General features: G+C 43.2%; 92 protein-coding genes, 8 tRNA genes and 4 pseudogenes (1 of these 104 only partly in view). 73 read left to right on the top strand and 31 right to left on the bottom strand.

All coding sequences use genetic code 11. The features are described 5' to 3' along the window. The 9 genes and pseudogenes from ACGF63_RS06505 to ACGF63_RS06545 all read left to right on the top strand — a co-directional run. On the top strand, positions 1–301 hold the 3' portion of the coding sequence (locus tag ACGF63_RS06505; protein WP_152962364.1) for an IscS subfamily cysteine desulfurase. It extends 914 nt beyond the left edge of the window; 301 of the gene's 1,215 nt are visible here — the last part of the coding sequence; its start codon lies beyond the left edge, outside the window; it ends in the stop codon at positions 299–301. A 27-nt stretch (positions 302–328) separates the two neighbouring features. Continuing rightward, positions 329–715: a Fe-S cluster assembly scaffold IscU gene (gene iscU / locus ACGF63_RS06510; protein ID WP_036843133.1), complete on the top strand. Its 387-nt coding sequence runs from the start codon at positions 329–331 to the stop codon at positions 713–715. Between the two features lie 103 nt (positions 716–818). Beyond that, positions 819–1,142, top strand: coding sequence for an iron-sulfur cluster assembly protein IscA (iscA, locus tag ACGF63_RS06515; RefSeq protein ID WP_036843135.1), 324 nt, complete (start codon positions 819–821; stop codon positions 1,140–1,142). A 37-nt stretch (positions 1,143–1,179) separates the two neighbouring features. Beyond that, complete coding sequence (gene hscB, locus ACGF63_RS06520) at positions 1,180–1,701, top strand: co-chaperone HscB (protein WP_387629625.1); 522 nt, start codon at positions 1,180–1,182, stop codon at positions 1,699–1,701. An 11-nt stretch (positions 1,702–1,712) separates the two neighbouring features. Next, a complete protein-coding gene (gene hscA / locus ACGF63_RS06525; RefSeq protein WP_387629628.1) occupies positions 1,713–3,563 on the top strand; it encodes a Fe-S protein assembly chaperone HscA in 1,851 nt (616 codons plus the stop codon). Between the two features lie 2 nt (positions 3,564–3,565). Further along, the gene (gene fdx / locus ACGF63_RS06530; protein WP_036843140.1) at positions 3,566–3,901 is read left to right on the top strand and encodes an ISC system 2Fe-2S type ferredoxin; all 336 of its coding nucleotides are present in this window, start codon (positions 3,566–3,568) and stop codon (positions 3,899–3,901) included. Positions 3,902–3,919: 18 nt separating this feature from the next. After that, complete coding sequence (iscX, locus tag ACGF63_RS06535) at positions 3,920–4,120, top strand: Fe-S cluster assembly protein IscX (RefSeq protein WP_036843142.1); 201 nt, start codon at positions 3,920–3,922, stop codon at positions 4,118–4,120. 183 nt (positions 4,121–4,303) lie between these two features. Further along, a complete protein-coding gene (gene pepB, locus ACGF63_RS06540; RefSeq protein ID WP_152962361.1) occupies positions 4,304–5,599 on the top strand; it encodes an aminopeptidase PepB in 1,296 nt (431 codons plus the stop codon). A 66-nt stretch (positions 5,600–5,665) separates the two neighbouring features. Further along, positions 5,666–6,058, top strand: a pseudogene (locus tag ACGF63_RS06545) (enhanced serine sensitivity protein SseB C-terminal domain-containing protein); the annotation flags it as partial. Between the two features lie 148 nt (positions 6,059–6,206). Here the strand turns inward: ACGF63_RS06545 and ACGF63_RS06550 are convergent. Together ACGF63_RS06550 and ACGF63_RS06555 are read right to left on the bottom strand one after the other, a co-directional pair. After that, on the bottom strand, positions 6,207–6,638 hold the full coding sequence (locus ACGF63_RS06550) for a hypothetical protein (protein ID WP_203448917.1): 432 nt from the start codon (positions 6,636–6,638) through the stop codon (positions 6,207–6,209). Positions 6,639–6,874: 236 nt separating this feature from the next. Next, complete coding sequence (locus tag ACGF63_RS06555; RefSeq protein WP_152962360.1) at positions 6,875–7,495, bottom strand: hypothetical protein; 621 nt, start codon at positions 7,493–7,495, stop codon at positions 6,875–6,877. A 918-nt stretch (positions 7,496–8,413) separates the two neighbouring features. Between ACGF63_RS06555 and ACGF63_RS06560 the strand changes: the two genes are divergently transcribed. From ACGF63_RS06560 to der, 12 genes are all read left to right on the top strand, one after another. Then, the gene (locus tag ACGF63_RS06560; protein WP_152962359.1) at positions 8,414–9,214 is read left to right on the top strand and encodes an MBL fold metallo-hydrolase; all 801 of its coding nucleotides are present in this window, start codon (positions 8,414–8,416) and stop codon (positions 9,212–9,214) included. A gap of 1,054 nt (positions 9,215–10,268) precedes the next feature. Further along, the gene (locus ACGF63_RS06565; protein WP_387629634.1) at positions 10,269–15,299 is read left to right on the top strand and encodes an alpha-2-macroglobulin; all 5,031 of its coding nucleotides are present in this window, start codon (positions 10,269–10,271) and stop codon (positions 15,297–15,299) included. Between the two features lie 57 nt (positions 15,300–15,356). Next, positions 15,357–17,678, top strand: a complete 2,322-nt coding sequence (gene pbpC, locus ACGF63_RS06570) for a peptidoglycan glycosyltransferase PbpC (protein ID WP_387629636.1) — start codon at positions 15,357–15,359, stop codon at positions 17,676–17,678. Positions 17,679–17,899: 221 nt separating this feature from the next. After that, entirely contained in the window at positions 17,900–18,328 is a 429-nt protein-coding gene (ndk, locus tag ACGF63_RS06575; RefSeq protein WP_036843153.1) for a nucleoside-diphosphate kinase, read from the top strand. Positions 18,329–18,510: 182 nt separating this feature from the next. Further along, a complete protein-coding gene (locus ACGF63_RS06580) occupies positions 18,511–19,689 on the top strand; it encodes a bifunctional tRNA (adenosine(37)-C2)-methyltransferase TrmG/ribosomal RNA large subunit methyltransferase RlmN (protein WP_036843154.1) in 1,179 nt (392 codons plus the stop codon). 74 nt (positions 19,690–19,763) lie between these two features. Then, a complete protein-coding gene (locus tag ACGF63_RS06585) occupies positions 19,764–20,177 on the top strand; it encodes a tetratricopeptide repeat protein (protein ID WP_036843155.1) in 414 nt (137 codons plus the stop codon). 121 nt (positions 20,178–20,298) lie between these two features. Beyond that, the gene (gene rodZ / locus ACGF63_RS06590; RefSeq protein ID WP_036843156.1) at positions 20,299–21,291 is read left to right on the top strand and encodes a cytoskeleton protein RodZ; all 993 of its coding nucleotides are present in this window, start codon (positions 20,299–20,301) and stop codon (positions 21,289–21,291) included. 71 nt (positions 21,292–21,362) lie between these two features. Beyond that, positions 21,363–22,484 (top strand): flavodoxin-dependent (E)-4-hydroxy-3-methylbut-2-enyl-diphosphate synthase, encoded by a 1,122-nt coding sequence (gene ispG, locus ACGF63_RS06595; protein WP_387629640.1) that lies wholly within the window; start codon positions 21,363–21,365, stop codon positions 22,482–22,484. 120 nt (positions 22,485–22,604) lie between these two features. Next, positions 22,605–23,882 carry a histidine--tRNA ligase gene (gene hisS / locus ACGF63_RS06600; protein WP_036843160.1) on the top strand — a complete coding sequence of 426 codons (1,278 nt, stop codon included), beginning with the start codon at positions 22,605–22,607 and terminating at the stop codon, positions 23,880–23,882. A gap of 11 nt (positions 23,883–23,893) precedes the next feature. Continuing rightward, the gene (locus tag ACGF63_RS06605; protein ID WP_166285794.1) at positions 23,894–24,514 is read left to right on the top strand and encodes a YfgM family protein; all 621 of its coding nucleotides are present in this window, start codon (positions 23,894–23,896) and stop codon (positions 24,512–24,514) included. Between the two features lie 13 nt (positions 24,515–24,527). After that, the gene (gene bamB / locus ACGF63_RS06610; RefSeq protein ID WP_036843164.1) at positions 24,528–25,700 is read left to right on the top strand and encodes an outer membrane protein assembly factor BamB; all 1,173 of its coding nucleotides are present in this window, start codon (positions 24,528–24,530) and stop codon (positions 25,698–25,700) included. Positions 25,701–25,862: 162 nt separating this feature from the next. Continuing rightward, a complete protein-coding gene (der, locus tag ACGF63_RS06615; protein ID WP_152962354.1) occupies positions 25,863–27,347 on the top strand; it encodes a ribosome biogenesis GTPase Der in 1,485 nt (494 codons plus the stop codon). A gap of 25 nt (positions 27,348–27,372) precedes the next feature. Here the strand turns inward: der and ACGF63_RS06620 are convergent, their stop codons facing one another. From ACGF63_RS06620 to hemF, 3 genes are all read right to left on the bottom strand, one after another. Beyond that, entirely contained in the window at positions 27,373–27,690 is a 318-nt protein-coding gene (locus ACGF63_RS06620) for a protealysin inhibitor emfourin (RefSeq protein ID WP_036843166.1), read from the bottom strand. Between the two features lie 174 nt (positions 27,691–27,864). Further along, positions 27,865–28,992 (bottom strand): metalloprotease PrtS, encoded by a 1,128-nt coding sequence (gene prtS, locus ACGF63_RS06625; RefSeq protein ID WP_036843167.1) that lies wholly within the window; start codon positions 28,990–28,992, stop codon positions 27,865–27,867. Positions 28,993–29,224: 232 nt separating this feature from the next. Further along, positions 29,225–30,133: an oxygen-dependent coproporphyrinogen oxidase gene (hemF, locus tag ACGF63_RS06630; protein ID WP_387629647.1), complete on the bottom strand. Its 909-nt coding sequence runs from the start codon at positions 30,131–30,133 to the stop codon at positions 29,225–29,227. Positions 30,134–30,269: 136 nt separating this feature from the next. On the opposite strand from hemF, the gene ACGF63_RS06635 reads away from it, so the two are divergent. Then, entirely contained in the window at positions 30,270–30,701 is a 432-nt protein-coding gene (locus ACGF63_RS06635; protein WP_036843169.1) for a GNAT family acetyltransferase, read from the top strand. A gap of 41 nt (positions 30,702–30,742) precedes the next feature. Here the strand turns inward: ACGF63_RS06635 and ACGF63_RS06640 are convergent, their stop codons facing one another. Then, a complete protein-coding gene (locus ACGF63_RS06640) occupies positions 30,743–31,159 on the bottom strand; it encodes a YgiW/YdeI family stress tolerance OB fold protein (RefSeq protein WP_036843531.1) in 417 nt (138 codons plus the stop codon). A 172-nt stretch (positions 31,160–31,331) separates the two neighbouring features. Here ACGF63_RS06640 and ACGF63_RS06645 point away from each other — a divergent pair, with 172 nt between their 5' ends. From ACGF63_RS06645 to cysM, 6 genes are all read left to right on the top strand, one after another. Next, complete coding sequence (locus ACGF63_RS06645) at positions 31,332–31,940, top strand: RpoE-regulated lipoprotein (protein ID WP_387629649.1); 609 nt, start codon at positions 31,332–31,334, stop codon at positions 31,938–31,940. Between the two features lie 246 nt (positions 31,941–32,186). Next, positions 32,187–33,209, top strand: coding sequence for a sulfate ABC transporter substrate-binding protein (locus ACGF63_RS06650; protein ID WP_387629651.1), 1,023 nt, complete (start codon positions 32,187–32,189; stop codon positions 33,207–33,209). Next, positions 33,209–34,042 carry a sulfate/thiosulfate ABC transporter permease CysT gene (gene cysT, locus ACGF63_RS06655; protein ID WP_036843172.1) on the top strand — a complete coding sequence of 278 codons (834 nt, stop codon included), beginning with the start codon at positions 33,209–33,211 and terminating at the stop codon, positions 34,040–34,042. The genes ACGF63_RS06650 and cysT overlap by 1 nt, the downstream gene beginning before the upstream one ends. Beyond that, positions 34,042–34,887, top strand: coding sequence for a sulfate/thiosulfate ABC transporter permease CysW (gene cysW, locus ACGF63_RS06660; protein ID WP_152962349.1), 846 nt, complete (start codon positions 34,042–34,044; stop codon positions 34,885–34,887). The genes cysT and cysW overlap by 1 nt, the downstream gene beginning before the upstream one ends. Before the next feature lie 14 nt (positions 34,888–34,901). Beyond that, positions 34,902–35,990 carry a sulfate/thiosulfate ABC transporter ATP-binding protein CysA gene (gene cysA / locus ACGF63_RS06665; RefSeq protein ID WP_152962348.1) on the top strand — a complete coding sequence of 363 codons (1,089 nt, stop codon included), beginning with the start codon at positions 34,902–34,904 and terminating at the stop codon, positions 35,988–35,990. Between the two features lie 139 nt (positions 35,991–36,129). Continuing rightward, positions 36,130–37,044 carry a cysteine synthase CysM gene (gene cysM / locus ACGF63_RS06670; RefSeq protein ID WP_036843175.1) on the top strand — a complete coding sequence of 305 codons (915 nt, stop codon included), beginning with the start codon at positions 36,130–36,132 and terminating at the stop codon, positions 37,042–37,044. 111 nt (positions 37,045–37,155) lie between these two features. On the opposite strand, the gene crr is transcribed toward cysM, so the two are convergent. The 5 genes from crr to cysZ all read right to left on the bottom strand — a co-directional run bounded on the left by crr (position 37,156) and on the right by cysZ (position 42,324). Next, a complete protein-coding gene (crr, locus tag ACGF63_RS06675; RefSeq protein WP_036843177.1) occupies positions 37,156–37,665 on the bottom strand; it encodes a PTS glucose transporter subunit IIA in 510 nt (169 codons plus the stop codon). A 48-nt stretch (positions 37,666–37,713) separates the two neighbouring features. Then, positions 37,714–39,441 (bottom strand): phosphoenolpyruvate-protein phosphotransferase PtsI, encoded by a 1,728-nt coding sequence (gene ptsI, locus ACGF63_RS06680; protein WP_036843178.1) that lies wholly within the window; start codon positions 39,439–39,441, stop codon positions 37,714–37,716. 184 nt (positions 39,442–39,625) lie between these two features. After that, positions 39,626–39,883, bottom strand: a complete 258-nt coding sequence (gene ptsH / locus ACGF63_RS06685; RefSeq protein ID WP_021323875.1) for a phosphocarrier protein Hpr — start codon at positions 39,881–39,883, stop codon at positions 39,626–39,628. Positions 39,884–40,484: 601 nt separating this feature from the next. Further along, positions 40,485–41,438: a cysteine synthase A gene (gene cysK / locus ACGF63_RS06690; RefSeq protein WP_036843180.1), complete on the bottom strand. Its 954-nt coding sequence runs from the start codon at positions 41,436–41,438 to the stop codon at positions 40,485–40,487. Between the two features lie 115 nt (positions 41,439–41,553). After that, a complete protein-coding gene (gene cysZ, locus ACGF63_RS06695) occupies positions 41,554–42,324 on the bottom strand; it encodes a sulfate transporter CysZ (protein ID WP_036843182.1) in 771 nt (256 codons plus the stop codon). Positions 42,325–42,543: 219 nt separating this feature from the next. Between cysZ and zipA the strand changes: the two genes are divergently transcribed. From zipA to ACGF63_RS06715, 4 genes are all read left to right on the top strand, one after another. Then, positions 42,544–43,476: a cell division protein ZipA gene (gene zipA / locus ACGF63_RS06700; protein WP_152962346.1), complete on the top strand. Its 933-nt coding sequence runs from the start codon at positions 42,544–42,546 to the stop codon at positions 43,474–43,476. A 61-nt stretch (positions 43,477–43,537) separates the two neighbouring features. Next, positions 43,538–45,556 (top strand): NAD-dependent DNA ligase LigA, encoded by a 2,019-nt coding sequence (gene ligA / locus ACGF63_RS06705; protein ID WP_387629660.1) that lies wholly within the window; start codon positions 43,538–43,540, stop codon positions 45,554–45,556. A 239-nt stretch (positions 45,557–45,795) separates the two neighbouring features. Then, positions 45,796–46,980 carry a NupC/NupG family nucleoside CNT transporter gene (locus tag ACGF63_RS06710; RefSeq protein WP_036843186.1) on the top strand — a complete coding sequence of 395 codons (1,185 nt, stop codon included), beginning with the start codon at positions 45,796–45,798 and terminating at the stop codon, positions 46,978–46,980. Positions 46,981–47,098: 118 nt separating this feature from the next. Then, the gene (locus tag ACGF63_RS06715; RefSeq protein WP_036843187.1) at positions 47,099–47,314 is read left to right on the top strand and encodes a DUF3820 family protein; all 216 of its coding nucleotides are present in this window, start codon (positions 47,099–47,101) and stop codon (positions 47,312–47,314) included. 88 nt (positions 47,315–47,402) lie between these two features. Here the strand turns inward: ACGF63_RS06715 and ACGF63_RS06720 are convergent. The 3 genes from ACGF63_RS06720 to gltX form a co-directional block, all read right to left on the bottom strand. Further along, positions 47,403–47,478, bottom strand: a tRNA-Ala gene (locus tag ACGF63_RS06720). A gap of 56 nt (positions 47,479–47,534) precedes the next feature. Then, positions 47,535–47,610 (bottom strand) — tRNA-Ala (locus ACGF63_RS06725). Positions 47,611–47,860: 250 nt separating this feature from the next. Then, positions 47,861–49,279 (bottom strand): glutamate--tRNA ligase, encoded by a 1,419-nt coding sequence (gltX, locus tag ACGF63_RS06730; RefSeq protein ID WP_036843189.1) that lies wholly within the window; start codon positions 49,277–49,279, stop codon positions 47,861–47,863. A 269-nt stretch (positions 49,280–49,548) separates the two neighbouring features. Between gltX and ACGF63_RS06735 the strand changes: the two genes are divergently transcribed. The 6 genes from ACGF63_RS06735 to glk all read left to right on the top strand — a co-directional run bounded on the left by ACGF63_RS06735 (position 49,549) and on the right by glk (position 51,277). Further along, positions 49,549–49,624 (top strand) — tRNA-Val (locus tag ACGF63_RS06735). 29 nt (positions 49,625–49,653) lie between these two features. Further along, a tRNA-Val gene (locus tag ACGF63_RS06740) sits at positions 49,654–49,729 on the top strand. A gap of 44 nt (positions 49,730–49,773) precedes the next feature. After that, positions 49,774–49,849: transfer RNA gene (locus tag ACGF63_RS06745), tRNA-Val, on the top strand. A gap of 41 nt (positions 49,850–49,890) precedes the next feature. Beyond that, positions 49,891–49,966: transfer RNA gene (locus ACGF63_RS06750), tRNA-Lys, on the top strand. A gap of 37 nt (positions 49,967–50,003) precedes the next feature. Further along, positions 50,004–50,079 (top strand) — tRNA-Lys (locus tag ACGF63_RS06755). Between the two features lie 232 nt (positions 50,080–50,311). Further along, positions 50,312–51,277: a glucokinase gene (gene glk / locus ACGF63_RS06760; protein WP_036843190.1), complete on the top strand. Its 966-nt coding sequence runs from the start codon at positions 50,312–50,314 to the stop codon at positions 51,275–51,277. 908 nt (positions 51,278–52,185) lie between these two features. On the opposite strand, the gene ACGF63_RS06765 is transcribed toward glk, so the two are convergent. Then, positions 52,186–52,260, bottom strand: a tRNA-Arg gene (locus tag ACGF63_RS06765). A gap of 188 nt (positions 52,261–52,448) precedes the next feature. On the opposite strand from ACGF63_RS06765, the gene mlaA reads away from it, so the two are divergent. Next, a complete protein-coding gene (gene mlaA / locus ACGF63_RS06770; protein ID WP_387629663.1) occupies positions 52,449–53,201 on the top strand; it encodes a phospholipid-binding lipoprotein MlaA in 753 nt (250 codons plus the stop codon). Positions 53,202–53,276: 75 nt separating this feature from the next. Here the strand turns inward: mlaA and fadL are convergent, their stop codons facing one another. Then, positions 53,277–54,590: a long-chain fatty acid transporter FadL gene (gene fadL, locus ACGF63_RS06775; RefSeq protein WP_387629665.1), complete on the bottom strand. Its 1,314-nt coding sequence runs from the start codon at positions 54,588–54,590 to the stop codon at positions 53,277–53,279. Positions 54,591–55,147: 557 nt separating this feature from the next. Here fadL and fadI point away from each other — a divergent pair. From fadI to sixA, 3 genes are all read left to right on the top strand, one after another. Then, positions 55,148–56,458 carry an acetyl-CoA C-acyltransferase FadI gene (gene fadI / locus ACGF63_RS06780; RefSeq protein ID WP_152962342.1) on the top strand — a complete coding sequence of 437 codons (1,311 nt, stop codon included), beginning with the start codon at positions 55,148–55,150 and terminating at the stop codon, positions 56,456–56,458. Beyond that, positions 56,458–58,641: a fatty acid oxidation complex subunit alpha FadJ gene (gene fadJ / locus ACGF63_RS06785; RefSeq protein ID WP_051477116.1), complete on the top strand. Its 2,184-nt coding sequence runs from the start codon at positions 56,458–56,460 to the stop codon at positions 58,639–58,641. Before fadI ends, fadJ begins: the two co-directional genes overlap by 1 nt. A 277-nt stretch (positions 58,642–58,918) precedes the next feature. Further along, entirely contained in the window at positions 58,919–59,401 is a 483-nt protein-coding gene (sixA, locus tag ACGF63_RS06790) for a phosphohistidine phosphatase SixA (protein ID WP_036843196.1), read from the top strand. Between the two features lie 4 nt (positions 59,402–59,405). Here sixA and smrB read toward each other — a convergent pair whose 3' ends face one another. Further along, the gene (gene smrB / locus ACGF63_RS06795) at positions 59,406–59,948 is read right to left on the bottom strand and encodes an endonuclease SmrB (RefSeq protein ID WP_036843197.1); all 543 of its coding nucleotides are present in this window, start codon (positions 59,946–59,948) and stop codon (positions 59,406–59,408) included. Between the two features lie 236 nt (positions 59,949–60,184). Between smrB and hutI the strand changes: the two genes are divergently transcribed. From hutI to ACGF63_RS06850, 11 genes are all read left to right on the top strand, one after another. Continuing rightward, positions 60,185–61,444, top strand: coding sequence for an imidazolonepropionase (hutI, locus tag ACGF63_RS06800; protein ID WP_152962341.1), 1,260 nt, complete (start codon positions 60,185–60,187; stop codon positions 61,442–61,444). Beyond that, complete coding sequence (gene hutG, locus ACGF63_RS06805; protein WP_152962340.1) at positions 61,441–62,397, top strand: formimidoylglutamase; 957 nt, start codon at positions 61,441–61,443, stop codon at positions 62,395–62,397. Before hutI ends, hutG begins: the two co-directional genes overlap by 4 nt. Positions 62,398–62,503: 106 nt before the next feature. Continuing rightward, a complete protein-coding gene (gene hutC / locus ACGF63_RS06810) occupies positions 62,504–63,235 on the top strand; it encodes a histidine utilization repressor (protein WP_331251340.1) in 732 nt (243 codons plus the stop codon). 532 nt (positions 63,236–63,767) lie between these two features. Beyond that, positions 63,768–65,447, top strand: a complete 1,680-nt coding sequence (hutU, locus tag ACGF63_RS06815) for a urocanate hydratase (RefSeq protein ID WP_036843203.1) — start codon at positions 63,768–63,770, stop codon at positions 65,445–65,447. 8 nt (positions 65,448–65,455) lie between these two features. After that, complete coding sequence (gene hutH / locus ACGF63_RS06820) at positions 65,456–67,000, top strand: histidine ammonia-lyase (RefSeq protein WP_387629670.1); 1,545 nt, start codon at positions 65,456–65,458, stop codon at positions 66,998–67,000. 85 nt (positions 67,001–67,085) lie between these two features. Beyond that, complete coding sequence (locus ACGF63_RS06825) at positions 67,086–68,480, top strand: amino acid permease (RefSeq protein WP_387629673.1); 1,395 nt, start codon at positions 67,086–67,088, stop codon at positions 68,478–68,480. A gap of 185 nt (positions 68,481–68,665) precedes the next feature. Next, complete coding sequence (gene prmB, locus ACGF63_RS06830; protein WP_387629675.1) at positions 68,666–69,598, top strand: 50S ribosomal protein L3 N(5)-glutamine methyltransferase; 933 nt, start codon at positions 68,666–68,668, stop codon at positions 69,596–69,598. A gap of 230 nt (positions 69,599–69,828) precedes the next feature. Continuing rightward, complete coding sequence (gene aroC, locus ACGF63_RS06835; protein ID WP_387629678.1) at positions 69,829–70,914, top strand: chorismate synthase; 1,086 nt, start codon at positions 69,829–69,831, stop codon at positions 70,912–70,914. An 87-nt stretch (positions 70,915–71,001) separates the two neighbouring features. Beyond that, entirely contained in the window at positions 71,002–71,802 is an 801-nt protein-coding gene (locus ACGF63_RS06840; protein ID WP_152962335.1) for a sulfite exporter TauE/SafE family protein, read from the top strand. Between the two features lie 22 nt (positions 71,803–71,824). Beyond that, a complete protein-coding gene (locus ACGF63_RS06845) occupies positions 71,825–72,376 on the top strand; it encodes an elongation factor P hydroxylase (protein ID WP_152962334.1) in 552 nt (183 codons plus the stop codon). A 21-nt stretch (positions 72,377–72,397) separates the two neighbouring features. Further along, complete coding sequence (locus ACGF63_RS06850) at positions 72,398–72,676, top strand: YfcL family protein (protein WP_036838273.1); 279 nt, start codon at positions 72,398–72,400, stop codon at positions 72,674–72,676. 161 nt (positions 72,677–72,837) lie between these two features. Here ACGF63_RS06850 and mnmC read toward each other — a convergent pair whose 3' ends face one another. Both mnmC and ACGF63_RS06860 read right to left on the bottom strand, forming a co-directional pair. Next, positions 72,838–74,880, bottom strand: coding sequence for a bifunctional tRNA (5-methylaminomethyl-2-thiouridine)(34)-methyltransferase MnmD/FAD-dependent 5-carboxymethylaminomethyl-2-thiouridine(34) oxidoreductase MnmC (mnmC, locus tag ACGF63_RS06855; RefSeq protein WP_387629682.1), 2,043 nt, complete (start codon positions 74,878–74,880; stop codon positions 72,838–72,840). A gap of 607 nt (positions 74,881–75,487) precedes the next feature. Beyond that, positions 75,488–76,033 carry a hypothetical protein gene (locus tag ACGF63_RS06860; RefSeq protein WP_051477120.1) on the bottom strand — a complete coding sequence of 182 codons (546 nt, stop codon included), beginning with the start codon at positions 76,031–76,033 and terminating at the stop codon, positions 75,488–75,490. Between the two features lie 600 nt (positions 76,034–76,633). Here ACGF63_RS06860 and fabB point away from each other — a divergent pair. Then, positions 76,634–77,848 carry a beta-ketoacyl-ACP synthase I gene (gene fabB / locus ACGF63_RS06865; protein WP_036843212.1) on the top strand — a complete coding sequence of 405 codons (1,215 nt, stop codon included), beginning with the start codon at positions 76,634–76,636 and terminating at the stop codon, positions 77,846–77,848. A 515-nt stretch (positions 77,849–78,363) separates the two neighbouring features. Here fabB and ACGF63_RS06870 read toward each other — a convergent pair. The 3 genes from ACGF63_RS06870 to ACGF63_RS06880 are packed head-to-tail and all read right to left on the bottom strand — an operon-like array spanning position 78,364 to position 81,321. Further along, positions 78,364–79,884: a tripartite tricarboxylate transporter permease gene (locus ACGF63_RS06870; protein ID WP_036843213.1), complete on the bottom strand. Its 1,521-nt coding sequence runs from the start codon at positions 79,882–79,884 to the stop codon at positions 78,364–78,366. An 11-nt stretch (positions 79,885–79,895) separates the two neighbouring features. Then, the gene (locus ACGF63_RS06875) at positions 79,896–80,327 is read right to left on the bottom strand and encodes a tripartite tricarboxylate transporter TctB family protein (protein WP_152962332.1); all 432 of its coding nucleotides are present in this window, start codon (positions 80,325–80,327) and stop codon (positions 79,896–79,898) included. Between the two features lie 13 nt (positions 80,328–80,340). Next, on the bottom strand, positions 80,341–81,321 hold the full coding sequence (locus ACGF63_RS06880) for a Bug family tripartite tricarboxylate transporter substrate binding protein (RefSeq protein ID WP_387629688.1): 981 nt from the start codon (positions 81,319–81,321) through the stop codon (positions 80,341–80,343). Positions 81,322–82,361: 1,040 nt separating this feature from the next. Between ACGF63_RS06880 and ACGF63_RS06885 the strand changes: the two genes are divergently transcribed. From ACGF63_RS06885 to ACGF63_RS06905, 5 genes are all read left to right on the top strand, one after another. Next, positions 82,362–82,625: a type II toxin-antitoxin system RelB/DinJ family antitoxin gene (locus ACGF63_RS06885; protein ID WP_132355103.1), complete on the top strand. Its 264-nt coding sequence runs from the start codon at positions 82,362–82,364 to the stop codon at positions 82,623–82,625. Further along, positions 82,612–82,893 (top strand): type II toxin-antitoxin system YafQ family toxin, encoded by a 282-nt coding sequence (locus tag ACGF63_RS06890; protein WP_387629692.1) that lies wholly within the window; start codon positions 82,612–82,614, stop codon positions 82,891–82,893. The genes ACGF63_RS06885 and ACGF63_RS06890 overlap by 14 nt, the downstream gene beginning before the upstream one ends. 79 nt (positions 82,894–82,972) lie before the next feature. Next, entirely contained in the window at positions 82,973–83,116 is a 144-nt protein-coding gene (locus ACGF63_RS06895) for a hypothetical protein (protein WP_192903178.1), read from the top strand. Positions 83,117–83,264: 148 nt separating this feature from the next. After that, positions 83,265–83,933 carry a transcriptional regulator TctD gene (gene tctD / locus ACGF63_RS06900; protein ID WP_036843218.1) on the top strand — a complete coding sequence of 223 codons (669 nt, stop codon included), beginning with the start codon at positions 83,265–83,267 and terminating at the stop codon, positions 83,931–83,933. Further along, positions 83,930–85,351, top strand: coding sequence for a sensor histidine kinase (locus ACGF63_RS06905; RefSeq protein WP_152962330.1), 1,422 nt, complete (start codon positions 83,930–83,932; stop codon positions 85,349–85,351). The genes tctD and ACGF63_RS06905 overlap by 4 nt, the downstream gene beginning before the upstream one ends. On the opposite strand, the gene ACGF63_RS06910 is transcribed toward ACGF63_RS06905, so the two are convergent. After that, positions 85,332–86,246: a DMT family transporter gene (locus ACGF63_RS06910; protein WP_036843220.1), complete on the bottom strand. Its 915-nt coding sequence runs from the start codon at positions 86,244–86,246 to the stop codon at positions 85,332–85,334. The two genes, ACGF63_RS06905 and ACGF63_RS06910, sit on opposite strands and share 20 nt — an antisense overlap. Before the next feature lie 102 nt (positions 86,247–86,348). On the opposite strand from ACGF63_RS06910, the gene ACGF63_RS06915 reads away from it, so the two are divergent. The 11 genes from ACGF63_RS06915 (at position 86,349) to ACGF63_RS06965 (ending at position 96,847) form a co-directional block, all read left to right on the top strand. Next, the gene (locus ACGF63_RS06915) at positions 86,349–87,122 is read left to right on the top strand and encodes an AraC family transcriptional regulator (RefSeq protein WP_152962329.1); all 774 of its coding nucleotides are present in this window, start codon (positions 86,349–86,351) and stop codon (positions 87,120–87,122) included. 89 nt (positions 87,123–87,211) lie between these two features. Continuing rightward, complete coding sequence (gene pdxB, locus ACGF63_RS06920) at positions 87,212–88,339, top strand: 4-phosphoerythronate dehydrogenase PdxB (RefSeq protein WP_036843538.1); 1,128 nt, start codon at positions 87,212–87,214, stop codon at positions 88,337–88,339. Positions 88,340–88,391: 52 nt separating this feature from the next. Beyond that, positions 88,392–89,402, top strand: a complete 1,011-nt coding sequence (locus ACGF63_RS06925) for an aspartate-semialdehyde dehydrogenase (protein ID WP_036843223.1) — start codon at positions 88,392–88,394, stop codon at positions 89,400–89,402. A gap of 41 nt (positions 89,403–89,443) precedes the next feature. Next, the gene (gene truA / locus ACGF63_RS06930; RefSeq protein ID WP_036843539.1) at positions 89,444–90,238 is read left to right on the top strand and encodes a tRNA pseudouridine(38-40) synthase TruA; all 795 of its coding nucleotides are present in this window, start codon (positions 89,444–89,446) and stop codon (positions 90,236–90,238) included. Positions 90,239–90,283: 45 nt separating this feature from the next. Then, positions 90,284–90,973: a DedA family protein gene (locus ACGF63_RS06935; protein WP_036843225.1), complete on the top strand. Its 690-nt coding sequence runs from the start codon at positions 90,284–90,286 to the stop codon at positions 90,971–90,973. Positions 90,974–91,074: 101 nt separating this feature from the next. Beyond that, positions 91,075–92,019, top strand: a complete 945-nt coding sequence (gene accD, locus ACGF63_RS06940) for an acetyl-CoA carboxylase, carboxyltransferase subunit beta (RefSeq protein ID WP_152962328.1) — start codon at positions 91,075–91,077, stop codon at positions 92,017–92,019. Beyond that, complete coding sequence (gene folC, locus ACGF63_RS06945) at positions 92,012–93,307, top strand: bifunctional tetrahydrofolate synthase/dihydrofolate synthase (RefSeq protein ID WP_152962327.1); 1,296 nt, start codon at positions 92,012–92,014, stop codon at positions 93,305–93,307. The genes accD and folC overlap by 8 nt, the downstream gene beginning before the upstream one ends. Beyond that, positions 93,297–93,974, top strand: a complete 678-nt coding sequence (gene dedD, locus ACGF63_RS06950) for a cell division protein DedD (protein ID WP_162524107.1) — start codon at positions 93,297–93,299, stop codon at positions 93,972–93,974. The genes folC and dedD overlap by 11 nt, the downstream gene beginning before the upstream one ends. 203 nt (positions 93,975–94,177) lie before the next feature. After that, a complete protein-coding gene (gene cvpA, locus ACGF63_RS06955; RefSeq protein ID WP_023044970.1) occupies positions 94,178–94,684 on the top strand; it encodes a colicin V production protein in 507 nt (168 codons plus the stop codon). 14 nt (positions 94,685–94,698) lie between these two features. Beyond that, the gene (gene purF / locus ACGF63_RS06960; RefSeq protein ID WP_036843232.1) at positions 94,699–96,216 is read left to right on the top strand and encodes an amidophosphoribosyltransferase; all 1,518 of its coding nucleotides are present in this window, start codon (positions 94,699–94,701) and stop codon (positions 96,214–96,216) included. A gap of 46 nt (positions 96,217–96,262) precedes the next feature. Next, positions 96,263–96,847, top strand: a complete 585-nt coding sequence (locus ACGF63_RS06965; protein WP_036843233.1) for a UbiX family flavin prenyltransferase — start codon at positions 96,263–96,265, stop codon at positions 96,845–96,847. Here ACGF63_RS06965 and ACGF63_RS06970 read toward each other — a convergent pair. The 4 genes from ACGF63_RS06970 to ACGF63_RS06985 all read right to left on the bottom strand — a co-directional run bounded on the left by ACGF63_RS06970 (position 96,828) and on the right by ACGF63_RS06985 (position 100,685). After that, positions 96,828–97,742 carry a TIGR01777 family oxidoreductase gene (locus ACGF63_RS06970; protein WP_152962325.1) on the bottom strand — a complete coding sequence of 305 codons (915 nt, stop codon included), beginning with the start codon at positions 97,740–97,742 and terminating at the stop codon, positions 96,828–96,830. The two genes, ACGF63_RS06965 and ACGF63_RS06970, sit on opposite strands and share 20 nt — an antisense overlap. Positions 97,743–97,868: 126 nt before the next feature. Continuing rightward, positions 97,869–98,489 carry a GSH-dependent disulfide bond oxidoreductase gene (gene yfcG / locus ACGF63_RS06975; protein ID WP_152962324.1) on the bottom strand — a complete coding sequence of 207 codons (621 nt, stop codon included), beginning with the start codon at positions 98,487–98,489 and terminating at the stop codon, positions 97,869–97,871. 188 nt (positions 98,490–98,677) lie between these two features. Next, the gene (locus ACGF63_RS06980; RefSeq protein ID WP_152962323.1) at positions 98,678–100,207 is read right to left on the bottom strand and encodes a type III effector; all 1,530 of its coding nucleotides are present in this window, start codon (positions 100,205–100,207) and stop codon (positions 98,678–98,680) included. A 67-nt stretch (positions 100,208–100,274) separates the two neighbouring features. Then, positions 100,275–100,685 (bottom strand): type III secretion system chaperone, encoded by a 411-nt coding sequence (locus tag ACGF63_RS06985; protein WP_387629702.1) that lies wholly within the window; start codon positions 100,683–100,685, stop codon positions 100,275–100,277. A 791-nt stretch (positions 100,686–101,476) separates the two neighbouring features. Here ACGF63_RS06985 and ACGF63_RS06990 point away from each other — a divergent pair. Next, complete coding sequence (locus tag ACGF63_RS06990) at positions 101,477–103,357, top strand: lipase family protein (RefSeq protein ID WP_387629705.1); 1,881 nt, start codon at positions 101,477–101,479, stop codon at positions 103,355–103,357. 379 nt (positions 103,358–103,736) lie between these two features. Then, a complete protein-coding gene (gene yfcD, locus ACGF63_RS06995; protein WP_387629708.1) occupies positions 103,737–104,288 on the top strand; it encodes an NUDIX hydrolase YfcD in 552 nt (183 codons plus the stop codon). A 7-nt stretch (positions 104,289–104,295) separates the two neighbouring features. On the opposite strand, the pseudogene ACGF63_RS07000 reads toward yfcD, so the two are convergent. Further along, a pseudogene (locus ACGF63_RS07000) lies at positions 104,296–104,373 on the bottom strand (transposase); the annotation flags it as partial. Between the two features lie 5 nt (positions 104,374–104,378). Here ACGF63_RS07000 and ACGF63_RS07005 point away from each other — a divergent pair. After that, positions 104,379–104,495 (top strand): annotated as a pseudogene (locus ACGF63_RS07005) (zinc ribbon domain-containing protein); the annotation flags it as partial. Positions 104,496–104,547: 52 nt separating this feature from the next. On the opposite strand, the gene ACGF63_RS07010 reads toward ACGF63_RS07005, so the two are convergent. The 3 genes and pseudogenes from ACGF63_RS07010 to ACGF63_RS07020 all read right to left on the bottom strand — a co-directional run. Continuing rightward, the gene (locus ACGF63_RS07010; protein ID WP_387629711.1) at positions 104,548–105,996 is read right to left on the bottom strand and encodes a flavin-containing monooxygenase; all 1,449 of its coding nucleotides are present in this window, start codon (positions 105,994–105,996) and stop codon (positions 104,548–104,550) included. Between the two features lie 519 nt (positions 105,997–106,515). Then, positions 106,516–106,668, bottom strand: a complete 153-nt coding sequence (locus ACGF63_RS07015; RefSeq protein WP_070974790.1) for a Hok/Gef family protein — start codon at positions 106,666–106,668, stop codon at positions 106,516–106,518. A gap of 251 nt (positions 106,669–106,919) precedes the next feature. Next, positions 106,920–107,162 (bottom strand): annotated as a pseudogene (locus ACGF63_RS07020) (antibiotic biosynthesis monooxygenase); the annotation flags it as partial. Positions 107,163–107,453: the final 291 nt, after the last annotated feature.

Genomic DNA, 107,453 nt, shown 5'->3' on the forward strand with positions numbered 1-107,453 from the left:
CAACTATGTTGAAGGCGAATCACTGATAATGTCATTAAAAGATCTGGCGGTTTCCTCTGGTTCTGCCTGTACTTCTGCCAGCCTGGAACCCTCCTACGTATTGCGTGCGCTAGGTATGAATGACGAACTGGCTCACAGTTCTATCCGTTTCTCTTTAGGGCGCTTTACCACGGAAGAAGAGATCGACTACGCCATTGAACTGATTCACAAATCTATTGGCCGCTTGCGTGAACTCTCTCCACTGTGGGAAATGTTCAAACAAGGTGTGGATCTCAACAGTATCGAATGGTCTCATCACTAATCAGACGGTTTCAGGAGTAATAACATCATGGCTTACAGCGAAAAAGTAATTGATCACTATGAAAATCCACGTAACGTCGGTTCTTTCGATAATGAAGATCCAACAGTTGGCAGCGGCATGGTCGGTGCCCCTGCCTGTGGTGACGTCATGAAACTGCAAATCAAAGTCAATAATGAAGGCATTATTGAAGATGCGCGTTTCAAAACTTACGGTTGTGGTTCTGCAATCGCGTCCAGCTCTTTAGTCACTGAGTGGATGAAAGGCAAATCTTTGGAGCAGGCAGAATCGATTAAAAATACTGAAATTGCAGATGAGTTAGAACTGCCACCGGTGAAGATTCACTGTTCTATTCTGGCAGAAGATGCCATTAAAGCGGCCATTGCGGATTACAAAAGTAAGCGCCAGGGCAAGTAATTGCCCTTGATAATAAGAAAATAGAAAATAAATTTGGTGGATGCTGGCTGTTATATACCAACCAGTATCCGCCTTTGCTGGTTTTAAAAAGTGAGGTTGTTGTATGTCAATTTCCCTTACAGAAAGTGCTGCACAACGCGTTTCGTCATTCCTGGGCCACCGTGGAAAAGGCGTTGGCTTACGTCTTGGTGTCAGAACATCAGGCTGCTCAGGTATGGCATATTTGCTTGAATTTGCCGATGTGATTAACGAAGACGATACCGTGTTTGAAGAGAAGGGCGTCAAAGTTATTATAGACGGCAAGAGCATGGTCTATCTCGACGGTACAGAACTGGATTTTGTTAAAGAGGGCCTTAACGAAGGCTTTAAATTCAACAACCCGAATGTTTCCAGCGAATGTGGTTGTGGAGAAAGTTTTAACGTTTAATTCCGTTTTTCGGCCAAATCCAGAGTAAATTTAGATTATGGACTATTTCACTTTATTCGGGCTGCCGGCTCGTTATGTTATTGACCGTGAACAGCTGACACACTGCTATCAGGAATTGCAGCGTCAGTTTCACCCTGATCGCTTTGCTAATCAGCCAGAGCGTGAAAAAACGCTGGCATTGCAGCAGGCAGCGACTATCAATGACGGCTATCAGATGCTCAAACATCCACTGAAACGCGCTGAATATATGCTTTCTCTGCATGGTTTTGATTTAGCCAATGAGCAGCACACCATGAATGACCACACTTTCCTGATGGAACAGCTCATGTTGCGGGAAGAGTTGGAATTGATTGAAAGTAAAGCGAATGCAGAAGCGGCACTGGCTGATTTCGCTGAACGTCTGAACGGGATGATTAAAACCCGCAGTCAGCAAATGGAACAACAATTGAATGACCAGCAGTGGGAACAGGCAGCCGATACCGTTCGTAAATTACGTTTTCTGGATAAATTGCAGCAGCAGGTTGAGCAACTGGAAGAACGTTTACTGGACGACTTTTAAGGAAAGCGTATATGGCTTTATTACAAATCAGCGAGCCGGGTTTATCCGCTGTACCCCATCAACGTCGTTTAGCTGCCGGCATTGATTTAGGCACGACGCATTCATTAGTTGCCACTGTTCGCAGTGGGCAAGCGGAAACACTGATGGATAACGAAAACCGTTACCTGCTTCCTTCCGTTGTCCACTACCACGAAAATGGTATTGAAATTGGCTGGCTAGCCCGTCAACAGGCGGCGCATGATCCGGTTAATACCATCAGTTCTGTGAAGCGCATGATGGGGCGTTCTCTGGCGGATATTCAGCAACGTTACCCAAATCTGCCTTATCAATTTCAGGCGAGTGAAAACGGTTTGCCGTTAATCAATACGGCGACGGGGTTGGTCGATCCTATTCAGGTTTCTTCTGAAATTCTTAAATTGCTGGCACAGCGTGCAGAAGAAACACTGGATGGTAAGCTTGATGGGGTTGTGATCACCGTTCCAGCCTACTTTGATGATGCCCAGCGTCAGGGAACCAAAGACGCGGCGCGTTTAGCCGGATTACATGTTCTGCGCCTGCTTAATGAACCCACTGCCGCTGCGATTGCCTACGGGTTGGATTCTGGTCAGGAAGGGGTTATCGCGGTTTATGATTTAGGGGGCGGTACCTTTGACGTTTCCATTCTCCGGTTAAGCCGAGGTGTCTTTGAAGTACTGGCAACCGGCGGTGACACCGCGCTTGGTGGGGATGATTTCGATGCGATACTGGCTGATTGGATCCGTGAACAGGCGGGTATTGGCAATCGTGATAACCATAGTTTGCAACGCCAGCTATTGGACGTGTCCGCCGAGGTGAAAATCACCTTGAGTGATGTTGATGTTGCAGAGATAAACATTGCCGGCTGGCAGGGAAAAATCACCCGTTCCGAATTTGAAGCATTGATTACCCCGTTGGTAAAACGGACTTTGCTGGCAAGCCGTCGGGCGTTGAAAGATGCCGAAGTCTCTGTGGACGAGGTTTTACAGGTGGTTATGGTGGGTGGCTCAACCCGTGTACCGTTGGTTCGTCACATGGTTGGCGAATTTTTCGCCCGTAAGCCACTGACATCCATTGATCCTGATAAAGTTGTTGCTGTCGGTGCATCAATTCAGGCAGATATTTTGGTGGGTAACAAACCGGATAGCGACATGCTGCTGTTGGATGTTATTCCGCTGTCACTTGGGCTGGAAACGATGGGGGGGCTGGTTGAAAAAGTCATCCCACGCAATACAACCATTCCGGCTGCGAGAGCGCAGGAGTTCACGACCTTCAAAGACGGCCAGAGTGCGATGAGTATGCATGTGGTACAAGGGGAAAGGGAATTGGTGAGTGATTGCCGTTCACTGGCCCGTTTTACCCTGCGTGGCATTCCTCCGTTACCGGCAGGTGGCGCTCATATACGGGTCACGTTTCAGGTAGATGCTGATGGTTTGTTGAGCGTGAGCGCGTTGGAAAAATCCACTGGTGTAGAAGCGTCTATTCAGGTGAAACCGTCCTATGGTTTGCCTGATGAAGAAATCGCCCGCATGATAAAAGATTCTATGGCGAATGCTCAGGAAGATATCACTGCGCGCAAACTGGCAGAACAAAAAGTAGAAGCGGCGCGGGTACTGGAAAGTGTCACCAGTGCGTTAGAAAAAGATGCCGATCTGCTGAATGAACAAGAACACGCGGCGATTGATACTGCCGTAGAAACACTGATAAAAAGCGTTCAGGGGAGTGATCCTGAAGTGATTGAGAACGCAATTAAACAACTGGATAAGCAAACGCAGGAATTCGCTGCACGCCGGATGGATTCATCTGTTCGTCGGGCGTTGGCGGGCCATTCTGTGGACGAGATTTAATTATGCCGAAAATTATATTTTTACCTCATAACGATCTTTGCCCTGATGGTGCAGTTCTGGAAGCCAAAGAAGGGGAATCCATTCTGAACGTTGCATTGCGCAATGGGATTGAGATTGAGCATGCCTGTGAAAAATCCTGTGCTTGCACCACTTGCCACTGTATCGTTCGTGAAGGTTTCGATTCACTGGAAGAGAGCTCAGAACTGGAAGACGACATGCTGGATAAAGCCTGGGGACTTGAACCGGAAAGTCGTCTGAGTTGTCAGGCCAGAGTCTCGGACGAAGACTTGGTCATCGAAATTCCAAAATACACCATTAACCATGCCCGTGAGCACTGATTGGCAGGAGAAATATCAATGAGCCTGAAATGGTCTGATAGCCGTGAAATCGGTGAAGCGCTGTTTGACAAATTTCCTGATTTGGATCCAAAAACAGTTCGCTTTACTGATATGCATCAATGGATTTGTGACCTGGATGATTTTGAGGATGCGCCTGAAAAATCCAATGAAAAAGTTCTGGAAGCGATTCTTTTGGTCTGGCTGGATGAGTTTGAGTAACAAATAGCATTAATTTGTTATTTATCTGTCACAGTTTTAAGGTAGTCTGAGCTTTAATGAAAAACTGGCTTTAGCCAGTTTTTTTATAGGGTTAATATCTGGCAGACGAATAATTATATGGGTGGAAGTCTGAATAAAATCCTGGCTGCCATCAAGCGGTGAATAATAAGAGGTGAGAAAAGAATGACTAAACAAATCATGCCAATAACACTGTCTTATGAGCCAGCAGCAGCTTGCTGGGGTGAAAAAGCGCTGATTAGTTCGAGTGAGCAAGGGATGACGATTCATCTGACGGGTAAAGGCAAATTGGGTGCGGTTCAACGAGCCGGACGTAAAATTGATGGTCAGGGAATTCGTCATGTAGCTCTGGTTGGTGAAGGCTGGGATTTAGAAAAAAGTTGGGCATTTTGGCAAGGTTTCCGTGCACCAAAAGGCAGCCGTTCTATTGAATGGCCTCAATTGCCTGCGGCTGAAAAACAAGAACTCGAAAGCAGAATTAAAATTATTGATTGGGTGCGTGACACCATCAATATGTCAGCGGAAGAGCTTGGGCCGGAACAATTGGCAAAGCGTGCTATTGACTTGATGTGTGGTGTTGCTGGTGAAGCGGTAAATTATCGCATTACTAAAGGCGAAGATTTGCGTGAACAGGGTTATGCGGGTATTCATACTGTTGGTCGCGGTTCTTCCCGTGATCCGATATTGTTGGCGCTGGATTACAACCCGACTGACAACCCACACGCGCCGATATTCGCCTGTTTGGTGGGTAAAGGCATCACATTTGACACCGGCGGCTACAGCCTGAAACAATCTTCTTTTATGGACTCCATGAAATCAGATATGGGTGGAGCGGCAACGCTGGCGGGTGCGCTGGCGTTGGCCATCAGCCGAGGCCTGAAACAGCGCGTTAAACTGTTCCTCTGCATTGCGGATAACATGGTCAGTGGTAACGCTTTTAAACTGGGTGATATTATCCGTTACCGTAATGGTAAATCTGTTGAAGTTATGAACACCGATGCGGAAGGTCGTTTAGTGCTGGCTGATGGTTTAATTGATGCCAGCAGAGAGAAAGCGAAGTTAATCATTGATGCAGCGACCCTGACAGGCGCAGCGAAAACGGCTGTGGGTAATGATTATCACTGTGTATTCAGCTTTGATGATAAATTGGCGGCGGATCTGTTGGCCGCATCAGAATCTGAAAATGAATTGTTCTGGCGTCTGCCATTGGCTGAATTTCATCGTAGCCAACTGCCATCGAATTTTGCTGAGTTGAACAATGTCGCGGCACCATCACATACTGCCGGTGCCAGTACTGCGGCGGCTTTCCTGTCTCACTTTGTGGAAGAATACCAAAAGGGCTGGGTTCATATTGACTGCTCTGCGACTTACCGTAAATCTGCGGTAGAACATTGGTCGGCTGGCGCAACGGGTTATGGCGTTCGTTCGATTGCTAATTTATTGTTGGCAAAAGCGAAATAAATCCATTTTATATAAAAAAACTGATTGGAGATTTTTATGAGTTCATTAAGTGAGTTAGTTTCGGTTGAAGTTGATGTGCCAAGTGGCAGTGCGATAACACTCAGCCAGCCGGAAGAATATCCTTCGCAGCTCATTGAAGCTCTGGTTAGTTTATTCAGTCAGCGTAAACCTGTTCGCCGTGCTTTTATCATTCAAGCTCATGATAAAAATGTGGATGAGAAGCCCAATTTATTAATTGGGCTGGAAATGAATGGCACGGAGAATGAGATTGAACAGCTAATTCAAGAAGCTGGCGGCATTGCTTGCGAATACACATCTGAAGAAGAACCTATTGACTTCTGCCTGGTTGATGAAAAGGAGCGTGGGATCAGCCATTATTTGATTCAGCATACGCAACCATTTTATCAGCGTAAATTAGGCAGTTGGTTACGGGGGAATATTCCGGTAATGAATAAGTGATTGTTTTAATAATGGTGCAGTTTTTTATATATTGAATTAAGAGATAGATTATTACTTTAATGTGAATCTACCAGCCAGAAATAATAACTAACCCTGCTGGGCAGGGTTGGTTAAATCAAAAGATTGTCTGAGCTGGTTTTTCATTGATTCATGATATCGTTTTCAAATTTGTTACAGGGGGTAAATAGAATTTTCCATCTATAATGTAGTGCCGATATATATCTACTATATTTATATGATTTTCTCCATAAATCCACTGAAAATGTAGAACCCAATCAGAAGTCTTATAGTTAGAAGGCGTATTTATGTATTCTGGTATACCAATATGGTAGTGCCACAAGTTGTTTTCGTAAGCATATCTATAGTTCTTATCTGTTTTTTCTAACCCACGCCATGAATGGCTGATTTTACCTTCATATTTATTGAAAGTATCCGGTGTAACTAATCCATTTTCTTCATAACGATCAATAAAATCCAAAATTTTATCTTGTTGGTCTTTTGGAAACTGTTTAAATTCTTTTGCAAATACAATAGAAAAAGACCATGTATATATACAATCCATTTCGACAAACCTTTCCAATTGTCTATCCTATTAGGGCTATTTTATTTGCCGTTCTTTGTAGTAAAGAGCGAACATTAGGCAGTATTCTGACAAAAGCGATAACTTTTGAACGTATTTTAGTGCGGCCTGAAAGGCGAGCGAAGCGAATCTACTCCTCACGTACTGTGTGTACGTTCCAGGTTCTGTGTACTATCTGTGTTCACTATTCATTCGCAAGAACGGTCTACAATAATTACGACTACTGGGATAGGCATCTAAGATGCATGTTGCAAAATAAATTTACGTTTTTCTTCGCGGGACATACTTCTTGGAGCTTGTATTCGTTCTGAAGCTAAAGCCATTTCAACACGATTTTTGTCGATGACAACGATTGCCATCATTTCACGATCTTTAATTTTTTCTTGGATATGCACTATATTACTCATAGTCTTAATAACCTCATGCAAACCTGAGATAGTGTCATGTTTAAGCCTTTTGATCGTTGCCTGAGAAGGTGATGGGATGTTACATAAAATATCCTCGAACAGCTCATCGGCAAATTGAATGCTTTCTTTAATTGTAGATATCGTAGAGTTCGAGTTTGAAATAAGCGAATGAGAAAGAACAACATCTTCACCACAGTTAATCTTGTTAAGAGTTTCAGCTATGGCTTTGTCAAGTTCTTCGCACTGGTGAGTTAAGGCATCAAGATGCTCACGAATGCTGGCATCCAGCGCTGCCACGGATTTTTTGGGAAACGTCCGTGCGCCACCTGTTGAACCCCATTCCTCTATCATTCGAGCTAATGGCGCTGATGTTTGAAATGCCTGAGCTTGCGTTGATATAAGCATTGGAACTAACGCAAGCCCAACTACTGTTGTGGTTGTATTTTTCATGCATCTTCTCCACGGTCATGTGTAGCCTAAAAATACTATCAGTAAAAGGTTCACTATGTACGTATTTCTTATCACAAATCTTGCTTCAAATATAATGATATTTAAATGTAACTATTTATAAGTGTTAGTCATATTTATATAGCCAGTTGAGGGTGCTTTTAGCTCTTATGTATGATATTACTTTCTTGATTGAAGTTTATCTACAAGATAGATATAAATATTTTCATAATTTACCTTTGGTTTAAATAGAATCTCTTACTTGTCCGCAGAAAGATAATGTATTGTTATTGTAACAAATATATTAATATTAATTCAATAATGGATGAATGGAAATTGGCGTGTTTAATTAATGGTTTCGTGTAACGATAATCAATATAATTATATTTTAAAATTATTTTTAATAATAATTTTCAATGTTATATCTGATAAATGCCTTATATTTTTACTCTATAGTACAGATAAGAATGAGTTGTTCAATTGGTGATCGAATTTAAAATGATATTTAAATCTAATGAGTTTATAGAAGGTTTAGATATTGTATTTTTATATTCTTAATTAATGTGGGAAGGTTTGTTTCCATTGATGAATAGTAGATTTATTTCTTTCACTAAAATATATTGAATAATTTTCTGCTGGATTTTATTTGCTAAATAGTATACTTGTTTTTTATCTGTAACTATATGTTGTACAGCAAGATATAATAATTGTATGTTAATATTGCAAGACAATAAATATGAAGGGGAGATAATCATTTCATGTTGAAAAATTAACTTGTGGCGGAGCGGAGATAATTTGTGATCTGCTTATAAGAATGTGACGATATAATGGCTTTTCATTATTTTATTGATGTGCATCAATGCTATTGTTACCCGTATCGTTTAATAGATACATTACTTCAACAAAACTAATGGATATGCCATGTCATTAAAAATAACTGTGCTCCTTGAAAATAAAACATCTGACTCATATTTGATAGCTAAACCTGGTTTGAGTCTTTTACTTGAGGATGGTGAAGAGAAGATAATTTTTGATACTGGTCCAGATGGCAGCTATCTTGAGAATGCGAACAGGATGGGAATATCTGTTGATGATATATCCAGGATTGTTATCTCTCATGGTCATTCTGACCATATAGGTGGTGTTAATTATTTTCCCCATAATGCTAAATTAATATGTCATCCCGATGCATTAAATGAGAAGTATTATGGTGTTATGTTTAAAAATATTGCCTTAAAATTTAAAAAAACATCGGGTAAAATTAATAAAAGAATCAAGAAGAAAGTTTATTTTCGTTTGACAAAATCGCATATGAAAATAAGTGAACGATTTGTTTTTTCAGGTGAAATAGCAAGTGATCATCGGAAAGCTTGTGGTTTAGTCAGAAGGGATTCCTGGGCTAATGATTATATACTTGATGACAGTGCGTTAATTTGGAAAAGTGATAATGGGCTTGTAATTATCATTGGCTGTGGTCATTCGGGTATTTGTGAAATAATTAACCACGCTAAAATGATTACAGGTGTGGATAAAGTATGTGCAGTCATAGGTGGGTTGCATTTGAAGAGGGCATTACCTACAGAGTTATTGAAGGTCAGAGAATTCTTTGTAAAAGAAAATATAAAAGAAGTCTATGGATGTCATTGTACCGGTAGCTGGGGAAGGCTTTGGTTGCCAAATGTTAAGCAACTGAAAACAGGACAGGTGTTATTAGTAGAGTAATGTGGTGAAAGGTATGCAGAAAATGGATTTTCATTAGGTTTATAGTAACGATTGGTTAATATTTTTATTACAGAGTTTATTTATATTTTCTATTGCATTTTTTTATTACAGAGGATCTTATTTATATTTTATAAAAATAATTTAAATAATGGGAGTTTAACGTGAGTAATTATTGCCACTTTTAGTAAGAAAGTGGCATCATATGTCAATGTATTTTACGTTTTATGTTGTAAACGTATTTTTATATATTTTATGTTGTCTGGAGTTATGTTTGGATTATTTTCTGATGATTTTTCTAAATGTTTTTATATTGTTGCTAGCAATGGCGCTTGCATTTAATTTCTTATTTTTTATTTAATGTTATGAATAACTTATTGATTGGAATGAGTTATTTCTTGGTATTATTGTGAATGTAATGATTAGTATGGAAAAATAGTTTGTTATATGTTGGGTGAAATTGTATTATCATAATGATTTTAATGTTTCTTGCTGTTTTAATTCTTGAGGTTATTAATCCGTAAATTATATAAATAATAGTAATGGATTATGAGTAAGTTATCGATATTATTTTGTTTAAATTTCCATTTGTGTACTTTGTTAGAAAACTAATATAATATTTAAGCTGGATGTGTTTAATCTAATAATGATATTTATATCCGGTACGATAACTCCCATTTTTTCTTTATTCAACTTATCTTAATCGTCTGTTTTAGGTTGTTATATTTTTCGTAAATTATCGGAGAGGATAATTTAATAATGGATTATATCTAATAACTTGGCAAAACAGTATGCAAGTTTTAATAAGATATATAGAGTTCTTAATCAGAGATTGAATCAATGAATTTAGATTTATTTATCATTTTTATGATATTTAATTCGTCAAAATAAGGCGTTATTATATAAACTTAATGTCTGTATGTTGTCTTACTAGTATTAGAGTAGAGGTGGTACTCAGTTGCTCATATTTTCTTGATTTAAATTTAATATATTGATTTATAAAACTATTTATTAAATCCTATCACCGATTGGTTGGGATAAGGCAGGGGTTATAGTCATGGATCAAAGTCAATTCTGGCGGTGGCCGGAAAGAAAAAAGCGTTATTTTGCAGTGATGTTAGCGTTTTTGCTGATGCTTGCTGGTTGTGACCAGTCTGACAGCACTGATAATAATAAAGCAGCTCAATCGCAGTCCACAGAAATTCAAAGCGAAAAAGCACCTCAACAGTCAAATATTCCAACAAAATCAGTAAAACAGAAAGATGCGGCATCACTGGCCGAACTGGCAAAACGTTATGCCGGTAAAGAGGTGACAATTTTGGATGCCTCGGAAGTGCAGCTTGATGGTGCCAGCGCGATGGTGGTGACATTTTCTGTTCCCTTAGATCCGAATCAGAATTTTGCTCAAAATGTCCGTTTGGTGGATGTAAAACAGGGCAAGCTTGATGGTGCGTGGGAACTGTCAGATAACATGATGGCGCTTCGCCTGCGCCATCTGCCGCCATCCCGTAAACTGCAACTGACCGTAGATAAAGGCGTTAAAGGCATCAATGAGCGTCAGCTTGAAACGGCGTATGAGAAAACCCTGACAACCGAGACGATTTCTCCGTCTGTTGGTTTTGCCAGCAAGGGCTCTTTGTTGCCAAGTAAAGTAGCTGAAGGTTTGCCAGTGTTAGCACTTAATGTGAATAGTATTGATGTTAACTTTTTCCGGATAAAAGAGACGGCATTACCCTCTTTTATTGCACAGTGGCAATATCGCAATAATCTGAACTCCTGGGAGTCTGAAGATATTCTTAAAGATGCGGAATTGGTTTATACCGGTCGTTTTGATCTTAATCCAACGTTAAATACTCGCGAAAAATTATTGTTGCCATTAAATAACATTAAAGTATTGCAGCAAGACGGTGTTTATATGGCGGTGATGCAACAGGCGGGTAAATACGTCTCTACTAATCCGGCGACAATGTTCACGTTAAGCGACATTGGGGTTTCTATGCACAGCTATCTGGATAAGATGGATGTGTTTACCCAATCGCTGGAACAAGGCAACAGCCTGAAAGGGGTGGAAGTTCGTCTGTTGGATGAGAAGGGGCAGTTATTGTCAAAAACAACGACAGACGCTGATGGACACGCGAGCCTGGAGAAAAATGCGAAAGCTAAATTATTGCTCGCTACCCGTGATAACCAAACCAGTATGATTGATTTGGTATCACCGGCGCTGGATCTGTCTGAGTTTGATATCGCGGGTCCACAAGGATACAGCAAACTGTTTTTTGTTTTCGGGCCTCGTGATCTCTATCGCCCCGGTGAGACGCTGATTGTGAATGGGCTATTGCGTGATGGTGACGGTCGGGCAATTAAAAGCCAGCCGGTTAAAGTTGATGTATTAAAAACAGATGGTCAGGTTGTCCGTAGTTTTGTCTGGCAACCTGAAAATGGGTTGTATCAGTATCGCTACACTATTCCTCAGTCAGCGGCTACCGGACTCTGGTCGTTACGTTTTGATCTGGGCGATAACAAACCCCGTTATTACAAGTTCAATGTAGAAGATTTTATGCCGGAGCGGATGGCGCTGGAAATTAGCAGTGAAACGCAACCGGTGATGAAAAACCACAGTGTCGATTTCGACATCAAAGGCCGTTACCTGTATGGTGCTCCCGCTGCGGATAATCGTCTGCAAGGGCAGTTATTCCTGCGTCCAAACCGTGATGCGGTAGCAAAATTGCCGGGTTATGAGTTTGGTGCTGCCACTGAAGAAAATCTCAGTCGTACATTGGACGAATTTGATTTGACTTTGAACAGTAGCGGTGAAGCCGCATTGAATGTCAGTGCAGACAACTGGAGTTCAGTTTCTTCGCCGGTAAAAGTGATTGTTCAGGCAAGTCTGCTTGAATCTGGCGGCCGCCCGGTGACACGTCGGGTTGAACAGGCGGTTTGGCCGGCAGAAAAACTGGTTGGTATTCGTCCGCTGTTTAATCAGAAAACGGTTTATGACTATCGTACTGGTCGTGACCAAAGCCGCTACAATGTGGATGAAAATTCATTGGCTGAATTTGAGCTGGTTTATGCAGATGCCAATGGCAAAAAATATGCCGCTAAAGATCTAACCGTCCGTTTGGTTTATGAACGCCATGATTACTATTGGCGCTGGTCGGATGGTGAAGGTTGGCAGTCAGGCTATGACCAGAAAGATTTGGTGATGGCGGATGAACATATCCAGATTGCGCAGGATGGTACTGCAAAGGTCAGTTTCCCGGTTGATTGGGGTTCGTACCGTATTGAGGTTGTCAATCCAGAGAATCAACTGGTTAGCAGTGTTAATTTCTGGGCAGGTTATTCATGGCAGGATAATACCGGTGGTACCGGTGCCGTTCGTCCTGATCAGGTAAAATTGTCTCTGGATAAACCGGCTTATCGGGTGGGTGAGAAAGTAAAACTGCATATGGCCGCACCACAGGCAGGTAAGGGTTATCTGTTGGTGGAGTCCAGTGAAGGGCCGCTTTGGTGGCAGGAGATTGATGTACCAGAACAAGGTCTGGATGTGGAGGTTCCGGTTAATAAAGAGTGGCGCCGTCATGACCTTTATCTGACGGCGGTGGTTATTCGTCCCGGTGATAAATCCCGCCAGGCAACACCAAAACGTGCAATTGGTGTATTACATCTGCCGTTGGCGGATGAAAACCGTAAACTGGATCTGACGTTATCCGCGCCGGAAAAAATGCGTCCGAATCAAAACCTGACAGTTAACGTCAAGGTTACACCACAGCAAGGGCAGAAATTGCCTAGACAGGTTAATGTGCTGCTTTCTGCGGTAGATACTGGCGTACTCAATGTCACTAACTTCAAAACCCCGGATCCCTATGAGGCTTTCTTTGGCCGTAAACGCTATAGCGTCGATCAATATGATGTGTATGGTCAGTTGATTGAAGGTGAAGGTCGTCTGGCAAATCTGCGTTTTGGTGGTTCTGGTGATGAAGATGCCCCTGCCCGTGGTGGTAGAAAACCATTAACTGAAGTGCAGATTATTGCTGAACAGGCACAGCCGGTGACATTAAATGAAAATGGGGAAGGGGAGATTGTTCTGCCGATTCCTGATTTCAATGGTGAACTGAGGCTGATGGCTCAGGCGTGGAGTGAAGATGAGTTTGGTCATGGTGAAAGTAAAATTGTCATTGCCGCACCGGTGATTACACAGATGGCGTTACCTCGCTTTATGGCGGGGGGTGATCATTCATTGTTATCGTTGGATCTGACCAATTTAACCGAACAGACGCAAAACTTGACCTTAAACTTTACGGCTAATGGGCTAATTAAATTAGAGGATGCGGCCAGCAAGGCAATAACCTTGGAAAAAGGTAAACGTACAACAGTGGAAATTCCTGTCATGGCTGACCATGGCTTTGGTCAGGGAGAAGTTTCCCTGACGATTAATGGCCTGAATCTGCCCGGTGAAGTTCTGAAACAGTATCAAAATAGCTGGAAGATTGGTGTGCGTCCGGCACAGCCAGCGGAAACCAGGCTGTTTGCTGAGGTTATCCGTCAAGGAGAAAATTGGCAGTTGCCGTTAGATGCCATATCGGGTTTAGCGCCAGCAACGCTCGAAGGCCAGTTGTTACTGACCAGTCGTCCGCCGTTACAGATTTCACGCTATATCCGTGAACTGTACGCCTATCCGTATGGCTGCCTTGAGCAGACTATCAGCGGACTTTATCCGTCGCTTTATTCAAATGAAGCGGAGCTGAAAAAACTGGGTATCAAAACCGACAGTGATAGCAAACGCCGGGCCAGTATTGATGAGGGTATTATTCACTTGCTCAGTATGCAGCGTCATGACGGGAGTTTTGCCTTGTGGGACCGAACCGGTGATGAAGAATATTGGCTGACGGCTTATGCTACAGATTTTTTGTTCCGTGCGAGCCAGCGAGGTTATAGCGTACCCAAGGAAGTGCTGAATTCTGCCAATACCCGTTTGCTACGTTATTTACAGGATAAGAATGTTATTAACTATCGCTACAGCCAGAATCAGGAAGCCATGCGGTTCTCGACTCAGGCTTATGCCGGTCTGGTGCTTGCCATCCAGCAGAAAGCGTCGTTGGGGGCTTTAAGACAAATTTATGAGCGTCGTACTCAGGCTGGAAATGGTTTGTCGCTGGTACAACTAGGGGTTGCACTGAAGCTGATGGGTGATAACACCAGAGCGGATGAAGCTGTCCGCTTGGGGATCAATAAAAACCGTAATAATGATGTCGGATTGGGGGATTATGGCAGTTCCATTCGAGACAATGCATTGATTGTCGCGCTATTGACTGAAAACAATATGTTGCCAAAAGATCGTGATGAGAAATTACTGGCTTTGTCTGATGAGTTGACATCCCGTAACTATTTCTCAACTCAGGAGAGTAATTCACTCTATTTGGCCGGGCGTTTCTTTATAGATACCTCAGAACAGCCGTGGGAAGCGGGGGTTAATCAGCAGGTTCCACCGTTGAGTCGTGACAAGTCATTGAATCAATTGATGAATGCGGAACAGATTCTGCAAGGTGTTGATATCAGCAACCGTGGCGATAGCACTCTCTATTCTCGCCTGAATGTGGTGGGTTACCCGCTGCATTCACCAAAACCCTACTCAAATGTGCTGAACATTCAGCGTAGCTATCTGGATATGCAGGGTCATCCCGTTTCTATTGACCGTTTAAAAAGTGGCGAAATGGTGGTCGTGAAGCTGGTGGTCAGCTCAGATAAATCAGTACCGGATGCGCTGATTGTTGATTTACTGCCTGCCGGTCTGGAAGTGGAAAATCAGAATCTGGCTAACAGCAGTGCCAGTTTGAGTGACAGTGCCGCGAATCTCCAAGAGCTGATTGGTGATATGCAACAGGCGACTATTCGTCATACTGAATATCGTGATGACCGGTATGTGGCCGCAGTCGCGGTTGATTCCAATCAGCCAGTGACATTGCTCTATCTGGCCCGTGCAGTGACGCCGGGTGTCTACGCTATTCCCGCACCTCAGGTTGAATCTATGTATGTGCCTTACTGGCGTGCGGTAGGCTCTGCACCTGAAAAACTGGAAGTTGTCCGCTAAACCTAGTCAGCCCTTATGCTCAGGCGTAAGGGCTGATTGCTCGTCAGGTATTCTTGCATGAAAAAAACGCATCACCTTATTTGGCTGATTGTGCTGTTGCTGTTTCTGATCCCGGCTGGTTTATGGCTGGCAGATAAAATTTGGCCTCTGCCACTGCGTGAAGTCAAAATGGCGCGTATTGTCGTAGGTGAAGATGGGACTCCGCTTTGGCGTTTTGCCGATGATGAGGGAGTTTGGCGCTACCCGGTGAGGTTGGATCAAGTGTCACCGGAATATATTCAGGCATTGCTGACGTATGAAGATCGCTGGTTCTATAAGCATCCGGGGGTTAACCCGCTTTCTCTTGTCAGGGCTGCATGGCAGGACATTCGGGCCGGTAAAATTTTATCTGGTGGCAGTACGCTTTCAATGCAGGTGGCCCGGTTGATTGATCCGCATTCACGTACTTTGGGCGGTAAGTTGAAACAGATTTGGCGCACTTTACAGCTTGAATGGCACTATTCCAAAGATGAAATTCTCGAAATGTATCTCAACCGTGCACCGTTTGGTGGCACATTACAAGGCGTCGGAGCGGCGAGTTGGGCTTATCTGGGCAAACCGCCATCAGAACTCTCTGCGGGCGAAGCGGCTTTGCTGGCTATTTTGCCACAGGCCCCTAGCCGTTTAAGGCCGGATCGTTACCCTGAACGGGCACAAGCTGCCCGTGACAAGGTTATGCAACGGTTGGCGAAGTATAAAATCTGGCCGGAAGACAAAGTGGCTGATATTCGGCAAGAGATGTTATGGCTGGCTCCCCGGCAAGTGCCACAACTTGCCCCGCTTCTTGCCAGACGAATGGCTAAAGGTCACCGTCAGGAAATCATCAAAACAACCATTGATGCAGGATTACAGCGCCAGCTTGAGGATATGGCGGTGAATTGGAAGTATCAGTTACCGGAGAAAACTTCTGTTGGGGTGTTGGTGGTTGATCATACTGATATGGCGGTGAAAGCCTATATCGGCTCGCTGGATTTTCGGGATGACAGCCGTTTTGGTCATGTGGACATGATAAATTCGTGGCGTTCGCCAGGATCAACGTTGAAGCCTTTTTTGTACGCAATGGCATTAGATGATGGGTTGATTCATGGGGAATCACTGTTACAGGATGTGCCTCGCCGTTTTGATTATTACCGTCCGGGAAATTTTGACAGTGGCTTTAATGGGCCGGTCAGTGTCAGTGAAGCATTGGTTCGTTCCTTGAATTTACCTGCGGTGCAACTACTCGAAGTCTATGGTGCCAAGCGGTTTACCGCCAATATGCGTAATGTGGGAACAGTATTGCGTTTTCCTCCCGGCAGTGAGCCTAATTTATCATTGATTCTTGGTGGAACGGCAACCCGGATGGATCAGTTGGTGGCGGCTTACTCCGCGTTTGCCCGTCAGGGGAAGGTTTCCCCCCTGAGATTTACACCGCAGCAGAAATTGCGTGACAGGCAACTGTTTTCCCCGGGCGCTGCGTGGATAGTCAGACGGATTATGGCTGGAGAAGGTCTCCCGCAACCTGATGATATATTGCCGGCACAAGTACCACTGGCCTGGAAAACGGGTACCAGCTATGGCTACCGCGATGCCTGGGCTATTGGCTTAAATGCCCGCTATACCATCGGTGTCTGGGTTGGCAGGCCGGACGGAACGCCGGTTACCGGGCAGTTCGGTTATGCCACGGCGGTTCCGATAATGAATCAGGTTAATAACCTGTTGCTGGCAAATATGCGAAATGGCGCTCAACGGATCCCCTCTGATCCACGTCCGGCAAATGTGAGTCAGGTAATCATTTGTTGGCCGGGAGGTCAGAGTCTGCCAAAGGGAGACAGTAATTGTCGCCAGCGTCGTCTGAGTTGGATTCTGGATAACACCATTCCGCCTACGTTGCCTTCTGTGGGGCAAGAAGGTATTTCTGGCATCAATGAACAGGTATGGCTGGATAAACAGGGTTTGCGTGTTGCGCCTGATTGCCCTGATGCTCAACCAAAAAATATCGCTTTATGGCCGATTAGCCTGGAATCATGGTTACCGGCGGAAGAACGGCGGGTGCAGCGTTTGCCATCGGTTAACCCTCAGTGTCCACCGCTGAAATCAGATGAAGCTCCGCTGTTGATCGTCGGCATTCATAACGGAGATGTATTGAAACGGCTTCCCGGTCTTGGCAGCCTTGATTTGCGTATTACAACGCAAGGCGGTAGTGGTGGGCAACAATGGTGGTTTCTCAATGGAGAACAGATGATGACCACAGAAAATAATCAAGGGCTTGTACAGACATTGACTCAACCGGGGAAATATCAGCTTAGTGTTTTGGATTTGGGGGGACAGGTTGATTCTGTTAATTTTACCTTGAAGTAAACGATTCAGGTAAAAGTGTGATTTGTACGAAAAAATGGTGATTTTCGCTAAGAAAAATTTAATAGAATGTTATTTTTTCTGTAGGCAACTGCCATTCGGGTCCCTATAATCAACGCCTCTTTTATCCCCGCTAGGGTTGCGGGATAAGTATTAGCCGGTTAACTTATCGGGATAAAAAATTAAAATTATCAGTTGCTTAAAAAAGAACCAAGAGGTTATCCATGACGGTTGAACGTACTTTTTCGATTATTAAACCTAATGCAGTGAAGAAGAATGCTATCGGGTCTATTTATGCCCGTTTTGAAAGCGCTGGGTTTAACATTATTGCCGCCAAAATGCTTCACCTGACCCGTGAACAGGCTGAAGGTTTCTATGCAGAGCACAAAGGCCGTCCTTTCTTTGATGGTCTGGTGGAATTTATGACTTCTGGTCCAATCGTAGTTCAGGTATTGGAAGGCGAGAATGCAGTACAACGTCACCGAGACTTGATGGGTGCAACCAATCCTGATAACGCATTAGCAGGTACTCTGCGTGCTGATTACGCAGACAGTTTTACTGAAAACGCGGTTCACGGTTCTGATGCTGTTGAATCTGCAAACCGTGAAATTGCGTATTTCTTCACAGAAGATGAAATTTGCCCACGTAATTGATTTGTCGTTACCCGTAGCATCATTGCATTAAAGTTTGTACAATGCCGCGCCCCGTTGTTAACTCAGCGGGGCGCTTATTATTTGTCACTAGGCTAAACTGATAGTGATACCCGAATTGAAACTTCGTGCGTTGAATTCATCAACGCAGAGCCGAAAGTGTAACAACGAGGCGATATAAAAAAATGTCCCAATCAAATACTGCGGCACAATTTGCTGCTTCTGTCGTGTCTGAAACTCCAGAAAAAAAAGGCGGGAAAATTAACCTGCTTGATCTGAATCGCAAACAAATGCGCCAGTTCTTCACCGATATGGGGGAAAAACCCTTCCGTGCCGATCAGGTGATGAAATGGATGTATCATTACTGCTATGACAATTTTGAGCAGATGACGGATATTAACAAAACCCTGCGGGCGAAATTGCAGCAAGTTGCTGAGATCTGTGCGCCCGAGGTAGCAGAGGAACAACGTTCAGCCGATGGCACGATTAAATGGGCTATCACTGTTGGCGATCAGCAAGTTGAAACGGTTTATATTCCGGAAGATGATCGGGCTACGTTGTGTGTCTCTTCTCAGGTAGGTTGTGCACTGGAATGTAAATTCTGTTCTACCGCTCAACAAGGGTTTAATCGTAATTTGCGGGTTTCTGAAATTATTGGTCAAGTTTGGCGTGCGGCGAAAATAATTGGCTCACTGAAATCCAGTGGTCGCCGTCCGATTACCAACGTGGTTATGATGGGAATGGGTGAACCTCTGCTCAACCTGAATAACGTGGTTCCTGCGATGGAAATCATGATGGATGATTTTGGTTTCGGCTTGTCTAAGCGCCGTGTGACGCTATCCACATCCGGTGTGGTGCCTGCGCTGGATAAACTTGGCGATATGATTGATGTCGCTTTGGCTATTTCCCTGCATGCACCGACAGATGATGTGCGTGATGATATCGTTCCTATCAACCGCAAATATAATATTGAGCAGTTTCTTGCGGGAGTGCGCCGTTATTTGACGAAATCGAATGCGAACCAGGGGCGTGTGACAGTGGAATATGTCATGCTTGATCATATTAACGATAGTGTAGAACAGGCGCATCAATTGGCTGAATGTCTGAAAGACACACCCAGTAAGATTAATCTGATCCCGTGGAATCCGTTTCCGGGCGCGCCATATGGCCGCAGTTCCAACAGCCGGATCGACCGTTTTTCTAAGGTGCTGATGGGATATGGTTTCACAACTATTGTCCGCAAGACTCGTGGTGATGATATTGATGCCGCATGTGGTCAGCTTGCGGGCGATGTGATTGATCGTACAAAACGGACACTGAAAAAACGTCAGGCAGGTGAACCTATCCAGGTAAGAACAGTCTGAATGTTGCTATGTTTTGTCATGCAGTAACTGAAATTATTGCGACAATTGCGTATCCTTAATTAAGTGGGGATGGAATGATAAGGAAATCGTTATCGGGAATGATTGTTGCTGCCGTATTATTGGCAGGATGTTCCAATCAACCGGCAAACGGAAATAAACAGCGAACAGTTGCGGCAGAAACCCGGATTCAACTGGGAATGGCCTATCTGGCTGAAGGTCATTTACCTGCCGCCAGATACCACTTTGATAAGGTATTATTGGCACAGCCAAACCATTATCAGGCTCAATTAGGTATGGCGTTGTATGAGCAATATTCCGGCCAGCCGGAAGCTGCCCGTCAGCGTTACAAAATGGCGATGCAGTATGCGCCAGGAAATGATACGGTATTGTATTATTACAGCGTTTTTCTCTGTGAGCAGGGGCAGTATGAAGAAGCCAAAATTCTGTTAACCGGGAATAATGCTGACAGGCGTATTTGTTATCAGTGATTTGCCGCTAGTAAAATAGCAAATCTATTTCGCCGCGCAGGCCATTGTATAATGTAAGGATTATCGCAAGGAGCCAGCGCGAAGTTTTTCACAACTTGGACAGTACCGCGTCTTCTTGCTAATGAATACTGAAACGACTCCAGAACAAGCTCATTTGACAGCAGGTCAGCTCCTGCGTCAGGCTCGTGAACAGCACGGGCTAACTCAACAGACGGTGGCTGATCGTCTGTGTCTGAAACTTTCCACTATCCGTGATATTGAAGAGGACAATATACCGGCCAATATGGTACCCACTTTCCTGCGTGGTTATGTTCGTTCTTATGCTAAATTGGTACAAATTCCAGAGGCGGAAATTCTGACGATTCTGGATAAGCATACCCCGGCAAAAACCGCGAAGGTTTCACCAATGCAGAGTTTTTCATTGGGTAAGAAACGTAAAAAACGTGAAAGTTGGTTGATGTGGATTACGTGGCTAATTATTCTGGTAGTGATTAGTCTGACGGGAGCATGGTGGTGGCAAAATCACATAGCTCAACAGAAAGAATTGATTTCGATGGCTGATCAGTCTGCGGTACAGATTGCCCAAAAGAAAGCCAAGGCAGCGGGTTTATCCACGGAAAGTAACGATCAGGCGACACAGTTGCAGGCTAGTGAGCAGCCATTATCTGCCGCTTCAACCGAAAATTCGGTGAAAGCGAATAATGCTGATAACAATCGCGGGGAAACGTCTCCGCCTGTAGCATCAGCTCAACATCAGGCGGTGGAACCACCTGAAACTCAGCCACAAACTGTTCCATTACCCGTTAACCGGGGTACAGCTCAAACACCGAATGTGTCTGAAAATAGTTCAACGGCAGTGGCTGACAGTAATAAACTGGTGATGAATTTCAAAGCATCTTGTTGGTTACAGGTTGCTGATGCGAATGGAAAGATGCTGTTTAGCGGAACTAAAAAGAAAGGTGACAGTCTGAGTCTCTCCGGTTCATTACCTTATAAATTAACTATTGGTGCCCCTGCTGTAGTGGATGTACAGTTCCGGGGGCAAGTTGTCGATTTAAGCCGCTTTATTAAAGAGCATCGTATTGCGCGTCTTAAAGTACCGGGAACACAATGAATGCCTTTGGCAGTTACGGCATCGTTGTCATGTTATAAGTAAGCACATGGAAGTATGGGAGAAACACCAGTATGCATAATGAATCGCCGATAAAAAGACGCAAATCTACGCGTATTTATGTAGGGAATGTGCCAGTCGGGGATGGCGCGCCCATTGCGGTGCAGTCAATGACAAACACACGCACTACAGATGTGGAAGCTACTGTTCAACAGATTAAATCGCTTGAGCGTGTTGGGGTTGATATTGTCCGTGTATCAATACCAACGATGGACGCGGCAGAAGCGTTTAAATTGATTAAGCAGCAGGCTAATGTTCCTTTGGTTGCCGATATCCATTTTGATTACCGTATCGCGCTTAAAGTTGCAGAGTATGGGGTCGATTGTCTGCGCATTAACCCTGGTAATATCGGTAATGAAGCGCGTATCCGTGAGGTTGTGGCGGCTGCCCGCGACAAAAATATTCCAATCCGTATTGGTGTGAATGGCGGATCACTGGAAAAGGACATTCAGGAAAAATATGGTGAGCCAACCCCGGAAGCACTGTTGGAATCTGCTATGCGCCATGTGAATATTCTTGAAAGACTTAATTTCGACCAGTTTAAAATCAGCGTAAAAGCGTCAGATGTATTTCTGGCGGTTGGCGCTTACCGTTTATTGGCCCGGGAGATTGATCAGCCATTACATCTTGGTATCACAGAAGCCGGTGGCGCTCGTGCCGGTTCTGTAAAATCAGCGATTGGCTTGGGTATTCTTCTGTCAGAAGGTATTGGTGATACCCTGCGTATTTCTTTGGCTGCCGATCCTGTCGAAGAAGTTAAAGTTGGCTTTGATATTCTGAAATCACTGCGTATTCGTTCCCGGGGTATTAACTTTATCGCCTGTCCAACCTGTTCTCGTCAGGAATTTGATGTTATCGGCACTGTTAATGCGTTGGAACAACGCCTGGAAGATTTACTCACCCCGATGGATGTTTCGATCATTGGCTGTGTGGTTAACGGACCGGGTGAGGCGGAGGTTTCTACTCTGGGTGTCACTGGCGCCAGAACAAAAAGTGGTTTTTATGAAGACGGAGTGCGGCAGAAAGAGCGTCTCGACAATGCTGATATGATCGATCAACTTGAGGCTAAGATCCGCGCTAAGGCATCAATGCTGGATGAAAATAAGCGTATCGACATAAGTCAACTGGATAAATAATATACCTGACACTGGTTCATCGTTGTGATGAGCCAGTGTTGTTTTAGTTTGCTAATTGAAGCTCGTCCGTATTCGCTTCTATAATCAACATCATTTTTGAATTATTAACAGAGATAAGACGTGGCAAAAAATATCCAAGCTATTCGTGGCATGAACGACTACTTGCCCGCAGACACTGCCATTTGGCAGCGTATTGAAAGCACTTTGAAACGCGTGTTGGCGGGTTATGGTTATAGCGAGATCCGCACACCGATTGTAGAGCAGACCCCGTTATTCAAACGGGCTATCGGGGAAGTGACTGATGTGGTCGAAAAGGAAATGTACACCTTTGATGATCGCAATGGTGAAAGTTTGACCCTGCGTCCTGAAAATACCGCAGGTTGTGTGCGTGCAGGTATTGAACATGGTCTGCTGTACAATCAGGAACAGCGCGTATGGTATTTCGGGCCCATGTTCCGTTATGAGCGTCCACAAAAAGGCCGTTACCGCCAATTCTACCAGTTAGGGGCTGAAGTCTTTGGTCTTCAGGGACCTGATATTGATGCTGAACTTATTTTATTGACTGCCCGCTGGTGGCGTGAGCTTGGTATTTCTGAACATGTGACGCTTGAACTGAACTCGATTGGTTCATTGGCCGCGCGGGCCAGTTACCGCGAAGCGCTGGTTGCTTTCCTTGAGCAGCATAAAGATAAGCTGGACGAAGATTGCAAACGTCGTATGTACAGCAATCCATTGCGTGTTTTGGATTCAAAAAATCCTGAGGTTCAGCAACTTCTTAATGATGCGCCGGAACTGTTTGATTATCTTGATGCCGAATCAAAGGAACATTTTGACGGCCTGCGTGCGCTTCTTGATGCGGCTGGTATCAAATACCGGATTAACCAGCGTCTGGTTCGTGGTCTGGATTACTATAACCGCACGGTATTTGAATGGGTGACAACGGCTCTGGGGGCTCAGGGGACTGTCTGTGCCGGTGGCCGGTACGATGGACTGGTTGAGCAACTGGGGGGGCGTTCTACTCCTGCTGTGGGTTTTGCTATGGGAGTGGAACGTCTGGTTCTGTTGGTGCAGGAAATGAACCCGGCATTTGTGGCGGAGCTATCAGTGGCGGAGGTTTATCTTGCTTCCTTCGGTGAAGGCAGTCAGCAGGCAGCGTTGATTCTGGCCGAACAGATACGTGACGTTTTGCCACAATTGCGCTTGGTGACTAACCACGGGGGAGGGAACTTTAAGAAGCAATTGGGGCGTGCAGATAAACAAGGCGCTAAAATTGCGCTGATCTTGGGTGAAGATGAAGTCCGTTCTGGTCAGGCTGCGATTAAAGATTTACGTACAGGCGAACAACAAACGTTGCCGCAAAGCGAAATTGCAGCTCGTTTGGCTGAATTGTTAGGTTAAGGAGAGACTCCGTGGAAGTCTATACCAATGAAAACGAACAAGTTGACGCGATCCGACGCTTTTTTGTCGATAATGGCAAAGCGTTGGTTTTCGGGCTGGTACTGGGTGCTGGCGCGCTGATTGGCTGGCGTTATTGGCAATCTCATCAGACAAATCAATTGCAGGGCAGTGCGGAAGCTTTTGAACAGGTAAATCGTGGATTAATTTCCGGTGCAAAAGAGAATCATGCCGCCGCTGAGAAGTTTGCTGCTGAAACTAACAATAGTTATGGCGTGATGGCTCATATGCATTTGGCTCAACTGGCTGTTGAAAAGAATGAGCTAGCCAAAGCGGATCAATTTTTATCTGCGGCTGTTAGTCAGACAAAAAATGAAGATTTGCAGGCTCTGGCTAATATTCGTTTAGCCAGGGTTCAATTGGCGGAAGATAAGGCGGATGCTGCATTGAAAACACTGGAACAGGTGAAAGGTTCCGGTTGGGTTGCTGTGGCAGAGGATATCCGCGGCGATGCGCTGTTGAAAAAAGGTGATATTGCGGGTGCCCGTGCAGCTTATACCAAAGGTCTGGGATCAGATTCACCGCAGGCGATCAAATCGATGTTAAATCTTAAATTGAATAATTTATCCAGCTAAGGGGATCCTTTCAATGCAGTTGCGTAAAACACTCTTGGTTGGTCTGGTGGCTTCTGTTCTGTTAGCGGGTTGTTCAAGTGAGCAGGACACAGTAACGATGTCACCGTTGCCACAGGTTGAGAATCAATTTAGCCCAAGTGTTATCTGGGATAAATCTGTAGGTGATGGTGTTGGTCATTATTACTCTCACTTGACACCAACCTGGCAGGGTTCTGTCGTCTATGTCGCTGATCGTCATGGCATCGTTAAGGCGCTGGACATTGATAGCGGCAAAGAGATATGGTCGGTAAATCTAGCTGAAAAAGCCGGTCTTCTCTCTTCCCGTATCCCTGCGTTGCTTTCTGGCGGCCTGACCGTTGCTGGGAATCATTTATATGTTGGCACTGAACGTGCCAAAGTCATCGCGCTAAATACCGAAGACGGCCAGATTACCTGGGAGTCTGAAGTTGCTGGAGAAGCGTTGTCGCGTCCGGTGGTGAGTGATGGCCTGGTATTGATTCATACCAGCAACGGCATGTTGCAGGCATTGAATGAGTCAGATGGAAAAGCACAGTGGTCCGTTAATATGGATACCCCATCATTATCGTTGCGTGGTGAATCAGCTCCGGCTGTGGCTTACGGTGCCGCGATCGTGGGGGGCGATAATGGTCGTGTCAACGCAGTGCTGATTTCTCAGGGGCAACTGATTTGGCAGCAACGTATTTCTCAGGTAACCAGTTCGACAGAAATCGGTCGTCTTAATGATGTTGATACAACACCGGTTATTTCTGAAGGCGTAATCTATGCGATAGCCTATAACGGTAATCTGGTGGCGCTTGACATGCGTTCAGGCCAGATCCTCTGGAAACGCGATTTGGGTTCAGTGAACGAGATGGTTGTTTCCGGTGATCGTATTTACATTGTTGATCAAAACGATCGAGTTATGAGTCTGCGTCAAAGTGATGGTGTAACGCTGTGGACTCAGACAAAATTACAACACCGCAATTTGACGGCACCTGAAATGTATAATGGCTATCTGGTTGTTGGTGATAGTGAAGGCTATTTGCATTGGCTGAATATGGATGATGGTAAGTTTGTTGCTCAACATAAAGTTGATAGCTCCGGCTTAATGAGCCGTCCGGTTGTTGCCGGTGATAAGCTGATGGTACAGGCGAAAGACGGTACAGTTTACCTGTTTACCCGTTGAGTATTTCTTACTGTCTGTTTACCGGAAATAGAGAGTAAAGAGTTGTTATAATCCTACGGCTCCTGAAAAGAACAGGGGCCGTTTCGTCTTTTTAGTGTTTTGTTGCAGTTAACGATGAGTAGCAAAATACTGATTTCAAATTTAGTCATGAGGCATTAACAAATGACACCTGTCGTCGCTCTGGTAGGGCGCCCAAATGTGGGTAAGTCCACGTTATTTAACCGTTTAACCCGTACAAGAGATGCGCTGGTAGCGGATTTTCCAGGTCTGACCCGCGATCGCAAATATGGTCGGGCCGAAGTCGAAGGACAGGAATTTATCATCATTGATACCGGTGGTATTGATGGTACAGAAGATGGTGTTGAAACTCATATGGCGGCACAATCTTTGATGGCAATTGAAGAAGCCGATATTGTTCTGTTTATGGTAGATGCCCGTGCCGGGCTGATGCCGGCAGACCACGCTATAGCAAAACACCTGCGCAGTCGCGAAAAAGCCACTTTTTTGGTGGCGAATAAAATCGATGGTATTGATATTGATACATCCGTAGCTGAATTTTATTCGCTCGGATTGGGTGATATATATTCCATCGCTGCTTCTCATGGTCGTGGTGTCACCCAACTTATTGAACGGGCATTGCTGCCTTTCTCCGGTAAAGGCGAAGAAGAAGAGGTTGAGCTGACTGAGGAAGAAGCCAACGCAGCTTATTGGGCTGCGCAGGAACAGAATGAAGTTGAAATGGTGGAAGAAGAGGAAGATGATTTTGATCCACTAACTCTGCCATTAAAATTAGCCATTGTCGGCAGGCCGAACGTCGGTAAATCTACCTTGACGAACCGTATCTTAGGTGAAAAAAGAGTTGTGGTTTATGACATGCCGGGTACTACCCGTGACAGTATTTATATTCCTATGGAGCGTGATGGCCGCGAATATATCCTGATTGATACTGCGGGTGTGCGTAAGCGGGGTAAGGTTACTGAGACGGTTGAAAAATTCTCAGTCATCAAAACCCTTCAGGCAATTGAAGATGCTAACGTTGTATTACTGGTGATCGATGCTCGTGAAGGCATTTCCGATCAGGATTTGTCGCTATTGGGCTTTATTCTTAATAGTGGGCGCTCATTGGTTATTGCGGTCAATAAATGGGATGGCATGTCACAGGAAGATAAAGAGCAAGTGAAAGAAATGCTTGATTATCGTCTTGGTTTTGTTGACTTTGCCAGAGTGCATTTTATCTCTGCTTTACATGGCAGTGGCGTGGGTAACCTGTTTGACTCGATTCTTGAGGCTTATGACTGCGCGACTCGTCGGGTAAATACTGCACTGTTAACTCGTATCATGCGTATGGCTGAAGAAGATCATCAACCGCCGATGATCCGCGGGCGCAGGGTAAAAATGAAATATGCACATGCTGGTGGCTATAACCCACCTATTGTTGTGATCCACGGTAATCAGGTCGCTGATTTGCCTGATGCTTATAAGCGTTATCTGATGAACTATTTCCGTCGGTCCTTGAAAGTGATGGGGACACCCATCCGGATTCAGTTTAAAGAAGGGACCAACCCCTTTGCTGATAAACGTAATACTTTGACGCCAAATCAGATGCGTAAACGTAAGCGTCTGATGTCTCATTTGAAAAAGCGTTAATTCTAATAAAGAAAGGGGGTGGTGATTAACCACCCTTTTTGCTGGCATCCCATATTTGAGTAATTATTTCTGGCGCGTCTAATTCTGGAAATGTGAAGTGATATTCTTCATTTCCCGTGATGATGCAGAGCAGATAATAATGTTGGTCAGGGTATGGTGATGGTGACATAGAATCAGAAAAATTCCGCTCTATAGCCTGAACAAATAGTTGTTTCTGGTGGGAAGACAGTGATTTTAAATTCACTGTTTTATCTTGGCTAAGACCAGGTGTAGCAGCAAATCCTCCTTGCAGGGAAATTGTGATCTTACTATCAGTTATGGATTCGGTGATTTTATTGTTCATGATATACCAGGTTTACACGGTTATTTTTCAGGTTTCTACAGTATAGCGTGAAATTCGGCGTTAACAATTTCAGCATCTTTCATTAGCTATCTTTTTTTATTAATAGGGGTTGCCAGGTTAAGTATTACAAATAATAGAATATCGCTGGTATTAAACCAGCGATATGTTTATAGATTACACTTTAGTTTCTTCCTTATCTTTTCCTTCATCTTTTCCCTTGTCTTTTCCTTTATCTTCGTCCTTCACTTCCACTTTAATGCCCACTTCTTGCCAACTGTCTATAGTGGCTTTTTCAACATCCTCATCAAATAAATCACGAGCATGTTTAACTGTTAACTTGGCGAAGGATAAGAAGGTAGTATCGCGTGCAAGATCTTTATCCAGCAATGTGTTGTACCATATCTTTCCTGCTTTTTCCCAGGCATATCCGCCTAATTTTATCGCGAGATTATAAAACGCTTTATTAGGAATACCTGAGTTAACATGAACACCACCATTATCTCTATAAATCGGATAGTCTTTAAAATCATCCATATGACCAGGTTGAGGATCTTTACCAAGAAGAGGATCATCATATGCCTTTCCGGGTTCTTTCATTGAACGAATCCCTACACCTTTAATACCTTTAGCCAGTAATTCTTCCCCTACAACCCAGCTTGCTTCATCAGCTTTCTGTTTTAGATAATGTTGCCTTACCAGCGAGCCAAAGACATCGGCAATTGATTCATTCAATGCGCCGGACTGGAAGAAATAGATCAAATCTGCTGTTTTTTCGATAACACCATGAGATAATTCATGGCCAATTACATCGATAGATGTGGTGAAATTATTGAAAACCTTACCGTCACCATCACCAAACACCATTTGTCCTCTACCCCAATACGCATTCATGTATTCTTTGCCGTAATGCACGGTGGCAATCAATTTCATTCCTTTATCATCTAATGAATTGCGATTAAAAACTTCTTTGTAGAAATTGTAAGTTGCTTCCAGATATTTATATGCGTTATCAACGGCTACGTCGCCATTATCTGGGTCACCTTCATCTCGTACTAAAGTTCCAGGTAATTTGGTTCCATTTTTTGCATCGTAAATACTACGATGTAGAGTATCGCTAACAACTTTATCATCAGTATTATCAATAGAGTCTGATGTTTTAATAACACTATCCAACATTAAACTCTGGGTATGATTTAATGTCATTAATACGTTATCTCTTTCACTTTCACTGTTATTCTTATAAATATTTTGAAGAATGTACGGTGGTATTAAACCTTTGTAGTTATTGTTTTGTATTTGCATAAAATATCTCCTGGAATAAATTATTAGTTATTAATTAGATGTACTCTTTAGGTACATTTTCATATTAAACACGTTTCCATCGGATAGTCATCAGGGCCAACATGCTTCTTTTATGTTAAAGGATTGTTAATAAATTGTTGTGTCATTTGTGCGAGGGATTTCTGTATTGGTCGTATTAAAAATATAAATAGTTAGGAATAATTGTTTATAATATTCCTAACATGATAAAAAATCATATCCAATTTTTTACTGGCAAAAAGTCAGTATATAAAGCAGCTTCCGCAGATCCTGGTTCAGGGTGATAGTCATATTCCCAGCGTGCTAATGGTGGCATGGACATTAAGATAGACTCTGTTCGTCCGCCACTTTGTAATCCAAATAGGGTTCCCCTGTCCCAAACCAGGTTAAATTCAACATAACGACCACGGCGATATAATTGAAATTGCCGTTCACGTTCACTCCATAATATGTTTTTCCTTTTTTCAACAATAGGCAGATAAGCAGAAATAAAACCTTTACCTATATCCTGAGTAAAGTGAAAACAATGTTCAAAATCAGGAGTATTTAAATCATCATAAAATAAGCCGCCAATTCCACGAGCTTCATTTCGATGTTTAATATAGAAATACTCATCACACCATTTTTTATATTTTTGGTAGAGATTTTCTCCATATGGTTGACATATATTTCTGGCGGTAGTGTGCCAGTGAATAGCGTCTTCCTCAAAACCATAATAAGGTGTTAAATCAAAACCTCCACCGAACCACCATACTGGCGCTTCACCTTCTTTTTCTGCAATAAAAAACCGGACATTAGCATGGCTGGTTGGGATATAGGGATTTAAAGGATGAATAACCAGAGAGACCCCCATGGCTTGATAATTACGGCCGGCCAATTCAGGGCGATGGGCTGTTGCTGATGAGGGAAGCATGGTGCCTGATACATGGGAAAAATTAGCGCCGGCTTGTTCGAATATCGCACCTTCTTTCATAATTCGGCTGCGGCCACCGCCGCCTTCTGCCCGTTGCCAGCACTGCTCAATAAATTTCCCTTTGCTATCTGCCTGTTCCAGTTGCCGGCAAATGTCATTTTGTAATGAAAGGAAAAAAGATTTAATCTTATTAACGTTTAGTGTATTCATGATTCTTTTCTCATTATAATGCAGTGATTGCTATATTATACCTATTGGTGATAAAGAACACATTTTCATATTGATTCCGTTGCTAAAGCGAAGATAATGTGAAATGGTTATTTCAATAAAAACAGGTTGGTTAGGAATGGAAATTCGGGTATTTCGACAAGATGATTTTGAAGCTGTGATTACCTTATGGGAACGCTGCGATTTACTTAATCCTGGTGTTGATCCTGAAATGGATATTGAGCGTAAGCTGACCCATGATCCTGACCTGTTTTTAGTCGCGGAAGTGGCGGGTGAAGTGGTTGGGACTGTTATGGGTGGTTATGATGGTCACCGTGGTTCGGCTTATTATTTGGGTGTTCATCCTGAATTCCGGGGACGGGGAATTGCGAATGCATTAATTTCACGGTTGGAAAAGAAGCTGATTGCCCGTGGTTGTCCGAAAATAATTTTTATTGTGCCTGAGGATAATGATGCCACTCTTTATATGTGTGAAAAGTTGGAATACGAAGATTGCCATCAGGAGAGTGTTATTTTCAGCAAGCGTTTGATTATTGATCAGGAATATTAAGTAGAAATGTGGCTGAATGAATCTCATTCAGCCAAAAATCATTAATTCAATTTAGTTACTTTTTTCACATCAACTGTCACGGAACTCCACTCTTTATCGACTTCACCTTCAAGGCGCACTTTATCCTGAGGTGTTATTGTTTGGCCATTCCAGTATTTATGATCAATTTCGACTTCAATAACGCCTGTGTTATCACGGAGTATGAAGTGATCACCACGAATACGGGATTCGATATTTCCCTCTAGCACGACCCAACTGTCATCCCACATATTTTTAACTTGTTCAGTGGTCGAAATTCTTACATTGTTATCGATAAAACCACCTTGTGGTGCTGTCTGGGTTTGGTGCTGGGTAGCATTTGGACCAGAAAAACCGCCAGATTGCATATGTGTGGTTTGAGCTGTTAATGGTGCACTGAATAAAGTAATCAGGGCAACGGTTGCAAGTGTTTTTTTCATCATATTGATCTCATTATGGTGACTTATTTTTAGAAAAACAGTATACAGTCAAGGGATATTTAATCAATGTGATATTCACTCATGGTTAATAATTTAAACTGTTCTCTGAAACTAACAATCGTGGTGTGATGTCTCAGTAGCCATCTCTGTATTTAATCAAAAGGAGCCAGTTATGCAGGAGTTTTCTTTAGCTAACATTTTGTCAGGATTACGTTTTGCCACAATAGGTTGTTCATTGTTACTGACCGGTTGTGCGGGCTCATCGGGTTTTTCATGGTCGAGTTTGTCGCCTTTTAGCTGGTTTGGTAGTTCGTTAAAAATCTCAGCTCAAGGGGTTGGGGAAATAAATAGTCTGACAGCAATGAATAAGGACGCGATAGATAAAGGGTTAGATGGGAAGTACCACTTACGCAGCGGTATGGAAACGAAAAATGGTCAGTTAATGACGGTATTTCAAGCGATGGAGGGTGATCAACTGAAAATAGAACTTTTTGGTCAGGCAGATGGAAAAGTCAGCCGTATTGACGTGTTGGATAAAGATATTGAAACTGTCTGGGGGACAAAGATTGGTACGCCATTCTCGGCGCTGTATGACCGGGCATTTGATGCTTGCCGAAATGCGGTGGGTGAGTCAGAGAAGAGGGCAGTTATCTGCATATCTCCGCAGAGCAAGAATGTCAGTTATCTGTTTACAGGCAACTGGAATGGCCCGGAAGGTTTGATTCCTTCTGATGATGCTTTGAAAAACTGGAAAGTGGAACGTATCGTTTGGAAACGGTGAAAAGCCGTTTCTGAGTGAAAGCACAAACTGAGTCAGTTTGGTGAATTTGATGTGTTTATTGCGGAGCCATAGCCGGTCCGCATTTTTCAATTAAAAATCTTATTACTCCTGCCAGCTTATTGCGTTTCATACTTTCTAATTGCAATTCGGTATATTAAACAGCGATAGTTATCTACCCTGTTATAAATAAACTGGATACATTAGTCACCGGAGCGTTATTTGATGAAATAACGGATAAGGTGAGAAATGAAAAAGTATTCAGTAAACAATAAAATACTAAACGGACTGGTAGCAGTAACTTTATTGGGCAGCAGTAATGTATTTGCTGTAGAGTTGTTAAACAGCTCTTATGATGTTGCGCGTGAGCTATTTTCTGCCCTTAATCCTGAATTTGAAAAACAGTGGAATGAGCAGCATCCACAGGACAAATTGATAATCAAACAATCTCATTCAGGCTCCTCCAAACAAGCGCTGGCAATTCTTCAGGGATTGCGGGCTGATGTGGTGACTTACAATCAGGTGACGGATGTGCAAATTTTGCATGATCGTGGCGATCTGATACCTGCTGATTGGCAGAGTCGTCTGCCAAATAGCAGCTCACCTTACTATTCCACCATGGCATTTCTGGTGCGTAAAGGTAATCCCAAAAATATTCGTAACTGGCATGACTTAGTACGTAAAGATGTCAAATTAGTCTTCCCAAACCCTAAAACTTCCGGTAATGGCCGTTACACCTATCTGGCTGCCTGGGGAGCGATTCAACAGGAAAATGACGGGGATCAGGGTAAAACCCGTGAATGGATGAAACGTTTCCTGAAAAATGTCACCGTGTTTGATACCGGAGGTCGCGGTGCAACGACTTCATTTATTGAACGTGGTTTGGGTGATGTGCTAATAAGTTTTGAATCTGAAGTAAGCAACATCCGTAAACAATATGGTGATGACAAATATGAAGTGATTGTCCCGTCAATAGGTATTCTGGCGGAATTCCCTGTTGCCTGGGTTGATAAGAATATTGTGAGAAACGGCACTGAGGAAGCGGCGAAAGCTTATCTGAATTATCTCTATAGTCCACAGGCACAGCAGATCATCACTGGCTTTAATTATCGTGTCAGAGATAAAAAAGTGATGGATCAGCAAAAAGCGCGTTTTCCAGAAACGAAATTATTCCGGCTGGAAGATCAGTTTGGTGGTTGGCCACAAGTGATGAAAACTCACTTCAATACTGGCGGCACACTGGATCAATTGCTGGCGGAAGGGCATAAGTAATGTTTGCGGTATCCAGTAAGCGAGTCTTGCCTGGCTTTGGGCTGAGTTTAGGTAGCAGTTTGTTCTATACCTGCTTGATTTTATTATTGCCCCTGAGTGCATTGGTTGTGCAGCTTTCCAGTATGACCTGGGAACAGTATTGGCAGGTTATTGCTAATCCCCAGGTCGTGGCGGCTTACAAAGTGACATTGCTGGCGGCAGCGGTTGCCAGTTTGTTCAATGCGGTGTTTGGTATGCTGATGGCATGGGTCTTAACCCGTTATCGTTTCCCAGGCCGTAGCTTACTGGATGGCTTGATGGATCTCCCTTTTGCGTTGCCTACTGCGGTAGCTGGGTTGACACTAGCAACGCTGTTCTCTGCTACAGGTTGGTATGGTTCGCTTCTTGGGTACTTTGATGTGAAAGTGGTGAATACCTGGCTCGGTATTGCGGTGGCGATGGCGTTTACCAGTCTGCCATTTGTGGTGCGAACTATTCAGCCGGTACTTGAAGAGTTGGGGCCGGAGTATGAGGAAGCGGCTCAGACATTAGGTGCCAGCCGCTGGCAAACTTTCTGGCGTGTAATCATGCCGGAATTATCTCCGGCTTTAATTGCCGGCGCCGCACTCTCTTTTACCCGCAGCCTAGGGGAGTTTGGTGCAGTGATCTTTATTGCAGGTAACATCGCATGGCAGACAGAAGTGGTATCGCTGATGATTTTCATCCGCTTGCAGGAGTTTGATTATCCGGCTGCCAGTGCCATTGCATCGGTTATATTGGCGGTATCCCTGATATTACTGTTTAGCATTAATACTCTGCAAAGCCGTTTTGGTAAGCGGATTGGAGGGCATTAATGGCTGAACTGTCTCAATTTTCTATTGCACAACGACTGCCTGTAAATTGGGGAAAATGGGGGCTTATCACGATAGGAGTCCTGTTTTCAGTCTTGCTGTTAGTGATCCCCATTGTGTGGATATTTATGACCGCCTTTTCTAAAGGGGTTGGGGTAGTCACGCAGAATCTGTTAGATCCTGACATGCTGCATGCTATTTGGTTAACGCTACTGATTGCATTGATCACCGTTCCGGTAAACCTGATCTTTGGCGTGATGATTGCCTGGTTGGTGACGCGTTTTCAGTTTCCTGGACGGCAATGTTTGCTGACGTTGATCGATATCCCGTTTGCTGTGTCGCCGGTCGTGGCGGGTTTGCTCTATCTGCTGTTTTATGGTTCGAATGGTTGGGCAGGAAGTTTGCTGGAACCCTATGATATTCAACTGATGTTTTCCTGGCCGGGCATGGTATTGGTCACAGTGTTTGTGACTTGCCCGTTTGTTGTTCGGGAACTGGTGCCGATGATGCTTAGTCAGGGAAGCCAGGAAGATGAAGCGGCAATATTGTTGGGGGCATCTGGTTGGAAAATGTTTTGGCGGGTGACATTACCCAATATCCGCTGGGCGTTATTATATGGTGTGGTTTTGACCAATGCCCGGGCAATTGGTGAATTTGGTGCTGTGTCAGTGGTATCCGGTGCGATTCGTGGTGAAACTTATACATTGCCGTTGCAGGTTGAATTATTGCATCAAGATTACAACACCGTAGGGGCATTTACTGCGGCGGCATTGCTGGCATTGATGGCAATTATCACATTGGTTGTTAAAAGTGCTTTGCAGTGGCGGTTAAGTCGCCAGCATAGTTAAGGTGGGAGCACAATATGAGTATTGAAATTAACAATATCAGTAAATATTTTGGTCGGACTCAGGTTCTGAGCGATATCACTCTGAATATTTTTTCCGGAGAAATGGTCGCTCTGCTTGGCCCGTCAGGCTCCGGTAAAACAACCTTGTTAAGGATTATTGCTGGTCTGGAACAACAGACTGCGGGGAAGCTGAGTTTCCACGGGCAGGATGTGAGTCGTATGCATGCTAAAGATCGTCAGGTTGGATTTGTCTTTCAGCATTATGCGTTATTCCGGCATATGACCGTATTCGATAACGTTGCTTTCGGATTGACCGTGTTGCCACGGCGTAGGCGTCCTGATACAGCGGTTATTCGCCGTAAAGTTATGGAATTGTTGGAAATGGTGCAATTGACACATCTTGCTGAACGCTATCCATCACAGCTTTCGGGTGGACAAAAACAGCGGGTAGCGCTGGCGAGGGCGTTGGCTGTTGAACCACAAATTCTGTTACTGGATGAGCCATTTGGTGCACTGGATGCTCAGGTAAGGATGGAACTACGCCGCTGGTTACGCAGGCTGCATGAAGAACTGAAATTTACCAGTGTCTTTGTGACTCATGATCAGGAAGAAGCTATGGAAGTGGCTGATCGGGTTGTTGTTATGAGCCAGGGGAATATTGAACAGGTAGGTACGCCACAAGAGGTATGGCGTTATCCGGCCAGCCGTTTTGTGATGGAATTTCTTGGTGAGGTTAACCATCTTCGTGGTGAGATTAAGGGATCCCAGCTTTTGATTGGCGGGCAGCATCTGCCTCTTAAGGTGACACCAATTCATCAGGGGAAGGTTGATGTATTCCTGCGCCCATGGGAAGTCATGATAAATTCGCAACCTACACCATCTAGTCCACTGCCTGTACAGGTGACTGAGGTCAGTCCTCGCGGGCATTTCTGGCAGCTTTCCGTCCAGCCTCTGGGCTGGCATCAGGAGCCGGTTGCTATTGTTTGGTTCGATGAAACGTCAGTACCGATAAGAGGCAGCCGTTATTTTATTGGTGGTACTGAAGCCCGTTTATATGCGGGTGATAAGCAATTGCAAACCCTTAGTTTAGCCCAGACAGCCTGACAATGATTTAAATTTTGGTTGGTACCAATTTGCTCATCTCCTTACCGTCTGGAGATGGGCATTTTTTATTTAAAGTCTTGCGATATATTTCTGAATATGGTTATTTCGCTGTTCTATTAAATAAAAATAGGTAATAGCTGTGACAAGCTTGGAACATTTTATAGGCAACACTCCGCTGGTAAAACTACAACGAATGACCGATAAGCTGGGTGTGGAAATATGGGTAAAACTTGAAGGTAATAATCCGGCAGGCTCAATAAAAGACAGGACAGCGCTGTCAATGATTCAGCAGTCTGAATTGCGGGGTGAAATTTTTCCAGGTGACGTATTGATTGAAGCCACCAGCGGAAATACAGGTATTGCGTTGGCAATGATTGCGGCAGTAAAAGGTTATCACCTTAAATTACTGATGCCTGATAATATGAGCCTTGAACGTCAGGCTTCTATGCGCGCTTATGGTGCGGAGCTTATTTTGGTGAGTAAAAACGTGGGCATGGAAGGCGCACGTGATTTAGCTCAACAAATGGAGCGTAATGGTGAAGGTAAAGTTCTTGATCAATTCAATAACCCAGATAACCCCTTAGCTCACTTTACTACTACAGGGCCGGAAATTTGGCAGCAAACACAAGGACGTATTACGCATTTCGTTTCCAGTATGGGAACCACGGGGACAATTACGGGTGTCAGCCGCTATTTAAAAAGCCAGGATAACCGTGTTCAGGTGATTGGTTTACAACCAGCAGAGAACAGCCATATTCCCGGTATTCGCCGTTGGTCGCCGGCTTATTTGCCCGGCATTTTTCGACAAGAGCTGGTGGATCAAGTGTTGGATATAACGCAGGAAGAAGCTGAAGAGACTATGCGTTTGTTAGCTCACAAAGAAGGAATTTTTTGTGGAGTCAGTTCTGGCGGCGCTGTTGCCGGTGCATTAAAGGTTGCGGCACAGAGTCCGGGTTCTGTCATTGTTGCGATTATTTGTGACCGGGGTGACAGATATCTTTCTACTGGCGTATTTAACAAAACTGCGGAATTCTCCTACCTAAATTCTCATTGAGAGTGAAGCGAATTTTTAGGATTAGGGGAGATGGATAGCTAACAGCCCATAGGGCTGTTAGCGGTCTGTAATAAAGGGGGATTTGGCTTGTAGACACCATGAAAATTATGGCTACTTTTTAATACGCATAATGGGTGTTTCACCAACAGTGACAGAACCACTCAGTTTGGACAATTCTTTAATTTCATCCATGTTGGAAATAACAACAGGTGTCAGGGTTGATTTCGCTCTTTCTTCAAGGAGTTTAAGATCAAACTCCAAAACTAAATCACCTTTCTGTACACGCTGACCTTCTTCAGCGATGCGCTTAAAACCTTCTCCTTTAAGCTCAACCGTATCAATACCAAAGTGGACAAATAGCTCAATGCCGTTGTCCGATTCGATAGAAAACGCATGGTTGGTTTCAAATATTTTACCGATCGTCCCATCAACTGGTGCAACTATCTTACTGCCGGCAGGTTTTATAGCGATACCATCGCCGACAATTTTCTCGGCGAAAACAACATCTGGAACATCTTCAATATTGACAATCTCACCAGATAACGGTGCGACTATTTCAATAGTGCCGCTGTTTTTTTTATCATCTGAAACTAGAGATTTCAGTTTATCAAACAGACCCATGAATCTTCTCCTAATTGTTTATACTGGACCGCGTTTTAACCGATATTGTTAGCAAAGTGTTTTTTCTTTGATAAATGTATCAACCAATTCTATCAACCCCTGAGCGGTAGACTGAGTAAGGGCTTGCTCAGCCAGCGCTTTTGCATCTTCGTAACGCGTATTACGAATGATTTTCTTGATGCGGGGAATAGAAATCGCACTCATACTAAACTCATCCAGCCCCATACCTAATAACAACAGTGTAGCACGTTCATCACCTGCAAGCTCGCCACACATCCCCGTCCATTTACCTTCAGCGTGTGAAGCGTCAATGGTTTGCTTAATCAGGCTCAATACTGCTGGTAGCATCGGGTTATAAAGATGAGAAATCAATTCGTTACCGCGGTCTACAGCAAGAGTATACTGAGTTAGATCGTTTGTCCCAATACTGAAAAAATCAACTTCTTTTGCCAGGTGACGGGCAATGACTGCTGAAGCGGGTGTTTCCACCATCACACCCACTTCAATTGCTTCATCGAATTTTTTACTTTCTTCACGAAGTTGACCTTTCAGCAATTCAAGTTCTGCTTTCAGCTGTAGTACTTCTTCTACAGAAATAATCATTGGAAACATAATACGTAATTTACCGAAAGCAGACGCACGTAAAATAGCACGTAACTGAGAATGTAAGATCTCTTTTCGATCAAGGCAAATACGAATTGCACGCCAACCAAGGAATGGATTCTCTTCTTTCGGTAGATTCATATAGGGCAGATTTTTATCACCGCCGATATCCATCGTACGTATAATAACCGCTTGGCTGCCCATTGCTTCGGCAACGGCTTTATAAGCTTGGAATTGTTCTTCCTCTGTTGGCAGCGCGTCACGATCCATAAATAGAAATTCTGTACGGTATAAACCGACACCTTCGGCACCATTGCGCTCAGCACCAGTAACATCACGGACGGTACCGATATTGGCACAGACTTCAACCTGATGACCATCAAGAGTTATTGCAGGCAGATCTTTCAGTTTCGCAAGTTCAGCTTTTTCTGCCAGATATTCGTTTTTGGCTTTTTTTAGCTGTTCAATTTTTGTATCAGATGGATTGATATAAATATGGTTATTTACCGCGTCCAGGATCAGGTAATCACCATTTTGGATTGCTGCTGTCGAATTGATGGTACCGACGATCGCTGGAAGTTCAAGAGAACGGGCCATGATTGAGGTATGGGAGGTACGGCCACCTAAATCAGTAATGAAACCAAGAACTTTTTCCAGATTGAGTTGCGCAGTTTCAGATGGGGTTAAATCATTGGCGACCAAAATAACTTCTTCTGAAATCGAGCCAAGATCGACAATCGGCATACCCAGAATGTTTTTCAACAAGCGTTTACCGATATCACGTACGTCTGTGGCACGTTCTTTCAGGTATTCGTCATCCAGCTCTTCAAGGGCTTGGGCCTGAGTTTCAATCACGGAATAAACCGCAGCATCTGCGGCTTTGAAATCGTTTTTGATTAACGAAATAATTTCTTGCTCAAGTTCTTCATCTTCCAACAGCATGATATGCCCTTCGAAGATTTCCGCTTTTTCTTCGCCGAGGTTTTTTGCCGCTATATTTTTGATGATTTCTAACTGAGATGAGGCTTTTTCACGACCTTGTTTGAAATGGGAAATTTCCTGTTCGACTTGTTCTTGACTGATTTTTTTCTGATTGATAATAATTGGGTCTTCTTTCAGTAATAATGCTTTACCGAAAGCGATGCCTGGTGATACTAATATGCCTGAAATCATGATGTTACCTAACTACTAATAATTATTCTTTAAAGAGCCAGCCCGCAGATGGTTTGCTGTTTTAGGAAATGCATTTAAACTGACATCCCCGGATAAAACTTTATCCGGGGATGAGGAACGGCTAAGTGAATATCAGTTTATTCACAATCTCTGAATCTTGACTGGCGTTGTGGTCAACGGAAGATTATTCCAGTTCTGCCATCAATTTAACCAGATGTTCAATCGCTTTTTGCTCATCTTCGCCTTCAGCAGAGATGGTCACAACAGTGCCTTGAGTGAGTCCTAACGTTTGTAGCTTAAACAAGCTTTTCGCACTGGCCGTTTTGCCACCGGAAGTCAGTGTAATGTCGGAGGAGAAACTTTTTGCTTCTTTAACAAACTGTGCAGCGGGACGGGTGTGTAGGCCATTTGGCGCAGTAATAGTGACTTCTTGCTGGAACATGACGTTTCCTCAATAACTTAGATTTTTGCTATGTAAGTTAAAAAATTGTAGTAAACAAATCTTAACTTGAGTATTCATTAACTGCCTATCCCAATAGGGCGATTTTATTTGCCTAAAGTGCGAGCCCGGCAATGTTTTGACAAAAGCGATAAATAGCTTTTGAACGCCCTTTAGTTTTGTCCGAAGGAGGAGAGAAACGAATCACTCCTTACGTACTATACGTTACTATGCGTACGCTCCGGACTATGCGCGCTGTTCGTGTTCACTATTCTTTCACAAGAACGGCCTGCATCAATTGCGTCTACTGGGATAGACTATAAGATTGATAATGTAATAAAAGATTTTATCGATTATCAAAAAAATTATTCTTTTCGATGCTTCTGATTGATAGTTTGAAGTAAAGATAGATCACAGGACTACTTAACTGAAACTACTACTTCTGTTAATTAATTTCGAGCATCGAAATAATTATTATTGGTTAAATACTAAACCCATTGTAAGAAATCATCTAGTAAAGTGTAAAAGTTTGATCTACTACACAGAAAAAGCACCATTTAGGTGCTTTTTTATCAATAAAACTAAGTAAGTTACTTAAATACTTTTATTCATCAGATAAGTCAGTAAACAATGCGCTGCTCAGATAGCGTTCACCTGATGAAGCCAGAATGACGACGATATTTTTATCTTTATACTCCGGTTCCTGAGAGAGTTTTACTGCGGCTGCAACGGTAGCACCGGAGGAGATACCCGCCAGAATGCCTTCTTTTATCATGATTTCACGAGCGGTTCTAATTGCCTCGTCATTACTGATTTTGAATACGCGATCAACCAGTTTCAGATCAAGGTTATCTGGAATAAAACCGGCACCAATGCCTTGAATCTTATGTGGGCCGGGCTTCACTTCTTCACCGGCCAGAGTCTGGCTGATTACCGGCGAGTCTTCGGGTTCTACTGCAACCGCAGTGATGTTTTTACCTTTGGTGTTTTTCAGGTAGCGGGTAACGCCTGTTAGTGTGCCGCCAGTACCTACGCCGGTAACAAATGCGTCTACTTCACCATCGGTATCTTCCCAGATTTCCGGACCAGTGGTTTTTTCGTGGATTTCCGGGTTTGCCGGATTGCTGAACTGTTGCAGGATAATATAGCGATCGGGGTCACTGGCCTGAATCTCATTGGCTTTCTCAATGGCTCCTTTCATCCCTTTAGCGCCTTCAGTTAGCACTAGATTTGCTCCCAGTACCTTCAGCAGCTTGCGACGCTCAATACTCATCGTTTCTGGCATAGTCAGCGTTAATTTATAGCCACGGGATGCTGCAACGTAAGCAAGCGCAATCCCGGTATTACCACTGGTTGGTTCTACCAACTCTTTTCCTGGCTGTAGGATACCGCGTTTTTCAGCATCCCAAATCATGTTAGAACCAATACGGCATTTTACACTAAAGCTTGGGTTACGGGACTCTACTTTCGCCAGAATACGTCCATTGCCAAAGTGTTTTAAGCGAATTAACGGGGTACGACCAATCGTTAAAGAATTGTCTTCATAAATTTTACTCATACTCGTCTTTCAACTCCCTTTAGTGATATCTGGTCAACGATACGCCAACAATCAGGTTATGGAAATATAGTTTGAATATATTCTTATCGTCTTAAAGAATAACATTTGACTGCATTTATTTTATAATACGCAACCCGTGTTGATCCCGATAGCGATCTACCCACATTGCAGTAGCCGCGCATACTGCGATAGGCATAATCACCAAATTGACAATAGGTATCATTGTCAAAATACTCACTAATGCACCAAATTGCAGATTATTCATTTTGTTTTGACGAAGGGCACTACGCATTGTTGGAAAACTGACTTTATGGTTATCAAATGGATAATCACAGTATTGAATCGACAGCATCCAGGCACTGAAAATAAACCAGAGCACAGGTGCGACAGTTTGCCCGATAACAGGAATAAAATAGAGAAGCAGTAAAACCAGGGCGCGTGGAATATAGTAGAGCAGTTTTACCAATTCTCGTTTCAGAATGCGTGGAACATCTTTTACCAGTTCCATAACTCCGGTATCCGGCGCAGAGGTTCCCGTTAAATCAGCTTCTAGTTTTTCCGCCAGTAATCCATTGAACGGAGCTGCTATGAAGTTCGCTATCGTGCTGAATAAATAAGTAAAAATCAGCAAAACAGACATCACTGCCAGTGGCCATAGAATGTAACTGAGCCATTGCATCCAATCCGGTACTTTGTTCAGTATCGAGGGGATCCAGTTTTCCAGTTGTTGGTAGAGCCACCAAAATGAACCACCAAGTAACAAAATATTTGCCAATAAAGGCAATAGAACAAATCTTTTAATACCTGGTCGAGTAATTAATCTGCAACCTTGCACCAAATACTGAAAGCCGCTCAAATTTTTTGGTGATTTTGTCAAATTAAGCATACTTCCTATTCTCTCCTGTATGATTGAAACGCTATCATATAGGTAGGATTTTCGACTGACTAGTCTTGTTCTGTATAAAAAAAAAGCAAAAAATGCTTATCAGGCATATTTATGATAAGAAAAGTGTGTATAAGCTTGCACTTGTGTTATTTGACAAATACAGTTAATACAGAAAATGTTCCGCCGTGGTGGCATATTAATTAAACAACAGAGATAGCAATGATGCAGGATTTGCGTCTGATATTAATCATTGTTGGTGCGATAGCAATAATAGCTTTGCTGTTACATGGGTTGTGGACCAGCCGTAAAGAGCGTTCTTCGCTTTTTCGTGATCGCCCAGTTAAACGTCATAAACATGATCGTCAAGAGAGTTTCGTCGATGACAGTGATGATGAAGCGTTTGACAATCAACAAAAGCCTTACACCCATAAGCAGGTAAAACCTCATCAGGAATATAAAGCTGAGCCGGTTATTGAGCGCCGTCAGCCAAAGTTGACTGAAATGGATGTTGCTATGTCTGAAGAAAGCAATGATCCGTTGCTGACTGGGCATCAGCCTGAGACTACAACCCGAAAAGCAGTAACAGAAATAGAAGAGCAGGAGCCTCAGCTTGGCCTGTTTGAATCTGAAGGACGGGATGAGCCTGAGAAAAATAGACCTCAGACGGAAGAAAAGTCTCAGGATATGGCAAAAGAGGGGGATGGTGAGCAGGAAGTGCAGGCCAAAGTAGCAAAAGAAATCGTTTTGGTTCTTCATGTGGCAGCACATCACGGTCAGGCATTGAATGGTGAGCTCTTGCTGCAAAGTATCCTGCAATCTGGCTTCCAATTTGGAGAAATGCAGATTTTCCACCGTCATCTGAATCCATCAGGCAGCGGTCCGGTGTTATTCAGCCTTGCCAATATGGTGAAACCGGGTTCATTTAACCCTGAAACAATGGCTGATTTTACCACTCCAGGGGTTTCCATGTTTATGATGGTACCTTCTTACGGAGAAGCTAATCAGAATTTTAAGCTGATGTTACAGGCGGCTCAGCGCATTGCTTCTGATGTTGGGGGAGTGGTGCTTGATGATGAGCGTAAGATGCTGACACCGCAAAAAATCGAATTGTATAAAGCACGCATTCGCAGCACACTTGATGTTCAGGTATAATCAACTTATCGAATGTTCAAGCCTCCGCCAGCCGGGGGCTTTTTATCGCTGGTTATAAGTCATGAAATCAACTGCTCAACAAATAGAAAATCTCAGAATAACACTGCGTCATCATGAATATCTGTATCACGTCATGGATGCACCAGAGATCTCTGATGCAGAATATGATCGGTTAATGCAGGAATTAAAGGCTCTTGAGGAACAATACCCGGAGCTGATTACATCTGATTCACCGACACAGCGGGTTGGCGCTGCTCCTCTGGCTGCTTTTGAACAAGTCCGCCATGAAATTCCAATGCTATCACTGGATAACGTATTTGATGAAGAGAGTTATTTGGCGTTTGATAAGCGAGTGCGTGACCGCCTGAAAGATAATCAGGATTTAGTGGTGTGTTGTGAGCTGAAACTGGATGGTCTGGCTGTTAGTCTGTTGTATGAAAATGGTGAACTGGTACAGGCGGCGACCCGTGGTGATGGTACAACAGGGGAAAACATTACATCAAATGTACGGACTATCTACGCAATTCCACTGCGCCTGACCGGAGATAATATTCCAACCCGTGTTGAAATTCGTGGTGAAGTTTTTATACCCCAAAAAGGATTTGAGAAGCTGAATGAGGAAGCACGCCGCACCGGCGCAAAAGTATTTGCTAATCCTCGTAATGCAGCGGCTGGCTCTCTGCGTCAGCTCGATCCTCGTATTACGGCTAAACGGCCATTGGCGTTCTTCTGTTATGGTGTTGGTGTATTGGAAGGAGGGGAATTACCGATCAGTCACTACGAGCGATTGATACAGTTTAAGCAATGGGGATTGCCGGTCAGCGATAAAATTAAAGTTTGTACTGATAGTCAACAGGTTATTGATTTTTACCACGATATTGAAAACCAGCGTTCAACATTGGGGTTTGATATTGATGGTGTTGTTATCAAAGTGAATTCGCTGGAATTACAGAAAACGTTAGGTTTTGTCGCTCGTGCGCCACGCTGGGCAACAGCATTCAAATTTCCTGCTCAGGAGCAAGTGACGATTGTCCGCGATGTCGAATTTCAGGTCGGCCGTACTGGTGCTATCACACCGGTAGCACGTTTGGAGCCGGTGCAGGTCTCGGGTGTGACTGTGAGTAATGCGACATTGCACAATGCGGATGAGATTGAACGTTTAGGTTTGCGTATTGGCGATACTGTTATTATCCGCCGTGCTGGTGATGTTATTCCAAAGGTCGTGGGTGTTGTGGAGGACAGAAGGCCACAGGACAGTGATGAAGTTGTTTTTCCTGAACATTGTCCGGTATGTGGGGCGGATGTCGAGCGGATTGAAGGGGAGGCTGTAGCGCGTTGTACTGGTGGTTTGGTCTGTGGCGCTCAACGTAAAGAAGCACTGAGACACTTTGTTTCCCGGCGGGCGATGGATGTTGACGGTATGGGAGAAAAGATTATCGATCAACTGGTGGATAAAGAGTATGTCGAAACCCCGGCGGATCTTTTCAGGCTTACTGCGGGTAAATTGACCGGGCTTGATCGTATGGGGCCGAAATCTGCGCAAAATGTGGTAGATGCGTTGGAAAAAGCGAAAAAAACCACATTTGCTCGTTTCCTCTATGCGTTGGGTATCCGTGAAGTTGGGGAAGCGACCGCCGCTAATTTGGCCGCTCACTTTGGCTGCCTGGATAAATTACGTGCCGCTGATGAAGCAGCTCTGAAAGAGGTCCAGGATGTTGGTGAAGTAGTGGCAAAACACGTGGTTAACTTCTTCAATGAACCTCATAATCAAAAAGTTATCGATGACCTGATTGATAATACCGGTATCAACTGGGAACTAATTGTCGTAACAAAGGGTGAGAAGGTTGACAGCCCATTCGCAGGTAAAACAATTGTGCTTACTGGCTCATTGCATCAGTTATCCCGAGATGAAGCCAAAGATAAACTTGTTGCACTTGGGGCAAAAGTGACTGGCAGCGTTTCTAAGAAAACAGATTTGGTGATTGCTGGTGAAGCAGCCGGTTCGAAATTGGCTAAAGCTAATGAGTTAAATATTCCAGTGATTGATGAAGAAGAAATGATCCGTTTATTGGGTGAATAACTTTTTGTTTGTATTCTGTCTACTGATTATTGAGAGGTTTTCTCAATAATCGGTGATATTTGATAATGTATTTTCGCATCTGACATTATACGATTCAGCTGAAAATGTGATTAATCTCACTAAATAAAAATTTAGAGTAAGAATTATTTCAATCTAATGTAATATCTATCCCATTGATCGCCTTTTATTACATAGAATGCATTTTATAAACTAGCTTTCTGTTGTGTTTGGAGTGTGATATGTCTCAAATCCTGCATTTCCTTTTAGCTCTGATTGTTATTGGCGGCCTTGCTATTTTGGCGAGCAGTAACCGTAAAGGTATTCGTCCTCGTTATATTATTCAGTTGCTTGTTATTGAACTTGTCCTTGCGTGGTTTTTCTTGAATTCAGGTATTGGTCAGGAATTTGTCATGGGATTTGCGGGTTTGTTTGAGCATTTACTGAAATTTGCGGGTGAAGGGACGGAATTCATTTTTGGCGGCATGATGGGTGCAAAACTGGCATTCTTCTTTCTGAATGTATTGTGTCCGATTATCTTTATTTCCGCACTGATTGGTATTTTGCAGCATATCAAAGTATTGCCAATCGTCATCCGTGTGATTGGTACTCTGTTGTCTAAGGTCAACGGCATGGGGAAATTGGAATCATTCAATGCAGTAAGTTCTCTGATACTGGGTCAGTCTGAAAACTTTATCGCTTATAAAGATGTGCTGGGAAAAATGTCTGAGCGTCGAATGTACACGATGGCTGCAACTGCAATGTCAACGGTTTCCATGTCAATCGTTGGTGCTTACATGACCATTTTGGTGCCTAAATATGTTGTGGCGGCATTGGTGCTCAATATGTTCAGTACCTTTATCATCCTGTCATTGATTAATCCGTATTCTGTTGACAGCGAAGAAGATATTCAGATGAGCAATCTTCACGAAGGTCAAAGTTTCTTCGAAATGTTGGGTGAATATATTCTGGCTGGTTTTAAAGTCGCACTGATTGTTGCCGCCATGTTGATTGGTTTCATTGCCCTGATTGCCGCTATTAACGCGCTGTTTAGCATGATTTTTGATATGAGCTTCCAAGAGATGCTGGGGTATGTGTTCTATCCATTTGCTTGGATAATTGGAATTCCTGCTGATGAAGCGTTGCGGGTTGGTAGCATCATGGCAACCAAATTGGTTTCTAACGAATTTGTTGCGATGCATAGCTTGCAATCAATTGCGACAGAATTTTCTCCGCGTTCACAGGGTATTTTGTCGGTATTCCTGGTTTCTTTTGCTAATTTCTCTTCAATTGGAATTGTTGCCGGAGCAATTAAGGGCTTGAATGAAAACCAGGGTAACGTCGTTTCCCGCTTTGGCTTGAAGCTACTGTTTGGTTCAACCCTTGTCAGCTTCTTGTCTGCGGCTATTGCAGGTTTGGTGCTGTAAAAAGATAAAGTGTTATAGTGGAATATTGCATCATGGATGATGCAGATTTCTTCTTTCCTTTCGCATATATTTCCCTTACCCCGTAAACTGGAGTTATCTTTTTTAATCAATGTAAATTATGGAAAAAGAAAATCTGATAGAAATTGCTAATACTGTTATGCCATTCGGTAAATACAAGGGGCGTATGCTGATTGACTTACCAGAAGAGTATTTATTGTGGTTCGCTCGTAAAGGCGAATTTCCACAAGGTAAATTAGGCGTCCTGATGGAGATGACTTTAGCAATAAAAATAGAAGGATTGGATTCATTGGTAAAACCATTGAAGAAGAATTAGCAAGGATAGTTTTTTTATGCAAAAAGGTGGTTATTAAGATGGATAAATAAAAGGGCCTGAAAGCGTGGCTTTCAGGCCCTGATAATTTTGGTGGAGCTAAGCGGGATCGAACCGCTGACCTCTTGCATGCCATGCAAGCGCTCTCCCAGCTGAGCTATAGCCCCACGAGTGTGGTCTTTCTAATTTTAGTGCCAAATACTTTATTCTGGTAATAAGTATTTGGTGGAGCTAAGCGGGATCGAACCGCTGACCTCTTGCATGCCATGCAAGCGCTCTCCCAGCTGAGCTATAGCCCCAATCAAAATTAATGGAACGGGGCGCATGATATGAAACCCTGCAAATACTGTCAACGGCTAACTTATCATTCTCAGAGCAAGCGTTGAAAAAGTCATCACTTTTGTGGTGGGACGACAAAATAAAGGCTGAACAACGGGTTGAAATGAGATAGAACGCGTTTAAGGAAGTGACAAGGTTGTATTAATTAAATGAGATTTTTTTGAAAATAGAAGGCACCACACTGAATCGGTGATGCCTTTGTTGCATTAATTACTGCTGAGTTTCACGTTGAACAATAAATTCCAGAGCCTGATTAATACGGGCCAGAGTACGGGTTTGCCCGATAGCATGAATAGTCACATCCACACCTGGAGATTGGCCTGCTCCAGTAGCAGCCACACGCAGTGGCATACCGACTTTACCCATACCAACTTCCAGCTCATCAGCTGTAGATTGAATAGCATGATGAACATTTTCAGGTGTCCAGTCAGTAACTGCCGCCAGTTTTGTACCAACAACTTCAAGAGGTTGACGGGCAACTGGACGCAAATGTTTCTTCGCCGCATCTGCATCAAACTCAGCAAAATCTTCATAGAAGTAGCGGCAGGACTCGGCCATTTCTTTCAGGGTCTTGCAGCGTTCACCCAGCAATTTAATCAGATCAACTAATTGTGGCCCATTACGGGTATCAATGCCTTGCTGCTCAATGTGCCATGCCAAATGAACGGCAACTTTCTCTGGGGGCAGGGTATTAATATAGTGATGGTTCAGCCATTGTAGTTTTTCCGTATTGAATGCACTGGCAGATTTATTGATAGCATCTAGGCTGAAGAATTCAGTCATCTCTTCAATACTGAAAATTTCCTGATCACCGTGTGACCAACCCAGACGAACCAGATAATTCAGCAAAGCTTCCGGCAGATAGCCATCATCGCGGTATTGCATAACACTCACTGCCCCGTGACGTTTAGACAGTTTTTTACCATCATCACCCAGGATCATCGAAACGTGTGCATATTCTGGAACTGGAGCACCCAGTGCTTTCAGAATATTAATTTGACGTGGTGTATTATTGATATGGTCTTCACCGCGAATGACATGGGTGATTTCCATATCCCAGTCATCAATGACAACACAGAAGTTATAGGTTGGAGAACCATCGGTACGGCGGATAATCAGATCATCAAGTTCCTGATTACTGAATTCAATTGGGCCACGGATACTATCATTAAAAATAACAGAACCTTCTTGTGGATTGCGGAAACGGACGACATGGGGTTGATCTGGATTATGCTGACATTGATTATCACGGCAATGGCCGTTATAACGAGGCTTTTCACCATTCGCCATCTGAGTTTCACGCAATTCTTCCAGACGTGCTTTAGAACAATAGCAATGATAAGCAGTCCCTTGTTCCAGCATTTGATCAATAGCCTGGTTATAGCGATCAAAACGTTTAGTCTGATAATAAGGACCTTCATCCCAATTCAGATTTAACCAGTTCATACCGTCCATAATGGCATCAATGGCTTCCTGAGTTGAGCGTTCAAGGTCAGTATCTTCGATACGCAATACAAATTCGCCTTTGTTATGGCGGCTATATAACCAGGAATAAAGTGCGGTACGTGCACCGCCAACATGGAGATAGCCAGTTGGACTTGGTGCAAAACGGGTTTTAATTTTACTCATTGGGGATTGCCTTAATTACGTTTCACTTTTCAATGAACGTTATTGGTGATTTAAAGTAATAAAAGTGGGGGTTATTTTATCACTGGACTTTAATTCCTCAATGCTGTTAGCGGGATGTTGTTGAGAAAAGTCAGCCTATCTGCTTAAACTGAACCCTGAGTGATGATAATTATCTCACCTTTGTTTAATTTTGAGACGAACGATATTTTTCCCTAGAAAAAGCGTTGACTCATCCTGAACTATCCCTATAATGCGACTCCATCACGACGGGGCGATTAGCTCAGTTGGTAGAGCATCTCCCTTACAAGGAGGGGGTCATCAGTTCGAATCTGGTATCGCCCACCACTCGTTGTGATAAAAATGAATTTATGATTGGGCGATTAGCTCAGTTGGTAGAGCATCTCCCTTACAAGGAGGGGGTCATCAGTTCGAATCTGGTATCGCCCACCAATCATAAATTCAGTGGTTTAAGGCAGTAATAGTCATTATGAAGTGGGCGATTAGCTCAGTTGGTAGAGCATCTCCCTTACAAGGAGGGGGTCATCAGTTCGAATCTGGTATCGCCCACCACTTCATTAGATTGTTTCAGCAGTATCACACCTTTTTGGTATGGGTCGTTAGCTCAGTCGGTAGAGCAGTTGACTTTTAATCAATTGGTCGCAGGTTCGAATCCTGCACGACCCACCATTCCAAAAGACGTAGTTAGAGTAGTTCTCCTATAGATGGGTCGTTAGCTCAGTCGGTAGAGCAGTTGACTTTTAATCAATTGGTCGCAGGTTCGAATCCTGCACGACCCACCATCTTGAAAGACATAATTCGTATAATTCCCCATAGAGAGATCATCATTAGATCAGTCGGTAGAGCAGTTAGCTTTTAATTCATTAGTTGCAGGTTCTGGCCTGGCAAATCATCTTGAATATGTGATATCCCGGTTGTGCAAGTCATATTCGTGTCCAAACTACCTATACCAATAATGTCAGATGGGATAAGCTTTACGTAATTGTTGTATTAGCTAATTATTAGGATATAAAAATGAATCTCTACGGACTCGTGGCTGATATTGGTGGTACGAATGCCAGATTAGCACTTTGTAATTTGAAAGATGGGGCTATTGACCAGATTAAAACATATAGTGCAAAACAATACGCTGGGTTGGAGTCTATTATCAGCCACTATTTGGCGGAGCAAAAAGTAATAATAACTTATGCTTGTATCGCTATTGCCTGTCCGATAAATGGTGATTGGGTGGAAATGACCAACCACCAATGGGCATTTTCTATTAGTGAGCTGAAACAGGCGCTTGGGCTAGAAAAGTTAGATGTTATTAATGACTTCACTGCCGTATCTATGGCTATCCCTATGCTGACAGAGGAACATAAAGTTCAATTGGGAGGGGGAGCAGCGGTTGAAGATAAACCCATTGTTGTTTATGGGGCTGGAACCGGCCTTGGTGTGGCTCATTTGATAAAAGCAGGCAAGCAATGGATAAGTTTACCTGGTGAAGGAGGTCATGTAGATTTTGCGGCAAATAGTGAAGAACAAGATGCAATATTAGCTGTTTTACGTCGTAAACTGGGGCATGTTTCGGTAGAAAGAATCTTGTCCGGTAGTGGATTAGTGAATCTCTATCAAGCCATTGCAATTTTGGATCATAGCCAGCCGGAAGAGTTAGAACCCGAAATAGTGACACAACGAGCATTGGATGAAAGTTGTCAATATTGCCATCGTGCCCTGATACTATTTTGTGAAATTATGGGGCGATTTGGAGGGAATTTAGCTTTAAATATGGGAGCTTTTGGTGGTGTGTATATCGCTGGTGGTATAGTGCCGCGGTTTTTTGATTTCTTTAAGCAATCGAATTTCATTTATGGATTTGAGGATAAAGGGCGTTTTAAAACATTAGTACAACAGATTCCTGTTTATTTGATTACTCATCCGCAACCTGGATTATTAGGTTCAGGGACATATTTACGGCAACAACTCTCATTGATTGATTAAGCTATAAAGACAGATATATACATATTGAAACTAGTGATTGTATATATCTGACTAAAATCTCTGAAAATATAAATATATTTGAATTACATATGCGAAATTATATATAAGATATTGTTTTTGTTAATTTTTTTTCATAAGTATTGTTTGGTGGTGGTAAATGTATTGATTTATTGCAATGCTATTAGGAATCTGGAGATGTATTTAAAATGAATAATTTTATGTGACCAACTGGAAACAATATTTCATATTGAAAAATATATTAAATTAAATTTTTGTTTATGGATGTAATATTTTTTTAATAATTAAATTTTCAATGAAGAGATATTTTTATAATAAATTAATAAAGTTTTTATTTGTTTATTTATTGGGTTTTGTTTTGTAAATTATAATCATTGATTGTATGGTTTATTTTAAGCTATTAATTATAAAAATATGTTAATAACCTGAATATTAAATTGTATTTTATTTATTATAAATAGAATTTCATAATACCGATACAGTTGGTCTATTCGATTGATATCTGAAAAGGGCCACTCTGACGTCTGATGAACTGCTTTGTACTATACATACCACAACCCTTGTTGTGTAAGGCGTTGGCAAGGTGTATCACTATTTTGAAAAGTTATTTATAAAAATATTAATTCATATATGAAAAAATTACTGATTTATTTATATACCACTGTAACATCGACTTGTACTTTAGGGATAATTAGAAATTGCATATGATTATAGATTCTGCAAATAGAGCTTCTATTAACATGAGTTGGTTACATTTTATACGAGTGTTGTTATACTGTTTTCATGGAATATTGTGTTTGGAATGTATACCAAGAACATAAGGCTGTTAGCCTATCTTATTATTTATAAAGGAAAAGTCAGGCTGTATGAAAGTTGGTGAGGTGTTGTTCTGGCGTCCCCTGCAGGGATCGAACCTGCAATTAGCCCTTAGGAGGGGCTTGTTATATCCATTTAACTAAGGGGACAATATCCGCATTATAACTGTTTTTCTTTCCTAAGATAAGGCGTTATGAACTGTTTGCCTATTTAGCAACCACTCAATTTGAGTACCATTCAAGTTGAATTGTCAGTAATATTTATTTATTGATGATCATCGGTGGGTAATACATAAATTGATTTGCCGGATCTAAGAAGTTATTACTTGGAGAAATGTATGACGTATCGTTTGGGCGGAATCGCTCTTACAGCCGCATTACTGGTGGGATGTGCCAGTTCATCTAATACTGTTGAGCAGGGGCGTTCAGATCCTCTGGAAGGTTTTAACCGTACAATGTTCAGTTTTAATTATGATGTTCTTGATCCTTATATTCTACGTCCGGTTGCGGTAGTGTGGCACGATTATGTACCCATGCCTGCTCGAAATGGTTTGGGTAATTTTCTAAGTAATCTCGAAGAGCCGGCTAGCATGGTAAACAGTTTCTTACGTGGTAACCCATATCAGGGAATGAAACATTTTAATCGTTTTTTCCTGAATACCATTTTTGGGATGGGCGGGTTGATTGATGTCGCAACTATGGCAAACCCTAAACTGGCAAAAGAAGAGTCAAAACGCTTTGGTAGTACTCTGGGCTATTATGATGTGGGGTATGGTCCTTATGCCGTATTGCCGGGCTATGGCAGTTTCACTCTACGTGATGAAGGGGGAAATTGGGCTGATGTGACTTACCCAATGCTAAGTTATCTGAATATCTGGATGTCAGCCGGTAAATGGGTATTTGAAGGTATTGAAACGCGTGCTCGTTTACTGGATTCTGATGGTTTGTTGAAGAATTCATCAGATCCATACCTGATGATACGCGAGGCTTATTTCCAGAGCCATGATTTTATGGCAAGTGACGGTAAACTGGGAGCCACGAAAAATCCAAATGCTGAAGCATTACAGGATGAGTTGGACAGTATTGATTGATAGTTACTTCTGGTTTAGCTCTATGAATGAAAAAGGATAGCAGCGAGGCTATCCTTTTTTAGGCACTACATATTATCAGAATGCGTAGTTGAAGTTCACACCATATAACCAGGCAGAACCTTTCGCATCAAATTCATATGGCTTATTGGTTGGGTCAGATGATGTTTCAGACAACTTCTCTTTAACAGTGACTTTCTGACCATGCATATAAGAAACGCCTACGTCAACAGACATGTCTTTGTTAAATGCGTAAGTTGCGCCAGCACTCAACCAGAAACGGTCCTGATCAGGAATAGAGATAGAACGGTTTTCAGCAGGAATCGGGCTGTCATCAAAGGCGATGCCAGTACGGAATGTCCAATTGTCATCGTGATAATAAGTTGTTCCTAAAGCAATCCGGTAGGCATCTTTAAAACCTTCATGTTTACTGAACAGGACTGAACCGTCTTTATTTCTGGTGCCTTTTAGCTCACTAAACTCACTCCAGCCTGTATATGCCAGGCTATAGTGGATAGCCCATTTAGGTGCTACGCGGTTGTAACCGGAAATCTCCCAGATATCTGGCAAATTGAGATCCAATCTACCACCAATAGTTTTACCACCGGTGGCAGGTAATTGCGCAATTTTTCCTATCCTAGGAGGTATATCGTTTTTATAGTCACCGTCTTTAAATTTGACTTTAACTTTAGAGCGGTAAGTCAGGCTGTAGCGGTTATTTTCATCCACTTCGTACATGATGCCTGCGTTCCAACCATAGCCCCAATCTTTGCCTGACAGATTAGCAACTTCATCAGTTGGTTTTATTAGGCCGTTCAGTTTATTTGACAGAATACCCGCATGGCGGACGATTTTGGCATCAGCATAAACGGCGTTCAGTCCTAAACCAAAGCTGAAGTTATCGTTCAGTCGATAAGCACCGCTCAGGTTGAAGTTCAATGTTGTCAGATCAGTTTTACCGCCGATAGGGCCTGCTTCATAGTTGTTACTAAAATCAGTAGCCAGACCAAAGTTAGTGGTGACAGAAGTACCAACAAACCATTGATCATCAATTGGCATAATAAAATGCAGATTAGGTATCCACGCGGTAGGCGCAATGTTTTTAGCGTTGGTACTTTTACCTGTCATTGGCGATTTACCGGTAATATCAACATCTGGGTTGATATAGACTGCACCAATAGAAAACGATGGGCGATCAAACAGAGTCATTGCTGCTGGGTTACGGCTGCCTACAGTTGCGTTATCTGCAACAACGCCTTCCCCGGAAAAGGCCCGGCCCAAAGCCGAAGTAGAAAATTCGTTTAACTGGAAACCAGCAGCGCCAGCGTTGGATGAAATTATAGCCACTGCAACCGCTAATGCTGAACGGGTGAACAGGTTTTTCTGGTTCATGACCAAAACCCTCTTGTTTATTATTTAACTATGCCACTTATCTTAGCAAGGAGCGCAGGATTGTAGAGTCGGTTTGTCTTGATGACAAATCAGACCAGTCGTGAAGTATAGGTCTGATAACAGTTGGTGTTGCAAGAATGTTTTTAAAATATGACCAAATTGATATCAAAAACGCGACTCAGTTAACAAAAAAATGATTTTTGATGTTAATAAAAACGTTTAACAATGAAATTCTGAGATCAAATTTCAGCAGGATAAGTTACTTATAAAGAGTAAGTTCTGGTTTTCCGCTATTTTGATAAATAGCGGGGTATTTTGTTGAATTCCTCCTTATTGTTATTTCTTTTTTACCGCTTGCGAACATGCTCTAAGAAGCATTGAAATTATTTAGCTATTAAATAAATTAAAGTTGCGCTTCCTCTCATTTTTAGTTTATTCAGGTTTGCTATTTATAAACATTACGCTAACAATGATCTATCAGGTCAGACCTGTCCAGGTCGGTTAAAAATTTTTTTCAGTAATTTGATTGAGTTAACGATAATCTTTCAGGAGCCGTTATGAGTCGTCCTTTAACAAAAGTGACACAGCAAGGTGATCGTATCGCTATTGTCAGCGGGCTACGTATCCCATTTGCTAAACAGGCAACATCGTATCACGGCATACCGGCTGTGGATTTGGGTAAATCAGTCGTCAGCGAATTGGTGGCCAGGAGTGGTTTACCCCCTGAAAAGATTGATCAACTGGTGTTTGGACAAGTGGTGCAAATGCCTGAAGCGCCGAATATTGCCCGTGAAATCGTTCTTGGTGCTGGATTGAGTGTGAATACTGATGCTTACAGTGTATCCCGTGCATGTGCGACTAGCTTTCAGGCGATTGCCAATGTGGCTGAAAGCATTATGGCCGGTACGGTGAATATCGGAATTGCGGGTGGAGCGGACTCCTCTTCTGTTTTGCCCATTGGGGTGACTAAATCCTTGGCCCGTACTCTTGTGGATATGAATAAAGCGAAAACTTTATCACAGCGTCTTAAGTTACTTAGCCGCCTTAAATTTCGTGATTTATTGCCTGTATCTCCGGCGGTAGCGGAATATTCCACAGGTCTGCGTATGGGAGATACCGCAGAACAAATGGCGAAGACTTACCGTATCAGCCGGGAAGATCAGGATGCATTGGCACATCGATCCCATATTCTGGCAGCAAAAGCCTGGGAACAGGGATTGTTGGTTGATGAAGTCATGACGGCTCATTTCCCGCCATACCGTGAAGCATTGCTTGAAGATAATAATATTCGTACAAATTCTGTATTAACTTCCTATGCGAAGCTGCGTCCGGCATTTGACCGCAAGTACGGCACTGTCACGGCCGCAAACAGTACACCGCTGACAGATGGCGCAGCGGCAGTCATATTGATGCGTGAATCTGTGGCAAAAGAGTTGGGAATGAAACCGCTTGGTTATCTGCGTAGCTATGCATTCTCAGCAATTGATGTTTGGCAGGATATGTTACTGGGGCCGTCATACGCGACGCCAATAGCGCTCGATCGTGCAGGTATTACGCTGAAAGATCTGACTTTAATTGATATGCATGAAGCCTTTGCTGCTCAGACATTGGCAAACCTGAAAATGTTTGCCAGTGATGAATTTGCCCGTAATAAATTAGGGCGTGCTCAAGCAATTGGTGAAGTTGACATGGATAAATTTAATGTCTTGGGTGGTTCAATTGCTTATGGGCACCCATTTGCAGCAACAGGGGCTCGTATGGTGACGCAGGTATTGAATGAGTTGCGTCGTCGTGGCGGCGGATTGGGGTTAACGACTGCTTGTGCTGCTGGCGGGTTGGGCACAGCTATGGTATTGGAGGTGGAATAATGACTCAGTCTCAGCATGACGCTGCAACCATCACTGCGGATGCAAAACAGACAGCTTCTGTTTTCAGTTTTGATATAAGGCCGGACAAGATCGGTGTTATTACTATTGATGTTCCGGGAGAAAAGGTAAATACGCTGAAAGCAGAATTTGTTGATCAATTTCTGCATGTTTTCAAACAAGCTCAGCAATCTTCCGGTCTTAAAGGGTTAATTTTGATTTCCGGTAAGCCGGATACTTTTATTGCCGGTGCTGATATCTCCATGATTGCCGGGTGTAAAACCAAAGAAGAGGCACAAGATCTGGCTGAAAAGGGTCAGAAATTGTTTTCTCAAATAGCCAATTATCCTTTGCCTGTTGTAGCGGCGATTCATGGCGCTTGTTTAGGGGGCGGTCTGGAACTGGCGCTTGCATGTCATTGGCGTATTTGTTCACTGGATGATAAAACCCGTCTTGGATTACCTGAAGTTCAACTTGGGTTATTACCGGGTTCAGGTGGTACTCAGCGGTTGCCAAGATTAATTGGTGTCAGTTCAGCTCTGGATATCATTCTGACAGGCAAGCAATTACGGTCGAAACAGGCATTGCGGCTCGGTGTGGTGGATGACGCGGTGCCGTTGGATATTTTGCTGGAAGTCGCTGTTGAAAAAGTTAAAAAAGGCATTCCGGTGCGTAAATCTTTGCCATGGCAACAGCGATTGTTAGTTGGGCCGGTGGGAAGATATTTTTTGTTTAATATCGTTCGTAAAAAGACGTTGGCGAAAACGCGTGGGCACTATCCGGCTCCTGAGCGAATTATTGCTGTTGTCAAAGAAGGTCTTGAGAAAGGTATGACCCAAGGTTTACGGGCCGAGGCAACGGCATTCGGTGAATTAGCAATGACACGGGAATCTGCCGCTTTACGTAATCTGTTTTTTGCTGCAACTTCCCTGAAAAATGAAACCGGTTCATCAGAGAAACCAGCGAGAATCGAACGGGTTGGTATATTAGGTGGTGGTTTGATGGGCGGGGGAATTGCAAATGTAACAACCATCCGTGGCAAACTACCGGTGCGTATCAAAGATATTAATGAAAAGGGCATTAGTCAGGTACTAAAGTACACGTGGGATTTATTGTCTAAACGGGTGAAGCAAAAACGATTACGCCCGGCAGAGCGTGCTCAACAAATGATGCTGATTTCAGGAACGACGGATTATCGCGGTTTCGAACAGACAGATATTGTTGTTGAGGCGGTATTTGAGGATTTGTCACTGAAACAGCAAATGGTGGCGGAAATTGAAGCGAATACTAAACCAGAAACCGTATTTGCATCCAATACTTCTTCACTGCCTATCCATCAGATTGCAGAAAAAGCTCAACGACCAGAGCAGGTTATTGGTCTGCATTATTTTAGCCCAGTGGATAAAATGCCTTTGGTGGAAGTTATTCCACACAAAGGAACCAGTGAAAAAACGATTGCTACTGCGGTTGCTCTGGCAAAGAAACAGGGTAAAACCGCTATCGTGGTCGGTGATAAAGCAGGGTTTTATGTGAACCGGATCCTTGTTCCTTATATCAGTGAAGCCGCGAATTGCCTGGTAGAAGGAGAACCGATTGATCATATAGATAAGGCATTGGTTAATTTTGGTTTTCCGGTCGGACCGATCAATTTATTAGATGAAGTTGGCATTGATGTTGGCACCAAAATTATGCCGATTCTGGTAGAGCAGCTAGGGCCGCGTTTTGCTGCACCTGAATCTCTTGATGCGGTACTGAAAGATGGCCGTAAGGGCAGGAAAAATGGCCGTGGCTTCTATTTGTATACATCAGAGGTCAGAAAATTCTGGCAGTTTGGTAAGCGAAGCAAAAAGGTTGATAGCTCAGTTTATACTTTGCTGAATATTACACCTGAGTCGCGTATGATCTCCTCAGAAATTGCTCAGCGTTGTGTGATGTTGATGCTTAATGAAGCCGTTCGTTGCCTGGATGAAGGGATTATCAGAAGCCCGCGTGATGGTGATATTGGTGCGGTATTTGGCATTGGTTTTCCACCATTTTTTGGTGGCCCATTCCGCTATATCGATAGTCTGGGTTGTGCCAGAGTGGTGGAGATTTTACGCAGGCTGGAAAGTCAGCATGGAGATAGATTTGTCCCTTGTGATCACTTAGTAAAAATGGCTGAACAGAATAAAAATTTCTATCCGTAGTAACCTATTATTATATTTATGAAAAAATTGATTCCGGTGTTTCTGAGGTGCCGGAATCATCTTTAGTCTTTTTGAAGAAAAAAGATCTCTTTTAATTTCAAGCAATACCCATTGGGCTGTTGTTCAATCATTTTATTTGTTTTTGTTTTGAGTAGAATGCCTGCTGGCCATACCTGAAATGTCTTTGTAATAATAATTTTTATTGTATAACTCAGGTTAGATTACTGATATTTATTATCAGCAAGATAACTGCGCTAACTCATTCATACGGTGGATTATGCAAGTTTTTATTATGCGTCATGGCGACGCAGCTTTGGATGCAATCAGCGACGCAGCCCGGCAACTCACTCCTCGTGGTTGTAATGAATCACAAGAAATGGCTCGTTGGTTGGCACAACAGGAGCCTCAGATTGGTCTTGTATTGGTGAGTCCTTATATTCGCGCTGAGCAGACGTTACAGATTGTTCGCAAATCCTTATCATTACCGGATGGTGAAGACGTATTGCCAGGATTAACGCCATCAGGTGATGCGGCTACGGTTAGCAGTTATCTACAGGTTCTTGCTGAACAAGGATATAACGCTGTTTTGGTTGTCTCCCACTTACCGTTAGTCGGCTACTTGGTTGCTGAATTATGTCCGGCAGAAACACCACCGATGTTTGCAACGTCTGCAATCACATGTGTGGATTTAGACAACCAAACTGGCAAAGGAACTCTTATCTGGCAGGTCAGTCCGTCACAATTGGCAGCAAAGGCCTGATAATTCAGCGATATATGAGATCATCAAGTTCGACAAGTATCAATAATGAGGCGTTGCCACCCCATTCTTTCGGTGCTTGATGGAAGGCGATGATATCTGGGTGCTGGGCCAGCCATAGCGGGGTTTGCTGTTTGAGAATGTGTTTCCCGTGGCCGTGCATGACGCAGGCACAATAGACATGTTCCCGGCGGCAAGCCGCGATCAATGCTCCAATTTCCTGCTTGGCTTGCATTTGAGTGAGTCCGTGTAAATCAAGAAACAGTTCTGGTGAATAGTCACCTCGGCGTAGTTTTTTCAGTTCATAATGGCTTGCACCTTCCCTTACGTAACGGGTAGGGCCTTCTGTATCAAGGTTGGGCTGAAATTCATCAGAAAAATAGTAGCTTGCATCAATTTGCTCTTGCTGTATTCGCTCAGGGGCAATATGGCTGGTCTTTTTTCTTTCGGGAGGATGTAAGACGGTATCCTGATTCATGCGTTTGGTGCCTGCTACCGATTCTTTAAACAAGCTAATCTCTTCCTCGTTCAGGGAATATTTATTCTTCATCATTGCTCAGTTAATCAAACTATTTTGTGACAAGTGTACTGCATCTTTTTAACGATTGAACCTGATTATATTAAATGAAACCTGATTTTACTTGGTTTGTGGCCTAAAAATGCTGATAAGAAAGTGTATCCGGGTAGTCAGCAAAATAATTTGACAATTATTGTTGGTTGGAAAATAAATGTATATACAACTAATAGCCTGACTGATCAGGTACTGATGAATACAGGATGCTAATCATGGCAATAGAACTGCGTGATACTGATGTCATCTGGCGTAATGCAAGATTGGCAACAATGGACCCTTCTATCAATGCAGCTTACGGATTATTAAAAGAACATGATCTTCTGGTGCGTAATGACAAGATTTTAGCGATTTTGCCCACAGCAACATTACAGACAAGCCGCTGTCAGGTAATTGATGCCCAACAACGTCTGATTACCCCAGGTTTAATCGATTGCCACACCCACTTGGTTTTTGGTGGTAACCGGGCTTATGAATGGGAACAGCGTTTAAACGGTATGTCTTATGCTGAACTCAGTGCTCAGGGTGGGGGGATCAATGCGACAGTTTCTGCGACTCGAACCAGCTCTCTTGAACAACTTGAACACTCTGCACAGCAGCGTCTTGCTGCATTTATGGCCGAAGGCGTAACGACTATTGAGATTAAATCGGGTTATGGATTAAATCTGGAAAACGAAGAAAAGCTGTTGCAGGTCGCACAAAACCTGGCGCAGCATAATCCGATAGAAATTAGCCCGACATTGCTTGCCGCTCATACTTGCCCGCCTGAATATAAGCATAATCCTGATGCCTATATAAATCTGATTTGTGAAGTCATCCTGCCGCAGCTTTGGAAGAAAAAGCTGTTCGAAGCCGTAGATGTTTTTTGTGAAAGCGTGGGGTTTAATCTGGCACAAACCGAACGGCTCTTTCAGGAGGCTGAACGCTGGAATATTCCAGTAAAAGGACATGTGGAACAACTGTCCAATTTAGGCGGGAGTGAACTAGTCGCCCGTTATCATGGCCTTTCCGTTGATCACATTGAATATCTGGATCAGGCGGGAGTAGAGGCTCTCAGCCGTAGTGGTACGGTAGCTGTTCTGCTCCCTGGTGCTTTCTACTTTTTGCAGGAAACACAACGTCCACCTATCGATTTATTACGGCAATTTAATGTACCGATAGCAATATCTACGGATTTTAATCCTGGAACCAGCCCGTTTGCTTCCCTGCGTATGGCGATGAATATGGCATGTATCCAATTTGGATTAACTCCGGAAGAGGCGTGGTTAGGTGTAACCCGACATGCAGCTCGTGCATTAGGCCGGGAAAAGCATCACGGACAGTTGCGCGCAGGTGCTTACGCCGATTTTATTGTCTGGGATGCAGAAAATCCCGTTGATATTTTCTATGAATTTGGCCATAACCCATTGAATATCCGGGTATTTCGTGGAGCTATTACACATTCCAGCATACAGCAGATAAGGAACAGCAAATGAATTTATGGCACGCGACTTCACCGACTATTTGGCAAGGACGAAATGATTTGTCAGAAGCGGATAATGCACTACGGCTTTTTCAAACAGTTAAATTGTCCCCGTATTTTACGCCGGAAGAATTTCCTCACGCTATTGCGCTGTTAGGGTTTGAATGTGATGAAGGGGTAAAACTCAATCAGGGTCGGCCCGGCGCTAATCAAGGTCCTGATTATTTGCGTAAAGCATTGGCCAATATGGCCAGCCATAAAGGGCATGACAGATTGGTGGACTTGGGAAGTATTCGCGCTAATCCCAATCAATTGAGTGAGGCTCAACAAGCCCTGGCTGATGCAATTACCCAATGCCAGCATCAGAATGTGCGTACCCTAGTGTTGGGTGGTGGGCATGAAACCGCTTTTGCCCATGGTGTTGGAATTTATGATGCTTTCCCACATCAACGCATAGGTATTATTAACTTCGATGCTCATCTTGACTTACGGCGATCGCCGCAGCCGACTTCCGGCACACCCTTTCGTCAGCTTGCTGAATATTGTCAACAACACCAACGCCAGTTTTACTACACTTGTGTTGGCGCAAGTTTGGCGTCTAATACCCAGGCATTGGTAGATGAAGCCAACCGCTTAAACGTTACGATTATCTGGGATAATCAATGTAGCGAAACCATGCTAGACAAAGTGCAGCGGCAGATACAAGATACACTCCAACAAGTTGATTTGATTTATATGACAATCGATCTCGATGTATTGCCTGCTTATCAGATGCCGGCAGTCTCTGCGCCGGCGGCACTGGGGCTACCATTGGAGTGTCTTTTGCAATTGATTCAACCAATCTGCCAGAGTGGTAAATTACAGGCGGCTGATTTGGTTGAACTCAATCCAACATTTGATATTCAAGGAATCGGAGGAAAGGCAGCAGCACGCCTTGCCTGGCAATTAGCACATTGGTGGTATTGATTATCTAAAATAACAATATTATTGTGCGGTTTTATTTGGCAAAAATAGCCTGATAAAGTGAATATAATTAATCGCTTAGCATTTTTATAGCAGCAAGGAATTTATTGTGACGACACACTTATCAGGACCATTTGCCAAACCTGTCCCTCTGTATGCCAAAGTGAAACAGTCCATCATCGAAAAAATCTATACCGGTGAATGGAAATCAAATGATCGTGTTCCATCAGAAGCTGAGTTAGTTAAACAGTTTAACTGTAGCCGTATGACTGCCAACCGTGCGTTACGTGAGTTGACCGCTGAAGGGTTATTAGTGCGGCTACAAGGGGTGGGATCGTTTGTCGCTGAACCGAAAGGACAATCCGCACTGTTCGAAATTCACAGCATTGCTGATGAGATCTCAGCCCGTTCTCATCAGCATCGTTGTAAAATAGTCAAGTTATCAGAGCTGAATGCTGACGTAAAACAGGCTGTTGAATTGGATATTATCGCGGGTACGCCGATTTACCAGTCGATTATTATCCATTATGAAAACGATATCCCTGTTCAGATAGAAGATCGTTACGTCAATGCTCAAGCGGTTCCCGATTATTTGCAACAAGACTTCACAAAACTTACGCCACACGATTATTTGTCAATCATTGCACCGTTAACGGAAGGTGAACACATCGTGGAAGCCATTGCCGGCGATCCCCGATCCTGCAAGTTACTGCAAATTGAATCGGGTACCCCTTGTTTATTAATCAGCCGCCGAACCTGGTCGACTCATTACACCGTTTCCAGTGCCAGGCTGTTATTTCCCGGAAATCGGTATAAATTGAAAGGGCGTTTCAGCTCATAGTCACTGTTTTTAAAAGAAAACTATTGTAGCAATTTATCCTTGATAGAGAGTTAAACCTATCGACGTATTTGTATCGCGGTTTCGGGTGATTTCCTTACTGACAACGGATTGTTTTTTGGAAGCTCTGTCAGATAATGCACAGTATGGGCAATTTCCAAACTTGCTGTGACGCCTCTCAGAAGAGCACCATTCATATCAAAAACATGTCATATTTTCATATATATGCGCATTTCCTGATAATACATTTTGTACTTTGATTCTAAACTGGGTCGCACTTAGACAAGATCTTTCCCTACGTAAACTATATTTTTGTAAAATTAATGTAAATAATTTGTGATTATAAACACAAAAATAACAAAAACATTACTCCTTGATAATCAGAAAGAAATAATGTTAACAAATTGATTTATAAGAAAATAAAGATAATAAGTTCATAAATATATTATTTTGGCTAACGATTTGGTCTATTGAATAGACATGTATATACAACTATACATTTAACAAATATCCAAAGAGCAAAAGGAGTCAGACCGTGACCGCCCAGAATAATAAATTTCGTAATGTCGATATCCGGGCACCCAGAGGGACGCAACTTACAGCCAAAAGCTGGTTAACTGAAGCGCCTCTGCGCATGTTAATGAATAATCTTGATCCAGAAGTTGCTGAAAACTCGCATGAACTGGTGGTATATGGGGGCATTGGTCGGGCTGCCCGAAACTGGGAATGTTATGACAAGATTGTTGAAACACTGAAAAAACTGGAAGACGACGAAACGTTGTTAATCCAATCGGGTAAACCGGTTGGGGTGTTTAAAACGCATAAAAATTCACCACGGGTACTGATTGCGAATTCGAATCTGATACCGCATTGGGCCACCTGGGAACATTTTAACGAGTTGGATGCGAAAGGATTGGCTATGTACGGTCAGATGACTGCCGGTAGCTGGATCTACATTGGTAGCCAGGGGATTGTTCAAGGCACCTATGAAACGTTCGTGGAAGCTGGTCGTCAGCATTACAACGATAATTTACAGGGGCGTTGGGTGTTAACCGCCGGTTTAGGTGGTATGGGGGGAGCGCAACCGCTGGCTGCAACATTGGCCGGAGCATGTTCTCTGAATATTGAATGTCAGCAAAGCAGGATCGATTTCCGCCTGCGTACTCGTTATATCGATGAACAAGCTAAGGATCTGGACGACGCACTGGCCCGGATCGAAAAATACACTCAGGAAGGTAAAGCCATCTCTATCGCACTGTGCGGTAACGCTGCTGAAATTTTGCCGGAATTAGTTCGTCGTGGTGTGCGCCCGGATTTTGTCACTGATCAGACAAGCGCACATGATCCTCTCAACGGTTATCTGCCGAAAAACTGGAGCTGGGAAGAATATCGCCAGCGGGTGATTTCAGAACCGGCGGATGTTATCCAGGCAGCGAAATCTTCAATGGCGGAGCATGTCAAGGCGATGTTGTCTTTTCAGAAACAGGGAATTCCTGTTTTTGATTACGGCAACAATATTCGCCAAATGGCGTATGAAGTTGGTGTAGAAAATGCCTTTGATTTCCCTGGTTTTGTTCCTGCCTATATTCGTCCGTTATTTTGCCGTGGTATCGGGCCTTTCCGTTGGGTAGCACTTTCTGGCGATCCACAGGATATCTACAAAACTGACGCCAAAGTTAAAGAATTGCTCCCTGATGATACACATTTACATCGCTGGTTGGATATGGCCAGAGAACGCATCAGTTTTCAGGGATTACCTGCCCGTATCTGCTGGGTTGGTTTAGGCGAACGCGCCAAACTGGGGTTAGCTTTTAACGAAATGGTACGCAGCGGTGAGCTTTCTGCGCCGATTGTTATTGGGCGTGATCATCTGGATTCCGGTTCTGTCGCCAGCCCGAACCGGGAAACAGAATCCATGTGTGATGGTTCTGACGCCGTTTCGGACTGGCCGTTGTTGAATGCCTTACTTAACACCGCCAGCGGCGCGACCTGGGTTTCTCTGCATCATGGCGGTGGCGTCGGAATGGGCTTCTCACAACATGCAGGTATGGTGATCGTTTGTGATGGAACTGATGAAGCCGCAGAACGTATAGCCAGGGTGCTGCATAACGATCCGGCTACCGGAGTTATGCGTCATGCCGATGCCGGTTATGAAATTGCTATTCATTGTGCTAAAGAGCACGGATTAGATTTGCCTATGATCAATACAAAATAAGGAACATTATGAAACAATTAACTCTCTACCCAGGCAAATTGACCCTTGATGAACTGCGTCAGGTTTATCTGCAACCCATAAAAATAACGCTGGATAGCCAGATTTTTCCGGCTATTGAACACAGCGTGGCATGTGTTAATGCTATTCTTGCTGAAAAACGCATCGCGTATGGAATTAATACCGGATTCGGACTATTAGCCAGTACCCGGATTGAGGAAAATAATTTAGAAAAACTGCAACATTCGCTTGTCGTGTCTCATGCCGCCGGAATAGGTGAAGCGCTGGACGATAACATGACCCGGTTGATCATGGTATTGAAAATCAACAGCCTCTCCCGTGGTTACTCAGGCATTCGTCTGGAAGTCATTCAGACGTTGGTCGCTTTAGTTAATGCGGAAGTTTATCCCTGTATTCCTTGTAAAGGATCTGTCGGCGCATCAGGTGATTTAGCACCGTTGGCACATATGAGTCTGTTATTACTTGGGGAAGGGCAGGCGCGTTATCAGGGTGAATGGTTGTCAGCCAAAGACGCTCTGGCAAAAGCCAATTTACAACCTATCACATTGGCGGCCAAAGAGGGTTTAGCGTTGCTTAATGGAACTCAAGTCTCCACCGCTTTTGCGTTGCGTGGATTATTTGAGGCAGAAGATCTGTTGGCGGCAGCAATAGTTTGTGGTTCTTTATCCGTAGAAGCGGCGTTGGGTTCTCGCAAACCATTTGATGCCCGCGTGCATGAGGTTCGTGGGCAACAGGGGCAGATTGACGTAGCTGCATTGTATCGTCATGTATTGGAAGAGAGCAGTGAACTATCAGATTCCCATATGGATTGTCCAAAGGTACAAGATCCTTACTCATTACGTTGTCAGCCACAAGTCATGGGAGCTTGCCTGACTCAGCTCCGTCATGCTGCCGATGTTATTCTGACGGAAGCTAATGCTGTATCTGATAATCCATTGGTATTTGCTGAACAGGGTGAGGTGATTTCAGGCGGTAATTTCCATGCTGAACCCGTTGCAATGGCGTCTGACAACCTGGCGCTGGCATTAGCGGAAATCGGTGCATTGTCAGAACGACGTATTGCGTTGTTGATGGATTCACATATGTCACAGCTTCCGCCTTTCCTGGTTGAGAACGGTGGTGTGAATTCTGGTTTTATGATTGCACAAGTGACGGCCGCGGCTCTTGCCAGTGAAAATAAAGCGTTAGCCCACCCCGCGAGTGTTGACAGTTTACCGACTTCGGCCAATCAGGAAGATCATGTATCAATGGCTCCGGCTGCCGGGCGTCGTTTGTGGGAGATGGCAGAAAATACCCGGGGTATTCTGGCCATTGAGTGGTTATCCGCCTGTCAGGGAATAGACTTCCGAAATGGCCTGAAAAGCAGTCCGATTCTGGAAAAAGCGCGTCATATTTTGCGGGAAAAGGTAGATTATTACGATCAGGATCGTTTTTTTGCACCAGATATTGCTGCTGCGGTACAACTATTGGTTGAGCAACACCTTTCCTCACTACTTCCTGCTGGACAGATATTACAGACTAAAAATAACTGTTAAATAAACCGAGGGCCGGCTTCTGTCCGGCCTGATTGTTGCAGTTATCTTTCATAAAACCCAATAATAAAAGATAAGAGGGTAAATCATGCAAGCCACATTACACCTAGAACGAGGACTCAACGCTCGCCATATTCGGTTTATGGCGTTGGGTTCTGCGATTGGCACCGGTCTTTTTTATGGTTCTGCTGAAGCAATAAAAATGGCAGGTCCGGCGGTATTATTAGCTTATTTAGTGGGCGGTGCCGCTGTCTTTATGGTTATGCGTGCGCTGGGAGAAATGGCGGTCCACAAACCGGACGCCGGTTCTTTTGCCAGTTACGCCCATCAATATTTAGGCCCGTTACCGGGGTTTATTACGGGTTGGACTTACACTTTCGAAATGATAATAGTCTGTCTGGCTGATGTAACGGCTTTCGGTATTTATATGGGGTTATGGTATCCGGAAGTGCCGCGTTGGATATGGGTACTCAGCATTATTTTCATTATTGGTGCGCTGAATCTTTGTAAAGTCAAAGTATTTGGCGAAATGGAGTTCTGGCTGTCAATTCTGAAAGTTGCGGCGATCAGTGCCATGATTATTGCTGGGGCTGGCATTATTCTGTTTGGTTTCAGTGGCCATTTTCAGGCAACAGGCGTTCAAAATCTGTGGCAACACGGCGGATTTATGCCTAATGGATTTGGCGGCATCATTGAGTCTCTGGCAGTCGTTATGTTTGCTTTCGGTGGTATTGAAATCATTGGTATAACATCCAGTGAAGCTAAAAATCCGGCGAAAATGATCCCGCAAGCAATCAACTCTATCCCGGTCCGTATCCTGCTATTTTATGTACTGACTATTTTTGTATTAATGGCAATTTACCCCTGGAGCAGCATCGGTCAGGAGGGCAGTCCATTTGTCGCCATATTTCAGGGATTGGGCATTAATTCGGCGGCGAATATACTGAATATTATCGTGATCACGGCGGCAATTTCGGCTATTAACAGCGATATTTTTGGTGCGGGTCGGATGATGTATGGTATGGCGGAGAAAGGACTAGCGCATAAAAAATTTATGAAACTAAGCCGTAACGGCGTGCCTTGGGTGACCATCATGGTGATGACATTGGCATTGCTGTGTGCTGTTGTCCTGAATTACTTACTCCCTAAACAGGTGTTTGTCATCATTGCTTCGATTGCCACTTTTGCCACGGTATGGGTCTGGTTAATGATTTTGCTTTCTCAGTTTGCTATGCGCAGAAAGATCTCACCGGAAGAAGCACAAAAATTAAAATTTCCAGTACCAATGTGGCCTGTTGCACCGATTCTGACTATCGTGTTTATGATATTTATTATTGCTGTTCTGAGTTACTTCCCAGCGACACGAATTGCGTTTTATGTAGGAGGCGTATGGATCCTGCTGTTAACTGCGGCCTATTATTTATGGATACGGAACAACGTAACCTCCGTTAATCCCCGATCTGCCAAGGGAACGTCATATTAAATAATATAGAGAAACCGTCTTGTCAGCCGGCTGAATAAGACGGATTCCGTGGAAAATTGGTCAAAAATCTGCAATAAAACACCGGCCCCATCCTTTTATTGTAATTAGTCTGACATGAAAGCTGATTTGTCTCAGTGATCGTGGCAAACTAACGGGTCAATGAATTTACGGGGCTGGAGGGGCTTTTGGACAAGATTTTTATCGATGAGGCAGTAGCTGAATTATATACCATTCAGGATATGTTGCGCTGGTCTGTCAGCCGGTTTAATGCGGCGAATATTTATTACGGACACGGTACCGACAATCCTTGGGATGAAGCTTTGCAACTGGTTCTTCCATCGCTATTTCTGCCGCTGGATATTCCACAGGAAATGATGACAGCACGGCTGACATCAACTGAACGTCATCGTATTATCGAACGGGTTCTTCGCCGTATTAATGATCGTATTCCTGTTGCTTATTTGACTAACAGAGCGTGGTTCTGTGGTCATGAATTTTATGTTGATGAACGGGTTCTGGTTCCACGCTCACCGATTGGTGAACTAATTAATAATGAATTTTCAGGGCTGATCTCTGATGAACCAGCCAATATCCTTGATCTCTGTACAGGTAGTGGTTGTATTGCCATCGCCTGTGCATATGCTTTCCCGGAAGCGGAGATAGATGCGGTGGATATTTCCGCTGATGTATTGGCAGTGACTGAACAGAATATTCAGAATCACAACCTTGAGCATCGGGTAATTCCTATTCGTTCCGATCTGTTCCGCGATATGCCACCTGTGAAGTACGATCTTATCGTCACTAATCCACCTTATGTCGATGCTGAGGATATGAGTGATTTGCCGGAAGAGTTCCGCCGTGAGCCTGAATTGGGGCTGGCTGCGGGTTCAGATGGTTTAAAACTGGCACGCCGCATTCTTGCAACCGCTCCTGATTTTCTGACAGAACAGGGTGTGTTGATTTGTGAAGTTGGCAACAGCATGGTGCATTTGATTGAACAATATCCTGATGTGCCATTTACCTGGCTGGAATTTGAATATGGCGGAGACGGTGTCTTTATGATGACACGTCAACAACTTATCGAACATCACGAGCATTTTCGTTTATTTAAAGACTGATATACCCTATAGATTTCAAGATGCCTCGCGACGGCAAGGGAGCGAATCCCCGGGAGCATAGCAAACTATGTGACCGGGGTGAGCGAGTGCAGCCAACAAAGAGGCAACTTGAAAGATAACGGGTATAGTGGGGTGGGTTGTCGCTACGGTCATTAATACAGAACTTGCAGAGTTAAATATAGAGCTAAATCAGCGTTAAATAAAAGAACAATTAACAGGAAGGAACTGGGATGGCTGGAAATAGTATCGGGCAGTTTTTCCGGGTCACCACCTTTGGTGAATCTCACGGTTTGGCGTTGGGATGCATCGTCGATGGTGTGCCGCCGGGTATCACAATCACAGAAGCGGATTTGCAAATTGATTTAGACAGGCGCCGTCCGGGAACTTCCCGTTATACAACGCAACGCCGTGAGCCGGATCAGGTTCGCATTCTTTCTGGTGTATTTGAAGGGGTAACGACCGGTACCAGTATCGGTTTACTGATTGAAAATACTGATCAACGTTCTCAAGATTACAGCGCGATCAAAGACGTATTCCGTCCGGGACATGCTGATTACACTTATGAACAGAAATATGGTATCCGCGACTATCGTGGTGGTGGCCGTTCTTCTGCCCGTGAAACGGCAATGCGGGTTGCGGCAGGTGCGATAGCGAAAAAATATTTGTTGGATAAGTATGGTATTCGTGTCCGTGCTTGTTTGAGTCAGATGGGTAATATCCATTGCGAATTAAAAGATTGGGAACAGGTGGAACAAAACCCATTTTTCAGCCCTGATGAAACCAAACTTGAACAACTTGATGCCCTGATGCGTGAGCTGAAAAAAGCGGGTGATTCTATTGGCGCGAAAGTAACGATTGTGGCAGAAAATGTGCCAGCAGGATTGGGAGAACCCGTTTTCGACCGCCTTGATGCTGATATCGCTCATGCGCTGATGAGTATTAACGCAGTAAAAGGCGTTGAAATTGGTGAAGGTTTTGGCGTTATTAATCTGCGTGGCAGCGAAAACCGGGATGAAATTACGGCTCAGGGTTTCACCAGTAATCATGCGGGGGGAATTCTGGGGGGGATTAGCAGCAGCCAGCCAATTGTTGCTCATATTGCGTTGAAACCCACTTCCAGCATCATGGTGCCGGGTAAAACGATTAACCGTCAGGGTGAAGAGGTTGAAATGGTAACCCGTGGTCGCCATGATCCTTGTGTTGGTATCCGGGCGGTACCGATTGCAGAAGCCATGATGGCTATTGTTCTGATGGATCACCTGTTACGCCAGAGAGCACAGTGCGCGGATGTTGAATCCAGTCTTCCGCGTTGGTGATTAGGCAGATGAAGCTAGCCTTGAAATCCCGGATATTGAAATGGGTAGCTGGATACGGATAAGCGGTTTCTTTTGATGGGATAAAATATGGATTGGTTATTATCAGGGGCGGAAATTTATGGTCTGCTCTTTCTGGTTGCGATAATCGCTGGATTTATCGACTCGATTTCTGGCGGTGGCGGTTTACTGACCATCCCTGCGTTACTGTCAGTCGGCGTCTCGCCTGTGCAGGCGCTGGCGACAAACAAATTGCAGGCAGTGGGGGGTTCTTTCTCTGCCAGCCTCTATTTTGTCCGTTATGGTGCGGTTGATCTCAAGTCTCAGCGCTTTGCCATACTAATGACATTGTTTGGTTCAATGGCGGGAGCGATGATTGTCCAGTTTATCAAACCCGATTTTCTCCGCCAGCTATTACCGGTTCTGGTTATCGTTATTGGCCTTTACTTCTTGTTGACTCCAACGATAGGCAAGGAAGATTGCCATCGTCGTCTGGCTCCAGTGGCATTCGCCTGTCTTATCGGGGGTGGATTGGGTTTATACGATGGCGTATTTGGTCCTGGTGTTGGCTCATTTTATGCGTTGGCTTATGTTACCCTGTGCGGCTATAACCTGGCGAAATCCACCGCTCATGCGAAAGTACTGAACTTTGCTTCTAACATGGGGTCACTGGTGCTGTTTATCCTTGGTGGTCAGGTTTTGTGGATATTGGGTCTTGTTATGCTGGCAGGGCAGGTAATCGGTGCACGGCTGGGCGCACGTTTGGTTTTAACACATGGTCAAAAACTTATTCGCCCTATGATCGTGACTATCTCTTTTTTGATGAGTATTAAATTATTGAATGATAATCACGGAGATACGATCCGTACCTGGCTGGCGTTTTATTTCTGATTCAGGATTTTGTTTTTAATTCATGACAACGCATAACTATCAACAACTTATAGATATTTTTAATCGCTGTTTTGGCGACGAATACAATACACGTCTGGTAAAAGGTGATAACGAACCGATTTACCTGCCGGCAGATGAAGACATTCCTTATAACCAGATTGTATTTGCTCATGGCTTCTATGCCAGTGCGTTACATGAAATTGCCCATTGGTGCATTGCGGGTAAAGAGCGTCGGAAACGGGTGGATTTTGGCTATTGGTATTGCCCTGATGGGCGTGATGCACAGACGCAAAGTGAATTTGAGAAAGTAGAAATTAAGCCTCAGGCGCTTGATTGGATATTTTGTACCGCTGCGGGTTTTCCGTTCAATATCAGTTGTGACAACCTTGAAGGGGATTTTGAACCTGATAGGCTGGCTTTTCAGCGTAAAGTTCATGCTCAAATCATGAACTATTTAGCGCAGGGAATACCGGCAAGAGCGGAGTGCTTTATTCAGGGACTACAATCGTTCTACAATACGCCCCCATTGAAAGCGGAACATTTTCCTTACCCGGAAGATATATTCGCAGATTGAAATTGAATTTAAGGAAAGATGATGCTCGCTGAATTTGAAACGCGTATTCTGGCGCAAATTGATGATATGGTAGATCATGCCAGTGATGATGAATTATTTGCTGGTGGCTATCTCCGCGGGCATCTCACTTTGGCGGTGGCAGAATTGGAACAGGAAGGTGCTCATACCGCTGAACAGCTTCATGATCGTGTTGAAGAAAGTATCCAAAATGCGATTAAAGCAGGAGAATTGGCACCACCGGATCAGATTCTGGTTCTCCATACCTGGCAGCGCCTGCTGGATAATGCTAAAACTCAATGAATTGATTAAAGCAATAGGAAAAACGAACAGTTGTTGGGCTGGTAGGAATTGTCATCGGATATGTAATCAATAATCGCCAACAAATCAGCCCTGGCTGTTTCCTTCCATTCAAGAACGAGCACGAAGTTTCCTGTTAATCAATTCCTGAGCGGTACAATTCCTTATGGTTTTTCGGTTTTAACTTCGCGGCCTTTCAGTAGCTTTCTGATCCAAAAACGGTTTGGATGAAGGGCTGCCAGTGTTTCATTATCCAGTGGCAATGGTTCATCAAAGATTTGCCCTGCAAGGATTTCTGCACTGAGTGGGGCAGAGCATAACCCACGGGAACCTAATGCTCCAATAACAAACAGATTGGAATAACAGGAGGCATCTGCGACAGGGTTCCCTGTGCGGATTTTTTCTGATAGATCCTGATAATTTGCCATTATTTCATTGAGATTCGGCGCATTTCCCACCATGGGCATATGGTCGCGAATAACACAGCGAATACCTTGGCGAGATTTTCCGGCAGAAATATCAACCTGATTTACCCATCCGGCATCAGGTAAACATTTTAGTAATCGATCACGATTCTCTTGTTGCTCTGTTTCAGAATATTCGTTATCAAGCCGATGGCGCTGATAACTGGCCCCGATGCAGTGGTACTGATTGGTTGGATTAGCAGGTGTCAAATAGCCATCATAGCAAAGCACATTGTTCAATTTACTTAGCTCTGTTGTGGTTGGAATATGACTGACTTGACCACGAACGGCAGTAACCGGCAATTTTTCGGTTTGTTTAAACTGGGGCAGATGATGACCGTTGGCAATCACGACCGTTTTATGATGCGTGTTTAATCGTTGCCCTTGATGCATCAAATGCAGTTGCCAACCATTTTCGCTATGGTCAAGAGTGGTAATTTCATGATTGAAGAAACAGAGCATCCCTTGCTGTTGTGCTAATTCTGTTGCTGCTCTGGTCAATTCGGCCGGGCATAGCCACCCGCCTTGTGGATAGTGAATACCGTGGTGATTAATATCCAGTCCACATTCTTCACTCAATTGGTGGCGGTTCATACCAATAGCGATTTCATCCGGCCATTCTGTTGCCAGAATTTTTTCAATTTTCCTACGGCTTTTTTCATCATAAGCAAGTTGACTGACACCACACCATTGATGGTCAAAATGAATTCCCTGAGCTGATAGCTGATCATACTGACGGCGGGCAAAAGTAAATGCAGATGTAAAGAATTTTTCGAGCCCATTACTATTACCGTTAAGTAGCGGGTAGAGCGCTCCCTGACGATTACCGGATGCACCTTGTGCCGGAAATTCATCCTGACAATAAAGCGTAACTTGCGCGCCACGACTCAGTAGTGCAAGAGCGGTGAGAATACCGGCAATACCACCGCCGATAATCGCGATATCATTTGTGTGGCTTGCCGCTGGACGGGCAAACCACGGTGTGGGCAACGATTGAGATTTCTGTGTTGCCAGAACCCCGGTCAGCATTTCTCTTTTGCGACCAAATCCTTTTACTTTACTGACAGTAAAACCCGCTTGTTGTAAACCACGACGGACGATACCGGCAGAAGTGAAGGTGGCAAAAGTTCCTTCTGGGCGGGCAAATTGCGCCATTGCGGCAAACAGTTGTTCACTCCACATTTGTGGGTTTTTTGCAGGCGCGAAGCCATCTAAAAACCAGGCATCTATTTTACCGTAAAGGCTGGAATCCATTGTTGGCAACAGATCATTGACGTCACCAAACCATAAATCCAGTGTGACCGTTCCATTTGCCATAATTAGTCGGTGGCAGCCTGCCAACGGTTGAGGCCATTGCTGGCAGAGCTGTTGCGAAAAAATGCCAAGCTCAGGCCAGCGTTGATGGGCTGCCCGTAAGTCACAGGTTTTCAGTGGGTATTTCTCGAAACTAATGAAATGCAGACGTTTCAACGGGGCATCAGGATTTTGTTGCCGAAATGCATCAAATGATTGCCATAGTGTCAAAAAACTTAAGCCTGTTCCGAAGCCAGTTTCTGCTATGACACAGTTGGTACGGGAATGAGTGCGGAATCGTTGGGGAAAGTGGTTACCGTTAAGGAACACATAACGGGTTTCTTCCAGCCCATCCTGATTTGAAAAATAAACGTCGTCGAATTGAGCTGAAACCGGAGTACCCTGATCATTCCAACTCAGGGTTGCGGTACAGATGGCAGAGTTTTTCACGGTAATGCCTGTAATGTTACTGATAATCACGTGATTTTAGCGATGTTAAGCTTGATGTGCCACCTGACAGGAGAAGAATTGCCAGTAAAACAGTATCAGTAAAGATAAAAAGCGAATATGATTAATGTTGAAATGTAAAATACAATATACCATGATGATTAAACTTAATAAAACCAGGTGTTAAAAGTAGTGAAAATAACGGTTAAAACCTTATTATATTGATTGAAATCAGAGGTTAAAAAATGGCTTTTAATAATAGTTTAAAACCTGCCCATCATAAAATTCGGGATGGGATCCTACTTTGTGTTTACTCAACTATATTTAATTTATTTATCAGCGATTCTACACTCTGTTTATTTTACATTTAATTATCCTTCCATGACTATTTAAAATAACGAAAACAGAGATATTAAAGCTTTTATATAAAAAACGGAGGCGGATTTAACTATGAGTGCAGCTTTTTAAAATGACATTAATCAAAGTTCATTAACTACCAACATGAAATTGAAAACAAATCAATGAGAAAAAGAATATTGTCTGAAAAATTGCACCTTAATCAGTTAGTATCCAACTTTTGGGGTGCAGTTCAACAACGCGGGCTTTAAGTTTATAAGGGAATATAAAATTCACACAGCTTTTTAAATTCCTTTGATTGTGTTTCCTTTAAGTGTGAGGAAATCATATCAATCATTGATATTACTTTTCGCTTGGCGGCTGCTTTATCACCGTTTTTGCGATTGACTTCTTCAATATAAGATGAGCATAACTTACAAAATTCAGCTACTCTTTTTTTACGGATATTTGAATCCTTATCGATAAAATCGTAATGGTGGTGATTATTAGCCTGCTTTAGGTAATCTGAATTTGGTATAGGTACTCGTATGAATGTTTTTTCTGAATTTAATCCAGAAATATCCTTATTGTGTCTCTTGTATATAGACTCCAATAACCGCTGATTTTTGCTGGATATAATCATAATTAGCCCATAAAGTGTGATGAATGCTCCAATTAGGATATGGTTCTGTTGTGACAAAACCAGTCTAATATTGTTAATTTTGTTGCCGTATTGTGATGAAATATTTATATCCATATTAAAAGCCACTAATATCCATACAATACCAATGCTTAATAGAAGATAACCCAGTCCTCTCATTATTAACCCCCATAAAGTTAGTGGGTAGAAGTGCTCTAACTCACTTAGGTCTTACAATGAATCGACCATTTTTGTATGATATAATTACAATCATTTTATGTGTGAATAATGACTTTATTACTAATAAAGTCAGAAAATTTTCTATTTTAAAACGTTTGTTACTGTAAGTTTGGAGAATTTAAGTAATTCTCTTAGTAAGATAACATAAGGTTCGTATCTTTTCATAAAAATTCTATTCATGGTTATAGCGGCTATTATTAAACTCGTTTCTAATTATAAGAAAACGTAATAAAAATAATAGACATAGTTGTCTCTATATAAATTAAACTTTTAATCATTGATTTAGATACTTGATAAATTCAGGTGTTTTGCGTTGAGAGTCTGAAATTTATTGTCATCCATTGCTATCTGAATAGTTTCTGCCACGTTCTATGTAGGTTAGTTGTTGTTTTGACCAGAAAATATATTGGGATCTTTCGATGGATGAATTTTTCTTCGTAATTTTATCCTGATCGGACTTGTTCGGCGTACAAGTGTACGCTAAAGTGCTGTTAGATTGATAGAGATCCGGCAGAATAAACATATTTAATGAGGTATTTAATGAAGCGTGCAGTGATCACTGGATTGGGTATTGTCTCCAGCATTGGTAATAACCAGAAAGAAGTACAGGCATCTCTGAAAGAAGGCCGCTCCGGGATAACTTTTTCCGAAGAATTCAAAGAGATGAAAATGAGAAGTCACGTCTGGGGTAATGTAAAACTGGATACTACAGGGTTAATAGACCGAAAAATTCAGCGTTTCATGAGTGATGCTTCTGTTTATGCTTATCTGGCGATGGATGAAGCAATTAAAGATTCTGGCCTGACTGATGATCAGGTTTCTAATATTCGTAGTGGATTAGTTGTGGGTTCCGGTGGCGGTTCTCCACATAGCCAGGTGGCTGCCGCTGATGGTATGCGTTCTCGTGGTTTGCGTGGTGTGGGGCCTTATATGGTGACCCGTGCAATGGCTTCCGGTGTGTCAGCTTGCCTTGCAACCCCTTTTAAAATCAAAGGGGTAAACTACTCTATCAGTTCTGCTTGTTCTACCTCGGCTCATTGTATTGGTCATGCGGCTGAACTTATTCAGTTAGGAAAACAGGATGTTGTTTTTGCCGGCGGTGGTGAAGAGCTATGCTGGGAAATGAGTTGTGAATTTGATGCAATGGGTGCACTTTCAACGAAATATAACGAAACGCCTGAACAAGCTTCCCGTACTTATGATAAAAACCGTGATGGTTTTGTTATTGCCGGCGGTGGCGGTATCGTTGTTGTTGAAGAATTGGAGCATGCATTAGCACGCGGCGCACACATATACGCTGAAATTGTTGGGTATGGTGCAACATCTGATGGTGCAGATATGGTGGTTCCATCCGGTGAAGGGGCAGTTCGTTGTATGCATATGGCGTTGCAAGGTGTGAAAGGTTCTATTGACTATGTGAATACGCATGGTACTTCCACTCCGGCGGGGGATTTGAAAGAGTTAGAGGCTATCAGGGAAGTATTTGGTGATACAACACCTGCAATTTCTGCAACAAAAGCGATGACAGGCCATTCACTGGGTGCAGCCGGTGTACATGAAGCGATTTATAGCCTGCTGATGTTAGAACATAGTTTTATTGCACCGAGTATTAATATTGAAGATCTTGATGATAAAGCGGCGGGCATGAATATCATTACGAAACCTACCGAACAAAAGTTGAATACAGTAATGTCCAACAGTTTTGGTTTTGGTGGTACGAATGCTTCCCTGGTGATGAGCAAGTATTTGGGGTAATTCTCCTTATCAGGTTTGGACAGTGCTCAGATAAAAGCAATAACTTTTGGCGCATTTTAGGCGACCAGGGTGAGTGAAACGAGTCAACCTCGTGTACCAACAAGTACACTCCTGTTTCTGTGCACTGTCCGTATCGCCATTATTCTATTTCTTGAGCCTACTAATCACATACTCGGAAGAGAGTCCTTCAGAATATATGGGGTTGGAAAAGATTTAATTTTAAAATTTACCTACTTAAATAAGCAAGACAATAGAAATATTTTTATTGTATCGGCAATTGTTAATGATATTAATGCTCGGTATCATTTAGTGATTATTTAACAGTGAGTCGAGAGTTTTAAATCATGGGTTCGATGAAAATTGGAGATTCACCAAAGTTTAGGTTAGATATAAATTAAATCCTGTTTTTCAGAGTGTTAATTTTCGTGAGATATAACATTAATGTGAATTGTATTTTTATCTCTCCAGTGATAAAAGCCCATAATTTTTCGATGATAATTATGGGCTTTTGTTTATTAGGCTTTAGTTTCAGTAACCATTTGCTGAATACGACGTTTACGGATGATGCGTAATAGTGGAGGAATAATCAGAACCAATACAGCCAATATCAATAAACTCTGAGCAATCGTGCTGTTCCACAGAATACCAAATTCTCCATTACTAATGGAAAGTGCGCGACGTAAGTTTTGTTCCAACATCTCTCCTAATACGAAACCGAGAATTAATGGCGACATGGGGAAATTCATTTTCCTTAGAATATAACCAAAAACGCCTAGACCTATCATCAACAGAAGATCGAATGTAGTACTGTGTACAGCATATACACCAACGGCCGAAACGGTAGCAATGGCAGGGACAAGGAACCATAACGGAATAGTTAACATTCGGGTGAACAGACCTATCATTGGGATATTCATGATGAGCAGGATAACGTTGGCAATCAGCAATGCTGCAATTAGTCCCCAAACAATATCCGGTTGTTCAGTAAACATTCCCGGACCCGGCGTAATGTTATAGAGCGTTAATGCACCCATCATAACGGCAGTAGTGCCTGAACCTGGAACTCCCAATGTTAGCATTGGAATAAAGGAGCCACAGGCCGAAGCGTTGTTAGCCGCTTCCGGTGCCGCAACGCCACGAATATCACCTTTACCAAATGAATCGCTATTTCCACTGATCTTTTTCTCGGTCATATAGGTAATTGCGCTGGCAATTGTTGCCCCTGCACCTGGCAAAATACCGACAAAGAAACCGATAAAAGATGACCTGATCGTTGGCATGGCGCATTCAGCCGCTTCCTTGCGGTTAAACAACAAACGGCCTGTTTTGCGGATAATAGTTTGGCCGGTTGATGTATTCTCTAGCATCAGCAGAATTTCGCTGACAGAGAACAGTCCTATTACTACAACGATAAACTGAATACCATCTGACAGATGAACGTTGTCGAAAGTAAAACGGTAAACCCCGGTGTTGGCGTCTACTCCGACAGTTGCCAGACCCAATCCTATCAGTGCCGCTAATAGTGATTTCAGCGGATTCTGACTCATCATGCTACCCAGACAGGCAATAGCAAAAACCATTAGTGCAAAATATTCAGCAGGGCCGAAAGCCAATGACCACTGCGCCAGTAATGGAGCAAACAAAATAATGCCGAAAATTGACAGCAAAGAACCACAGAAAGAACTGACCGCGGAAATAGATAACGCCACACCTGCACGCCCTTGTTTCGCCATCGGATAACCATCCAGTGCGGTCATAATGGCGGCGGCATCGCCGGGAACATTCAGCAGAATCGACGATATACGCCCACCATATTCACAGCCGATATAAACAGTTGCTAATAAGATCAGAGCCGATTCAGCAGGCAGTTTTAACGCAAAAGCCAGTGGCAGAAGAATCGCAACACCATTAATCGGCCCAAGCCCCGGTAACAGGCCAACAATCGTACCGACAAAACAGCCAATTAAAGCAATAATCAGGTTTTGTGGCACCATTGCAACTTCAAAACCCTGACTGAGATACATCCAGGTTTCCATAAGATTCTCCGTCAGTTGAGCCAGTTGCCGAGAGGCAGGGTTACATCGAGTAAGCGGTCAAAGGCGAAGTAGAGCGTGACGCCAAGGAACACCCCGGAAATGATTGCGGCAGGCAGTGTCGCGTTAAATAACAGAGCGACACTGAATGTCAGCAGAGCGGTAGCCAGAGGAAAACCCAGCCATTCAAATGCCCAGCCATAAATAACCAAAGAGACAATCAGTATCATCAGGCGACGAATAACCGATGCGTCAGGCCAGTTGTTCTGTTCTGGTTTTTTGAAGAGCAGTAATAAAGCACAGAGAGCCATCAAAGACAGAATAATCATCGGAAAAGGTCTGGGCCCCAGGGGTTCATAAGTGTATTCACTCTGGATCCCCCAACCAATAACCATACCGATGGTACAGAGTACTAACCAGACAGCCGCGAAGATACGATCGCTCATGATAATTGCCCTGTTATTTGGCTAAGCCGAAAGCTTTGGCTTGTTCACGATACTGTTCAACCTGTTTTTTCACATAGCTGTCCAGTTCCTTGCCGGTCATATTGAATTCGAACAATCCACGGATATCACGCTGCTTTTTAAAAGCATCTGTTTGTTGTAATTTATTAAAAGTATCAACCCACCACTGATACGCTTCATCGGAGACTTTTGGTCCCATGTAAAATCCGCGGATAATCGGCCATACCAGGTCATAGCCTTGCTCTTTGGCGGTAGGGATATTGGCTAAATCACCTTCCAGCCGTTTATCGGCATAAACAGCCAAAACACGGATTTTGTCTCCATTCAGGTAAGGCACCATCTCGCTCAGATCGCCGGAGACAGCCTGAATATGATTACCCAGCAGAGCAGTGACCGGTTCACCACCTCCCTCAAAAGCGACATAACGCATTTTGTGAGGATCAATACCAACCTCTTTTGCCAGCAGTGCTGTTTTCATCCAGTCTTGACTGCCGATAGAAGCGCCGGCACCAAACACAATGCTGGTGGGATTGTCTTTGAAAGCATTCATCAAATCATTCAAGGTTTTATAAGGAGAATCAGCACGGACAGCAATCATGCCAAAATCAGTGCCAACACTTGCCAGCCAGCGAACATCATTAACGTTGTAGCGGCCAAATTTTCCTTGAGACAAATTGAGCAAAGAGCCACCGGAAAAGGCAACGATAGTTCCCGCTTCAGCAGGCCGCTGTGCCACGATAGCGTTGTAAGCGACAGCACCAACACCGCCGGGCATAAAGGTGACACGCATAGGTTTACTGATCTCTTTCGTATCCAGCAATGAAACCTGTACCAGCTTGCAGGTCAGATCAAACCCGCCACCCGGTTTTGCCGGGGCAATACATTCAGTTCTGCTAGGTGCGTCGGCAGCAAAAACACTGCTTGCGCTAAATAATAAAACGGTTGCCGCTAACATTTTGATTATTATAGTTTTCATTTAATTGTTCCATTGATACCCGTGTAAGATATAGCCACCATAAAACAGATCTGGTTGACTTAATTGATAATAACAAAACCTTTCATTTACCTTTCATTAACAAGAAAAGTTGTTGATATGTGATTTCAATCGCTTAATTTGCGTAGCGTTTCGCATTAATGAGTTAACAAATGGCGACAGACTTTCTTTTTTGTTTTGGTTTGTTGTAAGTTTGTCGTGGTGCTGATGTTGCTTTGTTTGGTGTTAGGCAACTCAAAGAGAAATTGTTCGAAGGTGGTGTGGTTTTTGGTAAAAATAGCCGTAACTTGCGCCTAATGTGGATGAAGATATAAAGCAAAAATCCTAATCGAAACAGCCGCATTATGGGCGGCTGTTTAATGGCTTTACATCTTCATACTTAATTTAATTGATTGCTAGGAGCGCATAATTTCATCGATGTTAAGCGGTACTGGATTTTGTCGGCAGCAAGGGCATGTCACGTAAGCTATTCCAGGGACACTATTTGAGTCAACTTGAGATTGGAAGAATTGCTTTAAACATTCTGTGTGCATTGGATGGCTTTCGGGGCTGCCGTGATTACAACTGAGTTGGTAAAAGGGCTTGTCGTTATTTTCTAAACAAATGGTACATTTTTGTGTTTCATCTGGCTCAATGTGTGGCATGTGACTTCTCCTATATGAGGGATTATTTCGCTTTTCTGGCTTAAATAGCGTTTCAAAACAGTAGATCACTCGAAAGGAACTTAATCTGGTTTTTGCGATCTGAATAATCGCAAAAAATTACAAATCACTCGTTGGACTGAGTTATGAAAATTATAGCACCTATATTCCGAAATGAATGGCGTTTAATGCTAAAAATTCTCTATAGAACTTAGGATAAGAACGGCACCTGAAGATTAATGGCGATGTTGATGTACGACACTAATTGATGCGAGGTCACCTGATGGTAGCTTTTTTGTGCCTTTGCTTAAATATTCCTCATGTGTATATTGATGCTAAACATCTTCTGAATTACATTGTAGTTCAACAAGGAGGCTTATTATGGCTGCAAATCAACTAGTACAAACCCGTATTGATGGTGAAATCAAAGCAGAGGCTGCTGCGGTTCTCGCTGCTATGGGACTCACTGTGTCAGATGCTGTTCGTATGATGCTAACACGAGTTGCAAGAGAAAAAGTATTACCGTTTGAACCATTAGTTCCGAACGAAACTACAATCGCAGCAATGAAAGAAGCTCGTAAAGGGAGTGGAAAATCATTCTCCACTGTCAAAGATTTAATGGCTGATCTCAATGCGAACGACTGAATACACAAGTCAATTTAAACGCGATTATAAAAGAGAAAAAAAGGGTAAACATCGTGCTATTCTTGACGATGCTATGATGTTGGTTATCAATGAATTAGCCTTGGATAATCCACTGGAGTCAAAATACTGTGATCACGCGCTTACTGGAGATTGGAAGGATTTCCGAGATTGTCATATTAAGCCTGACCTTATATTGATTTACCAAAAACCTGACGAGAGCACATTACGGCTTGTTCGCCTTGGTTCGCATTCTGAACTTGGATTATAGGGATAACCAACTCTCTTTATTTTTTATAGTTACCAACTTAATAAACCCACTTTGTCGGGTTTATTATGGAATTTATCTCATGATGGTATCAACAGAATCGAGAACCGGTGAATTATCAGAAACGCTGGGTGTAACGAGTCAGGTTCTTTCTTCGCACCTTCGTGTGGTGATACCCGGTATCGTCCAATTTTTTAATGTTAACGCGGTGACCTGTGTTGTTTAGCCAGCGGTTGCAAATGTGTCCACTCATTATCTCTATTATCAGTTTTCAACGATAAGAAAAGCAGCAAATTATAAGCCGGATAACCTACAAGATAATATGGAATAACATTCTTTATTATAATTATTAAAATCAATGAGATATATTTAAAATGCGCTTACTATTAGTGGAAGACCACCCTGAATTATTGCATTGGCTGCAAAAAGCACTGAGTAGTGCAGGGTTTGCTGTAGATGTTGCCAGTGATGGCATCGTTGCCGATCAATTATTGCAGACAGAAAATTATGCATTGTTGATTCTGGATGTTTCTTTGCCAAGGTTGGATGGCCTTTCTCTGTTAGTTCGTTTGCGTAAGCGGGGACAAAATCTGCCGGTATTATTATTGACGGCTAAGGCTGATGTTTCTGATCGGGTCAAAGGGCTTAATTCTGGCGCTGATGATTATTTGACTAAACCTTTTGATTTACAGGAATTAGAAGCGCGTATCCGGGCATTACTTCGGCGTAGTGCAAATATTTCTCAGGAGACTCCGACATTTGGCTCCCTGGTTTATCAGGATGAAGGTTATTTTATTTTGGGCGATGAGCCACTGGCTTTGACACCGCGGGAACTCTCTGTTTTGACAACACTGTTCCATCGTCGGGGAAGGCCGGTTTCTAAACAACAGCTCTTTGAACAAGTATTTGCACTGTCAGATGAGGCGAATCCACAAAGTATTGAACTTTATGTACATCGGGTTCGGAAAAAACTATCAGGTAGCAGTGTAGGGATCAGTACATTACGGGGATTAGGTTATCGTCTGGAGTGCCAGAACGGATGAAATTATTCAAAGTGCCGAAGTCACTGTTTCATCAGTTACTCTTGTTTTTTGGCGTTCCGCTGTTTTTGTTAGGCGGTCTATCTGTTTATACCCATTATTTCAGTGCAAAAAATGCGGCTACATTGGCTTATGATCGTACTTTACTGGCATCAGCCCGAACCGTGGCGGAACGGTTGACAGTTAAGAATAAGCAGTTAATTGTTGATGTGCCTTATGTGGTTCTGGATAGTTTTGAGCGAAATATGAATGATCGGCTGTTCTATCAGGTGTTATCTCCTGAAGGGAAAACAATTTCTGGTTATGACGATTTGCCATTGATACCTGGATATACACCGCGTTCCAATTTATACACTGCGTTGGTCTATTTTTATGATGCGGAATATCATGGGCAGCCTATTCGGGTTGCTGCATTTTATCAGCCGATCAATGAAGGTGGAATGATGGGAATGGCGTTAATACTGGTTGCTGAAACGGTGGCTTCTCGTTATTACTTTGCGCAACAATTATTAATATCTTCTTTGCTGAGTCAGGGAGCCGTTGTCGGGCTGACGCTGATTCTGGCTTATTTTCTGTTGAAGCAATTACTAAAACCACTACATAAACTTTCTGGTGTCATGGTTCGTCGCCCCGCTAATGATCTGACTCCGTTACCGGATATGTTGCCGTGGTCAGAACTTTCTCCGTTATTACATGCACTTAACCGCTATATAGAGCGGCTGAAACTGATGGTTAGCCGACAGAAAAGATTCAGTGCGGATGCTTCTCATCAACTCAGAACACCATTAACGGTATTGAAAACCCAGGTGGCGGTCGCACTTGCCAGCCAAGCTCCCGAACAATGGAAAGAGAGCTTGCGGGCTATTGATAGTACGTTGGATAATACGATTTCTCTGACAGACCGTTTATTACAACTCTCTCGTTTAAAAGCGCATGAAAAGGAAGCGGTTCAAGATTATAAGCCGGTCAATTTAGTCGAATTGTTGCAACAGGCATGTTTTTCTCGTTTGCAACAGGCTGAAAGTAAATATATTGATTTGGGTTATGAAGGAGAAAATACTCAGTGGATAAAAGGCGAACCTGTATTACTGACAGAAATGTGCGCCAACTTATTAGACAATGCAATTAAATATACGCCGGAGGGCGGAATGGTGACTTCCAGAATTATTCTCAGCCCTTGTAAGACATATTGTTATTTGGAAGTGGATGACAGTGGGCCGGGGATTGCTGAAGAAGAAGTCAATTTGTCACTGATGGCTTTTAATCGTCTTGATAATGCTGCGGGGCATGAAGGGGCAGGGCTGGGATTAGCTCTGGTAAAAGACATTAGTCTTTATCATGGTACTCATCCACAATTACTGCCCAGTGAAACACTGGGCGGCTTATTAGTAAGAATTCCTTTCAGGCTTTCTGATGATTAGTTTTCTGCGGTTTTTCTGTTTTACGGCCAAAAAGAGGAGCACGTAATTGTTGTGCCAGTACGACACCTAATAGTGTTATGCCGCCACCGATCAGATGGTAACTGTGAATTTTTTCGTGCAGAACCAGAATAGCGATAATCGTTGTAAATATTGGCGTCAAATTCATAAATATGGCAGTAGTATTAGCACCAAGTTTTATGACACCTTGTATCCATAAATAAGGGGCAAGGATAGAGGCGGGAATACCGGCGAATAAGACTAACGAGATATTGTTGGCATTCAATTGAACATCGTCGGTCAACAAGAAATTTGGCAGTAATAACAGGACACCAAAAGTAATCTGCACATACAGGGATTGCCAGTTTGGCAATGGAATAGACCAGTGTTTGGTTAATACGCCATAGAGTGCGTAGGAGGTGGAAGCAATCAACATCATTAATTCACCGCGGCCTAAACCGTGTTGCAACAATGACATGGGATCACCGGTACTGACTAACCAGACTAAACCAAACAGCGATAGCACAGTACCAAGAGCAATACCAACAGTGGGGACAACACGTAAAACAAATATACTGATGACAACAGTCAAAAGAGGAATCAATGAGCTAAAAATTCCCATAAATGTTGCACTGATACTGTGTGCAGCGTAATAGGCCAGGCTTTGGTAAAGTACCATACCAAGTGCACCAAGAATTAATAACTTCCACCAATATTGACAGATTGTTTTCCATTGGCGAATAACAGGCAGCACAACAAAGGGAGTTAATGCGAGAAAGGCCAGGAACCAGCGATAAAAAGAGATTGCAGCTGGATCAATTGCTGTAGCGGAGGCTTTACTCACCACGGCATTAATTGACCAAATCAGGACTGCCAGAAGCGGGAAAATCATATTCATATAGATGAGTCGCATTGAGATAAAAATGAGTGTTTAGTCTAATGGTGTCTGATTTATTATATATAACGATAATCAGACAATGGATAAGGCAATTGAGACAATATGGCAGAAAAACTTCATATCCCTGTAAAGCGTATGGATATTCCGGCGAGTATTTCTTTTCGTAGCGAATTATTCAGTGCGGACACCGAGTGTTTACGTCATACCCATCCATTCGGGCAACTTATTTATGTCGTCTGTGGTGTAATGGCAATGAATGCTGGGGGACAACATTTCTTAGCGCCGACGCAATTCTGTGTCTGGATACCGGAAGGAATAGAGCATTCGGGATATAGTAGAAAATCCATGAGATTCAGGGCAATAGATATCTCTCCTGAGTGGGGGAAATTATTGCCGGATGCTCCTTGTATTATTCGTCTTAGCTCAATATTCAATACGATTATGGCTGATTGTTTTGAACGTAAATTAAAAATACCGGAAACAGAACAGGATTTACGGCTGGCTCAAGTGCTGATTGATCAACTCATTCAGTCTCCTGTTCAGCATACCTATCTGCCTTTATCTAAAGATAAACTTTTAGCACCGATATTACAGGAACTTGAACGCAATCCGGCTGATAATACGTCATTGGCACAATGGGCAAAACAGCGTTATACCTCAGAACGTACTTTGTCACGGCGTTGCCGGCAAGAATTAGGCATATCATTTAGTGAGTGGCGGCAACGGCTGCGGTTTATCCATGCTATTTCTTTGCTGGAACAAGGGAAAACCGTTAATGAAGTCGCGTTTGATGTAGGTTACAGCTCATCTTCTGCTTTTATTGCGATGTTTCAGCAACTGGCGGGTACGACACCGGAGCGTTTCAGAAAAGGCTAACAATAAAAGAAACCGTCGTGATGGGTTTTATTACGATTAAATGGCAAAATAGCCGGCTACGTCCGTTTTATGCCACAGGATGGAATGAAGTGAAGATTCTGGTTGATGAAAATATGCCTTATGCTGAACAACTGTTTCAGCAATTAGGGGATGTACACGCTATTTCTGGGCGCCCGGTGCCGGAAGGAGCACTGGATGACGCGGATGCGTTTATGGTTCGCTCGGTGACTCAAGTTAATGAAGAATTGCTGAAAGGCAGCACGGTAAAATTTATCGGTACGGCAACCGCGGGTACGGACCATGTGGATCAACAGTGGTTATCTCAGGCGGGAATCGGGTTTTCTGCTGCGCCGGGATGCAATGCCATTGCTGTGGTTGAATATGTTTTCTCCGCATTAATGTTACTGGCTGAACGTGACAATTTTGAACTCAAAGATAAAGTTGTGGGGATCATTGGTGTCGGTAATGTCGGTGGCCGGCTGGCAGAGCGGTTATCTACCCTTGGTATACGGACACTCTTATGTGATCCGCCAAGAGCTGAAAGAGGTGATGCCGGTGAATTTTGGCCATTGGAGAAACTGGTCAAAGAGGCGGATATTCTGACATTCCATACGCCACTGAGTAAATCAGGCCCATATAAAACACTTCATCTGGCGGGTACTGAATTATTGTCGGCTTTGCCGGATAACCGCATATTGATTAACGCCAGCCGGGGTGAAGTTGTTGATAATCAGGCCCTGCTTGCCGAGTTGACGCGTGGTAAAAAACTCAGTGTTGTGCTGGATGTTTGGGAACCAGAACCTGATTTATCCCTGCCATTGCTGGAATTAGTCGATATAGGTACTCCGCATATCGCGGGTTATACCCTCGAAGGTAAGGCACGCGGCACTACACAGGTATTTGAGGCTTATTGTGGATTCCTTGATCAACCCCGTAAAGTTGCCTTATCTGAGCTGTTGCCTGAGCCTGATTTCAGCCGGGTCACTCTGCATGGAAATGTGACTCAAAGCACATTAAAGCGATTGATACATTTAGTGTATGATGTGCGCCGCGATGATACCCCGTTACGGCAGGTTGCCGGTCAGAAAGGGCAATTCGATCTTCTGCGCAAAAACTATCTGGAACGTCGGGAATGGTCATCCCTAACTGTATGTTGTGATAACAGAGAGAGTGCTGAGTTGTTAGCCGCTCTTGGTTTCAGTACAGAACTGATTTAATTCGTGCAGAAATATGCCTGCATATCAGAAAGATAAGGTGGAGAAAACCAACATGTCGGAAGGATGGAATATTGCCCTGTTGGGTGCGACAGGCGCGGTAGGTGAAGCGATACTGGCGTTATTACAGGAGCGTCAGTTTCCCGTTGGTGAACTGTATCCTCTTGCCAGTGAACATAGTGCCGGTGAAAACCTGCGTTTTAATGGTAAAAGTTTAATTGTCCGTGATGTTGCTGATTTTGACTGGTCACAGGTGCAACTCGCTTTTTTTGTGGCCGGAACAGAAGCTACGGCACAGTATGCTGAACAAGCGGCAGAAGCAGGTTGTCTGGTGCTCGATAGCAGCGGATTATTTGCTATGGAGCCGGATGTTCCCCTGGTTGTCCCGGGTGTGAATCCTCATGCGTTGGCGGATTATCGTAACCGTAATATTGTCGCCTTGGCAGATTGCATGACCAGTCAGGTGCTGACAGCAATTAAACCGTTGGTTGACGCCGCAGGAATTGCACGCTTACATTTGACTAATTTGCTCTCTGCCTCCATTCACGGCAAAGCGGCGGTTGATGAATTAGCCGGTCAGAGCGCTCGTTTACTTAACGGTATCCCACCCGAGCCAGGTCGTTTTAGCAAGCAATTGGCATTTAATCTTTTACCGTTGCTGGCAGATGCCGAAGGCTCGGTGCGTGAAGAGCGCTGTCTTGTGGATCAGATACGCAAAATTTTACAGGATGAGGGGCTGCCGATCTCAGTCAGTTGCGTTCAGTCTTCGGTTTTTTATGGTAATGCTCAGGTAGTCCATTTGGAAACATTGCGCCCGGTTGGTGTGGAAGAAGCCCGTGAAGAGTTAGAGCGGATGGTTGATATTCATGTTTCTGATGAAGGCGATTATCCGACTCCGGTGACAGACGCATCTGGTAATGATTTGTTGAGTATTGGCTGTCTGCGTAATGATTATGGTATGCCGGAAGTATTACAATTCTGGTCTGTAGCCGACAATATTCGGTTTGGTGGTGCGCTGATGGCGGTTGAGACTGCGGAAAAACTGATTCAGGAGCAATTTTACTGATGTTTGGTACAGAACAAACAGCATCTGTGCCAGGTTCAAAAATGAAAATTGCATTGGGCATTGAGTACGATGGCAGCCGGTATTATGGTTGGCAGCGCCAGCAGGAAGTGAAAAGTGTTCAGGGGTGTCTTGAGGAAGCGTTATCAAAAGTCGCTAATGAACCCATATCGGTATTTTGTGCCGGCCGGACCGATGCTGGAGTACATGCAACAGGGCAAGTCGTTCATTTTGAAACGTCTGTGCAGCGCAAGGATGCGGCGTGGACAATGGGAGTGAACGCACATTTACCACCGGATATTGCTGTTCGTTGGGTAAAAACCGTGAATGAGGATTTCCATGCCCGTTTCAGCGCGACTGCCCGGCGGTATCGTTATATTATTTTTAATCATCGTTATCGTCCGGCAGTACTGGCCTGTGGCGTGACACATTTTCATTATCCATTGGATGAAAAGCGGATGCATCAGGCCGCGCAGTGTTTGTTGGGGGAAAATGATTTTACCTCTTTCCGTGCGGTTCAATGCCAATCCAAAACACCCTGGCGTAATGTGATGCATATTAATGTCAACCGTTACGGGTATTACGTCGTAATAGATATTAAAGCCAACGCTTTTGTGCATCATATGGTGCGTAATATTGTCGGTAGCCTGATGGAAATTGGTTGTGGGAATCAGGATATTAACTGGATGGCTCAATTGCTTGCGGTAAAAGACCGGACAAAAGCCGCTGCGACGGCCAAAGCGGCAGGATTATATCTGGTTGCCGTTGATTATCCAGCGCAGTTTGGTTTGCCGGGATCGGTTATGGGGCCTCTGTTTCTGGCAGATGATCTGATTTAACATTTTGGTTGCTGACAAGGATGTTTTGGTATAACGGGGAATATTATGGAATTTCTGACTCATTTCGTTGATTTTACTAAATTTATTATTGATTTTATTCTCCATATTGACATGCACTTAGCGGAACTTGTCGCACAATATGGTCATTGGATATATGGCATTCTGTTCCTGATTCTGTTTTGTGAAACAGGGTTGGTGGTGACTCCATTTCTGCCGGGAGATTCGCTTTTATTTGTTGCGGGTGCTTTAGCGGCGTTGGATTCCAATGATCTGAATGTGCATATCATGGTGATATTGATGATTATTGCGGCTATTATTGGCGATGCGGTGAACTATGCTATTGGCCGTGTCTTTGGCGAAAGATTATTTACCAATCCGGATTCGAAAATTTTCCGCCGGAGTTATCTGGATAAAACACATGAGTTTTATGAAAAACATGGTGGGAAAGCCATTATTTTAGCGCGATTTGTACCCATTATCAGAACATTTGCACCATTCGTTGCAGGCATGGGGAAAATGTCTTATCGTCATTTTGCTGCTTATAACGTGATTGGCGCACTGGTTTGGGTACTGTTATTCACCTATGCTGGTTATATATTCGGTGATATGTCAATGGTACAACAGAATTTGAAACTGTTGATTGTTGCTATCATCTTTATCTCAATCCTGCCTGGAGTGATTGAAATCTGGCGTCACCGCCGTGCGGCGATGAAACAGAAAACCAATAACCCGTAACAGGTTTGAGCAGTTTTTTATCCACACTGTAATAGCATTGTGGTTTAATGGCACACATAACAAAACTGGCATAAGCCAGATTCAGACGGAAAGATCATTCAATGAGCTGGATTGAAAAAATTCTTAATAAAAGCAACATTACCCAAACTCGTAAGGCAAATATCCCTGAAGGGGTTTGGACTAAATGTGATAGTTGCAGTCAGGTGCTCTACCGTGCTGAGTTAGAGCGCAATCTTGAGGTTTGCCCTAAATGTGATCATCACATGCGTATTTCAGCGCGTACCCGGTTGGAGACTCTTCTTGATGAAGGGACAAAAACTGAATTAGGGGCGGAATTAGAGCCAAAAGATATTCTGAAATTCCGCGATTCTAAAAAGTATAAAGACCGTATATCGGCAGCACAAAAGCAAACTGAAGAGAAAGACGCACTGATCGTGATGAAAGGCACGTTGAGTGGTATGCCGGTTGTTGTTGCTGCTTTTGAATTTGCGTTTATGGGTGGTTCAATGGCTTCTGTTGTTGGTGCCCGTTTTGTTCGTGCGGTGGAACAGGCACTGGAAGACAATTGCCCTCTGATCTGTTTTTCTTCCAGTGGTGGCGCCCGTATGCAAGAAGCGCTGATGTCACTGATGCAGATGGCGAAAACCAGTGCTGCTTTGGCAAAAATGCAGGAGCGTGGTTTGCCTTACATCTCTGTGATGACTGATCCGACAATGGGCGGTGTTTCAGCGAGTCTGGCAATGTTGGGTGATATCAATATTGCTGAACCGAAGGCATTGATTGGCTTTGCCGGGCCACGTGTTATTGAGCAGACAGTACGTGAGAAATTGCCGCAAGGTTTCCAGCGCAGTGAGTTTTTGTTGGAAAAGGGGGCGATTGACATGATTGTTCGTCGCCCTGAAATACGAGACACACTTGCCAGTTTGCTTGCTAAACTGACTCATCAGCCGCAACCTGGTACTAAACCCATTGTTGCTGAATTTGTGGCAGAACCCGCTGATGTTGATGCGAATATTCAAATAAGTACTAATAAAGAAGATGTCTGACACTTTGCAAATTCCTCAAGCCACGTCGTCACTGACGACGTGGCTTTCCTATCTTGAAAAACTGCATACTAAAATTGATATGGGGCTTGAACGTGTGGGTAAACTTGCCCGAACCTTGGAATTGGTTAATCCCGCGCCTAAGGTGATAACCGTATCCGGTACGAATGGTAAAGGTACCACTTGTTGCACTATCGAAGCTGTTCTGTTGGCGGCTGGGTTGAGAGTGGGCGTTTACAGCTCACCGCATCTTGTACGTTATACCGAAAGAGTCCGTATTCAGGGTAAAGAGTTACCTGAACAGGCGTTCTGTCGTGTATTTGCGGATATTGAATCCCGTCGTGGTGATATTTCACTGACTCATTTTGAATATGGCACATTAGCGGCTCTGCAACTGTTTAAAGAAGCTTGTCTGGATGTCGTCATCTTAGAAGTCGGCTTAGGTGGACGGCTGGATGCGACTAATATTGTGGATGCCGATATTGCAGCCGTTACCAGTATTGCGCTCGATCATATTGATTGGTTGGGGGCTGATCGCGAACATATTGGTCGTGAGAAAGCGGGTATTTTCCGCAAAGATCGTTTTGCCGTAGTTGGTGAGCCGGATATGCCATCTTCTATTGCAGAAGTCGCCGATGAATTGGGGGCCAAGTTGTTCCGCTGTGGTATTGACTGGCGATTTTCTCAACAGGAGAAAGATTGGCACTGGCAATCTGATGATAGGCTATTTAGTAATCTGCCTTTGCCAAATGTTCCTTTGATGAATGCTGCAACCGCAATGGGTGTTATTTGTTGCCTGTTACGACAAGGGGATAAAGTCAGTCAGGCTATTAATGAAAATGCCATCCATCAGGGGTTGCAAAATGCGCAGTTGCCTGGGCGTTTCCAAATAGTTCATGAAAAGCCGTTGTTAATTCTGGATGTGGCGCATAACCCACACGCAGCCGCTTATCTGGTGCAGAAATTAGCCCTGTTGCCCCGTCAACCGGGCAGCAAAATTCTGGGTGTAGTGGGTATGCTTGGTGATAAAGATATTGCCGGCACACTGGCTTGCCTGTCACAGCAAATTAATGAGTGGTATTGTGCTCCGTTGACTGAACCGCGTGGCGCAGATGCACAGGCACTGGCTCAACATCTTGAACAACCACGGGTATTTACTGATGTGGAAAATGCCTGGTATCAGGCAATGGCAGACGCTGATGAACAGGATATTGTTGTCGTTTGTGGTTCATTCCACACAGTAGCGTATGTCGTGGAGGCTCTGGACAGGGAGAAGCGAAGTGGCAAGTAAATTTCAAAATCGTTTGGTCGGTACAATTGTATTGGTAGCACTGGGTGTTATTGTGTTGCCTGCATTGTTGGACGGCAACAAGAAATATAACGAAGATAAGTTTGCATCAATTCCCTTGGTTCCTAAGCCTGGGGATGAGCAAGAAATTGAATCTATTCCTCCCCTTAATTCGCCAATATTATCCATGCCTCTGGAAGATGAGACAGAGGTATTGCTGCCGGAAACTCTGGAGCAGCCGGAAATACCATTGGTGACAATTCCACCGTCGCCTGCACCGATAGCGCCTCCTGCTGTTCAGCCAGAAGTTAAGCCTCAACCACAGATTAAACCTGAACAAAAACCGGACGTTAAGCAGCCGGTCCCGGCTAAACCAGAGATTAAACCAGAACCGAAACCTGAAGTTAAACCGGTTGAAAAAGCACCGCAAGGGCAAGCTTATATCGTACAACTGGGTGCTTTGAAAAATGCAGGAAAGGTGGATGAAATTGTTGCCAGGCTGCGTTTGTCGGGTTATCAGGTCTATACAGTACCTTCATCTCCGGTGCACGGGCAGTTAACCAGAATATATGTCGGCCCGAATGCGTCTAAACAGCAACTCGATTCGGCGTTATCAGAACTGAAAAATCTGACAGGATTACAAGGTCAGGTAAGAAGTTATAGACCGTAATAAAGCTGACGGTGCCTATGTGACGAATAGGATAATTGTGATGAAATTAAGTAATAAATATTAAGTGACCGCGGCGATAATGAGTTTCCTATATCGCCGCTAATTATTTTCAGTGGAATAGGAAATCTGCTACGCAAACGTTTTCGTTTTCTGTTAAAATGCGCCTGAAACGGATGCCGGGGCGTCTATTTTGGAATTAAAATATGGTTTGGATTGATTACGTTATTATTGCCATTATTGGTTTCTCGGCATTAGTTAGCCTGATTCGTGGGTTTATTCGTGAGGCGTTGTCACTGGTCACCTGGGGATGTGCTTTCTTTGTGGCAAGCCACTTCTACTCTTACTTAGCGGTCTATTTTACCCGTTTTGAAGATGAACTGGTGCGTAACGGAATCGCTATTGCGCTTCTGTTTATTGCGACGTTGATTGTCGGTTCTGTGGTGAACTATGTGATAGGTTCTCTTGTGCAACGGACTGGATTGTCGGGTACTGATCGGGTACTGGGAGTCTGCTTTGGGGCATTGCGTGGTGTGCTGATTGTCGCTGCTATTCTGTTTTTTCTGGATACATTCACACCATTGTCTCAAAGTGATGACTGGAAGCAGTCACAATTGATCCCACAGTTCAGTCATATCATCAGGTGGTTCTTTGACTACCTGCAAAATGCGTCAAGTTTCCTGCCGGAGAAATATACCTCTCCGCTTGGCTGATGAGGAAAAACTACATGTGCGGTATTGTTGGTATCGTCGGTTTTACACCGGTTAACCAGTCGATTTATGATGCGTTGACGGTGCTTCAGCACCGTGGGCAAGATGCTGCTGGCATTGCTACTATTGATGGTAACAATGGGTTTCGTTTACGCAAAGCCAATGGTTTAGTGAGAGATGTGTTTGAAACCCGGCATATGCTGCGTTTACAGGGAACGATTGGGATTGGTCATGTTCGCTATCCGACTGCGGGCAGCTCCAGTGCATCGGAAGCCCAGCCGTTTTATGTGAACTCTCCATTTGGTATTACATTGACACACAATGGTAATTTGACGAATGCGCATGAATTAAAAAGAATGTTGTTTGAAAATGCCCGTCGCCATGTGAATACCACGTCAGATTCCGAGATTTTGCTCAATATTTTTGCTAATGAATTGGATCGTTTCCAGTATTATCCGTTGGAGCCTGACAATATTTTTGCCGCGGTAGCGGCAATGCATAAACAGGTTCGTGGTGCTTATGCCTGTATTGCGATGATTATCGGTCATGGGTTAGTTGCTTTCCGTGATCCACATGGTATACGTCCGTTGGTGTTAGGCAAGCGTACTTTGAATGATGGCAGTAATGAATATATGGTCGCTTCTGAAAGTGTTGCATTGGATACCCTGGGTTTTGAATTCCTGCGGGATGTTGCATCGGGTGAAGCGGTTTATATCACTGAGAAAGGCCAGTTATTTACCTGCCAGTGCGCTGAAAATCCTTCTCTGACCCCCTGTTTGTTTGAATTTGTCTATTTTGCCCGTCCAGACTCTTTTATTGATAAGATTTCGGTTTATAACGCCCGTGTGCGGATGGGGCATAAGCTGGGGACGAAAATTGCCCGTGAATGGGAAGACCTGCATATTGATGTGGTTATTCCTATTCCTGAAACTTCCTGCGATATTGCGCTAGAAATTGCCCGTATACTGGGTAAACCCTACCGTCAGGGGTTTGTGAAAAACCGTTATGTTGGTCGGACATTTATTATGCCGGGTCAACAGGAGCGTCGGAAATCAGTCCGCCGTAAACTGAATGCTAATCGTGCGGAATTCCGCGATAAAAATGTGCTGCTGGTGGATGATTCTATTGTTCGTGGTACAACATCAGAACAAATTGTTGAAATGGCCCGTGAAGCGGGAGCGAAGAGGGTTTATTTTGCTTCTGCGGCCCCGGAAGTGCGTTTCCCGAATGTTTATGGCATTGATATGCCAAATGCAAATGAATTGATCGCTCATGGACGTGAAGTTGATGAAATTCGCCAGCTCATTGGTGCAGATGCGTTGATATTCCAGGATTTAACGGATCTGATTGATGCCGTTCGTGAAGAAAACCCGGATATTGAAGAGTTTGAATGTTCAGTATTCAATGGCATTTATGTTACCAAAGACATTGACCAGACTTATCTCTATTATCTGGAAAATTTACGTAAAGACGATGAAATGACATTGAATAATCAGAACGAAATTGAAAATCTGGATATCTATAATGAAGGTTGATGCCCTTCGGATTTAAATTGCTGTCCAGTGTCAGCACGAGGAAAAAATGAAAAGATTGATCGTGGGGCTTACGGGAGCAAGCGGGGCTATTTATGGCGTCAGGCTGCTGCAAGTTTTACAGCCAGTTGAGGGCGTAGAAACACATCTGGTCATCAGTCAGTCCGCTCGCCAGACACTGGCGCTTGAAACAGATTATAGTTTACGGGATGTGCAGGCGCTGTCTGATGTTGTGTATGACAACAGAGATATAGCCGCTGCTATCTCTTCCGGTTCGTTCAAAACTTCGGGTATGGTCGTTTTGCCATGTTCAATGAAAACCCTTTCAGGTATTGTTCACAGCTATACCGATGGATTAGTGACCAGAGCGGCCGATGTTGTATTGAAAGAAGGCCGTAAGTTGGTGCTTGGTGTGAGAGAAACGCCATTACATTTGGGGCATCTCAGGTTGATGACTCAGGCGGCAGAAATAGGGGCGGTGATTATGCCGCCAGTGCCTGCATTTTATCATCGGCCTGAACAGATTCAGGATATTATTGACCAGACGGTTAATCGGGTGCTCGATCAGTTTGATATCGAGCTACCTCATGATCTGTTTACCCGTTGGCAAGGCGCTAAAGGTGTTGAGATTTAGTGTGTAGCAGGTCTTCAAAAGCTTCCTTTAGCTGAAAATAGCGGAAGCCAAAACCAGCTTGTTCCAGTTTATGCGGTATTGCCTGCTGTCCTCCCAGGACCAATGCCGCAGCTTCTCCCATGAGTAATTTCAGCACAAAAGCAGGTATGCGGATAATTGCAGGGCGGTTCAATACTTCTCCGAGTGTTGCGGCAAATTGATCATTATGTACCGGATAAGGGGCGGTGATATTAAAAGGACCGCTCAAACCGGGTGTCATCAACAGGTAATAGATGGCATTCACCATATCATCGATATGGATCCAGGGTAGATACTGCTTTCCGCTACCCATAGGGCCACCAAACCCAAGACGGAAAAGTGGTAACATTTTTTTCAGTGCTCCACCGTTTTTTGCCAGTACAACGCCGGTACGCAAAAGACAAACACGGGTTTGATCACTGGCAGCTTGTAACGCAAGTTGTTCCCATCGTTTACAGAGTTGATGAGTAAATTCATCATTGGGTGGTTCATGTTCTGTCACAACTGCTTGATTCTGATCGCCGTAATAGCCCACCGCAGAGCCGGAAATAAAGACTTCTGGTGGTGTCTGACTGGCATTAATTAACTTGCTGAGTTGTTCTGTCAATGTCCAGCGGCTCTGGCACAGCTTTTCTTTTTGCGCGGAAGTCCAAGGTTTATTTGCTATGGGTTCGCCAGCAAGATTAATAACGGCATCAAAATCATTGAGGTCCGTTTTATCTTTCAGAGTGGTCCAGCATTCAGCTTGTTTACTGAATAGAGAATACACTTTTTGTGGTGAGCGGCTCAGAATGGTAATGGAATGGGATAGGGAAAGAAGCTGGAAAACCAGACGGCTACCAATCAAGCCTGTTCCTCCGGTGATTAAAATATGCATAGCCACTCCTATAACCTAAGTTGATATAGAAACTATAGCAGGGATATCAAGGCTGATGATTTAAAATACAGCTATCTGTTAGTCGGATCAAGTTTTGCGGGGAAATAGTTACCCCGCAGACAGGTATCAGGCTTTGCTGTAGGCTATTTGGGTAGCGCGGCGTTGGCTAATCGTATCAAACCATTTTTTCACTGCCGGATAATCGTTCAGATCAATATTTTGACGCTCATAGGCATGAACCCACGGATAAGTTGAGATATCAGCGATACTGTATTCCTGACCACCCAGATAGGATGTTTTTTCCAATTGAGTATTCAGAACCTTATACAAGCGTTGTGTTTCTTCTTGATAACGATTAATCGCGTAAGGGACTTTTTCAGGCGCAAAGTGACTAAAATGGTGATTTTGTCCCAGCATTGGGCCAAAGCCACCAATTTGCCAAAACAGCCATTGCAGGCTTTGAATACGTTCACGTATATCTTTGCTGAGTAACTTACCCGTTTTCTCTGCCAGATAAGTCAGAATGGCGCCAGATTCAAAAATGGCGACAGGTTTGCCACCATCGGCGGGTTGTTGATCAACAATAGCGGGAATTTTATTGTTAGGAGAAATTGCAAGAAATTCAGGTTTAAATTGATCTCCCGCACCAATATCAATCCGGTAAATGTTGTAAGGAAGGCCTGCCTCTTCAAGAAAGAGCGTGATTTTGTGACCATTTGGCGTTGGGGCATAATACAGGTCGATCATAGAACCTCCAGTGGAACATGAAATTGCATTACATATTACATTACCTTAGATCTGTTTAAGAACAGCCAATTCAGACTCTTTGATAATTCCCGCACTGGCTGACGATCATCTGTATTTCCGGGGGTGAGTTTAACCGATAACAACTCCCCCGGTCATGAATCATCAGATGAAGTGGCAAAAAAGAATGGTTATCTGGAATTCGTTCTTATACTGCCATCTGCGTTAACAACTGCCCGACTTCCACCGTACAGATCTTTCTTGAAAGTAGAGTAATCTGTGCGGACATCCTCACGATTTTCTAATTCTGCCAATATTTCCTGGCTGGATATGCTAAATCCCTTGGCATGTATAGGAGAAGAGAAGGGTTCGGTATAGAGATTCAATCCCCATTGAGACTCTAAACCGTGGTTAGCCGCCCCTAAATTAACTTCGATCATAGAATGGTGATTATCATCAACCAGATAACCTGTTGCCAGCCATCGGGTTAGCTCTTTCATTTCCCGCTCCCCTCGCTGAATTGACTGCTCCGATGATTCCCCGTTAGCAGGAGTACCTAAAGAAAGATCATTTTTCAGTCCTGTACCCAATAACCTGGCCGCAGTAATAAAACGATCCGTGGTGCCTGAAGGTGCAGCGACAGCTGGTAAATTGTGTAAGGTTGCATCCTTAGAAAATCCTGTATTTTCTTTCACATTCCAGACAGCAAAACCATTACCACGTTGTACTATAATGTTTTCCTTCGCTAATTCTTGATGTGCTTTGATAGGGCCTGACTGACCAAACTGGTAGTCAGTTCTGTCCAGTCGGTTGCGGGGGTTTAAACGAGCAAATTCCAACTCCCGATTGGTCAGACGATTATCGGCTTCAAGTGAAGCGGCAGATGACCAGACACTATCCTTATCAGGAGCGGGTGTTCTGAAATCATTCTGGACTTTTGTCAGGCTATTGCCAGCCAGAGCAGGATTACTTGTAACTTCTTTGCCTTTTTCCTGTTTTGTCACCTGATATAATTCGGGGTTTTCAGAGGCATTAAATTTATTTTCATTTTTAAAAGTGTAGAGAGCCAACTGATCAGGTAAGGGATTTTCTTTAGTGGAACCTCGGGCAGGTGCAAAGTTTTTACTTTCCAGGTAGCCAATATCAATTATATCCTTGAATTCTGATTTCAATTCAGGTGATGAATAGATTTTCTCCAGAGTATCCCGGAAATAAGCTGAGTTAGTCAGATCATAGTAAGCAGTGGCTTTCTCCCTCAATGTCAGAGGTTCTGTATTTGCCCTATCAGACCTCACACCGCTTTGTTGTGCTTCGCTCATGATTCGGGTAAATCCACCCGCACCAAGCTGACCTAAGATACTGAATCCGGGTTTATCTCCGGTATAGGCATTAAGCATTTTAGTGATTGCGGTTAATTCATTACCCTCCACCCGAACGAAAAGTTTTACCAAGTTAGATAAGAGAGAATCAACCGTTTTATGGGCGGCAGTACTTTCGCTGGCTAAACGGGAAATGTTAGCTTCAATTTGTTTGTTGGTTACGACGGATTTTTCATTCCATTGTGTGATAACAGAGGTTGGTGCGGTAAGTGGATTATCAATGGTATTATTTAGCAACGGTTCACAACAGTGACAAGTTTTATCTGTTGAAGCCGCTTGAGACAACTCATTATGATTAATATCAATCCTGGTGTTAGCGCTCTGTATTGAAAGATTCGACATACTTTCTCTCCATTATTTTATTTTTTTCTTCTGTGAGTTTTTTGAATTTATTCTCTAAAAAAACATATCAAACTAAAATATCGTGGGTTGATGCTGAAGTGGTGTGTTTAATTTCGGGAAAAGGCAGTTCAGCTCTTATTTTTTGCAGATTTCCCAAAATATTGACCAAATCAATAGAATCGATTCGTGTTATATCCTGAAGTAAGCAGAGACGAATAGTTCGCGTTGGCTGATGTAATGCGAGCCATGCTCCTCCAAGTATATTGATATTACTGTTTAATGAGAGCCAAAGTTCCGCATCATTCTCAACAAATGAAGTGACTGTATGATGGAAAGTAAGCATAGATCCCGTTGAGTCTACCTCTATCCACCAGGGGCCATAATCACCAATATTCAATTGCGCTGCGCCGGTAGAAAGATTCAACATAATGTTAGTCTGAGCGGCAAAATCTGCACATAATTTCTCTAATTTGGACATCAACAAATCTCATAAAAATAATTGAGTACGACTAAAATATTGTCCAAATTATGTGGTCGAAGCACAGGATCGTCTATCAAAAACAGACGATAATATTGTAAAAATTAATCAGAAAAATTGGTTCTGCTGCGTTAATGAAATAATACCGTCGTTTATGAAGAATCGGAGCGGGATAAGGTGGCGTGGTCAACCTTATCACCGCGTTAGGCTATGCTTGCCCCAAATCCTCGTAGATTGAGTGAATAGGACTGGTATTGAGAGAACCAATAAACTGCATGTTTTTTTATTCTTTTGAATAATGTTTAAATGAGAATATATTCTAAATAATTGATATGATATTTATATCAATAATAAGTTTATAGTATATTACCATTAAGTTTTTATTTTTATTTTTATTTTAAGTGAATGGAATGTTTTTATTATTTGGTTCATTTAAATAAAATTTAACGATTCATCATGACAGTTAGAGTGATAAATGTTTTTACATGTTATTCAATGTGTTATTTTTTTCTTATTATGGAAATAAATTTCTGTTAAGTAAATTAATGCTTGGGTTTTTATTTTTTAGGCTTAATGCTTATTAAGTAAAGTAATTAAATAAATTGGATTTTTCCTGTTTTCTTATTTTTTTCCCTGTGGTTTTTCATAATTATATTCATTTGGCATTTATTGAATTTTATTATGATATTACGCTTGAGAGAATGAATTTTCTCTCCCACTATTATTAATGTATCGAACTGATAATAAGCGTTGTATTACTTTCTCAGCATAAAAAAAGGAAAATAATAATTATGAGCGAATTATGCCCACGAGACTCTATTGATGGTCAAAAAATTATGGAACATTGGGTGGAGTTCCAACTTGTTGATGAACAAGGTAATCCATTAGTTAATATGCCTTATCGCCTGATAAGCCAGGGGGAGCCGCGAGATGAACGTAAAGGAGTAACTAATGATCAAGGATTGCTTAGGGAAGAAAGTTTGTCGCCGGATCCAGTAACGTTGTATATCAGCGCTCAACCATTAGCCGATGAAATGGAACAGCGCCCATTACGAGAAAAGCGTGATGTCAATATATCGGTAGTTAAATCTAAAACCAAAGCAGAAGGTCATCAATATCGTTATGTGACCATCGGTCAGATAAGTGATGGCTTACCTGTGATTGATAAATGGAAAGAGGATAAACCGCCACACTATCATTTCCCAGACCCGGTACCGAAAGGTTTTGGCATTCCCTCAATAAACTACCGGTATGTTCTGGAAGTGTGTCCGTTCAGAGCCTGGGTATTATTGTTACATCATCAGCTTGATTACTCCTTGGTGAATGCTTATAACCTGGCGTTAATGGGAGTGCTGTCATATTCTAATAATAATGTTGATGTAGCCGGTTCTATCACCCATTTTTTTAACCGGCAGATGCTGGATATATCCCAATTACCCAATAAAATAGAAAAAATAGCGCGTTCTCCGATTGTATATGATGTGCCATTTCGTGAACGTTATACTGATGTTGTATTTATTGATTCAAAAGCGAGTGAAAACCCATTAGGAGACACTGAGCTATTTTATGCATCTAATCAACAAGACATTATTGTCAGTTGGCGGGGAACGGCCAGTATAGATAATGCCATCACTGATATTATGTACCAGCCATTGAAACTGGGCTGTGGTCAAGGCGGCGTATGTAGTGGTTTTGTCGAGAATGGTAAAGTCCATAAGGGGTTTTGGGAAGCATTTAATCTTATTGGCAAATTAAAAGTTCCCGGTTCTGATAAAAGTATGTCTGATAAAATTATTGATTTGGCTAAAAACCGAAACTTATTTGTTTGTGGGCATAGTTTAGGTGGTGCTCTGGGGTTATTACACAGCGCGCAACTGAAAAAATATCATCCTTGTTTGTACAGTTATGGGATGCCGCGGACATTAACCCGCAGTGCGGTACAAGAACTGGAAGATATTACGCATTACCGCCATCTGAATGAAAACGATTTGGTTCCCTCTGCGCCCCCGGAAAAAGACCTGGATAACTGGCTTTATGATTATTGGGGGCCTCTGGGCTATTTATTCAGCACTATTGAATTGTTAGGTTTGACAAAAGGTGATGAAGTTTTCTTGCATCATGGAAAAATAGTTCACTTTTATAAAGCTAATCTGATTATTGAAGCTTTAAAAAAGAGTGATTCAAATAACTTTATACAGCTTAGTGATATATTACCTGTCGACGTAAAATTATATTTAATCCCATCACTGAATCATGAAACGGAAGATAAGATGAAGGAGATATTAGAGGTTCAGAAAGAATTTTTTAAACGTATAAGCGAAGCAGATAGGGCTAAATGGTTTCCACGTAATGACAACCCGAAGTTAAAAGATGCCTTGAGTCTGCCTGATCACCGTATGTTTAAATATATTCATTACATTGGTGATCGAATTGCAGAGTTAGTTGAACCGAGGAAATATCATTTTTATCGGGATAAGGAACGATTCTTTGAAAGAACAATGGCGGAAAGATCTGATGTTGTTCCTGATATTCGGCAACGTAATACCCTGTTTTTACATATGGACGACCAGTTAACACAAGCGCTTATTTATACTAAACAAAATAAATGGGGTAATTTGGCTTTAAAACGCTATACGGATAATTTTGTACTGATTGGAGAGGATTGGATGTGATAAATATGAGAAAATGCTTGTCAGTAACATTAATATCGGTAAGTGTTAACTTGAGTTCTGATGGGTGAATTGATATTAATAGCCAAATGATAGATCACTGTAAAATAATGCTGGCATAATGAGGGGCATAAATGGATTAGCCCCTCTTTTCTGGTTTTTGAAGTTGATAAGGTGCAGGTAATCAACTCCGTTATCACTGCGGGTAAGAATTTGATCACATTACGGTTTATCAGGTGCCCTATTTTGGGTTCAGTCAAAAGGTTGCATGAAGCGTCCGAAACGAATAACTTCGTAGAGCCTCTATCAATTTGGTGATTTTGAATAGGTTAACTATTCTATAGACTTGCAATTTCTTGCTAATAAAAAAGGTTTTTTGAAGATGGAACAAGAGAATACAGAGGGTGTTGAGTGGATTGATATTGTCAATGAAGATAATGAAGTCATTGCTCAGGCTACACGTCGGCAGATGCGCGCCCAGTGTTTACGGCACCGTGCCACTTATATCGTAGTTCATAATGGTATGGGAAAAATTCTGGTTCAGCATCGTACAGAGACTAAAGATTTTTATCCGGGAAAACTGGATGCAACCGCAGGTGGCGTTGCGCTGGCGGGTGAAAATATGCTGGACGCAGCCCGGCGCGAAGCAGAAGAAGAATTGGGTATAGCGGGAGTTCCTTTTGCCGAGCATGGTAGCTTTTATTATGAGGAAGAAAATTGCCGTATCTATGGTGCATTATTCAGTTGCATCAGTCATGGTCCATTTGCTTTACAGGAAGAGGAAATTGACGATGTGTGCTGGCTGATACCAGAAGAAATCACTGCCCGCTGTGATGAATTTACACCTGATTCGCTGAAAGCACTTTCTTTGTGGTTGACGCGTAATAATGATTTCGATGCTGTTATTCTTAGCAATTCGTTATATCAGTGTTAAATTATCGGGCTTTTAGATTGTTGACCATGACACTGACAGCTAATTTCGGTGGATAGGTTACCAGCAGGTGCACATGATCAGCTTCTTTTCTGGCACTGCCCTGAATGCGGTATTGAACATGATAGAGACATCAATGCCGCATTAAATATCAAACAGCAGGGCATAAACGCATTAAAAGCGGCGGGACTCGTCGTTTCTGCCCACTGAGGTTTGTGTCAGACTCGTCAAGAACGTGACAGGGTGGGAGCAGTCAATGTGGTTATGTCCATTTCAACGCGGCATCATCGATAGGCTGTCCCAAAACCTGTTGATCTTTTTTGTAATCATGTGGAACCTGCCAGGTTGAGCTGCGTCCCTGACGAGGAAGAGAATCCTTTGCACGTTTTATATAACCAGATTTCAAAGCACCAAAAATATTTTCGTCCTCCAGCATTTCACCCGGTTGAGCATATGGTGTCACAACCGTCGCACCGCGACGTTCCATCTCGTTCAACAAACGGCAGATGTATTCCGCAGATAGATCAACTTTCAACGTCCAAGCGTTATTGATATAACCAAACAGACAGGCAAAATTAGGGATATTCTGTATCAACGTTCCCTTATAGAGCATTCGATCATGAGCTTGTTGCTTTTGCCCATCAATAGAGAGTTCAATTCCGCCAATAAAATGTAATTTCAGCCCGGTCGCTGTAACAATAATATCCGCGGGTAACTCTTTGCCGGATTGTAATAAGATACCGTTTTCAGTTATGCGTTCAATATGGTCAGTAACGATAGACGCTTTACCTTCTTTTAGTACCTTAAATAGGTTACTACTGGGAATAAAACACAGACGTTCATCCCATGGCATATACTTTGGAGTAAAGTGCTTCATGTCAAAGTCTGGGCCGACACGTTTGCGAGCTGACGCCAGCAAAAACGATTTCAATAAGTTAGGTAAATGTCGACTCGTTTTATAAAGTAAACGGTACAGAAAGAGATTGCGATTTCTACTCAATGTGTAAATCCAGCGCTGGGGAATAATGCCTTTGCAGTATTCTGCTATCTTATCTCTTCCTGGTATTGAAAGAACATAACTCGGGGAGCGCTGTAACATCGTGATATGTTCAGTATCATTTGCCATAGCAGGAAGTAAAGTGACTGCTGTTGCGCCGCTACCAATGACAACAACCTGCTTGCCTTTATAATTCAATCCTTCAGGCCAGTGTTGAGGGTGAATTACCGGGCCTTTGAAATCTTCAATGCCGGGGAATTTAGGTATATAAGGTTCATCATAGTTGTAATAACCTGTTGCAGCGACGAGAAAATCACAGGTAAATAGCCGGGTTTCTCCACTGATTTCATCAATCGCGGTGACGGTCCACTGGCGAGTTGCATTTGACCAGTCAGTCTGCGTGATTTTTATCCCAAACTGTATTTTCTTATCAATTTCATACTCTTTTGCTGTTGCATGGATATAACTTTTAATTGAAGGCCCATCTGCAAAAATACTGGTGTCTGTCCAAGGACGGAATTTATAGCCATAGCTCATCATATCTGAATCTGAGCGAATGCCCGGATAGCGAAATAAATCCCAGGTACCGCCTATTGTATGGCGACGATCTAAGATAATAAATTTCTTATCAGGACATTTCTTTGTTAAATGACATGCTACACCAATGCCAGCAATACCCGCGCCAATAATCAAAACATCATAATGGTTATTCATTGTTATCTCTCCCACAAGGTCATCTTTTGATGAGATCAATATCCCGCAGTCAAGTTATGTTATTTTTTATTCAGTGGGATTTCCACTGTTAGAAACAGTGATTATTTTGGTTGAAATAATCTAGGTTCATTTTACAATATCTTTCTGATGTTAGAAGCGTAAGTGATTTTCTTTTCGAAACGAATGAATTAATAAGAAGCGTTAATTAAGAGGTAGGAATAAATTGCTTGCCTGTTGATGGTGGGGCTCAAATTTTTGCCGGTATTGGGGTGTGCGTGGCTTCTCTTGGTTACGATTATAGTTCAATTAGTTATGGTGTTATGTTTTTTTAAATATAATTCCAGCCCTCCATTTGAACTTATCCGATAAAGATCAATAAAACAATCCAATAATTCATTATTAGCAATTGCAACACCGAATAAAGGCGTTGATGTATTAACAGGTTTGTTAATTTGGGTGCTAGAAGCCTTATCCGACAACGATAACCACCGAAAGGGCAGGGAGAACCCTGCCCCACGGTTAGCTTCTAACTTCGTAGTTCAGAAACGCCGCGAACTCCATGTTTGCTTGTTGAATGCGGATCTCACACAGTGAGTCGCGTACAAGCCAAGTAAACGCTAACAGTGTCAAACAGACCACTACCAGGCCATACAGCAACAGTTTTCGTGACATTTTCTTGCCCTTACGAAGTTAAGAGGCTAAGATTATGTTGTTCGGACATAACATTAAGCCTCAAATTGATTGAAAGATCATTTGGGGCTTTTTGCTGTCTGCAACTTACCGAGGCTTGAAGCAGACGGCTTCAAGCACCCGACCTAATTCTAACAGAAGAGCCGGATTTTTCGGCTTTTTTCTTTAATTCTGTGAGCGGGCTCATTGGAAGCGAAGTTATAATTCAACGATGTTGCACTTATTATGTGAATCTACCATTTCACTTCTGGCACCACACCAATAAAAGAGGTTTTCTTCCTTGGTTTGGATATCAGGGGTTCAAACTCTTCAACACATTTCAGATAATGGAGTGTTTTTTTATGTGCATTGGCAGCTTTCTCATCGATATATGCTTCATAAATATAGAAGCGGGTAGGAATATTTTCATCCCGTAATACATCAAAACGTAAATTACCTTCTTCCTGGATTGAGCCAAGACGATTTAATAGAAGAACTCAATAAATATTGGAGAGAATTCTATTGAATTTATCCTGCTTATTTTTTTCACCCAAAAACAACTCATAGGCTTTGCTGGTATTTTCATTCTAGTGTATTTTGTCAGCAGGAAAACCTATTGATTGTTTATTTATTGTGGTTTAATAATGTTGGTTATCCACTGGAATCTATAATCAGCACCCACGGATTCAGGGTTTACAGTGATTTTTTAAACAAGATGGTGGAACGATGCACGTGTTGTTTGAGGATCGTATAAGTTAGCAAGACCTGCCGTAAACCCTCGCCCAGTG

The organism is Photorhabdus sp. RM322S, from assembly GCF_042879395.1.
Classification (GTDB): Bacteria; Pseudomonadota; Gammaproteobacteria; order Enterobacterales; family Enterobacteriaceae; genus Photorhabdus; species Photorhabdus khanii.

Coding starts and splice junctions, on each gene's coding strand:
- iscU (WP_036843133.1), top strand. CDS start 329: ATGGCTTACAGCGAAAAAGTAATTGATCACTATGAAAATCCACGTAAC.
- iscA (WP_036843135.1), top strand. CDS start 819: ATGTCAATTTCCCTTACAGAAAGTGCTGCACAACGCGTTTCGTCATTC.
- hscB (WP_387629625.1), top strand. CDS start 1,180: ATGGACTATTTCACTTTATTCGGGCTGCCGGCTCGTTATGTTATTGAC.
- hscA (WP_387629628.1), top strand. CDS start 1,713: ATGGCTTTATTACAAATCAGCGAGCCGGGTTTATCCGCTGTACCCCAT.
- fdx (WP_036843140.1), top strand. CDS start 3,566: ATGCCGAAAATTATATTTTTACCTCATAACGATCTTTGCCCTGATGGT.
- iscX (WP_036843142.1), top strand. CDS start 3,920: ATGAGCCTGAAATGGTCTGATAGCCGTGAAATCGGTGAAGCGCTGTTT.
- pepB (WP_152962361.1), top strand. CDS start 4,304: ATGACTAAACAAATCATGCCAATAACACTGTCTTATGAGCCAGCAGCA.
- ACGF63_RS06555 (WP_152962360.1), bottom strand. CDS start 7,495: ATGAAAAATACAACCACAACAGTAGTTGGGCTTGCGTTAGTTCCAATG.
- ACGF63_RS06560 (WP_152962359.1), top strand. CDS start 8,414: ATGTCATTAAAAATAACTGTGCTCCTTGAAAATAAAACATCTGACTCA.
- ACGF63_RS06565 (WP_387629634.1), top strand. CDS start 10,269: ATGGATCAAAGTCAATTCTGGCGGTGGCCGGAAAGAAAAAAGCGTTAT.
- pbpC (WP_387629636.1), top strand. CDS start 15,357: ATGAAAAAAACGCATCACCTTATTTGGCTGATTGTGCTGTTGCTGTTT.
- ndk (WP_036843153.1), top strand. CDS start 17,900: ATGACGGTTGAACGTACTTTTTCGATTATTAAACCTAATGCAGTGAAG.
- ACGF63_RS06580 (WP_036843154.1), top strand. CDS start 18,511: ATGTCCCAATCAAATACTGCGGCACAATTTGCTGCTTCTGTCGTGTCT.
- ACGF63_RS06585 (WP_036843155.1), top strand. CDS start 19,764: ATGATAAGGAAATCGTTATCGGGAATGATTGTTGCTGCCGTATTATTG.
- rodZ (WP_036843156.1), top strand. CDS start 20,299: ATGAATACTGAAACGACTCCAGAACAAGCTCATTTGACAGCAGGTCAG.
- ispG (WP_387629640.1), top strand. CDS start 21,363: ATGCATAATGAATCGCCGATAAAAAGACGCAAATCTACGCGTATTTAT.
- bamB (WP_036843164.1), top strand. CDS start 24,528: ATGCAGTTGCGTAAAACACTCTTGGTTGGTCTGGTGGCTTCTGTTCTG.
- der (WP_152962354.1), top strand. CDS start 25,863: ATGACACCTGTCGTCGCTCTGGTAGGGCGCCCAAATGTGGGTAAGTCC.
- ACGF63_RS06620 (WP_036843166.1), bottom strand. CDS start 27,690: ATGAACAATAAAATCACCGAATCCATAACTGATAGTAAGATCACAATT.
- prtS (WP_036843167.1), bottom strand. CDS start 28,992: ATGCAAATACAAAACAATAACTACAAAGGTTTAATACCACCGTACATT.
- hemF (WP_387629647.1), bottom strand. CDS start 30,133: ATGAATACACTAAACGTTAATAAGATTAAATCTTTTTTCCTTTCATTA.
- ACGF63_RS06635 (WP_036843169.1), top strand. CDS start 30,270: ATGGAAATTCGGGTATTTCGACAAGATGATTTTGAAGCTGTGATTACC.
- ACGF63_RS06640 (WP_036843531.1), bottom strand. CDS start 31,159: ATGAAAAAAACACTTGCAACCGTTGCCCTGATTACTTTATTCAGTGCA.
- ACGF63_RS06645 (WP_387629649.1), top strand. CDS start 31,332: ATGCAGGAGTTTTCTTTAGCTAACATTTTGTCAGGATTACGTTTTGCC.
- ACGF63_RS06650 (WP_387629651.1), top strand. CDS start 32,187: ATGAAAAAGTATTCAGTAAACAATAAAATACTAAACGGACTGGTAGCA.
- cysT (WP_036843172.1), top strand. CDS start 33,209: ATGTTTGCGGTATCCAGTAAGCGAGTCTTGCCTGGCTTTGGGCTGAGT.
- cysW (WP_152962349.1), top strand. CDS start 34,042: ATGGCTGAACTGTCTCAATTTTCTATTGCACAACGACTGCCTGTAAAT.
- cysA (WP_152962348.1), top strand. CDS start 34,902: ATGAGTATTGAAATTAACAATATCAGTAAATATTTTGGTCGGACTCAG.
- crr (WP_036843177.1), bottom strand. CDS start 37,665: ATGGGTCTGTTTGATAAACTGAAATCTCTAGTTTCAGATGATAAAAAA.
- ptsI (WP_036843178.1), bottom strand. CDS start 39,441: ATGATTTCAGGCATATTAGTATCACCAGGCATCGCTTTCGGTAAAGCA.
- ptsH (WP_021323875.1), bottom strand. CDS start 39,883: ATGTTCCAGCAAGAAGTCACTATTACTGCGCCAAATGGCCTACACACC.
- cysK (WP_036843180.1), bottom strand. CDS start 41,438: ATGAGTAAAATTTATGAAGACAATTCTTTAACGATTGGTCGTACCCCG.
- cysZ (WP_036843182.1), bottom strand. CDS start 42,324: ATGCTTAATTTGACAAAATCACCAAAAAATTTGAGCGGCTTTCAGTAT.
- zipA (WP_152962346.1), top strand. CDS start 42,544: ATGATGCAGGATTTGCGTCTGATATTAATCATTGTTGGTGCGATAGCA.
- ligA (WP_387629660.1), top strand. CDS start 43,538: ATGAAATCAACTGCTCAACAAATAGAAAATCTCAGAATAACACTGCGT.
- ACGF63_RS06710 (WP_036843186.1), top strand. CDS start 45,796: ATGTCTCAAATCCTGCATTTCCTTTTAGCTCTGATTGTTATTGGCGGC.
- ACGF63_RS06715 (WP_036843187.1), top strand. CDS start 47,099: ATGGAAAAAGAAAATCTGATAGAAATTGCTAATACTGTTATGCCATTC.
- gltX (WP_036843189.1), bottom strand. CDS start 49,279: ATGAGTAAAATTAAAACCCGTTTTGCACCAAGTCCAACTGGCTATCTC.
- glk (WP_036843190.1), top strand. CDS start 50,312: ATGAATCTCTACGGACTCGTGGCTGATATTGGTGGTACGAATGCCAGA.
- mlaA (WP_387629663.1), top strand. CDS start 52,449: ATGACGTATCGTTTGGGCGGAATCGCTCTTACAGCCGCATTACTGGTG.
- fadL (WP_387629665.1), bottom strand. CDS start 54,590: ATGAACCAGAAAAACCTGTTCACCCGTTCAGCATTAGCGGTTGCAGTG.
- fadI (WP_152962342.1), top strand. CDS start 55,148: ATGAGTCGTCCTTTAACAAAAGTGACACAGCAAGGTGATCGTATCGCT.
- fadJ (WP_051477116.1), top strand. CDS start 56,458: ATGACTCAGTCTCAGCATGACGCTGCAACCATCACTGCGGATGCAAAA.
- sixA (WP_036843196.1), top strand. CDS start 58,919: ATGCAAGTTTTTATTATGCGTCATGGCGACGCAGCTTTGGATGCAATC.
- smrB (WP_036843197.1), bottom strand. CDS start 59,948: ATGAAGAATAAATATTCCCTGAACGAGGAAGAGATTAGCTTGTTTAAA.
- hutI (WP_152962341.1), top strand. CDS start 60,185: ATGGCAATAGAACTGCGTGATACTGATGTCATCTGGCGTAATGCAAGA.
- hutG (WP_152962340.1), top strand. CDS start 61,441: ATGAATTTATGGCACGCGACTTCACCGACTATTTGGCAAGGACGAAAT.
- hutH (WP_387629670.1), top strand. CDS start 65,456: ATGAAACAATTAACTCTCTACCCAGGCAAATTGACCCTTGATGAACTG.
- ACGF63_RS06825 (WP_387629673.1), top strand. CDS start 67,086: ATGCAAGCCACATTACACCTAGAACGAGGACTCAACGCTCGCCATATT.
- aroC (WP_387629678.1), top strand. CDS start 69,829: ATGGCTGGAAATAGTATCGGGCAGTTTTTCCGGGTCACCACCTTTGGT.
- ACGF63_RS06840 (WP_152962335.1), top strand. CDS start 71,002: ATGGATTGGTTATTATCAGGGGCGGAAATTTATGGTCTGCTCTTTCTG.
- ACGF63_RS06845 (WP_152962334.1), top strand. CDS start 71,825: ATGACAACGCATAACTATCAACAACTTATAGATATTTTTAATCGCTGT.
- ACGF63_RS06850 (WP_036838273.1), top strand. CDS start 72,398: ATGCTCGCTGAATTTGAAACGCGTATTCTGGCGCAAATTGATGATATG.
- ACGF63_RS06860 (WP_051477120.1), bottom strand. CDS start 76,033: ATGAGAGGACTGGGTTATCTTCTATTAAGCATTGGTATTGTATGGATA.
- fabB (WP_036843212.1), top strand. CDS start 76,634: ATGAAGCGTGCAGTGATCACTGGATTGGGTATTGTCTCCAGCATTGGT.
- ACGF63_RS06870 (WP_036843213.1), bottom strand. CDS start 79,884: ATGGAAACCTGGATGTATCTCAGTCAGGGTTTTGAAGTTGCAATGGTG.
- ACGF63_RS06875 (WP_152962332.1), bottom strand. CDS start 80,327: ATGAGCGATCGTATCTTCGCGGCTGTCTGGTTAGTACTCTGTACCATC.
- ACGF63_RS06880 (WP_387629688.1), bottom strand. CDS start 81,321: ATGAAAACTATAATAATCAAAATGTTAGCGGCAACCGTTTTATTATTT.
- ACGF63_RS06885 (WP_132355103.1), top strand. CDS start 82,362: ATGGCTGCAAATCAACTAGTACAAACCCGTATTGATGGTGAAATCAAA.
- ACGF63_RS06890 (WP_387629692.1), top strand. CDS start 82,612: ATGCGAACGACTGAATACACAAGTCAATTTAAACGCGATTATAAAAGA.
- ACGF63_RS06895 (WP_192903178.1), top strand. CDS start 82,973: ATGATGGTATCAACAGAATCGAGAACCGGTGAATTATCAGAAACGCTG.
- tctD (WP_036843218.1), top strand. CDS start 83,265: ATGCGCTTACTATTAGTGGAAGACCACCCTGAATTATTGCATTGGCTG.
- ACGF63_RS06905 (WP_152962330.1), top strand. CDS start 83,930: ATGAAATTATTCAAAGTGCCGAAGTCACTGTTTCATCAGTTACTCTTG.
- ACGF63_RS06910 (WP_036843220.1), bottom strand. CDS start 86,246: ATGAATATGATTTTCCCGCTTCTGGCAGTCCTGATTTGGTCAATTAAT.
- ACGF63_RS06915 (WP_152962329.1), top strand. CDS start 86,349: ATGGCAGAAAAACTTCATATCCCTGTAAAGCGTATGGATATTCCGGCG.
- ACGF63_RS06925 (WP_036843223.1), top strand. CDS start 88,392: ATGTCGGAAGGATGGAATATTGCCCTGTTGGGTGCGACAGGCGCGGTA.
- truA (WP_036843539.1), top strand. CDS start 89,444: ATGAAAATTGCATTGGGCATTGAGTACGATGGCAGCCGGTATTATGGT.
- ACGF63_RS06935 (WP_036843225.1), top strand. CDS start 90,284: ATGGAATTTCTGACTCATTTCGTTGATTTTACTAAATTTATTATTGAT.
- accD (WP_152962328.1), top strand. CDS start 91,075: ATGAGCTGGATTGAAAAAATTCTTAATAAAAGCAACATTACCCAAACT.
- folC (WP_152962327.1), top strand. CDS start 92,012: ATGTCTGACACTTTGCAAATTCCTCAAGCCACGTCGTCACTGACGACG.
- cvpA (WP_023044970.1), top strand. CDS start 94,178: ATGGTTTGGATTGATTACGTTATTATTGCCATTATTGGTTTCTCGGCA.
- purF (WP_036843232.1), top strand. CDS start 94,699: ATGTGCGGTATTGTTGGTATCGTCGGTTTTACACCGGTTAACCAGTCG.
- ACGF63_RS06965 (WP_036843233.1), top strand. CDS start 96,263: ATGAAAAGATTGATCGTGGGGCTTACGGGAGCAAGCGGGGCTATTTAT.
- ACGF63_RS06970 (WP_152962325.1), bottom strand. CDS start 97,742: ATGCATATTTTAATCACCGGAGGAACAGGCTTGATTGGTAGCCGTCTG.
- yfcG (WP_152962324.1), bottom strand. CDS start 98,489: ATGATCGACCTGTATTATGCCCCAACGCCAAATGGTCACAAAATCACG.
- ACGF63_RS06980 (WP_152962323.1), bottom strand. CDS start 100,207: ATGTCGAATCTTTCAATACAGAGCGCTAACACCAGGATTGATATTAAT.
- ACGF63_RS06985 (WP_387629702.1), bottom strand. CDS start 100,685: ATGTCCAAATTAGAGAAATTATGTGCAGATTTTGCCGCTCAGACTAAC.
- ACGF63_RS06990 (WP_387629705.1), top strand. CDS start 101,477: ATGAGCGAATTATGCCCACGAGACTCTATTGATGGTCAAAAAATTATG.
- yfcD (WP_387629708.1), top strand. CDS start 103,737: ATGGAACAAGAGAATACAGAGGGTGTTGAGTGGATTGATATTGTCAAT.
- ACGF63_RS07010 (WP_387629711.1), bottom strand. CDS start 105,996: ATGAATAACCATTATGATGTTTTGATTATTGGCGCGGGTATTGCTGGC.
- ACGF63_RS07015 (WP_070974790.1), bottom strand. CDS start 106,668: ATGTCACGAAAACTGTTGCTGTATGGCCTGGTAGTGGTCTGTTTGACA.